Origin of the sequence: Candidatus Dechloromonas phosphoritropha, assembly GCA_016722705.1 — a bacterium.
GTDB classification, from domain to species: Bacteria; Pseudomonadota; Gammaproteobacteria; order Burkholderiales; family Rhodocyclaceae; genus Azonexus; species Azonexus phosphoritrophus.
This window is the reverse complement of sequence record JADKGN010000004.1, coordinates 401,549-516,891: the sequence shown is the minus strand read 5'-3', so window position 1 is coordinate 516,891 and position 115,343 is coordinate 401,549. Positions and strand designations below refer to the sequence as shown.

General features: G+C 59.6%; 94 protein-coding genes and 7 pseudogenes (2 of these 101 running past the window's edge). 49 read left to right on the top strand and 52 right to left on the bottom strand.

Annotated elements, in window-relative coordinates:
• Nucleotides 1-465, top strand: the end of a protein-coding gene (locus IPP03_08060; GenBank protein ID MBL0352599.1) for a glycosyltransferase. The gene continues 1,149 nt to the left of window position 1, outside the view; the window shows 465 of its 1,614 coding nt (coding positions 1,150-1,614); the start codon falls outside the window, past its left edge; its stop codon occupies nt 463-465.
• A 57-nt stretch (nt 466-522) separates the two neighbouring features.
• On the opposite strand, the gene IPP03_08055 is transcribed toward IPP03_08060, so the two are convergent.
• Together IPP03_08055 and IPP03_08050 are read right to left on the bottom strand one after the other, a co-directional pair.
• Entirely contained in the window at nt 523-1,551 is a 1,029-nt protein-coding gene (locus IPP03_08055; GenBank protein MBL0352598.1) for a hypothetical protein, read from the bottom strand.
• The gene (locus IPP03_08050; protein ID MBL0352597.1) at nt 1,548-2,693 is read right to left on the bottom strand and encodes a glycosyltransferase; all 1,146 of its coding nucleotides are present in this window, start codon (nt 2,691-2,693) and stop codon (nt 1,548-1,550) included. Before IPP03_08050 ends, IPP03_08055 begins: the two co-directional genes overlap by 4 nt.
• Nucleotides 2,694-2,854: 161 nt before the next feature.
• Here IPP03_08050 and asnB (IPP03_08045) point away from each other — a divergent pair, with 161 nt between their 5' ends.
• The 7 genes from asnB (IPP03_08045) (at nt 2,855) to IPP03_08015 (ending at nt 12,228) form a co-directional block, all read left to right on the top strand.
• The gene (asnB, locus tag IPP03_08045; protein ID MBL0352596.1) at nt 2,855-4,741 is read left to right on the top strand and encodes an asparagine synthase (glutamine-hydrolyzing); all 1,887 of its coding nucleotides are present in this window, start codon (nt 2,855-2,857) and stop codon (nt 4,739-4,741) included.
• A complete protein-coding gene (locus IPP03_08040; protein MBL0352595.1) occupies nt 4,741-6,312 on the top strand; it encodes a glycosyltransferase family 4 protein in 1,572 nt (523 codons plus the stop codon). Before asnB (IPP03_08045) ends, IPP03_08040 begins: the two co-directional genes overlap by 1 nt.
• A 45-nt stretch (nt 6,313-6,357) precedes the next feature.
• Nucleotides 6,358-8,247, top strand: a complete 1,890-nt coding sequence (asnB, locus tag IPP03_08035) for an asparagine synthase (glutamine-hydrolyzing) (protein ID MBL0352594.1) — start codon at nt 6,358-6,360, stop codon at nt 8,245-8,247.
• 74 nt (nt 8,248-8,321) lie between these two features.
• Nucleotides 8,322-9,392 carry a glycosyltransferase gene (locus IPP03_08030; protein MBL0352593.1) on the top strand — a complete coding sequence of 357 codons (1,071 nt, stop codon included), beginning with the start codon at nt 8,322-8,324 and terminating at the stop codon, nt 9,390-9,392.
• A complete protein-coding gene (locus IPP03_08025; protein MBL0352592.1) occupies nt 9,370-10,680 on the top strand; it encodes a hypothetical protein in 1,311 nt (436 codons plus the stop codon). The genes IPP03_08030 and IPP03_08025 overlap by 23 nt, the downstream gene beginning before the upstream one ends.
• Before the next feature lie 222 nt (nt 10,681-10,902).
• Nucleotides 10,903-11,982, top strand: coding sequence for an alkene reductase (locus IPP03_08020; GenBank protein MBL0352591.1), 1,080 nt, complete (start codon nt 10,903-10,905; stop codon nt 11,980-11,982).
• Nucleotides 11,983-12,228 carry a DUF3820 family protein gene (locus IPP03_08015; GenBank protein ID MBL0352590.1) on the top strand — a complete coding sequence of 82 codons (246 nt, stop codon included), beginning with the start codon at nt 11,983-11,985 and terminating at the stop codon, nt 12,226-12,228. It begins immediately after the preceding gene.
• 64 nt (nt 12,229-12,292) lie between these two features.
• Here the strand turns inward: IPP03_08015 and IPP03_08010 are convergent, their stop codons facing one another.
• The 7 genes from IPP03_08010 to IPP03_07980 form a co-directional block, all read right to left on the bottom strand.
• Nucleotides 12,293-12,880, bottom strand: a complete 588-nt coding sequence (locus IPP03_08010; GenBank protein MBL0352589.1) for a hypothetical protein — start codon at nt 12,878-12,880, stop codon at nt 12,293-12,295.
• Between the two features lie 114 nt (nt 12,881-12,994).
• Nucleotides 12,995-13,729, bottom strand: a complete 735-nt coding sequence (locus IPP03_08005) for an ATP-binding protein (protein MBL0352588.1) — start codon at nt 13,727-13,729, stop codon at nt 12,995-12,997.
• 17 nt (nt 13,730-13,746) lie between these two features.
• A complete protein-coding gene (locus IPP03_08000) occupies nt 13,747-14,175 on the bottom strand; it encodes a transposase (GenBank protein ID MBL0352587.1) in 429 nt (142 codons plus the stop codon).
• Between the two features lie 51 nt (nt 14,176-14,226).
• Nucleotides 14,227-14,610 (bottom strand): hypothetical protein, encoded by a 384-nt coding sequence (locus tag IPP03_07995; protein ID MBL0352586.1) that lies wholly within the window; start codon nt 14,608-14,610, stop codon nt 14,227-14,229.
• A gap of 21 nt (nt 14,611-14,631) precedes the next feature.
• Nucleotides 14,632-15,846, bottom strand: a complete 1,215-nt coding sequence (locus IPP03_07990) for an IS4 family transposase (protein ID MBL0352585.1) — start codon at nt 15,844-15,846, stop codon at nt 14,632-14,634.
• 135 nt (nt 15,847-15,981) lie between these two features.
• Nucleotides 15,982-16,689 (bottom strand): IS21 family transposase, encoded by a 708-nt coding sequence (locus IPP03_07985; protein MBL0352584.1) that lies wholly within the window; start codon nt 16,687-16,689, stop codon nt 15,982-15,984.
• A 316-nt stretch (nt 16,690-17,005) separates the two neighbouring features.
• Nucleotides 17,006-17,551: a hypothetical protein gene (locus tag IPP03_07980; protein ID MBL0352583.1), complete on the bottom strand. Its 546-nt coding sequence runs from the start codon at nt 17,549-17,551 to the stop codon at nt 17,006-17,008.
• A gap of 135 nt (nt 17,552-17,686) precedes the next feature.
• On the opposite strand from IPP03_07980, the gene tadA reads away from it, so the two are divergent.
• Nucleotides 17,687-19,471, top strand: a complete 1,785-nt coding sequence (gene tadA, locus IPP03_07975) for a Flp pilus assembly complex ATPase component TadA (protein ID MBL0352582.1) — start codon at nt 17,687-17,689, stop codon at nt 19,469-19,471.
• Between the two features lie 7 nt (nt 19,472-19,478).
• Here the strand turns inward: tadA and IPP03_07970 are convergent, their stop codons facing one another.
• The 5 genes from IPP03_07970 to nth are packed head-to-tail and all read right to left on the bottom strand — an operon-like array spanning nt 19,479 to nt 23,577.
• Nucleotides 19,479-20,651, bottom strand: coding sequence for a VWA domain-containing protein (locus IPP03_07970; protein ID MBL0352581.1), 1,173 nt, complete (start codon nt 20,649-20,651; stop codon nt 19,479-19,481).
• Complete coding sequence (locus IPP03_07965) at nt 20,652-21,491, bottom strand: MoxR family ATPase (GenBank protein MBL0352580.1); 840 nt, start codon at nt 21,489-21,491, stop codon at nt 20,652-20,654.
• 10 nt (nt 21,492-21,501) lie between these two features.
• Nucleotides 21,502-21,933 carry a DUF1841 family protein gene (locus IPP03_07960; protein ID MBL0352579.1) on the bottom strand — a complete coding sequence of 144 codons (432 nt, stop codon included), beginning with the start codon at nt 21,931-21,933 and terminating at the stop codon, nt 21,502-21,504.
• Nucleotides 21,926-22,948: an FIST C-terminal domain-containing protein gene (locus IPP03_07955; GenBank protein ID MBL0352578.1), complete on the bottom strand. Its 1,023-nt coding sequence runs from the start codon at nt 22,946-22,948 to the stop codon at nt 21,926-21,928. Before IPP03_07955 ends, IPP03_07960 begins: the two co-directional genes overlap by 8 nt.
• Nucleotides 22,945-23,577, bottom strand: coding sequence for an endonuclease III (gene nth / locus IPP03_07950; protein MBL0352577.1), 633 nt, complete (start codon nt 23,575-23,577; stop codon nt 22,945-22,947). The genes IPP03_07955 and nth overlap by 4 nt, the downstream gene beginning before the upstream one ends.
• Before the next feature lie 443 nt (nt 23,578-24,020).
• Between nth and IPP03_07945 the strand changes: the two genes are divergently transcribed.
• The 4 genes from IPP03_07945 (at nt 24,021) to IPP03_07930 (ending at nt 26,457) form a co-directional block, all read left to right on the top strand.
• Nucleotides 24,021-25,115: a PEP-CTERM sorting domain-containing protein gene (locus tag IPP03_07945; protein ID MBL0352576.1), complete on the top strand. Its 1,095-nt coding sequence runs from the start codon at nt 24,021-24,023 to the stop codon at nt 25,113-25,115.
• Nucleotides 25,116-25,534: 419 nt separating this feature from the next.
• Nucleotides 25,535-25,822 (top strand): transposase, encoded by a 288-nt coding sequence (locus IPP03_07940; protein MBL0352575.1) that lies wholly within the window; start codon nt 25,535-25,537, stop codon nt 25,820-25,822.
• A 78-nt stretch (nt 25,823-25,900) separates the two neighbouring features.
• A complete protein-coding gene (locus IPP03_07935) occupies nt 25,901-26,209 on the top strand; it encodes an IS66 family insertion sequence element accessory protein TnpB (protein MBL0352574.1) in 309 nt (102 codons plus the stop codon).
• Entirely contained in the window at nt 26,209-26,457 is a 249-nt protein-coding gene (locus IPP03_07930; protein ID MBL0352573.1) for an IS66 family insertion sequence element accessory protein TnpB, read from the top strand. Before IPP03_07935 ends, IPP03_07930 begins: the two co-directional genes overlap by 1 nt.
• Here IPP03_07930 and IPP03_07925 read toward each other — a convergent pair.
• Nucleotides 26,384-27,961 carry an IS66 family transposase gene (locus tag IPP03_07925; GenBank protein MBL0352572.1) on the bottom strand — a complete coding sequence of 526 codons (1,578 nt, stop codon included), beginning with the start codon at nt 27,959-27,961 and terminating at the stop codon, nt 26,384-26,386. The two genes, IPP03_07930 and IPP03_07925, sit on opposite strands and share 74 nt — an antisense overlap.
• A 9-nt stretch (nt 27,962-27,970) precedes the next feature.
• Nucleotides 27,971-28,348: an IS66 family insertion sequence element accessory protein TnpB gene (gene tnpB, locus IPP03_07920; GenBank protein MBL0352571.1), complete on the bottom strand. Its 378-nt coding sequence runs from the start codon at nt 28,346-28,348 to the stop codon at nt 27,971-27,973.
• A gap of 147 nt (nt 28,349-28,495) precedes the next feature.
• Between tnpB (IPP03_07920) and tnpB (IPP03_07915) the strand changes: the two genes are divergently transcribed.
• From tnpB (IPP03_07915) to IPP03_07900, 4 genes are read left to right on the top strand one after another with little or no spacing between them, the layout of a single operon-like run.
• Complete coding sequence (tnpB, locus tag IPP03_07915; GenBank protein ID MBL0352570.1) at nt 28,496-28,987, top strand: IS66 family insertion sequence element accessory protein TnpB; 492 nt, start codon at nt 28,496-28,498, stop codon at nt 28,985-28,987.
• A gap of 9 nt (nt 28,988-28,996) precedes the next feature.
• The gene (locus tag IPP03_07910; GenBank protein ID MBL0352569.1) at nt 28,997-30,574 is read left to right on the top strand and encodes an IS66 family transposase; all 1,578 of its coding nucleotides are present in this window, start codon (nt 28,997-28,999) and stop codon (nt 30,572-30,574) included.
• A 35-nt stretch (nt 30,575-30,609) separates the two neighbouring features.
• On the top strand, nt 30,610-30,822 hold the full coding sequence (locus IPP03_07905) for a transposase (GenBank protein ID MBL0352568.1): 213 nt from the start codon (nt 30,610-30,612) through the stop codon (nt 30,820-30,822).
• Complete coding sequence (locus IPP03_07900; GenBank protein MBL0352567.1) at nt 30,819-31,877, top strand: IS3 family transposase; 1,059 nt, start codon at nt 30,819-30,821, stop codon at nt 31,875-31,877. Before IPP03_07905 ends, IPP03_07900 begins: the two co-directional genes overlap by 4 nt.
• Here the strand turns inward: IPP03_07900 and IPP03_07895 are convergent.
• Nucleotides 31,874-32,187, bottom strand: a pseudogene (locus IPP03_07895) (acyl-CoA dehydrogenase family protein). The gene IPP03_07900 and the pseudogene IPP03_07895 sit on opposite strands and share 4 nt — an antisense overlap.
• A 31-nt stretch (nt 32,188-32,218) precedes the next feature.
• Nucleotides 32,219-33,073 (bottom strand): MaoC family dehydratase N-terminal domain-containing protein, encoded by an 855-nt coding sequence (locus IPP03_07890; GenBank protein ID MBL0352566.1) that lies wholly within the window; start codon nt 33,071-33,073, stop codon nt 32,219-32,221.
• Between the two features lie 143 nt (nt 33,074-33,216).
• On the opposite strand from IPP03_07890, the gene IPP03_07885 reads away from it, so the two are divergent.
• The 7 genes and pseudogenes from IPP03_07885 to IPP03_07855 all read left to right on the top strand — a co-directional run bounded on the left by IPP03_07885 (nt 33,217) and on the right by IPP03_07855 (nt 40,467).
• Nucleotides 33,217-33,576, top strand: coding sequence for a LysR family transcriptional regulator (locus tag IPP03_07885; GenBank protein MBL0352565.1), 360 nt, complete (start codon nt 33,217-33,219; stop codon nt 33,574-33,576).
• A 47-nt stretch (nt 33,577-33,623) separates the two neighbouring features.
• Complete coding sequence (locus IPP03_07880; GenBank protein ID MBL0352564.1) at nt 33,624-35,156, top strand: MarR family transcriptional regulator; 1,533 nt, start codon at nt 33,624-33,626, stop codon at nt 35,154-35,156.
• Between the two features lie 130 nt (nt 35,157-35,286).
• The gene (locus IPP03_07875) at nt 35,287-36,504 is read left to right on the top strand and encodes an IS256 family transposase (GenBank protein MBL0352563.1); all 1,218 of its coding nucleotides are present in this window, start codon (nt 35,287-35,289) and stop codon (nt 36,502-36,504) included.
• A 61-nt stretch (nt 36,505-36,565) separates the two neighbouring features.
• Nucleotides 36,566-36,736, top strand: a pseudogene (locus IPP03_07870) (LysR family transcriptional regulator).
• Nucleotides 36,737-36,791: 55 nt separating this feature from the next.
• Nucleotides 36,792-38,324 carry a MarR family transcriptional regulator gene (locus IPP03_07865; GenBank protein MBL0352562.1) on the top strand — a complete coding sequence of 511 codons (1,533 nt, stop codon included), beginning with the start codon at nt 36,792-36,794 and terminating at the stop codon, nt 38,322-38,324.
• Between the two features lie 117 nt (nt 38,325-38,441).
• Nucleotides 38,442-39,836 carry an IS1380 family transposase gene (locus tag IPP03_07860; protein MBL0352561.1) on the top strand — a complete coding sequence of 465 codons (1,395 nt, stop codon included), beginning with the start codon at nt 38,442-38,444 and terminating at the stop codon, nt 39,834-39,836.
• Nucleotides 39,837-40,086: 250 nt separating this feature from the next.
• Entirely contained in the window at nt 40,087-40,467 is a 381-nt protein-coding gene (locus IPP03_07855; protein ID MBL0352560.1) for a hypothetical protein, read from the top strand.
• A gap of 236 nt (nt 40,468-40,703) precedes the next feature.
• Here the strand turns inward: IPP03_07855 and modC are convergent, their stop codons facing one another.
• The 6 genes from modC to IPP03_07825 form a co-directional block, all read right to left on the bottom strand.
• Nucleotides 40,704-41,810, bottom strand: coding sequence for a molybdenum ABC transporter ATP-binding protein (modC, locus tag IPP03_07850; GenBank protein ID MBL0352559.1), 1,107 nt, complete (start codon nt 41,808-41,810; stop codon nt 40,704-40,706).
• Entirely contained in the window at nt 41,807-42,481 is a 675-nt protein-coding gene (gene modB / locus IPP03_07845) for a molybdate ABC transporter permease subunit (protein ID MBL0352558.1), read from the bottom strand. Before modB ends, modC begins: the two co-directional genes overlap by 4 nt.
• Before the next feature lie 23 nt (nt 42,482-42,504).
• The gene (gene modA / locus IPP03_07840) at nt 42,505-43,260 is read right to left on the bottom strand and encodes a molybdate ABC transporter substrate-binding protein (GenBank protein MBL0352557.1); all 756 of its coding nucleotides are present in this window, start codon (nt 43,258-43,260) and stop codon (nt 42,505-42,507) included.
• Nucleotides 43,261-43,324: 64 nt separating this feature from the next.
• Complete coding sequence (locus IPP03_07835) at nt 43,325-44,134, bottom strand: TOBE domain-containing protein (GenBank protein MBL0352556.1); 810 nt, start codon at nt 44,132-44,134, stop codon at nt 43,325-43,327.
• 651 nt (nt 44,135-44,785) lie between these two features.
• A complete protein-coding gene (locus IPP03_07830) occupies nt 44,786-46,459 on the bottom strand; it encodes an anion permease (GenBank protein ID MBL0352555.1) in 1,674 nt (557 codons plus the stop codon).
• A 328-nt stretch (nt 46,460-46,787) separates the two neighbouring features.
• Nucleotides 46,788-47,948 carry an L-lactate dehydrogenase gene (locus IPP03_07825; protein MBL0352554.1) on the bottom strand — a complete coding sequence of 387 codons (1,161 nt, stop codon included), beginning with the start codon at nt 47,946-47,948 and terminating at the stop codon, nt 46,788-46,790.
• Between the two features lie 103 nt (nt 47,949-48,051).
• Here IPP03_07825 and IPP03_07820 point away from each other — a divergent pair.
• Nucleotides 48,052-49,229 (top strand): IS3 family transposase gene (locus tag IPP03_07820; GenBank protein ID MBL0352553.1). Its coding sequence is split into 2 segments (ribosomal slippage): nt 48,052-48,304 and nt 48,304-49,229, totalling 1,179 coding nucleotides; the frame shifts between segments, so codons are not numbered across the junction.
• On the opposite strand, the gene IPP03_07815 is transcribed toward IPP03_07820, so the two are convergent.
• Both IPP03_07815 and IPP03_07810 read right to left on the bottom strand, forming a co-directional pair.
• Nucleotides 49,195-50,979 carry a hypothetical protein gene (locus tag IPP03_07815; GenBank protein MBL0352552.1) on the bottom strand — a complete coding sequence of 595 codons (1,785 nt, stop codon included), beginning with the start codon at nt 50,977-50,979 and terminating at the stop codon, nt 49,195-49,197. The two genes, IPP03_07820 and IPP03_07815, sit on opposite strands and share 35 nt — an antisense overlap.
• Entirely contained in the window at nt 50,892-51,170 is a 279-nt protein-coding gene (locus IPP03_07810; GenBank protein ID MBL0352551.1) for a hypothetical protein, read from the bottom strand. Before IPP03_07810 ends, IPP03_07815 begins: the two co-directional genes overlap by 88 nt.
• 94 nt (nt 51,171-51,264) lie before the next feature.
• Between IPP03_07810 and IPP03_07805 the strand changes: the two genes are divergently transcribed.
• The 10 genes and pseudogenes from IPP03_07805 (at nt 51,265) to IPP03_07760 (ending at nt 68,968) form a co-directional block, all read left to right on the top strand.
• Entirely contained in the window at nt 51,265-52,236 is a 972-nt protein-coding gene (locus tag IPP03_07805) for an IS110 family transposase (protein MBL0352550.1), read from the top strand.
• 447 nt (nt 52,237-52,683) lie between these two features.
• A complete protein-coding gene (locus IPP03_07800) occupies nt 52,684-53,811 on the top strand; it encodes an ISAs1 family transposase (protein ID MBL0352549.1) in 1,128 nt (375 codons plus the stop codon).
• Nucleotides 53,812-54,066: 255 nt separating this feature from the next.
• Nucleotides 54,067-62,682, top strand: coding sequence for a cyclic beta 1-2 glucan synthetase (locus tag IPP03_07795; protein ID MBL0352548.1), 8,616 nt, complete (start codon nt 54,067-54,069; stop codon nt 62,680-62,682).
• Nucleotides 62,683-62,752: 70 nt separating this feature from the next.
• Nucleotides 62,753-64,038 (top strand): annotated as a pseudogene (locus tag IPP03_07790) (hypothetical protein).
• Between the two features lie 158 nt (nt 64,039-64,196).
• The gene (locus tag IPP03_07785; GenBank protein MBL0352547.1) at nt 64,197-65,234 is read left to right on the top strand and encodes a prolyl oligopeptidase family serine peptidase; all 1,038 of its coding nucleotides are present in this window, start codon (nt 64,197-64,199) and stop codon (nt 65,232-65,234) included.
• A gap of 208 nt (nt 65,235-65,442) precedes the next feature.
• On the top strand, nt 65,443-65,811 hold the full coding sequence (locus IPP03_07780; GenBank protein ID MBL0352546.1) for a hypothetical protein: 369 nt from the start codon (nt 65,443-65,445) through the stop codon (nt 65,809-65,811).
• A complete protein-coding gene (locus tag IPP03_07775) occupies nt 65,808-66,419 on the top strand; it encodes a hypothetical protein (protein ID MBL0352545.1) in 612 nt (203 codons plus the stop codon). The genes IPP03_07780 and IPP03_07775 overlap by 4 nt, the downstream gene beginning before the upstream one ends.
• An 89-nt stretch (nt 66,420-66,508) precedes the next feature.
• A complete protein-coding gene (locus IPP03_07770) occupies nt 66,509-67,948 on the top strand; it encodes an aldehyde dehydrogenase family protein (protein MBL0352544.1) in 1,440 nt (479 codons plus the stop codon).
• Between the two features lie 103 nt (nt 67,949-68,051).
• Entirely contained in the window at nt 68,052-68,435 is a 384-nt protein-coding gene (locus IPP03_07765; protein ID MBL0352543.1) for a dihydroneopterin aldolase, read from the top strand.
• Nucleotides 68,432-68,968, top strand: coding sequence for a dihydrofolate reductase (locus IPP03_07760; protein MBL0352542.1), 537 nt, complete (start codon nt 68,432-68,434; stop codon nt 68,966-68,968). Before IPP03_07765 ends, IPP03_07760 begins: the two co-directional genes overlap by 4 nt.
• Before the next feature lie 57 nt (nt 68,969-69,025).
• Here IPP03_07760 and IPP03_07755 read toward each other — a convergent pair whose 3' ends face one another.
• The 6 genes from IPP03_07755 to IPP03_07730 all read right to left on the bottom strand — a co-directional run bounded on the left by IPP03_07755 (nt 69,026) and on the right by IPP03_07730 (nt 80,876).
• Entirely contained in the window at nt 69,026-70,252 is a 1,227-nt protein-coding gene (locus IPP03_07755; GenBank protein MBL0352541.1) for a DUF1015 domain-containing protein, read from the bottom strand.
• Nucleotides 70,253-70,338: 86 nt separating this feature from the next.
• Nucleotides 70,339-71,541, bottom strand: a complete 1,203-nt coding sequence (locus IPP03_07750; protein MBL0352540.1) for an IS4 family transposase — start codon at nt 71,539-71,541, stop codon at nt 70,339-70,341.
• Nucleotides 71,542-71,857: 316 nt separating this feature from the next.
• Nucleotides 71,858-75,028 (bottom strand): metallophosphoesterase, encoded by a 3,171-nt coding sequence (locus IPP03_07745; GenBank protein MBL0352539.1) that lies wholly within the window; start codon nt 75,026-75,028, stop codon nt 71,858-71,860.
• A gap of 150 nt (nt 75,029-75,178) precedes the next feature.
• Nucleotides 75,179-78,070 (bottom strand): adenosylcobalamin-dependent ribonucleoside-diphosphate reductase, encoded by a 2,892-nt coding sequence (locus IPP03_07740; protein MBL0352538.1) that lies wholly within the window; start codon nt 78,068-78,070, stop codon nt 75,179-75,181.
• Nucleotides 78,071-78,275: 205 nt separating this feature from the next.
• Nucleotides 78,276-79,457, bottom strand: coding sequence for an acetate/propionate family kinase (locus IPP03_07735; protein MBL0352537.1), 1,182 nt, complete (start codon nt 79,455-79,457; stop codon nt 78,276-78,278).
• Nucleotides 79,458-80,876 carry a bifunctional enoyl-CoA hydratase/phosphate acetyltransferase gene (locus tag IPP03_07730; GenBank protein ID MBL0352536.1) on the bottom strand — a complete coding sequence of 473 codons (1,419 nt, stop codon included), beginning with the start codon at nt 80,874-80,876 and terminating at the stop codon, nt 79,458-79,460.
• Between the two features lie 191 nt (nt 80,877-81,067).
• On the opposite strand from IPP03_07730, the gene IPP03_07725 reads away from it, so the two are divergent.
• From IPP03_07725 to IPP03_07715, 3 genes are read left to right on the top strand one after another with little or no spacing between them, the layout of a single operon-like run.
• Entirely contained in the window at nt 81,068-82,969 is a 1,902-nt protein-coding gene (locus tag IPP03_07725) for an NAD(P)H-dependent oxidoreductase subunit E (protein ID MBL0352535.1), read from the top strand.
• A complete protein-coding gene (locus tag IPP03_07720; GenBank protein MBL0352534.1) occupies nt 82,966-83,673 on the top strand; it encodes a (2Fe-2S)-binding protein in 708 nt (235 codons plus the stop codon). Before IPP03_07725 ends, IPP03_07720 begins: the two co-directional genes overlap by 4 nt.
• A gap of 1 nt (nt 83,674) precedes the next feature.
• Nucleotides 83,675-84,226 carry an NADP oxidoreductase gene (locus IPP03_07715; GenBank protein ID MBL0352533.1) on the top strand — a complete coding sequence of 184 codons (552 nt, stop codon included), beginning with the start codon at nt 83,675-83,677 and terminating at the stop codon, nt 84,224-84,226.
• Nucleotides 84,227-84,673: 447 nt separating this feature from the next.
• Here the strand turns inward: IPP03_07715 and IPP03_07710 are convergent, their stop codons facing one another.
• Both IPP03_07710 and IPP03_07705 read right to left on the bottom strand, forming a co-directional pair.
• Entirely contained in the window at nt 84,674-85,042 is a 369-nt protein-coding gene (locus tag IPP03_07710) for a hypothetical protein (GenBank protein MBL0352532.1), read from the bottom strand.
• Between the two features lie 120 nt (nt 85,043-85,162).
• Nucleotides 85,163-86,185 (bottom strand): restriction endonuclease, encoded by a 1,023-nt coding sequence (locus tag IPP03_07705; protein ID MBL0352531.1) that lies wholly within the window; start codon nt 86,183-86,185, stop codon nt 85,163-85,165.
• A 715-nt stretch (nt 86,186-86,900) separates the two neighbouring features.
• On the opposite strand from IPP03_07705, the gene ltrA reads away from it, so the two are divergent.
• Nucleotides 86,901-88,151, top strand: a complete 1,251-nt coding sequence (ltrA, locus tag IPP03_07700) for a group II intron reverse transcriptase/maturase (protein MBL0352530.1) — start codon at nt 86,901-86,903, stop codon at nt 88,149-88,151.
• Between the two features lie 140 nt (nt 88,152-88,291).
• Here ltrA and IPP03_07695 read toward each other — a convergent pair whose 3' ends face one another.
• The 6 genes and pseudogenes from IPP03_07695 to IPP03_07670 form a co-directional block, all read right to left on the bottom strand.
• Complete coding sequence (locus IPP03_07695) at nt 88,292-89,995, bottom strand: protein kinase (GenBank protein MBL0352529.1); 1,704 nt, start codon at nt 89,993-89,995, stop codon at nt 88,292-88,294.
• 15 nt (nt 89,996-90,010) lie between these two features.
• The gene (locus IPP03_07690) at nt 90,011-91,336 is read right to left on the bottom strand and encodes an IS4 family transposase (protein MBL0352528.1); all 1,326 of its coding nucleotides are present in this window, start codon (nt 91,334-91,336) and stop codon (nt 90,011-90,013) included.
• Between the two features lie 187 nt (nt 91,337-91,523).
• Nucleotides 91,524-92,849 (bottom strand): IS4 family transposase, encoded by a 1,326-nt coding sequence (locus tag IPP03_07685; protein ID MBL0352527.1) that lies wholly within the window; start codon nt 92,847-92,849, stop codon nt 91,524-91,526.
• A 68-nt stretch (nt 92,850-92,917) separates the two neighbouring features.
• A pseudogene (locus tag IPP03_07680) lies at nt 92,918-93,574 on the bottom strand (nucleotidyltransferase).
• 382 nt (nt 93,575-93,956) lie between these two features.
• Nucleotides 93,957-94,346, bottom strand: coding sequence for a type II toxin-antitoxin system HicB family antitoxin (locus IPP03_07675; GenBank protein MBL0352526.1), 390 nt, complete (start codon nt 94,344-94,346; stop codon nt 93,957-93,959).
• A gap of 13 nt (nt 94,347-94,359) precedes the next feature.
• The gene (locus tag IPP03_07670; GenBank protein MBL0352525.1) at nt 94,360-94,593 is read right to left on the bottom strand and encodes a type II toxin-antitoxin system HicA family toxin; all 234 of its coding nucleotides are present in this window, start codon (nt 94,591-94,593) and stop codon (nt 94,360-94,362) included.
• 22 nt (nt 94,594-94,615) lie between these two features.
• On the opposite strand from IPP03_07670, the pseudogene IPP03_07665 reads away from it, so the two are divergent.
• From IPP03_07665 to IPP03_07630, 8 genes and pseudogenes are all read left to right on the top strand, one after another.
• Nucleotides 94,616-95,004 (top strand): annotated as a pseudogene (locus IPP03_07665) (transposase).
• 620 nt (nt 95,005-95,624) lie between these two features.
• Nucleotides 95,625-95,702, top strand: a pseudogene (locus tag IPP03_07660) (NADP oxidoreductase).
• 8 nt (nt 95,703-95,710) lie between these two features.
• Nucleotides 95,711-97,174: a Ni/Fe hydrogenase subunit alpha gene (locus tag IPP03_07655; protein ID MBL0352524.1), complete on the top strand. Its 1,464-nt coding sequence runs from the start codon at nt 95,711-95,713 to the stop codon at nt 97,172-97,174.
• Entirely contained in the window at nt 97,171-97,680 is a 510-nt protein-coding gene (locus tag IPP03_07650) for a hydrogenase maturation protease (protein ID MBL0352523.1), read from the top strand. Before IPP03_07655 ends, IPP03_07650 begins: the two co-directional genes overlap by 4 nt.
• 185 nt (nt 97,681-97,865) lie before the next feature.
• The gene (gene purM, locus IPP03_07645) at nt 97,866-98,906 is read left to right on the top strand and encodes a phosphoribosylformylglycinamidine cyclo-ligase (GenBank protein MBL0352522.1); all 1,041 of its coding nucleotides are present in this window, start codon (nt 97,866-97,868) and stop codon (nt 98,904-98,906) included.
• Complete coding sequence (locus tag IPP03_07640) at nt 98,878-99,531, top strand: septal ring lytic transglycosylase RlpA family protein (GenBank protein ID MBL0352521.1); 654 nt, start codon at nt 98,878-98,880, stop codon at nt 99,529-99,531. The genes purM and IPP03_07640 overlap by 29 nt, the downstream gene beginning before the upstream one ends.
• 85 nt (nt 99,532-99,616) lie before the next feature.
• Entirely contained in the window at nt 99,617-100,804 is a 1,188-nt protein-coding gene (locus tag IPP03_07635; GenBank protein ID MBL0352520.1) for an efflux RND transporter periplasmic adaptor subunit, read from the top strand.
• Nucleotides 100,801-103,872, top strand: a complete 3,072-nt coding sequence (locus tag IPP03_07630; protein ID MBL0352519.1) for an efflux RND transporter permease subunit — start codon at nt 100,801-100,803, stop codon at nt 103,870-103,872. Before IPP03_07635 ends, IPP03_07630 begins: the two co-directional genes overlap by 4 nt.
• Here the strand turns inward: IPP03_07630 and miaA are convergent.
• A complete protein-coding gene (gene miaA / locus IPP03_07625) occupies nt 103,869-104,813 on the bottom strand; it encodes a tRNA (adenosine(37)-N6)-dimethylallyltransferase MiaA (GenBank protein ID MBL0352518.1) in 945 nt (314 codons plus the stop codon). The genes IPP03_07630 and miaA overlap by 4 nt on opposite strands.
• An 85-nt stretch (nt 104,814-104,898) precedes the next feature.
• Here miaA and IPP03_07620 point away from each other — a divergent pair, with 85 nt between their 5' ends.
• The gene (locus tag IPP03_07620; protein MBL0352517.1) at nt 104,899-105,138 is read left to right on the top strand and encodes a hypothetical protein; all 240 of its coding nucleotides are present in this window, start codon (nt 104,899-104,901) and stop codon (nt 105,136-105,138) included.
• A 33-nt stretch (nt 105,139-105,171) separates the two neighbouring features.
• Here the strand turns inward: IPP03_07620 and IPP03_07615 are convergent, their stop codons facing one another.
• From IPP03_07615 to IPP03_07580, 8 genes and pseudogenes are all read right to left on the bottom strand, one after another.
• On the bottom strand, nt 105,172-105,588 hold the full coding sequence (locus tag IPP03_07615) for a hypothetical protein (protein MBL0352516.1): 417 nt from the start codon (nt 105,586-105,588) through the stop codon (nt 105,172-105,174).
• Between the two features lie 73 nt (nt 105,589-105,661).
• On the bottom strand, nt 105,662-106,558 hold the full coding sequence (locus IPP03_07610) for a YihY/virulence factor BrkB family protein (protein ID MBL0352515.1): 897 nt from the start codon (nt 106,556-106,558) through the stop codon (nt 105,662-105,664).
• A 99-nt stretch (nt 106,559-106,657) separates the two neighbouring features.
• A complete protein-coding gene (locus tag IPP03_07605) occupies nt 106,658-108,217 on the bottom strand; it encodes a DHA2 family efflux MFS transporter permease subunit (protein ID MBL0352514.1) in 1,560 nt (519 codons plus the stop codon).
• 66 nt (nt 108,218-108,283) lie between these two features.
• Nucleotides 108,284-109,519: an efflux RND transporter periplasmic adaptor subunit gene (locus IPP03_07600; protein MBL0352513.1), complete on the bottom strand. Its 1,236-nt coding sequence runs from the start codon at nt 109,517-109,519 to the stop codon at nt 108,284-108,286.
• A 31-nt stretch (nt 109,520-109,550) separates the two neighbouring features.
• Complete coding sequence (locus IPP03_07595) at nt 109,551-111,008, bottom strand: efflux transporter outer membrane subunit (protein ID MBL0352512.1); 1,458 nt, start codon at nt 111,006-111,008, stop codon at nt 109,551-109,553.
• Complete coding sequence (locus IPP03_07590) at nt 111,005-111,487, bottom strand: MarR family transcriptional regulator (GenBank protein ID MBL0352511.1); 483 nt, start codon at nt 111,485-111,487, stop codon at nt 111,005-111,007. Before IPP03_07590 ends, IPP03_07595 begins: the two co-directional genes overlap by 4 nt.
• A 94-nt stretch (nt 111,488-111,581) precedes the next feature.
• A pseudogene (gene mutL / locus IPP03_07585) lies at nt 111,582-111,812 on the bottom strand (DNA mismatch repair protein MutL).
• 494 nt (nt 111,813-112,306) lie between these two features.
• Nucleotides 112,307-112,720: a response regulator gene (locus tag IPP03_07580; GenBank protein MBL0352510.1), complete on the bottom strand. Its 414-nt coding sequence runs from the start codon at nt 112,718-112,720 to the stop codon at nt 112,307-112,309.
• A 196-nt stretch (nt 112,721-112,916) separates the two neighbouring features.
• Between IPP03_07580 and IPP03_07575 the strand changes: the two genes are divergently transcribed.
• Nucleotides 112,917-113,552 (top strand): response regulator transcription factor, encoded by a 636-nt coding sequence (locus tag IPP03_07575; protein ID MBL0352509.1) that lies wholly within the window; start codon nt 112,917-112,919, stop codon nt 113,550-113,552.
• A gap of 18 nt (nt 113,553-113,570) precedes the next feature.
• Here IPP03_07575 and IPP03_07570 read toward each other — a convergent pair whose 3' ends face one another.
• From IPP03_07570 to IPP03_07560, 3 genes are all read right to left on the bottom strand, one after another.
• The gene (locus IPP03_07570) at nt 113,571-114,968 is read right to left on the bottom strand and encodes a CHASE3 domain-containing protein (GenBank protein MBL0352508.1); all 1,398 of its coding nucleotides are present in this window, start codon (nt 114,966-114,968) and stop codon (nt 113,571-113,573) included.
• Between the two features lie 108 nt (nt 114,969-115,076).
• Nucleotides 115,077-115,244 (bottom strand): DUF1328 domain-containing protein, encoded by a 168-nt coding sequence (locus IPP03_07565; protein ID MBL0352507.1) that lies wholly within the window; start codon nt 115,242-115,244, stop codon nt 115,077-115,079.
• A 39-nt stretch (nt 115,245-115,283) separates the two neighbouring features.
• Nucleotides 115,284-115,343 carry the end of a CsbD family protein gene (locus IPP03_07560; GenBank protein ID MBL0352506.1) on the bottom strand. 141 nt of this gene lie beyond the right edge of the window, so only the last 60 of its 201 coding nucleotides appear in the window; the start codon falls outside the window, past its right edge — the gene reads right to left on this strand; its stop codon occupies nt 115,284-115,286.

Genomic DNA, 115,343 nt, shown 5'->3' with positions numbered 1-115,343 from the left:
GAGTCTGGCGCAGGCAGCGCTATCGATTTCGCTGATCGTTTCCAACTGATTGAGGAGATTGACCGGCTGGCACTGGATCCAGCACTTCGAATGGGCTATGCGAAAAAATCTACCACCTATTTCCTAGAGCAGTTTCATTGGGAAATGGTTAGCAGAATCTTCTATGCTCGATTAACGGATTTAATCAAGAAGGTAAATATATCCTCATCTGGCGGACTTGCTTATGACGGAAACCTGAACGTGTTTCCGGAGATAGTTGTCGAAGAACCCCCGGTCATTGAAGAGCCCCCGGTCGTTGAAGAACCTCCGGTCGTTGAAGAACCTCCGGTCGTTGAAGATCCACCAGCACCCGTAAGGTCTCGATTGTCCGAAATTTCATTTCGAATTTCCCGTCGGCTGTGGGTTCTTGTTCCTGTTGGGCTCCGGGTAAGAATTAGAGCAGAATTGCGGCTCTGGATTGAATAGCCATGGCCGCCTCAATCTGTGTGTGCCCACCCTAAATGTCGAACTTGGAAGGACGGCTCAGGGCGATCGCATACAGGTGTATTTTTTTAAAAAATCAACTGACTGTAGCTGCATCTGATATCCAAATTTATGCCCCTCGGCATGAAATACCCCTTCAATTGGAGGATGGATGTAGGCCTGATTGACCGAAGAGACCAGCGAAGAAGCTGACTCTGGTTTGGTCCATGTGCCATCATTTAAACCTTGGAAAACCAATATGGGTCTGGGAGCAATTAGTTTAAGCAAATCATCAAAATCCCAAGGAGTGTTTCTTGGAGGCGGACTTGAGAGATATGGCTTTAGCAGCGGCATATACACAAACCAGGAGTCGCGAGCCCATCTACTAGCATTTTCGTCTAAGGATATGCTTTCAAATCCAGCGCTTGAAACTACGGTATCTATTTTTTGATCAAAAGCACCTAGGAACAAAGCATTGTGGCCCCCGAGGGAGTGTCCAACTGCTGCCACGCAATTCGATGGGTATTTATTTTCGACGTAGCGAGAAACAGCTAAATCATCCTGAAGCATTCTTCCCATCGCAGACCATTTTGGAAATTCGCGATAGAAAGGAGCAGTATCCCATCCGGTAGCAGGACTATAGTTTTCGCCAGCTACAAACACGTCAGGAGAAATGACTATAAATCCATTCTCGAAGAAAGTCCGCCCATAAGATAAGTTGGGGTCGCCATCAAACCCCATCACCTCGTCTTTTCCGTAATTTGTCGTTTGATGTAATGCAATAACAATAACGGATGTTTTTGCCACGGTTTTTGGTATGGCTTCATAAATATAAACGCTTTTTCCGCATGAGTTTAAAACAACTCTATCGATTGACCCTCGCTCATCCTTGCTAATTTTCGTTCTTCCTGTTTCTTTGCCAGAATTAATATAGCACGCAAAAGGGCGCTCACCCAAATACCTTGCGATCACTGCTCTTTTCGTGTCTTGCGAAAAGAAATAGAAAATACATAAAAAATATATCGCGAAGGTGATGTATAAAGATAATCTAATAACGATTTTTGGATTTAGAGCCATAGCTGGATTCAACTCTGTTGCTGAAGGGCTGCAAAGGCGGTCTTGAGCAAATCAGCATTCCGCTCAGCGCAATGAACGATTGCGGCCTGTGACGATTGAATTTTCATTATGTCAAGCGTGCAGGGATCAAGACTGTTCAACACTTTAGCCAACGCTTGTGGTTCAAACGATTCGGCAACCACACCGCAACCAAATTGAGAGACGATGCGGGCCATTTCCGGTGACGGTCCAATGGCAACCGCAAGCCGCGCTTGCAGGAACTCAAAAAATTTGTTTGGTAGCGCGTGAAGATAATTGAAATTTGTAGGTTCCAGCAAGAACAGACCAACGTCATACTGCGTAGAAAAGGAGACGATCTGATTCATCTCTACGGGGGGAAGAAAGTGAATGCTGCGGGTACCGGCTGCCTGTCGCATCAATTCCGCAATGTATCTGGTGTCGCCTGGAATAAGAATGAAGTCGACCGTGAAGCGCTCATCAAGCAAATTGGCTAATTCGATCATGTTTTCGATGCGGCGTGAGCGAGCTGCAACGCCGTGGTGTATAACCCGAATCCGAGACGGATCAGTTTTTCGTACAGGAAGACTGTGGAATTTTGGTGCGTTCGTTATCACTGTCGGGAGGACACCGTACTGTCGAGCGTATTCTTCTGCAATGCCAGCACAAACTGTTGTGACCATGGCGGCTTGCGGCAAATATTGTCTGCAAAGGTAATCGTTATATTTCTGAAAAAGGAAACGCCAGAGCCAACGATCTTCCAGTTCCCTTGGGGAGTATTCGTGGAGGTCGACAAGAACCGGTGCTCCTCGCGCAAGGCGCAGTGCCAAGGGGAGCATTTGAATGTCGTTGGCAACCACAAAGGCGTATCTCGCTTTGCCAAGGTCAGCCAGCGCCCGAATGACGTGGCTTTGGGACCAGTAAAACTCGTCAAAGCCTCCTGTCTTGAGGTAGTACAAGGCGTGTACACGCCCTACTGGAGTGCGGCGTTGGATCGGGATGGTGTAGGAGGTGGCTTCATCGATCACCGGATTTCCTGTGCCCGCGGCCAGAACAGGGTGCTGGCCCCCAAGAACCTCGATCTGCCTGAAGACGCGCGGGTCGCGCCGGATATCTGACAACGACAGCACTAGCGCAGTTGATGGGTTGCTTGACATTGCTTGGGCCGGGATGAATTTGGTATTGCGGGTGATGGGTTGTTAGAATAACCGGTTAAGCGGGATCTGCGGGGGCAACTGTTCCTGTTGAGCGCCCGGATATGGTTTCAAGCCATAATGATCCGCTGTTTTGTTACTCTTCTATCTCTTTTTGGAAACGTATGTGCGGTCTAGTTGCTCTGCTTAGTAGTGTGCCAATCGATTCTGGGTTGGTAATCCGAATGCGTGATCGCCTGATCCATCGCGGTCCTGATCATGGTGGTCTGTGGGTGCGTGATGACAATAAACTCGCGTTTGGGCACCGTCGTTTGGCCATTATTGACATGTCTGCGGAAGCAAACCAGCCGATGCAGAGTGGAGATGGCAGGTTTGTAATTACATATAATGGAGAGATCTACAACTACCTTGAATTGCGAGCCACGCTCGCCCGACTGGGTCATACATTTCGTACGGGTAGCGATACGGAAGTGCTGTTAGCCAGTTATATGCAATGGGGTGTTGAGTGTCTAAGCCGATTGAATGGCATGTTTGCATTCGTCTTGTGGGATGCGGTTGAGCACCGTTTGTTCGTGGCGAGGGATCGTTTCGGCGAAAAGCCTCTATTCTGGGCGCGCTCAAAGGATGGATGCGTTGCATTTGCATCAGAGATGAAGGCTCTGCTCTGCCACCCTGGTATTTCCGATGCAACCAATGACGACGTGTTGGGAAAATATGTCGCAGGCACTTACTATGAGGATGGGCCGGAAACGTTTTTCCGGGACATTCAGCGTTTGCCCCCTGCTCATGCGATGGTCTTTGATAATGGCGGCAGTCAGTTGCGGTTTTGGCGCTACTGGACACCCAACTACGACGCCATTGACACCTCAATTGGTGACAGTGAGGCGGTGGAGCGTTTCCGTGAGTTGCTCGAACGCAGTGTTCGTATGCGAATGCGTGCAGACGTGGCGCTCGGCTCCAGTCTTTCCGGCGGGTTGGATTCGTCTACGTTGGTTGGTTTCCTTGCAAAGCTGCGCGAGACCGAAACGTCTTTCACACAGAATACCTTTTCAGCCAGGTTCGATGATGACTTGACGATTTCCGAAGGGCCGCAGATCGATGCGGTGGTCAAGCAGGCGGGCGCCTATCCTTTTTCGGTTTCACCTAGCCCGCAACGACTCATGGAGGAGTCACTGAGATTGCATTGGCACCAGGAAGAACCATTTCTTTCGGCTTCAATTTATCTTCAGTGGTGTGTCGCACGATTGGCGCAAGAAACCAACACAATCGTGCTGATTGATGGACAAGGTGCTGACGAAGTTCTCGCGGGATATCAGCATTATTTCAAGAGCTTCCAGCTTGACCTCCTGGATAAGCGTAAATACTGGAGTGCAATTCGAGAAACAACATTATTCAACGGGCGTTTGCGGCGCGCCAGTCGTGGTTTCAAGGATAGTATCAGGCGTTTCAATGCGCGAATTGCTTTTTCACTTCCGGAAATTCTTGGTATGGCAGGAATAAAACGTCCTGCTATTTACAAGGGGCCGTACGACGTTGGGGTTCCTGAAGCTCGGGCCGGGTCACGTCTAAGACGGCAACTGGCGGAAGCGTTACAGTACAACTGCCTACCTCAACTGTTGCGTTATGCAGATCGAAACTCAATGGCTTTTTCACGGGAAGCGCGCTTACCTTTCCTGGACTACGATTTGGTCGATTACTGTATATCTTTACCGGATAGTTTTTGGATAAAGGACGGTTGGCAGAAGTTCATCATGCGAAAGGCGGTCGACGGCCTAATACCCTTAGAAATACAGTGGCGTGCCGACAAGGTAGGGTATGCGGCACCGCTGGATTTATGGCTGCGAGGCGAGTTGAAACAATGGTGTTTTGATCGCTTGTTTAGCGGACCGATCAGGGAAGTGTCCGGCTATCAAGAAATCGTTCTTCGAGATCTTTGGGACGCCCATCAGAGCGGTAGCGTTAATAACTCTTGGGCTTTGTGGCGCTGGATCAGTCTTAATGAATGGTTTTCGTTGCGTGCTTCCGGCGCGTGGCACGATGGAATTCATTAATGCGCATTGCAATGACGCTGCAGCACGAGTGGAAAATCGACTCTCGGGTAATCCGCGAAGCTGAGGCTTTGGTTCGTGCGGGTAATCAAGTTCTTGTCGTCTGCCGTGGCCAGGCGGCACAACAGTTGACCGAAACGCTAAATGGAGTTTTGTACCAATCCTTGCCGCGAAGTACTGCAGTAACTTTCCGTCAACTGGTCGCATTGTTTTTGGTGCATCTACGAATCCATTCCCTTTGGCTGGTTGATCGATTCAAAATCGGCTGGCGCTGTGGCCTTAGGGAATCGTGGCGATCGGTGAAGCCGCTAGTGATATTTCTCCCAATTGCAGGGTTAGCCATACTGGCAAGATTACTTCAGATGCTCTTCGTGGCACCTATTCGTTACATCCTGCGGGTAATGTTTCGAGTGGCCTTTCGGCTAGCTCGACCCATCTTCAGAATGGCACTTACTCCGCGGGGAAGATCCATCATTTGGAATGTGTATCAAAGTTTGCGGAGGTTAGGCGGAGGGATCCAGTCAAGATTTCGCATCTGGGCCAGCCTATTGACGTCTCGCATTCGAGAAATCGCTCGTATTTATGTTGAGCCGTTGGTTCACCTCAATGATTACGCTGTCAGTTGCGCGGGGTCAATCATTGAGTGGCGCCCCGATGTCGTGCATATACATGATATGGTGTGCATGAGTGGGGGCTATGTCGTCGCGCGAAGACTTGGGGTGCCTTTTGTTTATGATGCCCATGAGCTGGAAACGCATACAAATTACCATCTTGGGCGCCTGACATGGTTATTTATTGATCGCTATCAAAATGCGTTAATTCGTCGCGCAGCAAGAGTAATCACCGTCTGTGAAAGTATTGCAGACTGGCTGTCACGAAAATATGGAATTGATCGGCCTACGGTTATTTTGAATACCCCGGCTTTCGATATGTCTGAAAGTGCTGGCACATACAGTGAAACACTACGCACCCATCTGGGACTGACCGATAACGAAAAACTGGCCGTATATGTCGGAGCGGTTACCATTGATCGGGGTTTGGAGAATTGTGTTGAGGCCCTGCAGTACGCGCCTGGCATCCATTTAGCGCTAGTTGGGTCACGTTACTCGGTGACTGAAGAACTTCTCGTCCGCCTTGCCAATCAGTTTGGCGTATCCGAACGACTTCACCTAGTTGATCCTGTGCCAGGCAATTTGGTCGTTCCATTCGTCCGGTCAGCGACTTTAAGCCTGATTCCGATCCAGAACGTGTGCCTAAGCTATTACTATTGCATGCCGAACAAGTTATTGGAGAGTGTTGTAGGGGGCTTGCCGATAGCGATTGCCAAGCTGAAAGAACTGAAATCCTTCCTTGAAAAATTTCCGGTCGGTATTGAGATGGACGAAAGTTCGCCAAAGAGCATTGCACATGCGATGCAAAAACTTTCGGAAGAAACTGATAAGTATCGCCCAACGGACGATCAAATCTCAGCAATCATTGCGTACTATGGCTGGGAGAGCCAAAGAGCCAAGCTTGTTCGCTTGTACGACGGCCTGGAATCGGGTGCGCTGAGCGAAAGAGCGCAAGACGCCTAGTATTCCTCGCTATCGTCTATCTAGATCTAGGGTACGACTGATCCAATGTGTGGCATTTTTGGCGGTATTTGGCGCAGCGTTCCGAGCACTCTCGAATCGGTATTGAGTGATGCTGGCCAAGCATTGCGCTTCAGGGGTCCGGACGACAACGGGCAGGAAATCTTCAATCTTGGTGCGGCAACGATAGCACTCGGCCATACGCGGCTGTCGATCATCGATCTGACGGCCGGTGGCCATCAGCCGATGCATTCAGACGATCGATCTGTTTCCATCGTGTTCAACGGCGAGATCTACAACTACCGCGAATTGCGAGGCGAACTCAAGCTGCTGGGGCATCGTTTCACGTCCGATTCCGATACCGAGGTACTGCTGGCGGCCTGGCGCCAGTGGGGGCAAGACTGCCTGTCGCGTCTGGTGGGCATGTTCGCGTTCGTCGTCTTCGATCGCGGGCAGGGATCGATTACCTGTGTGCGCGACGCATTCGGCATAAAGCCATTTTTCTACACGCTGGAGCAGGGCAATTTCCTGTTTGCCTCGGAAATTCCGGCCATCAAGGAACTGAAACAGGAGAAGGCCGAACTTGACTGGCAGCGAGCCTATGACTATCTCGTGCATGGCGATTACGATAGTGGCCCCCGTACATTTCTGGATGGGGTGCTCCATCTCGAACCTGGACACGTCCTTGAAGTGGACATTGTCAGCGGACGGCCGTCGGAACCGGTGCGCTGGTGGCAACCACGACTCGCCGAGCGGCAGGATCTCGGTTTCGCTGAAGCGGCCGAGCAACTGCGCGAGCGCTTTCTGGACAGCATTCGTCTGCATCTGCGCAGTGACGTTCCCCTGGGCGCTGCCCTTTCGGGGGGCATCGACTCTTCGGCCGTGGTGTGTGCGATGCGCCATGTGGCCCCAGATTCGCCAATCAACACGTTCAGCTACATCGCTCGTGGCAGCGTGGTCTCCGAAGAGCGCTGGGTCGACCGCATCAACCGGCATGTGGGTGCTGTGCCGCACAAGGTCGTGGTCAGCGCCAGCGAACTCGCCGCCGATCTGGACGACATGATTCAGGCTCAGGGTGAGCCCTTCGGCAGTACCAGCATCTATGCGCAGTACCGAGTGTTCCGGCTGGCGAAGGAGCAGGGTGTTACTGTCACCCTGGATGGTCAGGGGGCCGATGAGATGCTCGCCGGCTACAACGGCTATCCGGGACAGCGCATCCGCAGCCTGCTTGAGCAAGGAAGCTTCTCGGAGGCCTGGCATTTCCTCGATGAGTGGGCGAAGTGGCCTGGTCGCAGCCGCCTGGCGGGTGCCAAGCGGGCCGTCGCCGAACTCACTCAGGGAACCCTCCTCAATGATTTCCTGCGGAGGCTCAATGGAATGCAAACCTTGCCTGCCTGGATGAATGCAGCCCCACTTGAAGAAAGGGGGATTGTCCGCCGTCATCCGCAAGTTCGCTCGACCCAGGACGAGTCGCGCCGGCGACTGGTTGCCGAACTGGCGCTTTCACTGACACGACGCGGTCTCCCGGCACTGCTCCGGCACGGGGATCGAAATTCGATGCGTTTTTCCGTGGAGAGCCGGGTCCCTTTCCTGACCCGCGAACTGGCCGACTTTCTCCTGTCGCTACCCGAGGCCTACCTAATTTCCCCTGAAGGCGAAACCAAACACATTTTTCGGACAGCGATGCGGGGTATCGTTCCGGACGATGTTCTGGATCGACGCGACAAGATCGGCTTCGAAACGCCAGAGAAGGAGTGGCTGCTGGGAATGGCCGAAACGGTTCGAGGCTGGTTGCGGATAGACCTGAATCTGCCTTTTTTCAACCAAACCGAAGTCCTGAAGGAGTTTGATCTGATCGCGACGGGCAGGAAGCAGTTTTCCTGGCAAGTTTGGCGCTGGATCAACTTTTCGCGCTGGTATAGCCGTTTTGTAGCGTGATTTGTGAAATAACCAGGAACATGAAAAGCATATTGATCCTTTCCTTCTCAGTAATCCATAGTGATCCGAGAGTAATGCGACAGATCAGGCTGCTAGAGAAGGATTACCATTTGACCGTTTCCGGATTCGGGCCAAAACCTGATGCCGATATCCGATTTGTTGAGCTTGAAAGCCCACAATTCAAGTTGCAGCAAAAACTGATCTGGGCATTCAAGCTCTTGTTCAAGCTCTCTGAGAGTTACTACTGGAGTCTTCCCCAAGTTCAGCATGGCCTCAAGGCGCTGGCAGGGCTGCGTTTCGACCTGTTGATCGCCAACGACATTGCTGCACTTCCCCTTGGGCTGAAATTGGCTGCCAGCAAACCGGTTCTCATCGATGCCCATGAATACTCACCGCGGGAATTCGAGGACAAGTGGCGTTGGCGGGTGCTGTTTGCGCCATATTACAACGCGTTGTGTGCACGCTATCTGCCACAAGCGGCGGGCATGACCACCGTTTGTAAGGGGATTGCGGACGAATACGAAAAGCAATACGGTGTAACTGCGAGCGTGGTTTTCAATGCACCGCTGGAGCAGGGTCTTGAGCCGTCTCCAGGTCTACCGGGCAGGATTCGCCTGATTCATCACGGCTCGGCCATCCGTTCTCGACATCTCGGCAAGATGATTGAGATGATGCGTTATCTGGACGAACGATTCACGCTGGACTTCATGTTGGTCGAAACCGACACCGCCTACCTGGCGGAGTTACGCGACATGGCAAGAAGTGATGAACGCATCTGCTTTGTCGAACCCGTTGCTCTGGAACGAATCTGCCAGCGAATCAATGGATACGACGTCGGCCTGTTTCTTTTGCCGCCGGTTAACTTCAACTATCGCCATGCCTTGCCCAACAAGTTCTTTGAGTTCATTCAGGCGCGAATTGCGGTTGCCATTGGGCCTTCTCCCGAGATGGCACGTATCGTGGAGGAGTATTCGCTGGGGGTGATCGCCGATTCTTTCGACCCCGAGGCCCTGGCTGCCGTGCTCGAACAACTGACGGATGTGTCCATCCGTGGTTACAAGCTGGCCGCCGATCGTGCTGCCCGGGAATTGAATTATGAGGCTGCCGGGCGGGTGCTGCTGCATGAGATTGAACGGCTTGTCTGACTCGTCAGTGCCACGAAAAGTGCTGATCATCTGTCAGTATTTTGTTCCCTATGCGGCTTCGGTGGGTGGCGTTGCTCGCGTTATCCATCTGGCACACTACTTGAAGGATCAGGGCTGCGAGGTGAATGTTCTGACCTCCGATGGAGCGGATTTCGGAGACCTTGGTCTGGGAGAGCTTCTGACCGGGCTGGGTGTCACCTATCTGAGGGATCCATTGAAGCGATCGGTCCAGAACAGCCTGATGCGAATCGGACATCACCCTGCTGGTTCGGCCAGCGTCTGGTTGTCCCGGTTGCGGGTCGTCAAGCGTGTTGTAAGTTCCGTCGTGATCCCGGACCTTGGTCTTTTCATGGTGCCGAAATACTTTCGCGCGGCTGCCGCACTGATTGAATCAACAGGCATAGACACCTTGATTGTTTCCACTCCGCCCCATAGCATGCAACTGGTAGGCGGGCTGCTGAAGAGGAAATTTGGCGATCAGATTGATCTGGTCGCTGATTATCGGGATAGCTGGAACGGGAGCACGATATTCTCGCCCAGGGGTGCATTGACTTCGATGATTTCCCGCAAGCTTGAACGATTCAGTCTCAAGAGGGCCGACCTCGTTACTTTTGCTTCGCAACCAATGTTCGCGAAGCTGAATCACCTGTTTCCGGATCTGCCCCTCGAAGGCAAGGGGCTGCTAATGATGAACGGATATGCCGGCGAGCCTTGTCCGGTTCGCGTGACGAGCCAGTCCGCAGACTTGCGTATCGGCTATTTCGGCATGGCGGACGACGATGAGCAGGGGTACCGGAATGTTGAGCCGCTGTTGCGTGCAATAGCGGGGGCGATAAAGGCTGGAATCGCCATCCGCCTGTGCTTTTACGGCTCGCTGCGCCTGTCTAGAATTGATATCAAGGACTTCCATTTTGTTGAAGTAAATGCCTCAGTGGCGCATGACGATGTGTTCAACGTCATGCAGGGAATGCACTATCTTCTGATCTTGCATACGGATCCGGCCAGTAGCGATGAAGTGATCACCGGAAAGTTTTTTGACTATATCAAGGCCAGGCGCCCCATCTTGTGTTTCTCGCCGGAGAATACCGAAGCGGCTCGTTTGGTGAAACGATGGCAGGTTGGTGAATGGCTGGATTCCCAGGCGCCTGAACGTGCCTCGCAAGCGCTTTCCACCCTCCGGCCTCGTGATTATCCTGCGTTGCTCGATGATGAACTGGTCTCTTCATTCGGTCGCAACGGGCAGTACAAGAAGTTGTATCAGAGGCTTCGCGGGGGTCCATGTCCATAAGTTCCAATGCGCGGGCCGGCTGTTTTTGCTTGCCTGCGATTATGACCCGTAGACACGGAGCCTGTCTCTCGTTGGGACGCATGAGAACGTTTTACCGTATGCTCGAGCGGTAACGGCAGGGCTGTTGCGGTCGACTCCGGAAAATGTGAAAAAACGTCATCCTGCGTGCTTGTTTAGATCGATGAAAGCCTGTTTATCTCTTGTATCGAGAAGGAGTTTTGAATGACCGACCTGTTTTCCCCATTGCGCCTCGGCGCCATCGAATTACCCAACCGCATCGTGATGTCTTCGCTGACGCGCAACCGGGCCGGGGCGGGCAATGTGCCGAGCGATCTGGCAGTCGAGTATTACCGGCAGCGGGCGACGGCCGGGCTGATCCTGACCGAAGCGTCGCCGATTTGCCCCGAGGCGCATGGTTATCCGCGGACGCCGGGTATTCATAGCCTCGAGCAGATTGCCGGCTGGCGGAAGGTGACCGATGCGGTGCATGCGGCGGGTGGGCGGATCGCCATCCAGCTCTGGCATGTCGGACGGATTTCGCATCCCGATCTGCAACCGGGCGGTGGCGCACCGGTAGCGCCTTCGGCGCTGAAGCCGGCGGGCAAGGTCATGACGCTCAAGGGGATGCAGGATTACGTGACGCCGCGCGCGCTGGAAACGGCGGAGCTTCCCGGCCTGATTGCGACCTATGTGCAGGCAGTGAAGAACGCGATCGAGGCCGGTTTCGACGGCGTCGAAGTTCATGCCGGTAACGGTTATCTGCTCGACCAGTTCCTGCGTTCGTCGACCAACCAGCGCCGCGATGACTACGGCGGCAGCAAGGAAAACCGGGCGCGCCTGCTGCTCGAAATTCTGACTGCCGTCTGCGCGGCGATCGGCAATGATCGCGTCGGTGTCCGTCTGTCGCCGGTCACGCCGTTCAACGACATCAGTGACGACAACCCGCAGGAAACCTTCGACTACGTGGTGGACGCACTCAACCCTTTCGATCTCGCCTTCCTAGACATCCTGCAGGGTACCGGCGGCATGCCACCGGACAAGTGGCTGCCTTTCGACTACGCTCGCCTGCGCACCCATTACCACGGTAAGTTACTCCTCAACAACGGCTATGACCTGGCGAGCGGGCAGGCGGCGGTGCAGAGCGGGGCGGCGGATGCGATTGCCTACGGTCGTCCGCTACTGGCCAATCCCGATCTGGTCGAGCGCTTCCGGCGCGGCGCGCCGCTCAACCAGCCTGACTACACGAAGCTCTACGTCGGCGAAGAAAAGGGGTATACGGATTACCCGTTTCTCAGCGAGTAAATGGTGGCAGGCGTGCCGGGCGCGGCGGAACTGGAATTGCTGGTCACCCACGTCATGCCCTTCGGCAAGCACAAGGGAAAGCTGATTGCCGACCTGCCCGGCAATTACCTGAACTGGTTCGCCCGCGAAGGTTTTCCGCCCGGGCAGATCGGCTGCCTGCTGGCGCTGATGCACGAACTCGACCACAACGGCTTGTCGGCGCTGCTCGATCCGTTGCGCGGACGTCGGTTGCCAGCCCGAAAATAAAACAGCCGGTTGCGGTCAACCGGCCGCGAGCGGGAGACAGGCGCCGTGGATCCGCCCTCGATTATTACTGCCCGCTGAAATGCGTGCGCAGGCAGTTCAGGTGGTCTTCGCCGGTTTTTTTCGAGCAGGCGACATACGCACTCTGATTCAATTCGCACTGCCGGCGATCATTCGCCGGCGAGGTACTGCAATCGACTGCCGGAATCATCCTCTGGGTGCACTGGCGGAAGTCCCAGCCGAACAGGCCCGCGCATTGCCGCGACGCCCTCTTGCGTGCTTCGCACTGCTGCCGGTTGCCCGCGTTGGTGCAATCGAAATTCCGTAACTGCTGGTTCACGCAGATGTTGAAAGCCGAGCCGGATTGGTCCTGACAAATCGTTCGTGCAAGTTCACGGTCTCCTGCGGATTGTGCCAGTGCCGGAAGGCAGAAGATGAATGTCATCAGCGCGCCAGCGATAAGCATTAAGGAAGATTTCATGCGTTTCTCCTTGCGGGTTGGTCTTGGCTTGCGTATTCCGACGAATCTGGACAGCGATTCCGAGCCAAACTGGATACGCATTCCGGAGCAAACTGGACAGTCGGAGCGTAGCGACGCGGGGTTTTTGGTTTTTACTCTGTTGATGTCATGGGGGTCAAGTTTTTGTCGCGCCATGGAGAGTTATCCACGGTCGGCCGGCAGACTGCGCTCCTTCCATAGCAGGCTGGCTGGCGGCCGGCGGTGGGTAACTCGGTAAGCGTGTGCGGGGGCACATGGGGTGGCCTCGGGTCATTCCGGTTTGCTCCTTTTGCGCAGCGATTCGCCATCAGGGTTGAGGCTATGTGCCTGATGCACCAAACGGTCGAGAATCGCATCCGCCAGCGTCGGGTCACCGATGGCCTCATGCCAATGCTTCACGGGCAACTGGCTGGTAATGATGGTTGATCGCGTGCCGTGCCGGTCATCGAAGATTTCGAGCAGGTCACGCCGACTTTCATCGGTCAGTGGTGCTAGCCCCCAGTCATCAATCAGCAGGACGTCGGTTTTGGCCAACTGCGCCAGCGTCTTGGCATAACTGCCATCCCCACGACCGATAGCCAGTGCCGGCAACAGGCGTGGCAAGCGCACATAGAAGGCAGAACGCCCCTGACGGCATGCCTGATTGGCCAGGGCGCAGGCAAGGAAGGTCTTGCCGACGCCGGTTGGCCCGCAAATCAACACATTCTGGTGGTCGCCGACCCAGCGCCCGGTCATCAGACGGGCAAACAAGGCCCGGTCAAGACCGCGCGGATGGCGGAAATCGACATCCTCCGGTGTCGCCGCCTGTTTCAATTTGGCCCGTTTCAGGCGAGCGGCGTTCTGCCGGGATTCGCGCTCGGCCAGTTCACTGTCAATCAGAAGGCCAAGGCGTTCCTCGAAGGCGAGTTGGCTGATGTCGGCTTGTTGTGCTTGGCTGGCTAAAGCCTTGGCCATGCCGGTCAGGCGGAGCTGGTGCAGTTGGTCCACGGTCGGGTGATGGAGCATAGATGTTTCCTTTCAGGTCAGTGGTAGTAATGCGGACCACGCACGTTGGCGTGATCCAGGGGGAGAGCGGTCTGGGCCGTTGCCGTCAGGCGCTTGATGTCCAGGCCATGCTTCAAGATGGATTTCAGGCTGCCGTAGGACAGCGCGTTGATGTCGACGGCCCGCTCGCACGCCGCCTCCAGACGGTCCTCGCTGTAAGCCTTCGATAGACGCAGAATGCCCAGGCAACTGCGGTACCCCTGTTGCGGATGGCGGCGTTGATGCAGGACATGTTCGATGACGGCTTTGGTGTGCGGCCCAATACGGCCAGCCCAGTCCAGCAGCCGAGGGGCATTCCAGCCCTGAACGGATTGATGGGCCGGCGTCATGTGGGCGTCGACGGTGGTATGTCGCCCCTTGAGCGAACTGCGCACATGGCTGGCGATGCGACCTCCCCGGTGGAACACTTCAACTGTCGTTGCAGTGAAGCGGGCATCGACCTTCTGCCGTGCGAAGCGCTAAGGCACCGAGTAGTAATGGCCGGCGATTTCAACGTGGTAGTCGATACCGACCGTCACCACCTTCCATTCGGCGAATTCGTAACGCGATTCCGGCAACGGGCGTAAGGCCGGGCGGTCCATCTCGGCAAAGGCACTTTCCCGTGACCCCGGCAGTTTCTTGAAGGGGCGGCGATTCAGGGCCTGCATCAGTTCGGCAATGTGCCGATTGAGCTCACTGAGGCTGAAGAATCGCTGATTCCGCAGGCGAGCAAGCACCCAGCGCTCGACGAGCAGAACACCCGCTTCCACCTTGGCCTTGTCTTTCGGGCGATACGGCCGGGCCGGCACGACGGCGGTGGCGTAATGGACGGCCAGGTCGCGATAGCTGGGATTGAGCTCCAATCCTCTCAACTTAGCCCATAGTCATACGGCGGGTTTGTAAGCAAAGGACAGGTGAGGCTTTCGCTGGTTTGGCCGAGGTCGAGCACGATCAGGGATAAATTTCTGAAGGTTTTTGACGATTTCCGAGAAGATTTCCTTGGTAACTCGGGTGGTGATTTGCTGCACACCCGCCAAGACTCGGGGCAAGATACGACGTACGGTATTGAAGGCCATCGTCCGATTCACTCGCCATGGCGAATCGCTGGGCAGCCGCTCTTCCGCAGCCAGGTAGGTGGCCAGGGCATTGAGATTGTCACACACCATCTTGGCCCCAACATCCTGGCAGGCGGCCAGCCAAGTCAGGCCGGACGTGTGCTCCAGATTGAGCCGGTGTTTGATGCGCTTGAACGCCTCCTCGATACGCCAACGGCTGTGATAAAGGGCTGAGAAGCTTGTGGCCGGATACCGCGCGGTATCAAGCAAGGAGGTCATCAAGACCCGTACCTTGCCAGTCGGCGTCACCTGACGAATCAGGCGAACCATAGAAGGCAGACGCGGACACTCGTAATCAATGGCATCCTGACGATGCGGTGGCGGCAATGTCACCTGCGCCTCATCTTCTCCGGATCGCATGAACTGGGTGATGGCAGAAAAGGAAGCGGACGAATCACAGCGTATGCAAAAGGGGATACCTCGATGCAACAGCGCCGCGACCAACCAGGCACCCGGATACCCGCGATCAAGCACCAGCATGTCCTGAGCACCGAGTCGGTCAAGCCGCTCAAACAACATCTGACGTTCGCCGACCAGCGAACTGTGCAAAATCAGCGAGTCGAACAATTCGATCCCTGGCCGAAACAAACCGAAGATGGCCGCTTCTCGAATATGGCGGCGCCCTTCCAGGTCAAGCAAGGTCAGACGTACCTTCGATGCATCCGCCGCCAAGACCCGCAAGCCTTGCCAGTCCGGCTGCTGCGGAACGACCTCATCGACCAGGCGCAGCAATTCTGTATTGAGCGGCTCAAAGAGATTGGCGACCAGATGGCTGCGCGCCTTTGAGAAGGCACTGGCCGTGATCGCCCGACAAAGGCGGGTTCTTCCGGCAAGCAGGGCAAAGCAGGAATCAAGCTCCGCCTGAACTGCGCCGCGAATGCCGGTGAGCAGGAAAGCGATCAGATTCGTGAATGGCAATTCACGGTTTCGGGTGAAAAACCGAGGCTCGCGGCGGGCGGCGGCAAGGAAATTGGCGCCATGAATGTAGTCCGTTAGCCGTGAAACGATATTGGCATATTTAGGCCGTCATATAACGCCTATTTATATCAATTGGTTACATGCTCGATTATATCTTGGCGCGGCCAGATGGCAAAGTTGCCAAAATTAGATGACAGACCGCTAAGTCAAGAGGATTGGATTGAGCTCGGGGTCGTAATGGCAGGCTTTGTTGACGCCACTCTTCAGATTGTCGGGCACCAGCATGGCCGGCACACCGCCGAAGAATTCCAGTGCTCGGACATGACTGCCAATCCAGTCCGGCAGTGCCTGGCTCCATGTGGCGTCATAATAGGTGTCCCACGGGGATTTCCTTCGGTCATAATTCGAGGCGCCGAGGACGGCAACGAAGATGGCCGCCTGGCGGATTTCGCCGGTCAGCGGGTCGGTGACTGGAACGGTCGGGCCGGCGTAATCGACAAACAACTTCTCGCCGGGTGTGTGGGTCTGGCGCAGACTGAGCGACAAACGCCCAGCCCAAACTCGGTAGTGGTCGCAGAAGCTGCTGTATTGATAGCCGTCCGGGTGCTCGCTCTTGTACTCCTGCCAGAGCAGGTCGAGCGTCACGCCTTTCCTGCGCAGTTCCCGCTGCACGCCGGCCCAGTCGGGTTCCGGTCGACGGGTTGCCGAGGGCGCCGACGGCGGGTAGAGCAGCGCCTCGATGCCGGATTCAGATACTCCAGCCGGCAGCGGATAGCTCAATCCGGCCAGTTTCGCCCGACGGAGAATCTCCCCCACCGTGGTCGGTGAGGAATCGACTGCCCGGGCAATCTCGCGGTGACTGCGACCGTCCGCAACGGATAGCCGTAATACTTCAAAAATCTTGCGCATGGATAACCTGCTATTCGCCATGTGGTCCTCGGCAAATGCGCTGAGGGTGCCACGGTTATCCCGCGTGCTACGTTATGACTTTGGGCTGTCCAGATTCCGTCGGAATCGGTGTCCAGTTTGCCTCGGAATCAGTGTCCAGGTTCCGTCAGAATGACTGTCCAGTTTGGGTCGGAATTCGCACTTGGCTCAATCCAGCGGAACCTGCTGCCAGTGCGAAGGGTCATTATAAATGCGCGGCCGCAAATGAAAAGGCCGGTTGCGGTCAACCGGCCTGGAGGGGCAAAAACGGTGGCGGTGGGTTAACCGCCCGTGATGATTACTTGCCGCTGAACTGGGCGCGCAGGCAAGCCATGTAGTCGGGGGCCGGCTTTTCCTTGCACGCTTCACGGGCCTTGTGGACCTGCTCGCAACGCTGCGGATCAGCCGCCGTGCTGCAGTCGACCGGCGGCATCTTCTGCTGGACGCACTGGCGGAAGGCCGGACCGACGTGCCCCTTGCACTCCTGATACACCTTCTTGCGCGCTTCGCACCGGGCCGGGTTGCCAGATTTGGCACAATCGAAGTTCTGCAGTTGCTCGTTCATGCATGTCTTGTGCTCCTGGCCAAACTTGTCACCGCAGGCGGCGCGCGCCTGGTCACGGGCCTGCTGATGCGCCCTGCAGGCTTCCGGGTTTGGTGACTGCGTGCAATCGCGTGGCCCACGCCGCCCCATCCCCCGACCCATGCCCTGACCGGTGCCCGGACCCATTCCAGGACCCATGCCCTGACCGGCACCCATCCCCGGCCCGGTCTGGGCCATCGCCGGCATACAGAAGAGGGATGCCATCAGTGCACTTCCGACAATCATCAAACGGGTTTTCATGAGTTTCTCCTTGGTGGTTGATTTGAAACGATTCTAGTCCCACGTACCGCTCATGGCGCAGGCAATTGTAAATGAGTGCAAGCGGCAGCGCGGGCAGTTACAAAGCGTTACGGTTGGCATGCTATATTTGCCCGCATGAATCAAATCGACGCCGGCGAGCACCGTCTCACCCTTCCCGCAGTGCTCGAGTGGATGGTCGCCGATGGTTTGGTCGAGCGCGCGGTGGCCGAGGCCCTGAAGACGGAGCGTCGCTTGCACGGCAACAAGGTGCATCCGCTGGTCGTCATCGCCGACCAGAAATGGCGAACCGGCGGCATGCCGGTGCGCCTGCTGACACTGGAGGCGCTCACCGAATGGCTGGCCGGAAAGGTTGGCCTCGATTATCTGCACATCGACCCGCTCAAGATCGATTTCACCGGTGTCGCCGAGGTCATGTCCAGCGCTTACGCCGGCCGCTTCGGCATCCTGCCGGTACAGGTGACGACGCGCGAGATTGTGATCGCCACCGCTGAGCCCTTCATCCGCGAATGGGTCGCCGAACTCAGGCCCATCCTGCGCAAGGACATCCGCCGCGTGCTGGCCAACCCCGACGACATTTCGCGCTACCTCGTCGAGTTCTTCAACCTCGCGCGCTCGGTCAAGAAGGCGGCGGCCAGGGGCGAGGTGACGTCCGGGCTCTCGAGTTTCGAGCAACTGGTCGAACTCGGCAAGGGCAACCGCCAGTTCGATGCCAACGACCAGCACATCGTCCATATCGTCGACTGGCTGTGGCAGTACGCCTTTGACCAGCGCGCCTCCGACATCCACATCGAGCCGCGGCGCGACCTCGGCATCGTGCGTTTCCGCATCGACGGCGTGCTGCATCAGGTGTACCAGATTCCGATGGCGGTCATGAATGCGATGACCAGCCGCATCAAGCTGCTTGGGCGCATGGATGTGATCGAGAAGCGTCGCCCGCAGGATGGCCGGGTCAAGACGCGGACTCCGGCCGGCCAGGAAGTCGAACTACGCCTGTCTACGTTGCCGACCGCTTTCGGCGAAAAGCTGGTGATGCGCATCTTCGACCCCGAAGTGCTGGTGCGCGACCTGCGTTCGCTCGGCTTTTCCAGCGATGACGAGACGCGCTGGAAGCTGATGACGGGAACGCCCAACGGTATCATCCTGGTCACCGGACCGACCGGGTCGGGCAAGACGACGACGCTGTACACAACGCTCAAGCAGCTGGCGACGCCCGAGGTCAATGTGTGCACCATCGAGGATCCGATCGAGATGGTCGAATCGTCGTTCAACCAGATGCAGGTCCAGCGCAGCATTGACCTCGGCTTTGCCGATGGCGTGCGGGCGTTGATGCGGCAGGACCCGGACATCATCATGATCGGCGAGATCCGCGATCTCGAAACGGCGGAAATGGCCATTCAGGCGGCGTTGACCGGGCACCTTGTGCTGTCGACGCTGCACACCAACGATGCGCCGTCGGCGATCACCCGCATGCTCGACCTCGGCATGCCCGCCTACCTGATCAATTCGACCATGCTCGGCGTCATGGCGCAGCGCCTGGTGCGAACGCTGTGCCCGCACTGCAAGAAGGCGATGCCGATCAGCGAGGACCAGAAGGCGACCTGGCGGGCGCTGGTGTTGCCATGGAAATCGAACGAGCCGCTGCAACTGCATCAGCCGGTCGGCTGCCTCGAATGCCGGATGACTGGCTACAGCGGGCGCGTCGGCATCTACGAAATCCTGCTCAATTCGCCGGAAATGCGCAAGGTCATCCGGAACAACACCGAAGTGGCGCAGTTGCGCGATCTCGCCAGCCGCGAGGGCATGCGCCCGCTGCGCATTTCCGGCGCGTTGAAGGTGGCGCAGGGACTGACTTCACTCGACGAGGTCGTCAAGGTCGCGCCGCCGGGAGACGAGCAGTAGGAGTGCGCTAGCGGGACAGGGCGCGCATGGCGCGCTCGAGCCCTTCCGGGCTCAGCGGGAACATCCGGTTGCCGAAAAGCTGCCGGATCATATGGAGCGATGGTGTATAGGTCCAGTGCTCCTCAGGCAGCGGATTCAGCCAGACAGCCCGTGACCACGTGTTAAACATGCGCTCCAGCCAGGTGGTGCCGGCTTCCTCGTTCCAGTGTTCGACGCTGCCGCCGGGCCGGGCAATCTCGTAGGGACTCATCGTCGCGTCGCCGACGAAGATCAGCTTGTAGTCGGCGCCGTAGGTGTGGATCACGTCCCAGGTCGGCATGCGCTCGTCGTGCCGCCGCCGGTTGTCCTTCCAGACGCCCTCATAGATGCAGTTGTGGAAATAGAAATGTTCGAGGTGTTTGAACTCGCTGCGCGCGGCTGAAAAAAGTTCCTCGCAGGCCGTGATGTGGTCGTCCATCGAGCCGCCGATGTCGAGAAAGAGCAGGACCTTGACCGCGTTGTGTCGTTCCGGGCGCAGTTGCAGGTCGAGCCAGCCGGCGTTGCGGGCGGTGCCGGCGATCGTCCCGTCGAGGTCGAGTTCGGTCGCCGCGCCCTGGCGGGCGAAACGGCGCAGGCGGCGCAGCGCGACCTTGATGTTGCGCACGCCGAGATCGACCGTGTCATCGAGGTTGCGGAATTCGCGTTGTTCCCAGACCTTGATCGCCGTCCGGTTGCCGGCCGATTCGCCGCCGATGCGGATGCCTTCCGGATGGTAGCCACCATGGCCGTAGGGTGAGGTGCCGGCGGTGCCGATCCATTTGTTGCCGCCAGCGTGACGCTCCTTCTGTTCAGCGAGTCGCTTCTTGAATTCCTCGAACAGTTTTTCGTAGCCGAGCTTCTGCAGCTTGAGTCGGTCCTCTTCGGAAAGGTGACGTTTGGCCGCCAGTTCCAGCCATTCCTCGGGAATCATCGCTGCCATCCCGGGCAGCGCCTCGACGCCCTTGAAGTACTCGCCGAAGGCACGGTCGAAGCGGTCGTAGAGGGCTTCGTCCTTGATCAGGATGGCGCGCGCCAGCAGGTAGAAATCGTCGACGCTGGCACCGACCAACCGCGCCTGCAGCGCCTCGAGCAGGGCCAGCAACTCCTTGGTCGACACCGGGAGCTGGCGGGCCTTGAGGTGCAGGAAGAAGTCGACCAGCACTTACTTGCGGCGCGCCATGAACGCCAGGCGTTCGAAGAGATGGACGTCCTGCTCGTTCTTGAGCAGGGCGCCGTGCATGGGCGGAATCGCGTCCTTCGCGTCCTTGGCGCGCAGCGCTTCGGGTGGGATGTCCTCGGCCAGCAGGAGCTTCAGCCAGTCGAGCAGTTCGCTGGTCGACGGCTTCTTTTTGAGGCCGGGCACCTCGCGCAGGTCGAAGAAGACTTCCAGCGCCTCGCGCAGCAAGTCGCGCTTGAGGGCCGGGAAATGGACGTCGACGATACGCGTCATCGTCAGCTTGTCGGGAAACTTGATGTAGTGAAAGAAGCAGCGGCGCAGGAAGGCATCCGGCAACTCCTTCTCGTTGTTCGAGGTGATGATGATCAGCGGCCGGTGGCGTGCCTTGATCGTGCGATGGAGTTCGTAGCAGAAGAATTCCATGCGGTCGAGTTCGCGCAGCAGGTCGTTGGGAAACTCGATGTCGGCCTTGTCGATCTCGTCGATCAGGACGACCGGACGCTGATCGCAATCGAAGGCCTGCCAGAGGACGCCGGGCACGATGTAGTGGGCGATGTCCTCGACGCGCGGGTCGCCGAGCTGGGAGTCGCGCAGGCGCGAAACGGCATCATATTCGTAGAGTCCCTGCTGCGCCTTGGTCGTCGACTTGATGTGCCACTGGAACAGCGGCATGTTCAGCGCCCGCGCCACTTCCTCGGCGAGCAGAGTCTTGCCGGTACCTGGCTCGCCCTTGATCAGCAGCGGGCGTTGCAGCACGTTGGCGGCATTGACGGCGAGGGTCAGGTCGCGGGTGGTGACGTAGGAGTCGGTACCTTCGAATTTCACTGTGGCATCCTCAAGTTTGGCTGGCGCTGCGGTTGATCTGGTCAAGGTAGGCTGCCGTGTCCATGGGTCCGCCACTGCGCTGGGCGCGCCAGATGGTTTCACCCAGGCATTCGAGCAGGACGTGTTCGGCGGCGTGGGCTTCCATTTTCGCGCGCAGGCGGTTGAACGCTGCGCGGATTCCCGGCGGCTGGTCGATGCTGACCTGCTCGTGGATGGCAAGATGCAGCGAGAGATGGAGGAAGGGATTCATCTGCCCGCCTTCGGGCGTCCATTCCTTTTCCAGCGCTCCGGCGCTGTCGGCGAGCAGGGCGTGATATTCGGGATGACGCGCGGCGATGTCGGCGGCGGTGATTTCGGCGCCGACCAGCGGCAGCCGTTCCTGGTGTTTCTTCCAGGCAGCGCAGAAAAACTGGCGAACCTGATCGCGGGAGGGACTAAACATGGGCGCTTTCGCAAAGCAGGGTGACGACGGTGTTCTGGAACAGGCGGTTGCCATTGCCAACGGGGGCGATTTGGCCGCTGCCGTAGGCGCCGAGCAGCGGGACACCGGGGAACATCCCGCGGAAGGCGAGCAGGTCGCGGTCGTCGTCGCCGTAGAACAGCGGGCCACGGCCGAGGCAGGAAAACATCAGCGCGAAATTCGGCGGTTTTTCCGGGTTGACCGTGGCAAGCAGCGATTGCCGCATGTCCTGTTCGGCGCTCAACGGCTGGCGGATGGCCCAGCGCACTGGTTCGTCGATCGCCAGCGCTTCGGCCAGGGTCAGCGAGCCGTCGGCGTTGGCCGCGAGGATGGGGACGGCGGGAGTTCCCGGTTGGCGCGCCACTACGATCTGGTGCAGCGGCGGTTCCGCACGCAACTCGGCTGGCAGGTTGCGCTGGAGGCTGTCGAAGGCGGCGAGTCCGCCGACCTCGCACAGATCGTAGCCGGCGACTGCGTTCACCGTTAGCGGCAGACTCAGCAGGCGCAGGCCCGGCGAACAGGCAATCCGGGCATGGATTCCGGCCAGCGGCAACTCGGCCCCGGCCTCGCCGGCCAGCCGTCCGTGCGACCAGGTAACGGCATCGGTATCGAGCAATCCGGCACGTTCGGGCGGCGCCTGCCAGTCGTAGGGTAGGGCATGATGGCCGGTGAACGAGAGCAGCGGCTCGTGGCGCGTGTCGGCAGCGCCCGGCGCCGCATCGGCAATGACCAGCGCCGCGGCCCCCGGCTGGTCGAGCAGCCAGCCCTCTTCGGTCAGCAGCCCGTAGGCGGTGCACCCGCTGACCTGCAGCGTGCCGGCGGCACGGGCGGCGGCGACGATCGCCGGTTGCGCGTGGCGCATGTAGTCGCGGGTGAGAAAGAGCAGGACGCTGTCGGCGCGCTCGAGGCCGGCCGCCCGTAGCGCGTCGCGGACGGCGGCTGCGGCCAGATCCGCCGTCGGTTGCGGACCGCTGACCAGGCTGCTGGCGACCTTCATGCAGTCTTGCCTTTATAGTGGCAGAGATCGGCGACGACGCAGTGCCCGCATTCGGGCTTGCGCGCCTTGCACACGTAACGCCCGTGCAGGATCAGCCAGTGGTGCGCATCCTTGGCGAATTGCGCCGGTGTGACCTTGAGCAGCTTTTGCTCGACGTCGAGCGGAGTCTTGCCGGGGGCGAGTCCGGTCCGGTTACCGACGCGGAAGATGTGCGTATCGACGGCGATCGTCGGCTGGCCGAAGGCCGTGTTGAGAACGACGTTGGCCGTCTTGCGCCCGACGCCGGGCAGTGCTTCGAGCGCGGCGCGCTCCTCGGGGACTGCGCCGCCATGGCGCTCGACCAGCAGGCGGCAGGTGGCGATGACGTTCCTCGCCTTGGTGCGGAACAGGCCGATGGTCTTGATGTATTCGACGAGGCCCGCCTCGCCGAGCGCCAGCATGGTCTCCGCGGTCGGCGCTACCGGGAAAAGCCGCGCCGTCGCCTTGTTGACCCCGACATCGGTCGCCTGCGCCGAGAGGATCACGGCGACCAGCAACTGGAACGGCGTCGCGTATTCGAGTTCGGTGGTTGGCGCCGGATTGGCTGCCGCCAGGCGGGAATAGAAGTCGGCGATCTGGGTCTTGTTCACGGGGCAGGCGGTGTGGGTAACGTCCGGGGCGGCCGGATCGGCATCGTTTCACGGTGCCCGATTCTACCTGACGTGGAAACTTCGCGTCTGGACAGAGCCAAGAAGGAGCAGGGACGAGGTGACTGTCGGAAAATCTTACAACGGGTGGCTGCGCCGCTGTTGCCCCAGAACAGACAATCGCTAAAAATCAATACCTTACTGTTTTTGGTATGATAGGTGACTGTCGGAAAATCTTACAACGGGTGGCTACACCGCTGGTGTGCAGAACATGCAATTACTAAAAATCAATAGCTTACCGCTTATGGTATGATTATTGCATATTATTTTACAGAAATTAAGGCAAGGTGATTGCAAGAGAGTTGCCGGATCGGCCGGGCGCCTCAAGCGGTTGGGCCAGTCAGGCAGATGTCATTCGATACGATGTTTTCGGAAGGGGGTACCCGGTGAAAAAGCTTGTTGCCAGCATGGCGCTGATTGTTTCCGTTGGCTTGCCGGTCTCGGCGAGTGCCTCGTTGCAGGAACTGACCAACCTGTATGTTTTTGGTGACAGTCTTTCGGATGGCGGGAATAGTGGGCTAGCCAGCACCTATGCCACTGCTGAAGTGCCGGGTGGTCCGTATGTGATTCCACCTTACCCTTACTACAACGGTCAGTATTCCAACGGCCCGGTCGCTGTCGAATACCTGTGGCAGGCGTATAACCCGGGCAGTACCAGCTTCACCCCATCGCTTGTCGGAGGCACCAACTACGCAATCGGCGGCGCCACGACCGGGGTGGCGAACTACAATTCAGTCAATCCAGGTGTGCCGGTTCCCCTTCAGCCTATCTATACCGACTTGGGCAACAACTGGCAATTGAATACGTTTGCCGCGCAGAGCCCGGTCTTCGATCCGGCTTCGTCGCTGTTCGTCGTCTGGCTCTTCCCGAACGACGTGTTCAATTACGCGGCAACAGACGGCTACTTGCCCGGTACGGTCGGCGTGCCCGGTAAGGTCGACGGTGTGGCCGGTGCTCCCGGGACCATCGAACAACTCATCGGGAATGGCGTCGGCAACATCCTTTCAACCGTTAATTATCTGGCCTCGATTGGCGCGCAACATTTTCTGGTGCCCAACATGCCCGATCTCGGGCATACGCCGGCGTTCCTCGGTACGCCAAATCAGGCCGACATGACGGCACTGAGTAGTGCCTTCGATCTCTACCTTGCACAGGGATTGACCACCCTCGACGCGGCGCTGACGTCGGCCGAGATCGTCCAGTTCGACACCTTCGGGGAATTCAACCGGATTCTCGCCGACCCCGGCGCCTACGGCTTCGAGGTTACCGACAAGGCGTGTGTCGATAATCTTGCGAGCGGCCTGTGTAACCCGGGAAACTGGGACAAGTGGGTGTTCTGGGACTCGGTGCACCCGACCACCAGTGCACACGCAGTTCTTGGGCGGGAATTTGCCGCCGCTGTTCCTGAACCCGGTACGATCTTCCTGCTGGCCATCGGCCTGTTCGGAATTGCCGTGTCGCGCAAGTGCATGGTGCTTTAGCTCGACTTAAGTCCAGTTCACAGCCTCGCTCGGCGGGGCTTTTGCTTTCAGGGATGCTCGCCGACTGGCGTGGCATCACCCGGAAGCATCGCCGGCGTGCACGGATCGAAACTGCGAATTCCGGCCGAAGCTGGACACGGATTGGATCGGATGCAAACAAGCTTTTTCGAACCGGAATACGCGCTGAAGCAGCAGCAGACGCGGTGTGACCAATTACTGGCCGAGATTGAAGCCATCACGCCGTGGCCAGTCCTGGAACAAACAGTTGTACAGCTTCCCCCTTCACCGTCACCTGGCGGGTTTCGACTTCGAGTCACCACAAATCTCGCCTTCGGGGAATCCCACTGTGTCAGGATAGTTGTCCCTTTGGTCTGATTTAGACTTCAGACCAGAACAGCAGGGGCGAGGAAGAGGATGACGTGAGATATCCGAAGGAACTGAAGCAGAAAGTATTGTCGCGAATGATGGCGCCGGGGAATGAGACGGTGTCGGTGTTGGCGCGGGCGTTCAACGTAACAGAAGCGACACTGTATGCGTGGCGGCGGGTTGCCCTGGAAGCCGGGGTTGCGGTGCCGGGTGACGGGCGCAACGCCGAGCAGTGGGCCGGGCCTGCAAAGTTTGCGGTGGTGCTGGAAACGGCACCGCTAGCGGAAGCGGAGTTGGGCGAATACTGCCGTGCGCGGGGTTTGTTTGTGGGTAACCGGTAACTCTGCGGCGTTCTTTCCAGCGCCGATCGTGCTGTCGACAATGTCCTCCTCGAATCACGAAACGCGGAGGAGGCCAGGATGGCCAAGGCAGGGGAAGGGTCGCGGGTGCGGCGTAGCGCGAGCGAATGGGAGGCGTTGCTGTCGCGATTTCCGGGCAGCGGTTTGAACGTTGCGACCTTCTGCAAACGCGAAGGGATCAGCGATACCAGCTTCCATCGCTGGCGCACACGTCTGGGCATCGCCCTCGACAGTCAGGACAAGGCCAGCGGCCAGCCGGCCACCTTCGTCGACGTCGGCCCTCTGAGCACAACCACGGCGACGCCCGCTCGTTTCCACCTCACCCTCGACCTCGGCGGCGGCCTGATCCTGCAGCTGGAGCGCCGCTGATGTTTTTCCCTGAAGGCCAAATCCGCGTCCAAGTCTATGGCCAGCCGGTCGACCTGCGCAAATCCTTCGACGGTCTGTACGCGATCACCCGTCATGTCCTCGGTCAGGACCCGCTGAGCGGCCAGCTCTTCGTCTTCTTCAATGTAACCGGCAACTACGCGGCGTCGAGCGCCCCTACTTCGGCAACGCGTACAAAGGCGAGCGCAGCGGGTTCTGAGCGAACAGTTCTTTCCAGACCCGTGGCGTGAGTTCATGGACGCGGTCGGCGGGGTGCTCGGCGACGCGCTGCAGGACATCGACGAGATAATCGTAGGGGTCGATCTGATGCAGCCGACAGGTAACGATCAGGCTCTGGATGATCCCGACCTGCCTGGCGCCGAACTCCGTCCAGCAGAACAGCCAGGAGCGGCGCCCCATGGGAATCACCCGCAGGGCGCGTTCGAGGTGATTGGTGTCGATCGGCACGTCCGGGTCGGCGAGGAAGACCTCCAGTCCCCATCGTCGATCGCGCGCGTAGGCCAGCACCCTGGTCAGCGGATTGCGCGGTAACAGCCCCTGCGCCGCGAAGCGTTCGCCAACCCAGGCGAAGAAACGCTCGACGATCGGTTTGGCATGCTCCAGACGATAGTCGCGCTTCCTTGCACCGGTGAGCTTTTGCTCGCGGATGCGCTCTTCGACCTGATACAGGTCCCCAATGAGCGCGAGTGCCTGCGCTGCCGCTTCTGGTTCCGCGTCTTGCGCGTCAAAGAACTTACGACGCGTGTGCGCCCAGCATTGGGCGTGCGTGATCCCGATCTGCGCCGCGTAATGACTGTAGGCCTGATAGCCGTCCGACAACAGCACCGCGCCTTCGGCGGCGGTCAGTCCGAGGGCCGCCTCGACGTGCTTGAACTCGCGACTGGCGAAGAAGGGGAAACAGATTTCGTCGCCTTCGCCATACACCGGCCAGAAGTACGCCGCTTTCAGCTTGCCGGGTGCGCCCTGTCCGGCCTTGATCGGCGTCTCGTCCATCGCCTTGACGCGCGAGCTGCGGATCGAGGCAAACTGCGCCTCGTAGATCGGTTCGAGCAGAGTGATGCCCTGTTGCCCGATCTGCGTCAGCCACGGCCGGCTGACGGTGATTCCCGCATCGGCCAGGCGTTGATGCTGGCGATACAGTGGCAGGTGGTAGGCAAATTTGTCAATCAGCAGTCCGGCGACGAAGCTGACGTCGGCCCGGCTGCCCTCAATGACACCGGCCGGCGCGTTGGCGCAGACCAGTGTCTGGTTACTCTTGAGCTTGATTACCGGCCGGCGATACTTGATCACCACGTAGCTACCCGGCCGTTGCGCCAGGCGATAGCTGTCCTTGTGGCTGATGACCTCGTAGTCCTCGGGAGAGAGGCCTTCGACTTCCGGCGCGGTGAGCTCGACGACTTCGACTGGGACGCGGTTCTCGTCGAAGAAGGGCACGCTTTCGTCACTGGGACGCTTGCTGGTCGGCTGACGGGTATGCGCGGCGACGGGGCGACCTGGTGACTCAGAACCTGGTGGGGGCGTCGGGAACTCGCCGAGACTCAGTTGGCCGCTCGGCGTGACGTCGATGCGTCGTTCGCTTTTCTGGCCGAAGATCTGGCGCTTGAACCAGTCGATTTGTTGCTTCAGTGCGGTGATTTCAGCAGACAGCGTCTGGCACAGATCCAGCACCTCTTGCGGGCACAATGCCGCGGCTTGTTCGAGGTTGTAAACCGTCTGGTAACGTGCTGAATCCATGCGTGTATTTTAACACAAGCCGCTGTTTTGAAGCGTTTTTATGGGCGCTCCAGAGGCGTGATAACGCTTCTTCCGGCGTCCCGGCTCGATCCCTTCGAGGAGCAGTTTCAGACCGGTCCAGTCGATTTCGCACGTGCGCACTTTATCCCAGTTGGCGACGAAACGGCCTTCTTCGAGACGCTTGGCCCACAGGCAGAAGCCGCTGCGATCCCAGTAGAGCACCTTCACCTGAGTGCCACGGCGATTGAAGAAGACGAAGAGCTGGCCGCTCAGCGGGTCCTGACCGAGGACATGACGGGTGATCGCGTACAGACCGTCGAAGGATTTGCGCAGGTCGACCGGCTGGCCATAGACTTGGACGCGGATTTGGCCTTCAGGGAAAAACATCAGCGGCGCTCCAGCTGCAGGATCAGGCCGCCGCCGAGGTCGAGGGTGAGGTGGAAACGAGCGGGCGTCGCCGTGGTTGTGCTCAGAGGGCCGACGTCGACGAAGGTGGCCGGCTGGCCGCTGGCCTTGTCCTGACTGTCGAGGGCGATGCCCAGACGTGTGCGCCAGCGATGGAAGCTGGTATCGCTGATCTCTTCGCGTTTGCAGAAGGTCGCAACGTTCAAACCGCTGCCCGGAAATCGCGACAGCAACGCCTCCCATTCGCTCGCGCTACGCCGCACCCGCGACCCTTCCCCTGCCTTGGCCATCCTGGCCTCCTCCGCGTTTCGTGATTCGAGGAGGACATTGTCGACAGCACGATCGGCGCTGGAAAGAACGCCGCAGAGTTACCGGTTACTCTTCAATCGCCGTGGCACTCAGGTGAAGGTGCTCTACTGGGATCGCAGCGGCTTCTGCCTGTGGGCCAAGCGTCTCGAAGAAGGCCGTTTCGTCGCCAACTGGGATAAAGTGCGCACGTGCGAAATCGACTGGACCGGTCTGAAACTGCTCCTCGAAGGGATCGAGCCGGGACGCCGGAAGAAGCGTTATCACGCCTCTGGAGCGCCCATAAAAACGCTTCAAAACAGCGGCTTGTGTTAAAATACACGCATGGATTCAGCACGTTACCAGACGGTTTACAACCTCGAACAAGCCGCGGCATTGTGCCCGCAAGAGGTGCTGGATCTGTGCCAGACGCTGTCTGCTGAAATCACCGCACTGAAGCAACAAATCGACTGGTTCAAGCGCCAGATCTTCGGCCAGAAAAGCGAACGACGCATCGACGTCACGCCGAGCGGCCAACTGAGTCTCGGCGAGTTCCCGACGCCCCCACCAGGTTCTGAGTCACCAGGTCGCCCCGTCGCCGCGCATACCCGTCAGCCGACCAGCAAGCGTCCCAGTGACGAAAGCGTGCCCTTCTTCGACGAGAACCGCGTCCCAGTCGAAGTCGTCGAGCTCACCGCGCCGGAAGTCGAAGGCCTCTCTCCCGAGGACTACGAGGTCATCAGCCACAAGGACAGCTATCGCCTGGCGCAACGGCCGGGTAGCTACGTGGTGATCAAGTATCGCCGGCCGGTAATCAAGCTCAAGAGTAACCAGACACTGGTCTGCGCCAACGCGCCGGCCGGTGTCATTGAGGGCAGCCGGGCCGACGTCAGCTTCGTCGCCGGACTGCTGATTGACAAATTTGCCTACCACCTGCCACTGTATCGCCAGCATCAACGCCTGGCCGATGCGGGAATCACCGTCAGCCGGCCGTGGCTGACGCAGATCGGGCAACAGGGCATCACTCTGCTCGAACCGATCTACGAGGCGCAGTTTGCCTCGATCCGCAGCTCGCGCGTCAAGGCGATGGACGAGACGCCGATCAAGGCCGGACAGGGCGCACCCGGCAAGCTGAAAGCGGCGTACTTCTGGCCGGTGTATGGCGAAGGCGACGAAATCTGTTTCCCCTTCTTCGCCAGTCGCGAGTTCAAGCACGTCGAGGCGGCCCTCGGACTGACCGCCGCCGAAGGCGCGGTGCTGTTGTCGGACGGCTATCAGGCCTACAGTCATTACGCGGCGCAGATCGGGATCACGCACGCCCAATGCTGGGCGCACACGCGTCGTAAGTTCTTTGACGCGCAAGACGCGGAACCAGAAGCGGCAGCGCAGGCACTCGCGCTCATTGGGGACCTGTATCAGGTCGAAGAGCGCATCCGCGAGCAAAAGCTCACCGGTGCAAGGAAGCGCGACTATCGTCTGGAGCATGCCAAACCGATCGTCGAGCGTTTCTTCGCCTGGGTTGGCGAACGCTTCGCGGCGCAGGGGCTGTTACCGCGCAATCCGCTGACCAGGGTGCTGGCCTACGCGCGCGATCGACGATGGGGACTGGAGGTCTTCCTCGCCGACCCGGACGTGCCGATCGACACCAATCACCTCGAACGCGCCCTGCGGGTGATTCCCATGGGGCGCCGCTCCTGGCTGTTCTGCTGGACGGAGTTCGGCGCCAGGCAGGTCGGGATCATCCAGAGCCTGATCGTTACCTGTCGGCTGCATCAGATCGACCCCTACGATTATCTCGTCGATGTCCTGCAGCGCGTCGCCGAGCACCCCGCCGACCGCGTCCATGAACTCACGCCACGGGTCTGGAAAGAACTGTTCGCTCAGAACCCGCTGCGCTCGCCTTTGTACGCGTTGCCGAAGTAGGGGCGCTCGACGCCGCGTAGTTGCCGGTTACGTTTGTGGCGCAGGTACGGGAGTGGCGGGAGGTGTGCGAGTCTGCCTTTATGCCGCCTGCAGGCGGCATAAAGGCAGACTCGGCGAAGGCAGACCGGCTGCGCATTCGTGAGTTGGAGCGTGATCTGGGTCGCAAGGACCGGGCCTTGGCGGAAACGGCGGCGCTATTGATTCTGAGAAAAAAAGCCGCGGCGATCTGGGGGGAAGAGGACGAATGATCGGCACCCAAGATCGCCGCGACGCGGTAACGCTGATCGACGAAGCGGTAGCGAGTGGCGCTCGGCTGTTTCGGGCCTGTGCCGAACTGAATCTGAGCTCCCGCACCTACCGGCGCTGGACAGAAGTCCAGGGTGAGGTGAAGGCTGACCAGCGCCCTGACGCCGCCCGTCCGACGCCGGCCAATGCGCTGAGCAAGGACGAGCGGCAGCACTTGGTGGCGGTGTCCTGCCAGCCCGAGTTTGCCAGCCTGCCGCCCTCGCAGATCGTGCCCATGCTGGCAGATCAAGGCCTCTACCTGGCCAGCGAATCCACCTTCTACCGGGTCCTCAAGGCCCATGACCTCCAACATCACCGAGGTCGCGCCGCCGCGCCAAGTCATAGCGAACCCAAGCGTCATCAGGCCAGTGCCGCGAACCAGGTATGGGTGTGGGATATCACCTGGTTGCCGGGGCCGCTTGCGGGCACCTACTTCTACCTCTACCTGATGCTCGACCTGTTCTCGCGCAAGGTAGTGGGTTGGGAAGTGTATGAGGAAGAGACCGCCGAACGGGCGTCTGGGGTCATCCGTAAAGCCAGTCTGGCTGAAGGCCGGGGGATGACACCGCTGGTGCTGCACGCTGACAACGGCAGTCCCATGAAGGGTGCCACAATGCTGACAACCTTGCAGAAGCTCGGCATCGCACCGTCCTTCAGCCGTCCCGGCGTATCCGATGATAATGCCCAGGCGGAAGCCTTCTTCCGCACCCTCAAGTACCGACCCGGCTATCCAGGCAAGGGATTCAAGACCCTTGATGAAGTGCGCCACTGGGTGATGAAATTCGTGCGCTGGTACAACACCACGCACCGGCACTCGGCACTCAAATTCGTCACCCCGGCCCAACGACACCAGGGCACCGATATTGCCGTCCTGCAAGCGCGCGAAGCGCTCTACGCTGAGGCCAAAGCCGCCAAGCCGGAGCGCTGGCGCGGCCCTATCCGAAACTGGGATCGCCCCGCAATCGTGTACCTCAACCCAATACGACAACAGGATAACAAACTAAAAAAGGCCGCTTAAGTAACGTGACAACTATCTTGACAAACAACGGAATTACCACCGCAGCGATTAACTTCTTCCAGGATGACCGAAGCTTCAGTCAGGCCAAGGCCTGAGCCGCCGTATTCCTCGGGAATCATGGCAGCCAGCCAGCCAGCCAGCCAGCAGAGGTTAGCGCGTTAACAAACTCTTCAGGAAAACCGCGTTCGTCATCAACCTTGCGCCTGTATTCATCCGGGTAGTGGCTACAAAGATCGCGCACAGCTTCGCGGATTTCAGAATAGGAATCGCTGAGTTTCAGGCTCAGGAACGGGGATTCGATGGTGTCCATTATTAGGTCCTCAATTCAGAATGTTGGTTATTCAGATCTCGAAGGCGACGTCCGCCCTCATGGCCAAGCGGCCAACGCAGTCAATCCAAAGCCGGGCTTGCCCGGGAGCGGTAAGCTTTCCACATACATCAAATGTTTGGTTATCAAACAGCGGGCCAACCGCACGGAATACAAAGTTCTTCACCCGAGCATCGGGGTACGCCGCTCTAAATCCTTCGAGCAGGAAAGTCGCTGCCAGAGGGCCGTGGAAGACTAGTCCTGGGTAGCCCTCAACCTGTGTTGTGTACGGATGATCGTAATGGATACGATGCCCATTAAATGTCAGGGCTGAGTATCGGAATAGAAGCACCGGATCGGGCACGATGTGGTTCCGAAAATCAGGCGTTTCAGTAATCGACTCACCGGCCAAAGGAGCGCCTTTAGGCGATGGATTGCGATAAACGATATCGTGTTCTTCCTCCATGACCAGGCCATTTTCACCGTTGATGAGATGGCGGACAGTGACAAATACGAGATCCCCGTTACGTCCGGATTTCCGCTCGCATTTGATGATTTTGGAGTGGCGGGTAATCTCTTCGTCGATCCGGATATCCTGAACGAACTTCAGGCGGCTGCCAGCCCACATCCGATTTGGCAACTCAATGGCTGGAAGAAAACCACCACGAGCCGGATGACCATCCGTACCAAGTTGAGATTGCCGGGCTGGTGGGTTGAAAAACATCCAATGCCACAAAGGCGGAAGTACGCCAGCTTGTACGATCGGTTCAGCATCAAGATCCAGCGTTGCGGCAAGGGCAGTTACCATCCCCTTGGCAACATGGTCATTCGCCTGCTGTTGACGTCCAAGCCATGCCGAAATGTTTGTTGCTGAATTGCTCACTGTCATCCTCCGTTTTGAAGTTGTGGAATTGATTATCACCATGGTGAATTAGTTGGACAATTCATAAATTCGGAAGGTAGGCTTAACCAAATCCGAATCGCCACTTCCCAAAGCGCGTTTCAGTCAACAGGCATTGAAGAGGAGACTTCATGCATTTCGACCTGACAAGCTTGAAGCTTTTTGTCCAAGTTACCGAAAGCAAAAGTATTACGAAGGGCGCAGAAAGAATGCATTTATCATTGCCTGCGGTCAGTAACCGGATCAAGGAACTAGAGAGTCAGGCGGGAGTCCGCTTGCTCTATCGCGCACCGAAGGGCGTTGCTGTAACGCCTGCTGGCCAAGTCCTTCTTCAACACGCCCTTACGCTGCTATCCCAAGTCGAGAATCTCAAAGACGACATGCAACGCTTTTGTGAGGGAGTTAAAGGCCACATTCGTGTTTTTGCTAATACGACTGCTGTCACTGAATTCATGCCAGAAGTTCTGGCCAGCTTTCGATTGAGTCCCTAAGCCGGACGAGCCGGAACCAAACAGGTATTACGATAGAAGCCTGACGAATGACCGAGGAGGCGATCATGTTGGCGATGGCTCTGGCGGAACGATACGCGACGAACATGCATGGCGTGCTTTCGTGCTTTGACCGGATCATTATCACCGGCACGCTGCCTGGTGCGTGCTACGCGGCAGGAATGACGAGTTATTTGTACACGCACGGAATTCGGGTATTCGACTACCCGCGATTTGCCGAGCCGCTGCGAGATCGCATTCGTGAGCGTGCGCAGGAGGTGTGTCTGGCGGCGGGTATTGAAATCGAGCACGTCAGCAAAAGCCATATTCGCAAGGAAGAGTTGGTCGCGCGAGTGCTCGCCGGTCGCGGCGACGCACCGGGTTTGGTGCATGTGCTCTCGGCCATGGAAGCCTGTCCGAGCTACAAACCGTGGCATGACAAAGGCAGTGGCAAGACTTACCTGCGCCCCGATCAAGGCAAGTGCCTGCACTACTACTTCTATTTCATCGACGAGGAACTGGGGTTGTGCTACCTGCGTGTGCCGACGTGGGCACCGTTCGGGTTGCAGTTCTACTGTAATGGTCACAGCGCTCTGGCAAGAACTCTGACGCGAGAAAGGATCGACTTCCTCCAGCAGGACAACGCCTTCCTGCGTGTCGCCGACATCGCGCAGGCGCAGGCGCTGGCGGATGCGTTCAGTCCCGACGTACTTCACCCGCGACTGGATCGCTATGCGCAGTGGTTGTGCCCAGTGCTTGACGTCTTTGGATCCTCGTATCACTGGAGCTTGCGCCAAGTCGAATACTCCACCGACCTGATGTTTCGCAGTGAGCAGATATTGGTTCCACTGTATGACGCCATTTCGCGCCAAGCGGTCTTGGCCGCCAACGCAGAACGCGTCTCCAGCTTTCTGGGCAAGAAGGTCACGCCACAACTGGCCCAGGAGATCGGTTCCCGGTTGTCCACCCGTATCGAGGGGCGCTGCATCAAGCACACCATGGGCGCCGCTGGCGTCAAGGTGTATGACAAATTCTCCCGCGTACTGCGGGTCGAAACGACCGTCAATGACGTGAGTTTCTTCAAACACCACCGCAAGGTGGAACACAAGGACAGGCACGCCACCCGAGAATTGGCGCCCCTGAAGAAGACAATCTATAGCCTGATCGACCTGCGCGACATCCTGCTCGGCTGCAACCAACGTTACCTGGCGTTCCTCTCCAGCCTCGATGACCCCAGTGCCGGCGAGCGTGACTTGGAGCGATTGAGCATGCCACGGTTGGGGGCGGCTCCCGGTGTCAAAGGGGTGAACTTCTTTGATCCTGCCGAGAAAGCCTTGCTGCAAACCATGCAACGCGGCGAGTTCAACATTCACGGTTGGCGTCGTGCCGATCTTCTCAGCTATCTGAAGCTCACTCCGTCCGCCATGTCGCGCCAACTTGCCCGACTGCGTACGCTCGGCTTGATCAAGAAAGTCACTCATACCTATCGCTACTACCTCACTCGATTGGGACGTTCAGTCGTCGCTGCGGCCTGCTCATTGACCCGCTTCAACATAGTGCCAACCATGGCTTGCGCATCCTGAATTCTTCTCATGATTTGTGATGATTGAACTGGTTAGTGACTAAACTGCTGTAAATCGGGTGGCAGGTAGCCACCGCTTCGATTCGGTAAACTGACGTTGCGAGACGATCGATAACCGAAGGAGAGAAGCGATGACTGGGTATGAGGTTAGCGTAGGAACGGACTTGCTGCCAGGGCTTTTAAACGGGCAGGACGGGCTGGCGAAACTGGTGGAAGCGGTGCTCAATCAAGTACTGGAGGCGCAGGTGACGGAAACGCTGGGGGCGACGCGGCACGAGCGCACGGACGAACGGGCCGGCTATCGCAACGGCTACCGGCCACGCACCCTTTACACGCGGGTTGGGCCGGTGACGCTGCTGGTGCCGCAGACGCGGGACGGCAGCTTTTCGACGGACATCTTCAAGCGCTACCAGCGGAGCGAGCAGGCCTTCGTTCTGGCGCTCATGGAAATGGTCGTGCACGGTGTCTCGACGCGCAAGGTCTCGGCGATCACCGAAGAGCTGTGCGGCGCCAGCTTCTCCAAATCGATGGTGAGCGCACTGTGCGCCGGACTGGAACCGCGGGTCAGCGCGTTCAACGAACGGCGGCTGGACGGCGAGTATCCCTTCGTGCTGGTCGATGCCCTGTTGATCAAGAGTCGGCAAGAAGATCGTGTGGTTTCGCGTGCCGTGCTGACCGTCTCAGGCATCCGCTCCGATGGCTTCCGGGAGATTCTGGGCGTGCGGATCGGCGACACCGAGAGCTTCGCCACCTGGGACGAGACCTTCCGCTGGCTCAGAGGGCGCGGCCTCAAGGGCACGCAGTTCATCATCTCGGACGACCACGGCGGCCTGCGTGAAGCGGCAGCGCGGCACTTTCAGGGGGCCAGCTGGCAACGCTGTCAGGTGCATCTGATGCGCAACATTCTGGGCCAATGCAACACCCGCCACCGCGCCGAGGTGGCAGCTGCCGTCAAGCTCGTGCTGCAGGCGCCCGATTTGGTCGAGGCCAAGCGCCGCCTGGCGGAATTCACCGAGCGCTTCGCCAAGAGCGCCCCCAAAGCGGTGGCCTGCCTCGAAGCAGGATTCGAGGATGCCATGGCGGTAATGGTCTTGCCCGAGAAGTATCGCAAGCGGCTACGCACAACGAACATGCAGGAGCGGCTCAACGAGGAAATTCGCCGGCGGGAGCGCGTGATCCGCATCTTCCCCAACGACGAGTCAGCCTTGCGCCTGATCGGCGCTCTGCTGGCCGAACAGAACGAGGCTTGGCAGGAACGGAAGTACCTCGACATGGATGAATTCAAGGAGTGGGCGGCTTCCCGCGCCGCAGCTAGCGAGGGCAACAACGTTGTTGCCCTCGCTAGCTGAAAACCATTCGTCATTCATCGGATCGAAGAGTATTTACAGCAGATTTTGGACTTGACTCAGCTTTCTCGCCGATCACCCAAACATTGACGTTGATCTTCAGGAACGCCTCACAACGGAAATCATCCGCGGAGTACTTGATGGGACAACTGATTTAGGGATCATGTCTGGCCCAGTCGATACCGACGGGCTCGAGAAACATTACTTCAGCACTGACCGCCTTGTTCTTGCAGTTACACCTAAGCCGGACGAGCCGGAACCAAACAGGTATTACGATAGAAGCCTGACGAATGACCGAGGAGGCGATCATGTTGGCGATGGCTCTGGCGGAACGATACGCGACGAACATGCATGGCGTGCTTTCGTGCTTTGACCGGATCATTATCACCGGCACGCTGCCTGGTGCGTGCTACGCGGCAGGAATGACGAGTTATTTGTACACGCACGGAATTCGGGTATTCGACTACCCGCGATTTGCCGAGCCGCTGCGAGATCGCATTCGTGAGCGTGCGCAGGAGGTGTGTCTGGCGGCGGGTATTGAAATCGAGCACGTCAGCAAAAGCCATATTCGCAAGGAAGAGTTGGTCGCGCGAGTGCTCGCCGGTCGCGGCGACGCACCGGGTTTGGTGCATGTGCTCTCGGCCATGGAAGCCTGTCCGAGCTACAAACCGTGGCATGACAAAGGCAGTGGCAAGACTTACCTGCGCCCCGATCAAGGCAAGTGCCTGCACTACTACTTCTATTTCATCGACGAGGAACTGGGGTTGTGCTACCTGCGTGTGCCGACGTGGGCACCGTTCGGGTTGCAGTTCTACTGTAATGGTCACAGCGCTCTGGCAAGAACTCTGACGCGAGAAAGGATCGACTTCCTCCAGCAGGACAACGCCTTCCTGCGTGTCGCCGACATCGCGCAGGCGCAGGCGCTGGCGGATGCGTTCAGTCCCGACGTACTTCACCCGCGACTGGATCGCTATGCGCAGTGGTTGTGCCCAGTGCTTGACGTCTTTGGATCCTCGTATCACTGGAGCTTGCGCCAAGTCGAATACTCCACCGACCTGATGTTTCGCAGTGAGCAGATATTGGTTCCACTGTATGACGCCATTTCGCGCCAAGCGGTCTTGGCCGCCAACGCAGAACGCGTCTCCAGCTTTCTGGGCAAGAAGGTCACGCCACAACTGGCCCAGGAGATCGGTTCCCGGTTGTCCACCCGTATCGAGGGGCGCTGCATCAAGCACACCATGGGCGCCGCTGGCGTCAAGGTGTATGACAAATTCTCCCGCGTACTGCGGGTCGAAACGACCGTCAATGACGTGAGTTTCTTCAAACACCACCGCAAGGTGGAACACAAGGACAGGCACGCCACCCGAGAATTGGCGCCCCTGAAGAAGACAATCTATAGCCTGATCGACCTGCGCGACATCCTGCTCGGCTGCAACCAACGTTACCTGGCGTTCCTCTCCAGCCTCGATGACCCCAGTGCCGGCGAGCGTGACTTGGAGCGATTGAGCATGCCACGGTTGGGGGCGGCTCCCGGTGTCAAAGGGGTGAACTTCTTTGATCCTGCCGAGAAAGCCTTGCTGCAAACCATGCAACGCGGCGAGTTCAACATTCACGGTTGGCGTCGTGCCGATCTTCTCAGCTATCTGAAGCTCACTCCGTCCGCCATGTCGCGCCAACTTGCCCGACTGCGTACGCTCGGCTTGATCAAGAAAGTCACTCATACCTATCGCTACTACCTCACTCGATTGGGACGTTCAGTCGTCGCTGCGGCCTGCTCATTGACCCGCTTCAACATAGTGCCAACCATGGCTTGCGCATCCTGAATTCTTCTCATGATTTGTCCCGAATTTTTCATAAAAGCAGGCGAATCTCGTTTAACCCATTGATATAATTGGGGTTACGCCAATAACGCTTCGTAAGAAGCCTAAACGAGACCGCCCATGGACAATTCTATCCCAACCCAGCTTCGCTTTCCCGCCAGCGCCGGATTTACGATCCGGGCAGAGTTTGACGGCGGGGCGATGTCCTCCGACTTTGGCGCACTCCTGTTGCGTGGCATCGACCTGCAAATCGGCCTGATTCCCCGCCTGGTCAGCGCGATTCACGACAAACGCCACGCCTCGTACATTGACCATCCCCTGGCCGACCTGCTCCGCCAGCGGATATTCCAGACCGCCAGCGGTTACGCCGACGGTAATGACGCCAACACGCTGCGGCGCGATCCGCTGTTCAAACTGGCGGTCGGTCGTGCCCCGCTGGACGAGGGAAATGACCTGGCCTCCGGCCCCACGCTCTCCCGGCTCGAAAACAGCGTATCGCGCAAAGACATTTACCGCCTGGCCAAAAGCTTCGTCGACGCCTTCATCGCCAGCTACGCCCAAGCGCCTGCCGTGATCGTGCTCGATATGGATCACTCGGAGGATGCCACTCACGGGCAGCAGGAACTGGCGTTCTATAACCCCCACTACGGGAATCACTGCTACCTGCCGCTGTTTCTCTTCGAAGGACTTTCCGGGAAGTTCATTACTGCCGTCCTGCGTCCGGGCAAACGCCCGACTGGCAAGGAGAACGCGGCCATCATCAAGCGCGTGCTGCGCTTGCTCCGCCAGGCTTGGCCCGAGACCCACATCATTCTGCGCGGGGATGGCCACTTCTCGAATCCCGAACTGATGGCCTTGTGCGCGTCCGATCCGCATCTGGACTTCCTCTTCGGCCTGGCCGGCAACCAGGTGCTCTCGCCCAAGGCCGAGCCGCTGCTGGAGAAAGCCCGTGCGCTGCACCAGACACACAGCGCCAACGCCCAGCGCCTGGGGAATCCAGCCCCGGCGGCGACACGACTGTACGACGATATCGAGTATCAGGCGGGCTCGTGGCCCAAGGCTTACCGCGTGGTGGTCAAGGCCGAGGTGATGGCCTTGGGTGACAACCCGCGGTACCTGGTGAGCTCACTGTCCGACCCGACGCCTGAGGTGCTTTACAAAGAGCTGTACTGTGCTCGAGGGCAGGACGAGAACTTCATCAAGGCGGTGAAGAACGACTTGGCCAGTGACCGGACCTCCGATCATGCCTTCCTCGCCAATCACCTGCGGCTGATCTATTCGTGTGCGGCGTATGGGTTGATTCACGGCTTGCGCGAGAACACGCTGGTGCATACGGAACTGGCCAAGGCGCAACCGCTGTCGATTATCCTGAAACTCTTTAAGTTGGCGGTGCGCGTGGTGCAGTACAAGGATCGGATCAAGCTGTCCTTGCCCACCTCGTGTCCGATGAAGGGGGTGCTGGCGCGGGTGACCGAGTTGCTTTACCTCGTCCCGCGCCCGCCGGCACCGGCCTGATCGACTCGGCGACGCCGTCTCATGCTGCCGGCTCGAATCCGCTTGAGCGGAGGTGAAGTCTCGCCTGCACCCTGTCCAGGGATCGATGGCGGCAGGGTGTGACGCCCAAACGTAGGACTATGTGGCCCATCATGGCGGGTTGCCAGAAAAATTCGCAGCAAGCTGACTCGCATCACGGCTGGAATGGCACGACATTGACATCGCGCGGCGGGTTTATGAAACATCCGGGTTGTGATGATTGAACTGGTTAGTGACTAATCATCCGCTCGCGGAGTTACCCAAAGTTGCTTTCTCCGAAATGATTCATTACGACTTTGTCGGACTTCATGACGGAAGCACCTTGCAAACATTTCTGAACAAACTGCTTCGCGATGCAAATCGCAGGTTGCGACTTCGAATTCAAGTCAGCAGCTTCGAAGCCATGTGCCGTATGGTCGAAGCAGGAGTGGGGATAGGAGTAGTTCCGGAATCAGCGGCCATTCGCCACCGCAAAACGATGTTGATAGTTCTTAAAGAGATCGATGAAGCATGGGCACTAAGAGAGCGCTACATCCTGACGCGGCAAGGCGCTTCAATATCGAACTACGCACAAGAATTGATCGATGCACTGAAGAAACATGGCGGTGCCTGAGCTTCCCGCGAAATTTCGTCTGCCAAGGGTGAAGTAAGGCTGACGTTACTTTTGGCAGGCAGGGACGGACGTCCTCAGGCAGGACGGTGCCGCCTTCGTTACGGATCGTCGTCAAGTCGTAGAAGACAATCGATAGTTCCTGATAAATCAGGGGGCGCAAGAGGCCCGCCAGAGAATCGTCCAGGGTATCGGTGCACGCTGACACCGTATCAATGGTGCGCAGGAGTTGCTGATGGCTACCCGAGCAGGGCCACCGACTTGATCTGGGCGCGCAGCGCGAGGCCAGGACGGATGGCGAGGTTGCGGACCGAACGCTTGGTGATGCGGGCCAGCAGCGGTGCGCCGGCGACGTCGAGACGCACCAGAACCTGGCCCAGCGTGGAGGTGGCGGCGAGGTCGACGACGATGGCATTGACGCAGTTCAGGATGCTGACCTGGGTTTGCGGCACCAGCGCCAGGCTGACGTCGCGGGCCAAGATGCGGCAGCGCAGCGCGGTGCCGACTGGCTCGCTGCGCTGTGCGACGTAGAAATGGCCGCCGGGAAATTCGAGGCGCGTCAATTCGTCGGCCTCGTGTTCGGCAACGATCGCTTCGAGGACGATGCCGGCGTCGTCGGCGAAGCTGCCCGGCAAGTCGATGCGGCTCAACACACTATTGAGCGGCCCGCTGACGATAACCTTGCCCTGATCAAGCAGCACCAGATGATCGGCGAGGCGGGCGACCTCGTCGGGCGAATGGCTGACGTAGATGACCGGGATCGCCAGTTCGCGGTGCAGGCGTTCGAGATAGGGCAGGATTTCCTGCTTGCGCTTCGAATCCAGCGCTGCCAGCGGTTCGTCGAGCAGCAGGATCTGCGGTGCGGCGAGCAGGGCGCGGGCGATCGCCACGCGCTGGCGTTCGCCGCCGGAAAGCTGGGCCGGCATGCGCTCCAGCAGATGGCCGATGCCGAGCAGTTCGCTCACTTCGGAAAGGGTAAAGGCGGATGTTGCACCCCAGGAGTGCTTCCTTCGGGGCGCGGTCGACGTCCGTTTTTGCCCGAATTCCATGTTACGGCGCACCGAAAGATGCGTAAACAAGCTGGCTTCCTGAAAGACCATGCCAAGGGCGCGTCGGTGTGTTGGCACGAAGATCTTGTTGGCTTCATCCTGCCAGACCGAATCGCCGAGGCTGAACAGACCGCCCACAGTCCGTTCGAGTCCGGCCATGGCGCGCAGGCAGGTCGTCTTGCCCGAGCCGGAAGGGCCAAACAGTGCGGTGACGCCGCGTCCCGGCAGGGTCAGGTCGAGGTCGAGACTGAAATCCTTGCGGTCTACCCGAAATTTGGCGCGAATTTCATCGGTCATAGCGCCTGGCGCCGTGCCGAATTGAAGGTGTAGAGGGCGATAAGAACAACGAAGCTGAACACCAGCATGCCGCCGGAAAGCCAGTGTGCCTGCGTGTATTCGAGCGCCTCGACGTGGTCGTAAATCTGCACCGAAACGACCCGTGTCTCGTTCGGAATGTTGCCGCCGATCATCAGCACGACACCGAATTCGCCGACGGTATGGGCGAACCCGAGTATCGCGCCGCTGATGAAGCCGGGACGGGCAAGCGGCACGGCGACCGACCAGAAAGCATCCCACGGACTGGCGTGCAGCGTGGCGGCGACTTCAAGCGGGCGTTCGCCGATTGCATTGAAGGCGTTCTGAATCGGCTGGACTACGAAGGGCATCGAATAGAGTACCGAGGCGATGACGAGGCCGGGGAAGGTGAACGGCAGCAGTCCGATGCCGAGCGCCTCGGTCAGTTTGCCGACCGGCCCGTGCGGCCCCATCGTGATCAGCAGATAGAAGCCGAGGACGGTCGGCGGCAGCACCAGCGGCAAGGCGACCAGTGCCCCGACCACACCCTTGAGCCGCGAGCGCGTGCGCGCCAGCCACCAGGCGATCGGTGTGCCAATCGCCAGCAGCAGCAGGGTGACGACGCTGGCCAGCTTGAGCGTCAGCCAGACGGCAGCGAGGTCGGGGGAACCCATCAGAGTTTCGGTATTTTACGAAATCAGGGCAATGCGTAGCCGAAGGACTTGATCACGGTCTGCGCCGTTTCACCCTTCAAATAATTCAGCAGGGCAATTGCTGCCGACCTGTCCTTGCCCTTGGCGAGAAGCACGGCATCCTGGCGGATCGGGTTGTACAAGCTGCCCGGGATAATCCATGCCGAGCCGTCAATGTTTCCATCCTTCAGGACTTGGGACATTGCCACAAAGCCCAGCTCGGCGTTGCCGGTAACCACGAATTGGTGGGTCTGGGCGATGTTCTCGCCCTGGACGAACTTTGGCTGCAACGCATCGTAAACGCCGAGGGCCTTCATGGTGTCGACTGCGGCAGCACCGTAGGGAGCAAGCTTAGGGTTCGCCAATGCGACGTGCTTGAATCCCCCCTTTTTTAGAACCTCACCGGTGCCGTCGACAAAACCCGGTTTCGCTGACCACAGCACAAGCTTGCCGATAGCGTAGGTGAATTGGCTGCCACTGATTGCAGCGCCTTCTTTCACAAGCTTTGTCGGCGTTTCATCGTCAGCCGACAGCAGCACCTCGAACGGTGCGCCATTCTTGATTTGCGCGTAGAACTTCCCTGTTGCGCCAGTCGAGGTCAGAACCTTGTGGCCCGTCTCTTTCTCAAACTCTGCTGCAATCTTCTGCATTGGCGCCGCAAAGTTGGCGGCAACCGCGACCGACACCTCATCGGCTTGCGCTGAAGAAGCGGCGCCAAGTATGGGTAACACCAAGGAAAGAAAAAGACGGGAGAGTTTCATTGCAGATGCCTTATGAAGAAAATTAACCGATGGTGACCGGTGAGATGTACGAAAAAGCGGGCATTCACGCAGGTACGCCGATAATCACGCTCGACGCCTTGAAAATCGCACTCGCTTCCTTGCCGACCTTCAGGCCGAGCCTGGAGGCGCTTTCATTTGTGATGATTGAAACGATTGCACCGCCACCTGGAATCTCGATTACGACCTCTGAATTAACGGCACCGGTCTGAAGGTGAGATACCTTTCCGGAGAGCCGATTCCGGGTTGAAAGCCTTGCCCCCTCGTCATCGGTTATAATGATTACCGACGAGGCCTTGATCAGCGTAAATACCTCGGCGTCAGTTTGCAGGCCCAGATTTTTGGTGCTCTCACAGGTAATAATGGCGACAATCTTCTGCCCGCCTACTATTTCCACGTCAATTTCATCGTTGACCGCACCGGTTTTGACGGCGGTCACTTTGCCTAAGAATTGATTGCGTGCGCTGGATTTCATGGTCATTCTCCTGATAAAAAGTAGGTCCTTCTTGAGTCCGTGAGCCTGCTTGCTTAGCTGATTGATGAATCGCTTGTGCTCTTCATCAATCAATCTGAAGTTGGTGATAAGTTGTTCACCGCGCGGCGTGAGGTGTGTCGAGCCGCCTCCCTTTCCACCCGTTACCCGTTCGACAAGTGGTTCGCCGGCAAGGTTGTTCATCTGGTCGACGGCATCCCACGCCGCCTTGTAGCTCATCTTTATGGACTTCGCTGCCTGGGTAATTGAGCCGCACTCGGCTATCTTTGTCAGCAGTTCCATCCGTCCCGGTCCGCCGACGCTTTTGTCGCCAACGGACATCCAGACCAATCCATTCAGTTCTATTTCGTGTTCGCGCGCCATCGAATCTCATCCATTCTGAAGTGTCGGGAAGCATGTCCCTGATGAACGTCACTGGGGCTTGCTCCCGGCATTTTGGTGTAGTGTGATTCAGACATCGCGGCATGGCCCATCTATGCGCGTTGTTCATTAGGCAGGCGTACAGCTTCGGGTAGCACCGTTTCGTAATATACGAGATGATATAACGGTGCGTAGAAAAACGGAATGCATGACTCTTGCGCGTTAAGGAGACGCTGATTTATTCCAGAATTGTCATTCCGGCGAAGGCCGGAATCCAGAAAAATTAACGACCTGGACCCCGGCCTTCGCCGGGGTGACGAATAAATCATCGTTTCCTAAATTAGGAAACCCCATTTCCGTTACGTGCAGCACCCCGTGACCGACTATGGTTTTCCCAGCTTAGCGGCTTGTTGCGCAACCGCTCTCAAAACAATGACTCGAAGCAGAGCAGCGGCCGCGAAGTGGGGCGCGACAAGGGCGGCATCATGTTCTTCGACTAGGCAGCACCCAAGCCGACGTCGGTGCCGACTGCTTTCCGCGAGAAGTTTCCAACATGATCCCGATTCGCTACGTCGAAACGGCCTCTTGTCCGCCAACCGGCGCCGGGCTGCCGGGTGATCACGGCTGGGGGCGGCCCGGCGGAGTCAGCCGGGACTAGAACCGCATTTGCAGGTGCAGCAGCAGGTAGGCGACGATGACAACCGTTACCAGCGATCCGGCGACCAGCGGGACGCCGAACTTGGCGAACGAGGCCGAGGTGTAGCCTCCGGGCACCATGACCATCAGGTTCGACTGGTGGCTGAACGGATTGATGAAGGTGAACGAGATGCAGGTTCCGATCAGCGCAAGGAGCGTCACCGGGTTGATGCCCATCTCGTTGGCTATGCCGATCGCCACCGGGGTAAGGATCGACGCGGCGGCCGCATTGGTTACGAGGTTGGTCACGATCGCCGTCGTCACCGCGAAGACGATGACGACGAGCAGCATGCTACCTCCCGCGAGGTGTCTGATTGCGTCGGAGAGCACCGTGGCGAGCCCGCTCTCGACGACGATTGCGCCGAGCGCTACCGACCCGACGAGAATGAACAGTACGTTCCAGTCGAGGGCACGCACTGCGGACTTCGGCGTGAGAATGCCGGTAATGACCATCAGAACAGCCCCGGTCAATGAAGCCAGCTCCACCGCAACCAGTCCGAACGACGCCGAGACGATGACAGCGGCCAGGATGGCGAGAGCGACTGCGGTCTTGCCCGGTTGTGGGCTCGGGCTGGCGGCGCGCTCGACCAGCGTCACATCCGGCTGCTCGACGAGCAGGGACTTTCTGGGCGTGGTAACGAATGCGGTTTTGCCCGGGCGCACCTCAGTGTCGCGCAGGCGGCTTGTAGTCCGCGCCGCGATGACGCGGATACCTCCGTCGGTCTCGAAATCACGCACGGTTCCGTTGGCGCTTGAGCCCATGGAAACCCGGTAAAGGCGCTGCTCGGCCAGGCCGAAGAGCGGACTGCCCCACAAGGCGGTCACGCCGCTCTCGGTCGCCGAGAAGACCAGGGTGTCGCCGGCCTCGATGGGAGAGGCCGGATCAACGTCGGCATCCCAACGACGGATCGTATTCAAGGCGTACTGCTGGGTCTGATCGATCCCGAAATCCGCGGCCACACGGCCAATCGCCAGTGCTTTCCCGGAGACCGGGATCTCGACCCGGAAGTCCTGGGTCGCCGTTACTGTCTCCCCCTGACCGCGCAGCATCAGCGGCGCGATCAGATACACGATTGCCGCGCCGACGACGGCGACCGGCAACGCCACCGGGGCGAACGACAGCATCGATATGTCGATTCCCATCGGCGCGGCGATGCCGGCGATGAGCAGGTTCGAGCTGGTGCCGATCAGAGTCACCGAGCCGGTTAGAGTCGTGATGTGGGCGATGGGCAGCAGCAACTCCCGAGCGTTGATGCCGCGGTTCTGCTCCAGTTCCTTGGCCGCCGGGACAAGCATGGCGACGATCGGCGTGGTGTTCATCAGGCCGGAACCGACACCGATGGGCAGCGCGAGGCGACGCAAGGCGTGCTGCGCGCTGGTGACGGTCGACAGCAGCGCCCAGGTGACTCGGCTGACCGCGCCGGTATGGACGATTCCCTTGGCGATGACGAGCATCGCCGCGACGGTGATGATCCCGCCGTTGCCCAATCCGGCGAAAAGCGCCGGCACCGGGGCCAACCCGGTGATGCCCGCGACGCAGATCGCCGTAGCCAGCGCGAGGACAGCAGGAACCCGTCCCGACGCCATGGCGATGAGGGTTGCGAGCACGACCAAAGCAGCGAAATAGATCACGTGATGACTCCTTTCTGCGGGACTCCAGGCAGTCCCTCGATGGCTACAGTTTTTCCCAAACTTGATTTCTCTTCAACTTCGGGCAACCTGACGTTATTGTTCGTTCACGGATCTTCATGACCCGTACTTGCCCTTCAAGCCACGCCGTGGATCTCAGCAGAGGCATCCTTCCGGGACGCTCCAACAAGCCCGCGACTGAGAATCATACAGAATTTGGTGGCGATTTAGGCCATCACCCGGCTGGCGTCGCTGGCGATGATGTCACTGCGGATCCTGGTGGCTCTCCCCGTGAGCTGCCTTCATGAGCTTGTTGCGCGACGCGACGAAATCAGATCGAGTCGATCAGAACCGGGCATATCTGCCCGATCGTCGTAACGCCCGATAGCGCCATGGCGACCTCGAGTTCCTTCTTGAAGGTGGTGAGCAGGGCGGCGATGGCTGCCTCGCCCCCGGCGGCCAGCGCCCACGCCCAGGGGCGGCCGATCATCACGCCTGTGGCGCCGAGGGCGATGGCCTTGAAGACGTCGAGCCCGCTGCGCACGCCACCGTCGACATAAACCTCCATGCGCTCGCCGACTGCGGCGACGACACCCGGCAGCTTGGAAATCGAGGAATTCATGCTGTCGAGCTGGCGCGCCCCGTGGTTCGAGACGACCAGGCCGTCGGCGCCCACCTCGGCCGCCGCCAGCGCATCGTCCGGCTCCTGCATGCCCTTGAGAATGAGCTTGCCTTTCCAGATGCCGCGCAGCCACTCGATGTCCTTCCATGTCACCGAGGCGTCGAACTGGGCGTCGATCCAGGTGCGGTAGGCCTTGAGATCGGTCGGGTCGGGAACCAGGTCGGCGAGGTTGCCGAAGCTGTGCGGCTTGCCACGTATTCCGACATCGTAGATCCAGCCCGGCCGGGTGCCGAGCTGCCAGGCCTTGCCGAGCTTGCCGCGGAGCGAGTTGTCGAGCATGCCGTTGCGGGTGTCGCGGTGGCGCATGCCGGCCACCGGCAGGTCGACGGTGAAGACCAGCGTCGTGCAGCCGACGCCCATTGCCCGTTCGAGCAGGTTCCGGACCGTGCCCCGGTCACGGATCATGTAAAGCTGGAACCAGAAGGGCTTGCTCGCCGCGGACCGCACTTCGTCGAGCGGACAGATGCCCACGGTCGACAGCGTAAACGGCACGTTTTTCGCGTTGGCCGCGCGTACCGTCTGCACCTCGCCGCGCCGGGCGTAGAGGCCGGCCATGCCGACCGGCGCCAGGATAACCGGCATGGCCGCTGGCTCGCCGGCGAGCACTGTCGAGGTGTCGATGTTCGAGACGTCTTTCAATACCCGCTGCCTGATGCGGATCTTCCGGAAGTCACCGACATTATTGGCCAGTGTGATCTCGTCGTTGGCGCCGCCATCGATGTAATCGAACAGGAAGCGGGGCAGGCGCTTTTCGGCGAGACGGCGGTAGTCAAGCGTGGCCGCCGGCAGAATGTTCAGGGTGCGGCCCATCATGGCTCTCTCAGAGGATCTTGCCAGGATTGAGAATGAGCTTCCCCCGGAAATTAGTCTGCCAAGGGTGACCTAAAATTGAGTCACTTTTGGAAGGCCTGAAATGAAGATACCGAAGCAGGCCTACACGACCGAGTTCAAGGAACTGGCGGTCAAGCGGGTGAAGGATGGTCAGAGCATCAGTCGCGTGATCAAGGAACTTGGTCTGGGCGACCAGACGTTGCGTAACTGGGTAAAATCGTCAGCAGAAGGCAGACTCAGAGGCGTAGGAAACCGAGAGGTGACGCCCGAGGAAATGGAGATCTCCCGGCTGCGAGCGGAGAACCTGCGGCTCAAACGGGAGAACGAAATCCTAAAAAAAGCGACGGCGTACTTCGCAAGGGATGTCCTGTGAAGTACGCCTGGATTGCCGAACAAGGCTTGCGCTACCCGCTCGTTGATCTGTGTGAGGTGCTCGATGTCAGCGTCAGCGGTTATCGCGCCTGGAGGCGCGGCGGTCGGCCGGATCGCAAGCGACTGACCGATCTCCAGATGCTGGCACTCATTCGTGCCATTCATGCTGAGATCAGGGGTGCCTACGGCAGTCCGCGCATGGTCCGAGAACTGCGGAGCCGGGGCTTCCCAGCCAGCAAGGGGCGGGTTGAACGGCTGATGCGTGAAAACAGCATTCATGCCCGCCACAAGCGGCGCTACAAGGTCACCACAGACTCGAAGCACGGCTTGCCAGTTGCTGACAATTTGCTCGACAGAAACTTCACACCAGCGGCCCCGAATCAGCTCTGGACGTCTGATATTACCTACCTGTGGACCGACGCAGGCTGGCTGTATCTGGCCATCGTGCTCGACCTGTTCAACCGCGAAGTCGTGGGCTGGTCGCTGAAGCCGCGCATGACGGCAGATATCGTGACGGATGCGCTGACCATGGCCTGGTTCCGCAAGCGTCCTGCAGCGGGATTGATGCACCACTCGGACCGAGGTAGCCAGTACGCCAGCCATGCGTTTCAGGACAAGCTCAGGGCTTACGGCATGATCTGCTCGATGAGTCGCAAAGGAAACTGCTGGGATAACGCGCCGACGGAAAGCTGGTTCAACAGCTTCAAAAACGAGTGGGTGCATGGCATTCGCTACGCCAGTCACGCCGACATGAAGGCCACCAGCTTCGAGTACATTGAGGTGTTTTACAACCGGAAACGACAGCACTCGACGCTCGGTTACCAATCACCAATTCAGTTCCTTGAAAACTGGCTCAGTGAGCAACATCAGCAAAAACTGGTAGCATGAAATCCACCCTTTGGCAGACGAAATACAGAGGGAAGCTCAGTTCTGTCGGTGTCTCCATTTCGCCCGGAGGGCGGTTCTTGATGGGCACGAAGCCCTGGTTGGGTGACGCCACGGTGCAGACTTCGGGTGGGGCGATGCGCACATAGTAGCCTTCCACGCCCGTCTGGTGCGCGAGCGGCGTCCCGCTGACGTAGGTCCAGCGCTCGACGTAGTCGTTCCAGACATCGGCCGTATCGCGCAAATAGGCGGCGACATCCGGCTCGCTGCACGCGTCGGCCATCTCGGCCGCGACCAGCAATGCCGCGATGACAACCGCCAGCGTGAACGGCGAATAGCCGGCATCCTCCTCCCAACGATCCTGCTGCGTGACGGGTCCATTGCGTACCAGGAAGCTCGCCGCGCGGCGAGCCATCGGCCACAAGCCATGCAAATCCTGCTCGGAGAGCGCACCTTCCCGGTGCGCCAGATCGACCAGAAGGATCGGAAACGCTGCTTCGTCCATCTGGATGCCGTTCCAGTACGGCGTGCCGTCGAGCCACATGTTCTGCGGCCAGTGCCCGTCGGCTTCCTGGGTGGTCTGCAGGTAGCGCAGCACGCTGCGCACGTTGTCATGCGCGCCGGCGGCGAGCAGCGCACCGGCCGATTCCACCAGGTCGCGTGGCCAGGCCAGATGGTAGCCACCCAGGTCGTCATCGCTCTTGGTGAAGCCCCACGGGAACGAAAGACTGGCGATCAGCCCGCCGGGGATGCGCTTCGACTCGTGCGTGCGCAGCACCATCATGCTGGTGCGGTAGGCGTCGTATGCGCTTGCCGGATCTTCATCGGCGATGTGCAGGCAGTCTCGCTGCCATTCTTGCCATTCGCACACGTAGGCGGTCTGCGCCGCCTCGAAGCCTTGGTTGAAGCTTGCCAGCGCGCGATGGCCGGCCTCGGCCGGGTTGTTGCCGAAGCCTACCGTCAGCACGAAGCTACCGGAGCAGGCTTGCAGATCGACTTCGCCGATGAGCGCGACGTTGCCGTTCTCGGCGCGGGCATACTCCCAACGCATGCGCCGGTGGCGCACGAGATCCTGCCAGCCGTCGCTACGCCCGACGAAACCCACGGAGCGCCTGTGCCACGGCGCGGAGCACGCGATCGCCAAGGCGAAGTTCGCGCGCTGCGCGAACAACATCGGCACGCCTTTGTAGTCGTCGAGCCAAGCGCTGTTGCCCCATCCACGGTTGCCCATGTGCGGTGCAGCAAGAACGTAGAGGCGATAGTCGTCGAGCTCGCCGGCGAGCGGGACGAAGCGTGTGCGCTGCAGCAGCGCATCGCGCGCCGGATCGGCGAGAATTTCCTTTTCGATGCGGTAGCGCCCGGCGTCACAGGCGTTGATCAGCCGGTAAAGCGGCACGCCTTCGAAAGGGTAGCTGACCTGTGAATGCGCGTGGCGCTTCTCCTCGGAGAAAAAATCGCGGCCGTCGGTGACGATCAGCCCGATGTCGCGGGTGCAGGGCGAGTCGAGGCGCGGATAGTAGATCTCGTTCAGGATGCCGTGGCTGAGCGTGAACCAGACGCGGCTCGCTGCGCTGAGCGACGTACCGACCCCCGTTTTGGCGCTCGAAGTCCAACGCGGCTCGCTACCAGGCCAGCCGGGGGCATATGCGGCTTTTACGGAATCGCTCACTGCCTGCTCACAGTGCTCAGTCCAACCGGAACAGCATCGGCGGAGTCTTTGCACGCGCAATCTCGATCGACCTGCCGCTCGCATCCAGCCGTACAGGAAGACGGCACGATGCGCTCGGCCCAGGCGGCGAAGGTTTCCACGAACTTCCTGATGAATTCACACATGTTGTCATTGTTCAACTTTTCGCTCGCCCGGTCCAGTGAGCCCAGGGCAATCGCATGAATGCCAATGTTGTGAACACATTGAAATAGTCGTTTACGATCAACGGGTTGCAAAGGGGACTAAAGGGATGGTCGCCCCTCCCAGAAACGGCATCAACATGCCAAAGTGGCGATAGCAATATTCCACTGAGGGAGAGGAGCGACCGAGATGAAGATTACGACAGTTGGCATTGATCTGGCGAAACAGGTTTTTCAGGTTCATGGCGTTGATGAACGGGGCAAGGTGGTACTCAAGAAGCAATTGAAGCGCGATCAGGTATTGCCGTTTTTTGCCAATTTCCAGTCCTGCCTGATCGGCATGGAAGCCTGTGGTGGCGCTCATTTTTGGGTGAACAAACTGCAGGCGATGGGCCATACGGTGAAACTGATGGCTCCGCAGTTTGTGAAGCCGTATGTAAAAAACAATAAGAATGATGTAGCCGACGCCGAGGCAATTTGTGAGGCGGCGGGTCGGCCAAACATACGTTTTGTGCCAATCAAGACCGGCGAGCAGCAGGCCGTTCTGGCACTGCATCGCGCCCGCCAAGGCTTCGTCAAGGCGAGAACAGCTCAGGCCAACCAGATTCGTGGTCTGGCCGAATACGGCATCATCATCCCACAAGGCATTGGGTACATCGGTAAGCGCCTACCTGAGGTTCTGGAGGATGGTGAGAATGGGTTGCCAGGCATGTTTCGCCAACTACTTGCACGCCTTGGTGACCACCTCAAAGAGTTGGACCGGCAGGTTCATGAGTTGGAAATACAAATCCAAGCGTGGCACCGGGAGAGCGTGGCGAGTAGAAAGTTAGCGCAGATTCCCGGCATTGGTCCGATCACGGCAAGCGCCCTGGTGGCATCGATCGGCAATGCGCGGAACTTTGAGAATGGCCGACAACTGGCGGCTTGGTTGGGGCTGGTGCCACGACAGAATTCCAGCGGCGGCAAGCAAACACTGTTGGGCATCAGCAAACGTGGCGACACGTATCTGCGGACCCTGCTGATCCACGGAGCTCGAGCCGTAATCCGTGTTGCCGAGCGCAAAGCAGCCTATACCGGAAGTTGGCTCGCAGAGGTTATGGGGCGACGTCACAAAAACGTGGCTGCGGTGGCACAGGTCAACAAGAACGCTCGAATTGTTTGAGCACTCTTGGCCCACGAGCGAGACTACGAACCCTGCTATGGATCGGCGGCATGAATACGGGTTATCCACCGTGCCGCTGCCCTACGGTCTAAAAGGACCTTCGGCTATCGGCCCCGTGGATAACCCTGCAAGGTAGCAATACAACGGCAGCAAACTTCAAGGAGAACCACCGATTGCACAGGCAATCATGACGTGATGGCGAGACAGGTCAGACCGGGATCGGTGAATGCTGCCAGGAACTTCGTACTTCGGGTACTGGAGGCTGTTGAGCGACCGATCTGCATATTCCATCAGGGACAGAGGCTGTGGCCTCGATCAAAGTCCGGATCTATGGCTGCAATCTCCACCTGTTGAACGTCACGGACTGAAGGCTTGGCAAACGAGGGGCGACCATCTATGTTCACAGCCCCTTGATTTGTGTAGTTTCCTGGCTTTTTGGGGTAGCCCATGGAAACAGGAAACAAGTTGCGACTGGCCGATGTCTTTGTGTCGATCCGCGACCCGAGGCAGCGACGGAAGTTTGAGCATGATCTGGTGGCGCTTCTGGTGGTGGCGGTCAACGCGGTACGGGTTGGAGCCGATACCTTTGTGGAGATCGAACGGTGGGCGAACGAGAAGCTGGACTGGTTGCGTCAGTATCTGAAGCTGGAGAAGGGCGTTCCGTCGCATGACACGTTCGGACGCCTGTTCGGTTTGATCGATCCGGATGAATTCGAAGTGGCATTTCGCCGCTGGGTGGGCGCCATCCTTCCGGCCCTTGGGGCGGACAGGGTGGTCGCCATCGACGGCAAGACCAGTCGCCGCTCGGGTAAGGTCGATGGCACGCCGTTGCATCTGGTCAGTGCCTTCGCCGTCGATGCGGGACTGGTGCTTGGGCAACGTGCCACACCAGAGAAGTCGAATGAGAAGACGGCGATTCCGGAACTGCTGGCGACGCTGGCGCTCAAGGGCTGCATCGTGACCATCGATGCGATGGGCACTCAGGCCAATATCGCCCAGGCTATTCGTGCGCGGGGTGCCGATTACATTCTTGCCGTGAAAGAGAACCAGCCGACACTGGCCGATTCGATGCGTGACTTCTTCAGCCAATTCATGGCGGCACCGGAGCATACTCCACACACGCTCACCGAATCGCTTGAAAAGGATCACGGTCGGCTGGAAACCCGGCGCTGTTTTGCGTTCCATCATCTGGACTGCCTGGCCAGGCCGGCGCAATGGCTCGACCTGAAATCCTTTGCCGTCATCGAATCGGAACGTTACATCAAGGGCAAGACGTCCTTCGAGCGCCGCTTCTACATCAGCAGCCCGCCCGCCCATGCCGAACGACTGGCCCGCTCGGTGCGCGCTCATTGGACCGTCGAGAATCGCTTGCACTGGTGCATGGATGTCGCCTTCGCCGACGACCGGATGCGCGCTCGTACCGGACATGCGGCTCACAACCTCGCCCTTCTCAAGCACATTACGCTCAATCTCTTTCGCCTTGACCCCATCAAGCAAAAGGGCAGCATCAAGGCGCGGCATCTTATCGCTGCGACTTCCGGCTACTATCGCTCCAAACTTCTGGGTCTTGTATAGGATTCATGCGATTGCCCTGCATCGGTGTGTCAGCGCACATACGCCAAACAGGATTCGGTGTAGGCTAACGATAGTGCTGTTAAGGATCGCCGGGATTAGGCAGCAGACATGGAGATCTGAACATTGACGACTGGCTTCAAGACCTTGCAGACTGCCCTGCATCACCTGACCCGGCGACGCCAGGTTAATGTCCTGGAACAAGAACTCGCTTACGCCGAACCGCCCTTGCGCGCCGAATTGTTCAGCGCCGACCAGATGGAGCGGCACGGCACGACGCTGGCCGAACTGCACAAGATACAAGCGACACATGGCCCTGACAAGTTGCTGGCCCGTCTGGAAAAGAACGAAGATGCACTACTCGCCGGGTATGAAGTGTTGCGCGAAGCGGCCCGGGAAAAGCGTAGGATCGCGCCAGCCGGCGAATGGCTGCTGGATAATTTTTTCCTGATCGAAGAACAGATCCGCACGGCCCGTCGCCATTTCCCCAAGGGCTACAGTCGCGAGTTGCCCATCTTGTCCAACGGCAATTCGGCCGGCCTGCCGCGCGTGTACGACATCGCGCTCGCCGCTATCGCCCACGGTGATGGCCGTGTCGATGCTGAAAGCCTTTACCGTTTCGTCGCCGCTTACCAGAAGCTGGCCGATCTCAAGCTCGGCGAGTTGTGGGCCATCCCGATCATGCTGCGCCTGGCGCTGATCGAAAACCTGCGCCGGGTCAGTACCCGCGTTGCAGCCGGTATGATCGACCGCAACGCGGCCAACATTTGGGCCGACCAGATGATCGACGCCGCCGAGAATGACCCGAAAAACCTTATCCTGGTCATTGCCGACATGGCACGGGCCAATCCGCCGCTGGTCAATTCCTTCGTCGCCGAACTGGCGCGCCGCCTGCAAGGGCACAGTTCGGCACTGGCCTTGCCACTCACCTGGATCGAGCAGCGCCTGTCCGAATCCGGCCAGACCATCGAGCAGCTGGTCCAGTCGGAAACCCAGAGCCAGGCGGCCAACCAGGTGTCGATCAGCAACAGCATTGGCAGCCTGCGCCTGCTCGGCGCCATGGATTGGCGTGAATTCGTTGAAACGACGAGTACCGTCGACCAGAAGTTGCGCGAAGATCCTAACGACATATACAGCCACATGGATTTCGCAACCCGCGACCGCTACCGGCACGTCATCGAAAAGCTGGCCCAGCAGAGCCCCCTGTCCGAATGCGAAGTTGCCCGCAAGGCCATCCAGTTGACGCACGAGGCGGTTGGCGGCGAGCAGCCACGCGCCTCGCATGTCGGCTACTACCTGATCGACGCCGGGCTGGCGCAACTGACCCAGGCAGCCGAAGTCCGGCCATCCTTGGGTGATCTCGTCCACCGGCTGGGTGCCGGCGCACCGCTAACGCTCTATCTCGGCGCGATTGCCCTGCTTATGGCAGTTTTTGTTAGCGGCCTGATCACCCTCGCTCACAGCGACGGCCTCACTCACTGGCTGCTGGCACTGCTCGTCGCCCCGGCCCTGCTCGGCGCCAGCCAACTGGCAGTGACGCTGGTGAACTGGCTGGCGACCTTGTTCGTCATGCCGCACCCCCTGCCGCGCATGGATTTTGCCAAGGGCATTGCGCCGCAGGCACGCACGCTGGTGGTCGTCCCGACTATGCTGACCAGCCCGCAAGGCATCGATGATCTGGTCGAGGCGTTGGAAGTCCGCTTCCTCGCCAACCGTGACACCTGCCTGCATTTCGGTCTGCTTACCGATTTTCGTGATGCCGGCACGGCCGAGCAACCAGAAGACGATGACTTGCTGCAGCGCGCCGCGGCACGCATCGATGCGCTCAATCTCAAGTATGCTGGCAGTACACACAACCTGTTTTTCCTGTTTCACCGGCCGCGGCGCTGGAATCCACAGGAAGCTGTCTGGATGGGCTACGAGCGCAAGCGAGGCAAGCTCGGCGACCTCAATGCGCTGATTCGGTTGGGCAGCCAGGAGGCCTTCGCGCTGATCGTCGGCAAAACCACCATTTTGCGCAATGTCCGCTACGTCATCACGCTCGATACCGACACCCAGTTGCCGCGCGATTCGGCGCGCGCCTTTGTGGCGACCATCGCCCACCCACTGAACCAGCCGCACTACGACGCGGCCCGGCAAATGGTCACCGCCGGCTACGGCATCCTGCAGCCGCGCATGGCGGTCACCCTGCCGAGCACCAATCGCTCGCGCTATGCCCGGCTGTGCGGCAGCGAGCCCGGCATTGACCCTTACACCCAGGCCGTTTCTGACGTTTACCAGGATGTCTTCGGCGAAGGCTCATTCATCGGCAAGGGCATCTACGACGTCGAGGCCTTCGAGGAATCACTGAAGGATCGCTTTCCGGAAAACCGCATTCTCAGCCATGACCTGCTCGAAGGCTGCTATGCCCGGGCCGGCCTGCTCAGCGACGTGCAACTCTACGAAGACTACCCGGCCCGTTACAGTGCCGATGTCGCCCGCCGTTACCGCTGGATACGTGGCGACTGGCAGGTCGCCAGCTGGCTGCTGCCACGGGTGCCCGGGACCGGCGGCCAGCGCCAGAAAAATCTGCTGTCCAGGCTGTCGCAATGGAAGCTGCTCGACAACCTGCGGCGCAGCCTGGTCCCGGCCAATTTCATTTTTCTGCTTTTTTTCGGGTTGACCGTAGCGCCCTCATTCCTGGGTTGGACAGCGGCGATCATCGGCATTTTGCTGCTGCCTATCGTCGCCATCTTCAGCCTCGATCTGTTTCGCCGCGCCAAGGAAATTCCGCTCGGGCAGCACCTGCTCAACGTTTTCAATTCGCTTGGCCGGCAACTGGCGCTGGCCGCCTTCAATCTCGCCTGCCTGCCCTACGAGGCCTACTACAGCCTCGACGCCATCCTGCGCACCACCTGGCGCCTGTTGTTCAGCCACCAGCGCCTGCTCGAATGGAACCCGTCCGGCGAACTGCAACGCGAGGTCGACAGCAGGCGCGCCCGCCATCCCGATCCCGGCGGCATCGCCGACCTGATCCATACCTACGGCACCCTCTGGCCAGCCCCGCTGCTTGCCGCGCTCACCGCACTCATTCTCGCCGCCGAGCGGCCTGCCGCACTGCTCGTTGCTTCGCCTATCCTGCTCCTCTGGCTCAGCGCGCCGCTCATTGCGTGGTGGATCAGCCGGCCGCTGACGCAACGTCGGGTTGCCCTGGCGCCTGGCCAGACCCAATTCCTTCAGTTGCTCGCGCGCAAGACCTGGGGCTTTTTCGAGACCTTCGTCAACGCCCGCGACAACTGGCTGCCGCCGGACAATTATCAGGAACACCCGGTCGCCACCATCGCCCACCGCACCTCGCCAACCAACATGGGGCTAGCCCTGCTGGCCAATTTGTCGGCCTGCGACTTTGGCTATATTTCTGCCGGCAAGCTGATCGAGCGGACGACCCAGACGCTGCAAACCATGCTCAAACTGGAGCGCTACCGAGGGCATTTCTACAACTGGTACGACACGCTCACGCTGCTCCCTTTGCACCCGCTCTACGTTTCTTCGGTGGACAGCGGCAATCTCTCGGGGCACTTGCTGACCCTGCGCCCCGGCTTGCTTGGCTTGAGCGATCAAAAAATCATCGGCTCAAGAACATTTTCCGGTATCGGCGACACCATGGCCGCCCTGCGCGAAGCGGCGTCCGAGCACAGTTCGACAGAAATCTCCCGCCTGCAGCGCAACGTCGAATCGGCCCAGGATGCCCGCCCCGCCACTGTGCTCGCCGCCTGGTCCTGGCTGGAACAGCTGACGACTTCAGCACAGGCGCTGGTCGACACCGTAGGTGACAACGCTTTGGCCAATTCGGAAGACTTGGCCACATCCTTGCACAGCTGGGCGCAAGCCATGCTCCGGCAATGTCGCGATGCTCGCAACGAACTTGATTTCCTCGTTCCCTGGGCCCATCTCCCGGCCGATACCGAGGGTTTGAATGATTTGCCGGGAGCGACCTCGATCCCGACCTTGCGCGAATTGGCCAACCCGCTCACGCCGACTATCCACCCCGAACTAGCATCCCTTCTCGAACTGGCCAGCGAGCGGGCCAGCCAGCGCGTCGTCGCTATCGACCGGTTGGCGCAACAAGTTGGCGAGCTTGCCAACGTCGATTACGACTTCCTCTATGACCACAGCCGCCATCTGTTTACCGTCGGCCACAACGTCGAGCAACGGCGTTGTGACACCGGCAACTATGACCTGCTGGCCTCCGAAGCTCGCCTCGCCAGCTTCGTGGCCATTGCCCAAGGCGCGGTACCCCAGGAAAGCTGGTTCGCCCTCGGGCGCCTGCTGACGACGGCTGGTGGCGAACCGATCCTGCTCTCATGGAGCGGTTCGATGTTCGAGTACCTGATGCCGCTGCTGGTCATGCCAACCTACGAAAACACGTTGTTGCACCAGACCTGCCAGGCGGCAGTCAAACGCCAGATCGCCTATGGCAAGCAGCGCGGTGTGCCGTGGGGCATGTCCGAATCCGGCTATAACGCCGTCGATGCCCGCCTCAATTACCAATACCGCGCCTTTGGCGTACCCGGCCTCGGCATCAAGCGGGGTCTGACCGAAGATCTGGTCATCGCCCCTTACGCTTCCGCGCTGGCCCTGATGGTGCAGCCCAACGCGGCCTGCGAAAACCTTCAAAGACTGACTACTGAAGGCTTCCAGGGTGATTTTGGCATGTACGAGGCAATCGACTACACGCCGGCTCGCCTGCCACGCGGCCAGAGCAACGCCGTGATCCGCTCCTACATGGCCCACCACCAGGGCATGACCCTGCTTTCGTTGGCCTATTTGCTGCACGACCGACCGATGCAAAAACGCTTCGAGTCCGATCCGCTGTTCCAGGCCACCACCTTGCTGTTGCAGGAGCGCGTGCCCAATGTCGCCGCCTTCCATGTTCACACCGCTGAGCTATCGCTGATTCGCACCACCGCAACCGGCCCCGAAATGCCGATACGCGTGCTGCGCAGCGCCGACACACCGAGCCCGGAAATCCAACTGCTGTCAAATGGTCGCTATCACGTCATGGTTAGCAATGCTGGCGGCGGCTACAGCCGCTGGAAGGACATTGCCGTGACCCGCTGGCGCGAGGATGGCACCTGCGACAACCGGGGTAGCTTCTGCTATCTGCGCGATGTAGCCAGCGGCGAGTTCTGGTCGATGGCCCATCAACCCACGCTCAAGATCGCCGATACCTATGAAGCAATCTTCTCCGAGGCGCGCGCCGAGTTCCGCCGCCTGGACCTCGGCTATGATACACACACCGAAATCGTCGTTTCACCGGAAGACGATATCGAACTGCGCCGGATCAGCCTGACCAACCGTGCGCGCACCCGGCGCAGCATTGAAATCACCAGCTATGCCGAAGTGGTACTCGCCCCGGCGGCTGCCGACGCGCTACATCCGGCTTTCAGCAATCTGTTCGTGCAGACCGAGATCATCCCGGATCGCCTGGCGATACTCTGCAACCGCCGGCCACGTGCCGTCGGCGACCCGGTGCCGTGGATGTTCCATTTGATGGTAGTACACGGCACGCCGGCTGAGGCAGTTTCCTATGAAACGGATCGCCAGCAGTTCATCGGCCGTACCCTGGGGCTGGAGTCGCCCCAGGCAATGCTGGATGCCGGCATGCTCTCGGGCAGCCAGGGATCGGTCCTCGACCCGATTGTCGCCATCCGTAAACGAATCACGCTGGCGCCGGACGAAACGGTAACTATCGACATGGTCACCGGCATCGCTGACAACCGAGAAATGGCCCTCGGCCTGCTCGACAAATACCGCGACCGCAATCTCGCCGATCGCGTCTTTGAACTGGCCTGGACGCACAACTGGGTGAACCTGCAGCAGATCAACGCCAGCGAAGCCGATGCGCAACTGTTCAATCGCCTGGCCGGCTCAGTGATTTACGCCAATCCGCTACTTCGCGCTGAGGCCAGTATCCTGGCCAGCAACCGGCGGAGCCAGTCTGGCCTCTGGGGCTATGCCATCTCCGGCGACCTGCCCATTGTCCTGCTGCAGATCAGCGACGTGGTCAATCTCGACCTCGTCCGCCAGCTTGTCCAGGCCCATGCCTACTGGCGCCTCAAGGGTCTGACGGTCGATCTGGTGATCTGGAACGAGGACCATGCCGGTTACCGCCAAATATTGCAGGAACAGATACTCGGCCTGATCGCAGCGGGCATCGAAGGCAATCTGACCGACCGTCCGGGCGGTATTTTCGTCCGGGTCGCCGAGCAGATATCGAGCGAAGACCGTATCCTGTTTCAGACCGTGGCTCGTGTCATCATCAGCGACAGTCGAGGTTTGCTCATTGACCAGATTAACCGGCGCAGCGCGAAAGACATCCGCGATGCCCTGCTCCCCAAACTCTTGCCGCGCCGCACGTGGCGACCGGAAGCTCACCCGGGATCGGTCCTGCCGCGCACCGACCTGCAGTTTTACAACGGCCATGGCGGATTCACCGGCGATGGTCGCGAATACATCATTACTACTGCCCCTGATCTGACAACACCGATGCCCTGGGTGAACGTCATTGCCAATTCCCATTTCGGCACGGTGATTTCGGAAAGCGGTAGCGCCTACACCTGGAGCGAAAATGCCCACGAGTTCCGCTTTACACCATGGAGCGACGACCCGGTCAGCGATGTTTCGGGTGAGGCCTTCTATCTGCGCGATGAGGAAAGCGGCCATTTCTGGTCGCCGACACCACTGCCTTGCGGCGGCAAGACAGTTTATGTCAGTCGTCATGGTTTCGGCTACAGCGTTTTTGAACATCAAGAGGACGGCATCCAGTCGACCCTTAGCATCCACGTCGATACCGAAGCAGCAATCAAATTCTCGACTTTAAAAATACGCAATATTTCCGGTCGACCGCGACAATTGTCCGTTACCGGCTACGTCGAATGGGTGCTCGGCGATTTGCGGGCCAAATCAGCCATGCACGTTGTCACCGAAATCGATCCGACGAGCGGATCGATCTTTGCCCACAACCCTTACAGCCTTGAATTCGTCGATCGCATCGCCTTCTTCGACGCCGACGAAGTAGGCCGTAATAACAAGGTCAGCGTCACCGGCGATCGCCGTGAATTCATCGGCCGCAACGGCACGCTGCGCAAGCCGGCCGCCATGGGCCGAGCCAAACTGTCCAATCAACTGGGGGCTGGCCTCGATCCCTGCGCTGCCATACAAATACCTTTTGCTCTGAGGCTCGACGAAGAACGTGAGATTGTTTTCAGGCTCGGTGCCCGCGGCCGCCGCGGCTCCGATGCCGGCGGCGCCTTCCAGAGCCGGCGCGGCGCCGTCGCCGCCAGGAAATCGATCGAAGGCGTTTATGCCTACTGGCAGCAAACACTCGGTGTCATCCAGGTAGACACGCCCGACCCGGCGCTTAACGTGCTGGCCAACGGCTGGTTGCTCTACCAGACGCTGGCTTGCCGTTTCTGGGCACGCAGCGGCTTTTATCAATCCGGCGGCGCCTTCGGTTTCCGCGATCAACTGCAGGACAGCATGGCCCTGCTTCATGCCGAACCTGCACTGGTCCGCGCCCATTTGCTGTGCAGTGCCGCCCGGCAGTTTGCCGAAGGCGATGTCCAGCACTGGTGGCATCCACCAGCCGGGCGCGGCGTGCGCACGCATTGCTCTGACGATTTTCTCTGGCTGCCGCTGGCTGTCTGCCGCTATGTTGAGCACAGCGGCGACACCGGGGTGCTCGACGAGTCGGCGTATTTCATCGAAGGACGAGCGCTTAGTCCAGAAATTGATTCGTACTACGACCTGCCTGTGCGCTCGGCCAGCAGCGCCACGCTTTACCAGCACTGTCAACAAGCCATCCTGCACGGTTTGCGCTTCGGCGCGCACGGTCTGCCGCTAATCGGTTCGGGCGACTGGAACGACGGGATGAATCTGGTCGGTATGCAGGGCAAGGGTGAAAGCGTCTGGCTGGGATTCTTCCTGTATGACGTGCTACCGCGCTTTGCCGAGCTGGCGAGAGGCCACAACGACCGCTCCTTTGCCGATCGCTGTCACAGCGAAGCCGATCAGCTGCGCCGCAACCTCGAACAACACAGCTGGGACGGCGAATGGTATCGCCGCGCCTGGTTCGACGACGGCACACCGCTCGGCTCAGCCGAAAATGCCGAATGCCGGATCGATTCCATCGCGCAAAGCTGGGCGACGCTCTCCGGCGCTGGCGACAATGTTCGAGTCCGCACGGCGATGGCTGCGCTCGATAGCCATCTGGTCGATCGCCAGCACGGACTGATCAAGCTGCTTGTCCCGCCTTTCGACAAATCGGACCTCAATCCGGGCTACATCAAGGGCTACGTTCCGGGCATCCGTGAAAACGGCGGGCAATACACGCACGGCGCTATCTGGGCGGCGATGGCCTATGCCAAACTGGGTGATCGGCAACGCGCCTGGGAACTGTTCGGCATGATCAACCCGGTCAATCACGGCAACTCTACCGCATCCATCAGCACCTACAAGGTCGAACCATACGTCATGGCGGCCGACGTCTACGCCGTGGCACCCCATACCGGGCGCGGCGGTTGGACCTGGTACACCGGCTCGGCCGGCTGGATGTACCGGCTAACCATCGAATCCCTGCTCGGCCTGCAGGTCGTCGCCGGAAAAATGCGCTTCCAGCCCTGTCTACCGCAACATTGGTCCGGATTTACATTGCGCTATCGCTACCGGGAAACCTTCTACATGATCACTGTAAGCCAGACCCATGACGCGGAACCGCCAATGACCGTCAGGGTCGACGGCATTGCCCAGCAGCCGCCCGAAATCAATCTGGTGGATGATCGCCAGGAACATATTGTCGAAGTTCACCTACCCGGAAATCCATCATCAACGTAACCAGAAAACTACGCCCACTGGGCCAGAGCCTCTGGTTCGACAAACATCAGGCGCCCGAAGGAGACCGGACATGAACACAAGCGCGGAAAGCCGCAATGCTCCGCCGCTTAGCGAGATCCTGCTCGGCAGAATGCACGCTTACTGGCTGGCCGCCAATTACCTGTCGGTTGGCCAGATCCACCTCTGCGATATAATCCGCTGCTCAAAAAGCCGCTCGAACTGGCCCACATCAAGCCGCGCCTGCTCGGCCACTGAGGAACGACACTTGGGCTCAACTTCATCTACGTGCACCTCAACCGACTGATCAAGAAATACGACCTCGACGTCATCTACATCACCGGCCCCAGTCACGGCGGCCCGGGTCTGGTCGCCAATATGTATCTGGAAGGCACGTACAGCGAGATCTACTCCAACATCTCGCAGGACGAGCACGGCATAAAGCGTCTGTTCAAGCAGTTCTCCTTCCCCGGCGGCATTCCCAGCCACGTCTCGCCTGATACGCCAGGATCGATCCACGTGGGGGGCGAATTGGGCTATGCGCTATCGCATGCCTATGGCACCGCCTTCGACAATCCGGCCCTGATCGTCGCTTGCGTCGTCGGCGACGGCGAAGCCGAGACTGGCTCGATGGCCACCAGCTGGCATTCCAACAAGTTCCTGAACCCGGTGCATGACGGCGCCGTGCTGCCCATCCTGCACCTCAACGGCTACAAGATCGCCGGCCCGACCGTGCTCGCCCGCATCCCGACACCAACACACTCCTCTCGATCACCGACCATTGTCTGCGCAGCCGCAACTACAACAACGTCATCATCGCCGGCAAGCAGCCAGCTCCGCAGTGGCTGGACATGGACGCCGCGATCAAGCATTGCACGGTGGGCATCGGCATCTGGGCATGGGCAAGCAACGACCAGGGTGAGGAACCTGACATCGTGATGACCTGCGCCGGCGATGTACCGACCCTGGAAATGCTGGCCGCCGTCCACTTGCTGCACCAGCATTTCCCGGAATTGAAAATCCGCGCCATCAATGTCGTCGACCTGATGACGCTGCCGGCGCGCTGCGAACACCCGCCTGGCCTACTCGCGGACCGATCACGAAAACCTGCATGTCCGTGGCTACGAGGAAGAAGGTACCACCTCAACTCCCTTCGACATGGTGGTGATGAACGACATCGACCGCTTTCATCTGATCGCCGACGTCATCGACCGCGTGCCCCATCTTGGCTCGCGTGCCGCCTATGCCAAGCAGGCCATCCGCGACAACTTGATCGAGCACCGGGAATACATCGCCAAACATGGCGAGGATCTGCCCGAAGTCCTGAACTGGTCATGGGCTGGACGAGAAGCGGGATAAGCGTGGCAGGATACTGGCAACGAAATCCGCCGGCGAAGCCTGCATTGATGCAAGCGCAGCGCGGTGACTGACTGGGCGGGCCACATCAGGCCAGCAGCCGATGTCGATACGCAATTGGCACTGGGGTTTAACGCCGGGCTAAGCCCGAAAGAGGATCAATGGCAAGACGCACAACCAAAATGCTCTGGACTCGTTCATTCGACCGGACACTGAAGGCGATGACGCGAACGGCAGTGCGCGCCGGGGCAAAAGCAATCAAAGACTCGCTACGCGCCACTCCCACAAGGACCAAACGCACCGTTGCTAAAAAGAAAGTGGCCCCCTCGGCCAACTGGACGACGGGTATCGCCATCGGTATCACCATCACGCGGCGCTACCGACTCTACAAGCCGCCAGGCGTGCGGAGTAACCAGCACCTTCCACTATTGGTCATGCTGCACGGCTGCGGTCAGGATGCCGAATCACTCGCTGTCAGTAGTCGGATGAACCAGATCGCCGCCCGCGAGCGCTTTCTTGTTCTTTATCCGGAGCAGGACCGTCTTGCGAATTTGCATGGCTGCTGGAACTGGTACGACACGCGGACAGGCCGGGCCCAAGCGGAAGAGAACTCGATCAATGCGGCCATCGAGAAGATTTGCCTGACGCAGCCGGTTGACCGCAGCAAGATCGCCCTCGTCGGCATTTCTGCCGGTGCCGGCATGGCGGTGCTGCTGGCGACGCACCATCCGGAGCGTTTTCGCGCCGTCGCCATGCACTCGGGTATCGCTCCTGGCGTCGCCCACTCCTCGGCTAGCGCCGTCAAGGCAATGTTCGGGCAAAGCGCCACCCCTTCGCCGCTGCCGCCGATTGCCGTCAACGTCCGACTGCCGGCGCTACTGGTGATTCACGGCACCGCCGACCCTATCGTCGCGCTAAGCAATGGTAGAGAAGCGGCATTGCGCTGGTCTGAGCGAGTCGGGGCAAAAGCCAGCACGCCGCGCACGGTACAACGCGGCGCACGTTATGCCGCAACCATCACTGATTATCGTAGCCGCAGCCGCGGCCGCCTCGTCGCGACGCTATGCGAAGTCAGTCGCCTCGGTCACGCTTGGAGTGGCGGTGCGGCAGGGTATTCGTACAGCGACCCCAAAGGCCCGGATGCGTCGCGGATGATCTGGACATTTGTTGCCAAGCAGTTCGGGCGAGCGGCGGACTAGAATCTGTTCAGCTGCAGTCGATTATTTCTTCTCGCTCTTTGCAGCATCTGGTGCGCCGCACGGCGCTGGCTGGGCGCATTCATTGCCGCCTTGACCGCCAAGCAGGTGCTGCACGGCGACAACGGCTCGACCTTGAAGGCCATAACGGCGCTGGTGATGCTCAATTGGTTGGGGGCCAAACCCTCGTACTTGCGCCCCCGGGTTAGCGATGACAACGCTTATGCCGAGTCGTTGTTTCGCACCGCCAAGTACCGGCCCGAGTTCCTTACCCAGGGGTTTTACCGATCTCGACGAGGCGCGCGCCCGGGCGGCCGGCTTCGTGCGCTGGTACAACGTCGATCATCGTCACAGCGGTATCCGTTATGTCAGCCCTGCCCAGCGCCATGGTGGCGAGGATCAGAAAATCCTGGCCGCCCGACATGCCCTCTACACCGAGGCCCGCCAACTCAACCCCGCACGCTGGTCTGGCAAGACGCGAAACTGGTCGCCTATCGGGGCTGTCACCCTCAACCCCGAACGCGATTCCATCATCAACACGCATTCGGCAAACCACAATATTCAGCCGCTGGCTGCATGACCGAGGCGACAACTACCTTGACGCGTGCCGGAATCGACAAGACCACCGACAGGCCGATCTTCGATGCGGAAGCGGCCGATTACTGGACCAAGGGCGAGGCCAAGCTGGTTTTCCCGGGGTCGCAGGGCGCGCATAACTGGCATCCGGTGAGCTTCAACCGGCAGACCGGGCTGGTGTTCATTCCGCAGCACACCACCGCCGGCAACCTGGTCTTCCAGGGCACGACGCACGGCGAACTGGTCGCCTATGCCGCCGACAGCAGCAGAAAGCTCTGGCAGCGCGAAGTCAGCAGCGGCGTGGTCGCCGGGCAGATGACCTATGAAGTCAAGGGCGAGCAGTACGTAGCCTTCAACGTCGGCTGGAGCGGCGCCTTCCCGATCACGTTCGGCGCCATCGCCCAGCGCTCGCCGGCTATGCCTGACTCACGCCTGTTCGTCTTCAAACTCCGCCGTACCGCGGCAATGCACGAGGTCAAGCATCGCGTTTTCGTTCCACCGGCACCGCCGCCGCAAACTGCCGACGTCGAGACCGCCCAGGCTGGCATGCCGCCTTCTGGCGACCGCCTGGAGACGGATGACATTGAAAAGATCCGTGCCTTTCTGATCTAGCGGGCGCATGATCTCAAGGACGAACTGACGGCCGCCAGCGTGAAATAGCCATCAGCCATTACAAGACCTCAACTTTCGACGAGAGTGCCATGAATCAATCCACACCCAGCGAACTGCTGATTCCCGCCGAGTTCCGGGAATGCTATGAACTCCAGTTGGCAGCTTACAAGAAGAACCGCAACCCGACCCATGCCGAGCGGGTGGCAGACCTGCGTACCCTGCATCGCCTGCTGGTCGAAAACCAGGATGCGCTGGTCGATGCGGTCAACAAGGACTACGGTTGCCGCTGTGCCTTCGAAACGAAGTTTGCCGAGACCTTCATGGCACAGGAAGCGACGCTCGATGCCATAAAGCATCTGAAAAAGTGGATGAAGCCTCAGAAACGTCATCTCGATCCGACCCAGTTTCCCCTGGCCAAGGCGTGGACCTTCCCGCAACCGGTCGGAGTGGTGGGTATCGTCGTGCCGTGGAACTTCCCGATAGCAATGGCTTTCCAGCCGCTGATCGGCATCTTCGCCGCCGGCAACCGGGCGATGATCAAGATGTCGGGCAACTCCAACCATCTGGCCCACCTGCTCAAGCAGATTTCGCTGAAATATTTCCCCATCGACAAGCTGGCATTCTTCGAGGATGGCCATCATCGCGGCGCCCAGTTTACCTCCTTGCCCTTTGACCACATCTTTTTCACCGGGTCGCCGACGACCGGCAAGTCAGTGATGGTCAATGCCGCGAGGAACCTGACGCCGGTGACGCTCGAACTGGGCGGCAAGTCGCCGTGTGTGGTGGCGCCGGATTATCCGATGCGTACCGCCGCCGAGCGCATCCTCTGGGCCAAGATGCTCAATGCCGGACAGATCTGCACCAACGTCGATTACCTGTTCCTGCCCGAGAACAAGGTCGAGGAATTCATCAGCGAAGCGAAAGCGATCGTCAACAAGCGCTTTTCCGACATCAACAACGGTGACTACACCGCGGTCATCGACCAGGCATCCTACGATCGCCTGCAGGCCACCGCCGCCGATGCCGTTGCCAAGGGCGCCAGGCTGGTCGATCTCTACAGCGGACCGGCAGCCGATGCCGCGCGCCGGATCATGCCGCCGCGCATCGTGATCAACGTCAATGAAGACATGGACATCATGCAGCGCGAGATCTTCGGCCCGCTGCTGCCGATAATGACCTACAGAACGAAGGAAGAGGTGGTCGAGTACGTCGGCGAGCGTCCGCGGCCGCTGGCGTTCTACGTCTACAGCAACGACTTCAACCTGCAGCAGTACTACCTGAACAACACTATTTCGGGCGGTGTTGGCCTCAACGAATCGGTCATCCAGGCCGGCATTCACAGCCTGCCGTTCGGCGGTACCGGCAACAGCGGCATGGGTCATTACCACGGCTACGAGGGATTCACGACCTTCTCCAAGCTGCGTCCGGTGTTCAAGCAAAGCCCGTGGCGCGTGCTCAACCTGTTCGCTCCCCCTTACAACGGCCTGCCGACCAAACTGCTGAACTTCATGATCAAGATGAAGAGCTGAGCAGTTCCCCGTTTATACTTGCCCTTCGTCGCCGGCCTTCTGGGCCGGCGTTGCTTTGGCGAGCGTGCCGCCAGGTTTCGCGAGTATTCAGGAGTGAAGCGCTGTGTTAACCAACCACTGGTGCGCATCGGTCGATGCCACCATCGACTTGCGGACTGGTTGCAATCCGCTGGAGAAGCATGGCCCGCAGGCGGTGAACGTGCATGCGGACGCCTGGGCACCGGTCGCTGTCGTAGCCGATCCGCATGACATCAGACAGGTGATCGACTATGAGGTGATCTTCCTGGCGATCCGCAAGCTCGAAGGCAATCCGCATTCCATCTGCCTGGAAACGAGCATTCTCGAAGTCATGGATGCCATTTTTTCGATGGCGATCGTGACCACGGCCTTTGTCTCAATGCACAAGCCGCATGTTTACAACGGGCAGGGCACGCCGGCGATCTCGCTGTCGCTAACCCGCGAGCAGTGGGAGACGCGGCGGGCATGATCGCTGCGATCGGTGCCGTGGCGAGCAACAGCGTGGTCGGGCTGGACGGCTGGCTGCCGTGGGACATCCCGGAGGAACTTGCCTATTTCGAGAGAACCGTCGCCAGGGCGGCGCTGGTCATCGGTCGCCTGACCTACGAGTCGATGGATGTCGTGCCGCCCGACTCGTTCGTCGTCAGCAACCGGCCCGGCCTGGCGCTGCGTCCGGGTTGCCTCCAGGTGGATTCGGTCGAAAAAGGACTGTTGACCGCAACAGCCACCGGAAAGGATGTTTTCGTGATCGGTGGCGCGTCGATCTACGTCGCCGCCTGGCCCTACTGCCAACGCTTCTACCTGACACGTATCGGGATGCCGTTCGCCGGCGACACGCTCTTTCCGGCAAGCATTCCGCTTGAGCGGTGGACGGTGATCAGCGACGTGCGGAAGACTTATCGCGAGCGGAAATCAGGCAGCGCGGTCGAGTGCCGCTTCCTGCAATACGAGCAGCCTCACCCGCGCCGGCTGCCTGGGGCCGCTCCGCCACCAGCGGGTTGAGCAGCGGGTCGAATTCCGGCGTGCGCCGCGCAGCCTTCGGCCAGACGACCAGGTCCATCAGTCGATGATGTGCGAAACCAGGCCGTCGGCGAGTTTCGGCTCGAACCAGGTCGATTTCGGCGGCATGACCTGGCCCGAATCAGCGACCGCCATCAGGTCGCCCATCTGCGTCGCGTGCACGGCGAAGGCGACCGCCATCTCGCCGCCATCGACGCGGCGTTCGAGTTCCGCCGGGCCGCGAATGCCGCCAACGAAATCGATGCGCTTGTCGCGGCGCAGGTCGCCGATAGCGAGCACGGGTTCCAGCAGATGCTCCGAAAGCAGGCTGACATCGAGCCGGCGCACCGGGTCGTCCAGGGGGATGAGGGTCGGATCGATCTCCAGCCGGTACCAGCGTCCGCCGAGGTACATACCGACGACGCCGGGTTTCTCCGGCCGCACGCGTTCAGCCACCGGGGTGATGGCAAAGCGTTCGCCGATGCGGGCAAGAAAGTCCGCGACTGACAGGCCGTTCAGATCGCGCACAACCCGGTTGTAATCGAGGATACGCATCTGTTGCGCCGGAAAGATGACCGCCAGGAAGTACTCGGCGCCAGTGGCGGTGGCTTGCCCGCGGTGGCTGGCGGCGACGCGCGAAGCCGCCGCCGAGCGGTGGTGGCCGTCGGCGATGTAGAGGCTGGGCATGGCATCGAAAGTGGCGGTCAGGGCGGCGATCGCGGATGCATCGTCGATCAGCCAGACGGTGTGACGCACGCTGTCGGCCGTGACGTCGGCGACGGGAACGAAGCGGGTCGCCCGCGCGATGAGGTCATCCGCCGCCTGTGATTCAGGATAGGCCAGCAGCACCGGGCCGGTCTGTGCAGATAGTGCCTCGATCTGGCGCACGCGGTCGTCTTCCTTGTCGGGGCGGGTGAACTCATGCTTGCGGATGCGGTTGCTGTCGTAGTCGGCGACCGAAGCGGCGGCGACGAGCCCGGTCTGGACATGCTCGCCCATGGTCAACCGGTAGGCGTAATAGCAGGGCGTCGGATCGCGGATCAGGATGCCGTCGGCGATCAGGCGGCAAAAATTCTCGGCCGATTTGGCGTAGACCGCGGGGGAATAGGGGTCGGTATCGACCGGCAGATCGATCTCGGCCTTGGAGATGTGCAGGAAGTTCAGCGGGTTGCCGGCGGCGCGCGCACGGGCCTCGGCGCTCGACAGCACGTCGTAGGGCGGGGCGGCGACATCGGCGGCACGGTCGGGAACTGGGCGCAGTCCGCGAAAGGGCTGGATAAGTGGCATATCTATACTCTTGAAGGATTGCTGATGGAGGGCTGGGTTTGGAGATTTCGTGGGCAGCAATCGTGCTCCGTCCCTGAGGTTTCCCCTCATATAAATGCCATATGAGAAGCCTGTTGAGCTTGGTGCCGGAGAATCGGAACAGCGTCTTTCGGGCGAATTTGGTTAAGCCAGGAGGGCCCGGCATCGATGACTCGACGAGCCAATGTGATGGCTGAAATCTCTTTGTGCTTTAGACCGGGCACACTCTGGAAGAACCTCTGTATCCCGCTCTGCTGGGCGCACTCGCCGATCAGGCGCATCAGCCAGTGGGTCAAGTGAGCAATCAACAGCAGAATCTCAAGTCGCTTGCCCGAGCGTGATCGCGAAGCGCTAAAGCCAAGACCAAGCCGCTCGTTCTTGAGATCACGAAAGGATTCCTCAATGGTCATTCGTCGGGAGTACTGGTCAATAATCGTCTCGGGACTCGCTTTTGGAAATGCTGGAGAACAGGCCAGCAGCCATGGCTCTCTGGCACCACGAGCCGCCTTGATCGAGCTATGGGAGCGCGAATGTTTGCCCGTCCGCGTGTGATGGTGGCGCCTTTTGGCTTCGCGTTTAACCAGCACCAACCGACAGTCTGTCGGATGGCTACGAACGTATCGGGCATTGTCGAAGGCTTGGGCGCACGGCGTGGCATCCGGGAAAACCTCGGTGCAGCGCTTCCATGGACCTTCGGTAATACTGACCCTGTCTTTGCCACGGATGCGTCCGATCCACGGCCAATGATGTTCCGTGACCAAGTCGAACCAGGTCGAGTGAAAACCGGCATCGGTGATGAGGGTCGGAGTGCACCCGTCGGGCAGCAGCTTCGCCAAACAATCCAGAAACCGACGATGCACCGCCTGATTACCATACAGTCGTTGCGCGTGAATTTCCTCGTACAGCGTCACACTGCGGCCCTTGACGGCGATGCTGGCACGCAGCAGATGCCAGCGTTGATCGGTCGTGGCGTCCGACCAATCGATCACCACCAGCACATTATCGAGATCGGTCAGCCAACGTGACGCCACCTCACGATAAATCTCGGTCCTTGTGATGTGCAACGAGGTATTTCCCAGCAGACGGTCAATGCGCTTGACTCGATGACGCATCGACGTCGCCGACTGCACAGACCGCGCAAGCTGACTCAAGCTCAAGCGACCACCTCGCAGCGCACTGCCTACCGCCGCCTCAACCGCACAGGCCAATTTGACATGCAGGCTCGACAGACACCCCGCCAGCATTCCGACTATCATCTTCTTCGCACTCATGATCCGCCAACCCTTGACGATTTACCCAAAGCAACGAGTCTACTCCTCATTCTCCGCGTGAATATTTATCTTCAACCTGTTGAATAAGTCGTAAACCATGAGGGGAAACCTCAGGGTCCGTCCCCGATTACTCCTGAACGAAATGTGCCGATTCCTACGGTCGACTGCGGAAAATGGGCAAAATTTGCTTTTGGATTTAAGGCGGGGGATTGTGACCGATCGAATCAGACACCTGCCTTTAGTTCAAGCGGTGTGTCATCACTGCCCGAGCAAAAGGCAAAGACATCGAAATCACCCACTCCTTTTCTCCAATGGGCTATTTGTCTCTGTTCTTCGCGTAGCGCTGATTTACCGTCTGCAACATCGACTGGTTGTTCATCATGAAGGAGTTCTGCAGCCTCGATAGCAGGCTCTTGGTGTTTCTTGGTGACTTATTCTTTCCCGGTAGCTTCTTCGTAGACTGGGAGTTGAGCTCGATTTCCCGTTGCCCTCGAACATCAATGCCCACCGTTGCTGACAGTCTGTTCCGATCAGCAAGTTGCAGCGAGAACATATAGAGGTGCCTGGCCACGAGCCCCTGTAGTAGTTTGTAACCGAAATAGTTTTTCTCTAACTTCTCGGATAAGGCCTTGATCTGTTCAATCGGAGGATTGTTGGGGTAGCTGAGCTTAGATGCGACTGCCACCAACTCATACGACATTCCCCCGTTTCCCTGAGCCACTTGGTCGATTGTGTCCACTAGCTTGGGTGAGCCGATGATTTCACCTTGACGGCTTATAAACGAATCCGCAACAGCCCCAAGCACCGAGAAAATGAAGCGCTTCGCTATACGGTCAGCTTTCTCCTTAGGTACATTTGGGTTGTTTTTGTGCAGGCGATTTGAGACCTCCAGCAGCAGGCCTTCCGGCTCCGAATTGACCAGCGTATTAAAGAAATTGACCCCCCTAAGCGGGGCATCAAACAGTCGTTTCATCAGGTCGAGCTTCACATTTCTAACAATTGACCCATAGCGCCCCTTCAGAACCTGCCCGAGTATCTCGCTGGTCTTAAACAGAAGGTTCAGTTGGGCTATCTGATCAAGCTCGCTGATTGACGACACTTCGCTGCCGGGAGACCTTTCAGGAAGCTGTGCGGCCGCATCATCAGATTTTCTGACTTCCCTGTTGTTTTCGACTACGTCTGAGGTGTCCACAACAATTTTCGCCCGATCACTCACCCAAGTGTTCAAGATCTCAGCATCCCTCTCAAGCTCCAGGACCGGCACATCACTCAGAATCTCTGCTAGCAATCCCGCAATTTCTTGGATTACCCAATTTGCTTGATTGTGATGCGTGAGGAACAGCACAATGTTCGCGTTGTCCTTAAGATACAGATGCTGGCACAAATGCTTTATGGTGTCTTTCAGTTCAGGCTGGTCGTCACAGTGGATGGACAAATACTTCGCGACAAAGAAGTAATCCAAGTACGCATACGCGAACGAATATTGGTCGTTGCGCTTAAGCAGGATTTTCGACGCTTCAAGCAGTTCAATGCGCTTAAGCGGATCCGTCCTGTGAACATGCTCGGAAAACCATGTGTTGAAGTTGAACAACTCCTCTAGGCTGAAATGTTTTACCTTCTTCTGGAACATCGCCCAAGCGAGGTAGGTAAGATAGCTTTCTATCTCATCAAGTTCGTCTGCCCTGACTTTCGCTACCATCAGCGAATGCCGGAACATATATTCGTAGTATTGGGCCATTCCAGCGTTGGCTAGTGCTCCCTTTTCGTTTACCTCTATTGTCTGCAGTAGAACAAGGGTGTTAAATGCCGTCATCGGCACCAACCCTTTGCCCAAAACGCTGTTGATGATTTGTTCGGAGTCGAAAACCTTCTCCTGCAACTCTGCCTGACTGAACTCCTGGCCAACCTCGTACCAGCGCCGGATAAGATCGTGCCGCAGCTTGAAGCCGAAGCCCAGCATCCGAAAATCCTTATAGTCCGTCATTGCTCCGGCGGCCTCTGCAGAAGCAACAATCGTCACCTCGTACGTCTCGCCGGCAGTAAGGATGATTCGGCCAAACTGGCTCTCGATGTTTTTCAGTGCGCGAGCAAGCACATCGCCTCTAGCGCCAATCCCGTCGACTTTATCAACCAAAGCAACCTTTTCGACGAAAGGTGCTTGCGCATACTTGGCCTTCGCATCTGCTCCGTAAAACGCTTCGACGCGTTGATCGACGACCCTCAAGAACTGCTCACTATTCCCCGTAGCCTCTGCGGCGTTCAGCATTACCGGTGCAAGCCCCAACCGGTGGAATTCTGTGAGAAGGTGCTTAAGAAGAGTCGTCTTCCCAAACTGCTCATCTCCGTAGACGATAACCTTTCTGTACTTATCAACAGCTTGTAATAGGAGTTCTGAGCAGAGCGTCTCCGGTTTCTCCTTGTCTGTGCTGGCCTCAATGAGGTCCGGGTATACAAACACGTCTGAAAGCTGGACGTGTTCCTTTCTGGGGTGGTTGAACGAGGCATCAAGCGAGCCCAGTCGTTCCTTTGCATCATCTGTGAGATGGAAGCCATTCTTAGATTTGCGCTTTGGGATCTGCACGTGGCTGTCCCAATAGGCACTACCATTTGTTGGCAGGTAATGAGTGTCTTTCCACTCAAAGCTTTCCTGCGCTACCGTTTCGGCATCCATATCCAGTAGTGCCACCGAAAACGCAGACTTTTCTTTCGAATACAATGCCGGTGCCTCCAGCATAATCACCGAGTGGTTTTTGAAGTCCGTAACGACATTTGCGTTCGTGCTATGTTCGTGGCCCGACATGACTATCTGATAATGGGTTCTAACCATCTGGCGCAAAGGGTGGTACGTGGTTTGCGCGTACCAGTTCAGCGGATGGTGGAGCAACAGGATATTGAACGTAGCAGTGTCTTCCTGAATTTCCGTGTATTTGTCAATTGGAAAAACCAATTCACCCTTGGATTCCGGCACAGTGGACATCCAACTCGCGCTTAGCGAACTGAACCGTATCGTTTTCTCTCCGACCTCAAATCTATAATCTCGCCACAAAGGGTCAGTCGAGGTTACGCCGTCGTGCGCCACTTCTTCTGCGAAAGCGTAATAATGGACCAACGGCTCCGTGCACGCCTCGACAAAATCAGAATCGCTGCTCTTCTTGTTATCTACCCTGATCTGTTCGATGATGGCTTTGCGGGTGCTCTTCGCATTCTTGAACATCCCATCGTGGTTTCCAGGCGTTACCACTACGTTAATCGGCCGCTTCAAGTCATGCCCAAGAGATATCTTAAGGTTATGTAGAAAATTCTTGGCTATGACGAATTCAGCCTCGTTGCCCGATTGTGTGATATCGCCCGTGTAGGCAATAAATATGCATTCAGCCTGAGCCGTGATAGGCCTGACAGTGGCGGCAATCTGCTCATATTTTTCTGCAACAGAATGGTCGGTTGCCTCGATGTGGCTATCACTTAGGTGGATGATGATGGCTTTCATGGCTTCAGGTCGTCCATTCAGATAAATGCTTCGAAGAAATAGTGAAATACTCTGCAGAGGTTTTGAGACTGAGATTGGTGGCGATCAGCAAGCCTTACACTTTAGGGTGCGTAACCCATACAAAGGTGTTTTGCCTGAAACGAACTGCTATCAGCCGCAGGTCCCCACCGCGCCGCAGGCGGTGCAGAAGTCACAGCCGTCCTTGCGGATCATGGTGTGGTTGCCGCATTCGCTGCACAGCTTGCCCTGCGTTGGGTGCACGGTATTGCTGGCGTCTTCCGGCGCCTTCAGGATGCCCATCTGCTGGAGCGGGAAGCCGTTGTCGTCGAGGATGCGGAGCATCGCGTAGCGATGGATGATGAGCTGGGCGATGTAGGCGACGGTCGACGGGTAGGTCTGCTGTTTGCGTGAGCCGGGGACGAAGGCCATGAAGTCGCCGAGCGGTTCCGGGTAGTCGAGGAGCTTGCGCAGCTTCATGCCGATCCAGGCCGGATCGAGGACGCGCATGTCGAGTGACAGCAGCTTGCACAGACCGTCGAGGGCGCGCGGATAGTTGCCGGACAGCCACATCGAATAGGGGCGGGTGACGCCGTCGGGCAGGGTGATTTCCTTGAGCCCGAGGACGAAATCCTCGCCGGTGGAGGGATTGCTGACGTCGACCGTCCACGACAGCGTGCCGTCGGTGCCGGTTTTCGGTTCCTTGGCGCTGAACAGGGCATCCTTCACCGGAGTCGGGCCTTCGTGCTTGAAGGCACCGAGCTGTTCGCACCGCCAGCGGATGATCTGGGCCAGCGCCGAGACGACCGACGGCACGCGCTTGCGCTCGCCGTGCGGCGGCATCGGCATCTCGAAGGATTCGCCGGGGGTCTTGGCCAGCGCGTCGAGCTTCATTTCCAGCCAGCCGTGGTCGTTGGCGCGCATGTCCATCGACAGGGTCTTGGCCAGCGCGCCGAGGCCGCGTGGCTCGGCGGGGCCATTGGCCCACACCTCGAAGGGCCAGGCGCGGCCTTCGGGCTCGACGTGGCCGACGAACAGCGCGAACTTGCCGATCGGCGAATCGAGCATGTAGGTCCAGCACAGGTTGCCTTCCGGCAGGTTGGGGCGGTTCGGCCAGCGCAGGCTGGAAAGCACCGGAGCGGGCAGGTCCTTGATCGACATCCGGCGGTTGGCGTCGTAAACGAAATCCTGCGGCGATTTGGCGTCGACCGCAGCGGCCTCGGCGACGCTCGGCTCGACCGACAGCACCGAGCCAAGAACGCTGTTCGGGCGGTAGGTGGCCAGCCCCTTGAGGCCGGATTTCCAGGCGCTCATGTAGAGATCCTGGAAGTCTTCGTAGGGGTACTCCGCCGGCACGTTAACCGTCTTCGAGATCGAGGTGTCGATGTACGGCGCGACGGCGGCGACCATATCCTTGTGGGCGGCAGCCGAGATTTCCAGCGCAGTGACGAAATAATCGGGCAATTTGGTGACGTCGCCGCCCTGGTGGCGGTAGAGGCGCCAGGCATAATCCTCGACTGAATACTCCTTGAGGGTGCCGTCAGGCATGCGCTTCTTGCGGCTGTAGGTCCACGAGAAGGGCGGCTCGATGCCGTTCGAAGCATTGTCGGCGAAGGCCAGCGAAATGGTACCGGTCGGCGCGATCGACAGCAGGTGTGAGTTGCGCAGGCCGTGCTTGCGGATCTCGGCCTTGATCTCGCTGGGCAGGCGCGAGGCGAAGTTGCCGCCGGAGAGATAGAGTTCGGCATTGAACAGCGGGAAGGCGCCGCGTTCCCTGGCCAGTTCGACCGAATAGAGATAGGCGCTGTCGCGCATGAATTCGGTGATGCGGGTGGCCATGGCGCGGGCCACGGGCTTGTCGTAACGCAGGCGCAGCATGGCCAGGGCATCGCCGAGGCCAGTGTAGCCAAGGCCGACGCGGCGCTTGTTGGCGGCTTCCTGAGCCTGGCGCTCGAGCGGCCAATGGGTGGCGTCGAGGACGTTGTCGAGCATGCGGGTCGACACGCGAACGACTTCGGCGAAACCGTTGAAATCGAAGCTGGCCTTGTCGGAGAAGACATCCTTGACGAACAGCGTCAGGTTGATCGACCCCAGGCAGCAGCAGCCATAAGGCGGCAGCGGCTGCTCGGCGCAGGGATTGGTGGCCTCGATCACTTCGCAGTAGTTGAGGTTGTTGTCCTTGTTCATCCGGTCGAGGAAGAGGATGCCGGGCTCGGCATGATCGTAGGTGGATTTCATGACCTGGTCCCACAGGTCGCGGGCGCGCAGCTTGCGGTAGATCCACATGCCGTCGTCGCGCTGGTAGGCGCCCGACTGCTTCATGTCGGTATTGGGTTCGGCGCGATGAAGCAACTCGACATTGCCATCGCTGTCGACCGCTTCCATGAAGGCATCGGTAACGCCGATCGAAATGTTGAAATTGGTCAGGTCGCCATGATCCTTGGCGTGGATGAAGTCCTCGATGTCCGGATGGTCGCAGCGCAGCACGCCCATCTGGGCGCCACGCCGGGCGCCGGCCGATTCGACGGTCTCGCAGGAGCGGTCGAAGACACGCATGTACGACACCGGGCCGGAAGCGCGCGACTGGGTACCCTTGACGTGGGCCCCCTGCGGGCGGATGCTCGAAAAGTCATAGCCGACACCGCCGCCGCGGCGCATGGTTTCGGCGGCCTGGGCGAGTGCCGCGTAGATGCCGGGCTTGCCGTCGACGGTTTCGACGATCGAATCGCCCACTGGCTGCACGAAGCAGTTGATCAGCGTGGCATGCAGATCGGTGCCGGCGGCGGAGTTGATGCGGCCGGCCGGGATGAAACCGCTTTCCTGGGCCCACAGGAAGCGCGCTTCCCATTGGGCGCGATCCTTTTCCGGTTCGACCTGGGCAAGCGCGTAGGCGACCCGGCGGCGCACGTCGTGGACGTTAGTTTCCTTGCCCTTCGCATATTTTTCGATCAGCACCTCGCCGGAAATCTCCTGCTCGGGGAGTGGGGCGAACTGCGGAGGGGCGGGGATGTCGGTCAGCGAGAGTTGTTCGGAAACTGGGCTCATGGGATGCTCCTCGGCATGGTGTTGATTGTCGGGTTGTGACGTCTTCGAATGTTGCAAAGCTACTATATATAGTGGTTCAAGGCAATATGTTGACTATATATAGTGTTTTTCGCATATTCCATCACGCCGTGCCGATGCCCCGGAAGGCCCGAAAAATAAAGCCCCGGGGGCTTGCGGCACCGGGGCTTCGTACGAAAAATTCTGTTCAGAGATCGAGGAGGACCTGTGCGTGATGAGCGATCATCCACTCTTCGTTGGTCGGGATAACCAATATTTCGATCAGGCTGCCCGCAGTGGAAATGCGTGGATGATCTGCGGCGTTGGCCGCTTCGTCCAGTTTGCCGCCGAGCCAGCCGAGCCGGGTGCAGACGCGGCGGCGCACCTCGGCGGCGTGCTCGCCGATGCCGCCGGTGAACACGAGGGCGTCAAGCCCGTCGATTGCCGCGGCCAGCGACCCGACTTCGCGCACGAGACGGTAGCAGTAGAGATCGATGGCTTCCTCGGCCTCCGGCTCGCCGCAGGCCAGCAGCATGCGCATGTCCTGGCTGATGCCGGAAACGCCAAGCAGTCCGGATTCCTTGTAAAGCAGATGTGACAGCTCGGCCGAGCCCAGGCCCTTGTTGTCCATCAGATAGAGCAGCACGCCGGGGTCGATGGCGCCGCTGCGGGTACCCATCATCAGGCCGTCGATGGCGGTGAAGCCCATCGTCGAGACGACGCTCCGGCGCTCGACCATGCCGCACAGCGATGACCCGTTGCCGAGATGCGCGACGATGACGCGACCATCGGCGCGCGCCGTATGGTCCGGCAGTACGCGGGCGATGAACTCATAGGACAGCCCGTGGAAGCCGTAGCGCTTGATGCCCTCGGCCGCCAGGGCGCGCGGGATGGCAAAGGCCTGGGCAACCGGCGGGTTGGTGCGATGGAAGGCGGTGTCGAAGCAGGCGACCTGGCGGACGTCGGGTGCCACAATGGCGATGGCCCTGATGCCGTTGAGGTTGTGCGGCTGATGCAGTGGAGCCAGCGGGATGAATTGCTCGAGTTGTTGCAGGCTGTTGCGGTCGACCACCATCGGGGCCGAGAAAAGCTCGCCGCCATGCACGACGCGGTGACCGACGGCGGCGAGCGTCCAGCCGGCGTGGTTCGCGCGTAGCCAGTGCAGCAGGAAATTCAGGCTCGCCTGGTGCTGCGCTTCCTGCTCGCCTTGGAGGTCGAGGGGGATTTCGTGCCTGCCCGCCGGGTTCCTGGCGATCAGCTTGGCCTCGGCGCCAATGCCGTCGATCTGGCCGGAGACAACCGGCTGGCTTTTCAAGCCGCCGTCGAGCTCGAACAGCGCGAACTTGATCGACGACGAGCCGGCATTGATGGTCAGGATGCCGCGTGCCATCTATCCGGCTGCCCGGTTGCGGTAGGCATGGGCGACGAGCGCGGCGATCACGCACGAGGCGGTTCGTGTCTCGGCGCTGTCGGCGCGGCTGGTCAGGACGATCGGTACCCGCGTGCCGAGCACGATGCCGGCGGTCAGTGCGTTGGCCAAGTATTCAAGCTGCTTGGCGACCATGTTGCCGGATTCAAGATCCGGAACGATGAGAATTTCCGCGTATCCGGCGACTGCCGACTTGATGCCCTTGGTTTTGGCCGCGATGATCGAAACCGCATTGTCGAAGGCCAGCGGGCCATCAAGGATGCCACCGGTTATCTGGCCACGGTCGGCCATCTTGCATAGCGCCGCCGCATCAAGGGTTGACTGGATTTTCGGGTTGACCGTCTCGACAGCCGAAAGGATGGCCACCTTAGGCTCGGGAATGCCGATGATGTGCGCCAGTTCGATGGCATTCTGGATGATGTCGACCTTGTCTTCGAGCGTTGGCGCGATGTTGATCGCGGCGTCGGTGATCAGCAACGGACGATGGTAGGACGGCACGTTCATCACGAAAACGTGGCTGATGCGGCGCGCGGTACGCAGGCCGTTGGCGCGCGAGACGACTTCGGCCATCAGTTCGTCGGTGTGCAGGCTGCCCTTCATCAGGGCCTCGGCATCGCCAGTGCGGACCAGCGAAACGGCAATCGCCGCCGCGTCATGGCTGTGCCGGGCATTGACGATCCGTACCCCGTTGAGGTCGATGCCGAATTCTTCGGCCACCGAACGGATCTTGGCTTCCGGACCGACCAGGATCGGTTCGATGATGCCTTCGTGGAAGGCGATAATCGGGCCTCTCAGCGATTCCCGGTCGCACGGGTGGGCTACCGCCATCGGAATCGGCTCCAGACCGCGGACCAGCGACAGCATCTGCAGAAAGCGTTCGTGCTTGTCGTCTACGCTGACCAGTGGGTGATGGACCTCCTCCATGCGCGAGATCTTTTCCGTCGGCGCCAGAACCTCGGCCGTTCCGCGCACAACCTGCAGGTTTTCCTGGTTGGTGCACACGCAGTCGAGGATGACATGCTTGTTGTGATCGAATTTCTGTTTGGCGGTCATCGTGATGGTGATGGTGTCGCCGATCGTTACCGGTCGCGCAAAATGCAGGGTCTCGGTGATCAGGATGGTGCCGGGGCCGGGAAACTGGGTGCCGAGCACCGTGGCGATCAGCGAGGCGCTCCACATGCCGTGGGCCATGACCTCGCGGAACATGCCGCTCTGGGAGTACTGTTGGACCGCGGAGCGACTGTTCATAGTCCCGGACAGGACGGCAAACAGCTTGATATCCTCGGGCATCAGCGTGCGCGAGAGGCTGGCGCAATCGCCGATCTGGATCTCGTCGTAAGTCTTGTTGACGATATGTCTTTTCTCGCTGCCTTCAGCCATTGCCGTGCTCCTCGGGATTCATTGCAAATTTTAACCAGTATAGTATGCTGCATTGCAGCAAACAACATCGCTTGCTTGCGACGGTCGGGGCGGGTCGGCGTGTCAGTCACGGTGCCGGGTTCGCGCGGGACGCCGGGGTTGCATCGGGGCTGCGCTCGATGCGGTAGTAAAACTTTTTCGCGGAGGTTGTCGTGCCACTCGACGAATTGCATGCGGGTGCGGTCGCCGGGATTGTGGACCGCGTTGTTACACGCTATCGGCACGATCCCACCTGCATCGTGCAGATCCTGCGCGAGGTGCAGGAAGCCTGCGACTGGATTCCGCCGGAGGCGATCGACCGCATGCAGACCACCCTCGGTGTCCCGCGCACCAAGATCGAGGGCGTTGCCGGCTTCTACTCCTTTTTCCATACGCAGCCGCGCGGCAAATACCGTGTCCTGTTCTCGGACAACATCACCGACCGCATGCTGGGCAGCAAGGCGTTGATGGACCGCCTCTGCAACAATCTGTGGATCGAGCGCGGCAAGGTCTCGGAAGACGGTCTGGTCAGCGTCGGTCAGACGGCCTGCACCGGCATGTGCGATCAGGGGCCGGCGCTGCTGGTCAACAACTACGCCGTGGCGGGGTTGACCGCGGCGCGGATCGATGAAATCGCCGAACTGATCCGCAACAAGGTGCCGCTCGCCGAATGGCCACCCGCGTATTTCAGGATCGAGGACAACATCCGGCGCGCCGACATCCTGCTCGACAGCGACCTGAAGCCGGGCGACGCCTTGCTGGCGGCAGTCGCGCGGGCGCCAGGCGAAGGGTTGCTGGCATCCAACATGCGTTCGTGGCGCGAGGGGCTGCCCGCCGGGTTGAGTGGCCCGATCGCGATGCTCGACGAGATCAGACGGGCCAACCTGCGCGGGCGCGGCGGGGCCGGCTTCACGACCGCACTGAAATGGGATGCTTGCCGCAACGCGCAGTTGAAGGCGGGGCAACAGCGCGTCGTCGTCTGCAATGCGGACGAGGGCGAACCGGGGACCTTCAAGGATCGCGTGCTGCTCGCCAGGTACCCGGATCTCGTCTTCGAGGGCATGACCGTGGCCGCCTACGCGGTCGGCGCCAGGCGCGGATTCGTCTATCTGCGCGGCGAATACCGCTACCTGCTCGACCACCTCAATGCCGTACTGGCGCACCGACGCCGCGAGAAGCTTCTCGGCAAGGACATACTCGGCATCCCGAAGGTTGATTTCGACATCGAGATTCATGTCGGCGCCGGCGCCTATATCTGCGGCGAGGAGTCGGCGCTGATCGAGTCGCTCGAAGGCAAGCGCGGCACCCCGCGCAACCGGCCGCCGTTCCCGGTGACCAACGGCTATCTCGATCAGCCGACGATCGTCAACAACGTCGAAACCTTTGCTGCGGCCGCGTTGATCGCGCTGAACGGCGGCGACTGGTACGCCGGCATCGGTACCAGACACTCGGCCGGGACCAAGATACTGTCGGTTTCCGGCGACTGCGCGCGGCCGGGCATCTACGAATACCCGTTCGGCATCAGCGTGCGCCAGGTGCTGGAAGATTGCGGCGCCCGCGATACGCAGGCCGTGCAGGTCAGCGGGCCGTCCGGCATCTGCGTGGCGCCGTCCGAATTCGACCGGATCATCGGCTTCGAGGACATCCCGACCGCCGGGGCGTTCACCGTTTTCGACAACAGCCGCGACATGTTCGAGGTCGCGCGCAATTACGTGCATTTCTTCCAGCACGAGAGTTGCGGCTTCTGCACGCCGTGTCGGGTCGGCACCTCGCTGCTCAGGAACCTGATGGACAAGTTGCACAACGGTCACGGTTCGCCCTACGACTTCGCCGAAATCGAGAAGCTCAACCAGTTGCTGCAGTCGATGAGCCACTGCGGCCTGGGCCATACCGCGTGCAATCCGGTGCTCGATACCATCGCCAAATTCAGGCCGGCCTACGACCGGCGCATGGAGCACAATGATTTCTCGCCGGCCTTCGATCTCGACCGCGCACTTGCCGCGGCACGGCAGATGACCGGGCGCGACGATGCGGCGGCACACATCATCAGCGGGAGTTTTGGGGAGGACGCATGAGCCAGACATTCACGATCGACGGCAGGATCGTCCCCTTCGCCGAGGGCCAGACGATCCTTCAGGCGGCGACCGCTGCCGGGGTCTTCATCCCGCACCTTTGCTACCACCCCGATTTCAAGCCGCATGGTTCGTGCAAGCTGTGCACGGTCAAGGTCAATGGCCGGCATACGGCATCGTGCACGATGCGGGCAATGGCCGGCATGGTGGTCGACAGCGATACCGAGGAAATCAATGGCGAACGCCGGGCCCTGACCCAGATGCTGTTCGTCGAGGGTAATCATTTCTGCCCCTCGTGCGAGGTGAGCGGCAACTGCCAGTTGCAGGCCACGGCTTACCACCTGGGCATGATGAGCCCACACTACGACCACTTTTTCCCGAATCGCGCGGTCGACGCCTCACATCCCGAAATTCTGCTCGATTTCAACCGCTGCATCCTCTGCTCGCTGTGTGTGCGCGCCAGCCGCGATGTCGATGGCAAGAACGTCTTCGCCCTTTCCGGGCGCGGGATCGCGACGCACCTGATCGTCAACGCCAAATCCGGCCAGTTGGGCGATACCAATTTCTCGCCGGCCGACAAGGCAGCGCAGGTATGTCCGGTCGGCGTCATCCTGAGAAAGCGCAAGGGCTTTGCCGTGCCGATTGGTGAGCGCACCTACGACAAGAAGCCGATTGGCGAGATTGTCGAAACCAGTGGGAGTCGCTGACATGAATGGCCCGAGGAAGAAATTCAAGGTCGCCACGACTTCGCTGGCGGGTTGTTTCGGCTGCCACATGTCGTTCCTCGACATCGACGAGCGGTTGTTCACGCTGCTCGATTACGTCGAGTTCGACCGTTCGCCGCTGACCGACATCAAGGAGGTCAGCGCGGACTGCGACATCGGCATCATCGAGGGTGGCTTGTGCAATGCCGAGAATGTCCACGTGCTGCGCGATTTTCGCCGGAACTGCAAGGTGCTGATCGCCATCGGCGCCTGCGCGATCAACGGCGGCCTGCCGGCGCAGCGCAATCACCTGTCGCTGGCGACGATACTCGAGGAAATCTATCACACCAGCCCCGGGCTGGCCAGCGGCATGATTCCGAACGACCCCGAGCTGCCGCTGCCGCTCAACAAGGTGCATCCCATACACGAAGTGGTGCAGGTCGATTACTTCATCCCCGGCTGCCCACCTTCCGCCGATGCGATATGGAAGGTGCTGACCGATCTGCTGGCCGGCAGGGAGCCGGAGTTGGGCCACGGCCTGATGCACTATGACTGAGCGAAAAGACGATTTTTAACGCGGATTGCACGGATTGACGGAGATGGACAAGCCACCGTCGCCTGATCCTGATCTTCGACGAGGCGCTATCAAACCTGGATCAGCAGACGGCGGAACATTTTGCTGGAACCATCAACAAGCTGAAAGGCAAAGTCACCCTGCTGTTCATTTCGATGTGTTTGGTTGATGAAGATGGATTGGTGCGGTCAACGGGAAAATTACTAGGAAAATCAGGCGATTTTGAGGGGGCGGGAATGCAGGAAACAACGAGGGGAAAAAGGAAATGACTCTGATCCCTTTAACGTCCGGGGCGTGCTGTCAGATAGCTGATGACCGAGGTTTCAACGTAGATTTTTCGCTTCATGATTTTCGCCTTGGTTCAGAAAACCGTGGTCTGTTCCCTGTTGTCCAAGAGACCGCTGTATGAGCGAAGATTGAATATGCACGCTACTTCTTGCCCTTGATTTTCAAAATAACTTCTGAATCACTAAGCGGCGCGCCGACCCAGACAAACACTTTTGACGCTCCCGCGCCAAATGCCAGTTCATGAAACAACCGCTCTTCGACTTGCGTTAGCCCCCCATCGATTTTCTCAAGTGGGTGAATTACAACCGAGGTGAGAAGAGCGAACCCAGATCCACGAGCCTCAGATAGTGCAGCCTTCAAACACTCCTGCGCGGCGGTAAAGTTGCCGACCAGCATTCTTTGGTGAGAAAAAGCAGGGGTTGCTTTCCGTTGAATAGAACGTGAGTTATCAACGTTCCGCACTTGGAACTGATTTTCCCGGACCTGCACATAAAGTGATTTTGTGAACATTTCTTTTGGGTAAGAGAAGGTCTAACGTTTGAGTTCAGAGGCGCCCCGCCGATAGGCGGAGCGTCCCCTGCAACGAGTGGTTAGGCGTCGCTGCGCGGGATTGGGGAATAGGCTTCATGTTCATGATCCCAGGAAGATGCCTGTGCCCGGTGTCTTTAGCTGAGACAACCAATCCTTCAATGTCGCTCGGTCCGCAACCTCAATGGGGTATGAGCGCGCGCGGCGAACGGTGTCTGCTCCCGGCGCAAGAGCCGATGACGTGACAACAAGCCCGGACGTCGCATTCTCATCAACCACATCTGCCCACAGCGCCTTCACAACAGTCTTACCTACCTTCTCCTTCTGGCGTTTGCACTGAATAAGAATGAGTGGTGGCTCGGTTGGTGTCGCCCCAAGATTCCAGGCACGGATATCTACGCCCCCGTCATTTCTACCCGGCCCCACATCGACGGTGTACCCAGATCGGACGAAGAACTCTGCGGCCAAACCTTCAAATTTTCGCCAGTTGATGTTGTCAATCCTATCGAAATTGGCAGAGAGATAATCAATGAAGCGCTGATCAAAGAATGTGCCGTGAGTTGCGTCGAGGGATTCGCTTGAAAACAGTCCTTTGAGGTCGACGGTGTCTTTCCAAGCGACTTGCCGGTCGGGATGCCATTGCCACGGACTGGCGCGCTCGCTCAGTTCAATCAGACCGATTAGTTCCACCGCTATTGGTATCGCATCACTGGGAAGGTTTGACGAGACTTTCTCGAAGAAATGCTCCTTGTCGAAACCGTCGTTCAATGAGTGTTTTCCACCATTGAAGTGAACGTCTCCCAACAGAGCCAGTACCTGCAACAAATAGGAGCTTTTCTCTGCGTCTGCGTGGTATTTGATGTGAAGAAGTGTGGGGCCATGACCCACAAACTCTCTGTCTAGACGGCCGAGTCTAAAGAGCACGCGTTGGAATGCGTCTTCAACTTCAGCCGCCCTAAGTCTGACCAGATCATCAGATACCGAAGCAATTGCCGACGCAATGGGGTCGTTTCCCCCAATGTGGGTGACGAGTTCGTCGCGTGTTAGAGCCAACCCCGATTTGAGGCCGACTTGCTCGCCAAAAAAGGCGGCAAATTCGTTTGTTGGTGTCCAGATCGAGCCCATTGTGACGCCTAACGTGGAGGTCACCGGCGCTGCGCGGCTTTATCGCGCAGCGTCCGGTGGACCGCAGGGTGTGCGCCCAGCATGGGCGCGATGTAATGGGGTGGAAGTCCCCTGTGGGAGCACCGACATGGATTCATCACGAGTCAATGATAACCACTAGCCGAAGGCAAGGGCAAGCTCGCGAGGGCTTGTCTGGAGGAAGCCGGAGTGCAAACGTGCGAGGCGACGGACAGAAACTGCATAGAAGGCCGAGAGGGTCGAGGCGAGTCGGCACAGGACGACGAAGCCCACCGGTACGACCCTTACGGTAAATGCGGCGCTTGTGCGCGGAAACATCGCGTTCTTACCTGGGGAGATCTGCCGCGCGAGCGGTGACGTAGGCTGAACGAAAGGTGGCCGGGTTGAGCCAGTCCCAATCAACCAGCGCCGATGTGGGCTGTCACGCATCAAGGGCGATCGAACGGGCAGCAACGTTCAGTAACCGTAACAGCGCAGCGGTCAGCAATGGCTGATGTGAAGCGGCAGAAGTCAGCAGAGATCATAGTAGTCGTGCAAGTTGTGGCGCGGCGAAGGATCGAACAACGAACCACAAGGAGCAGACGGAGCGATCTTGGCGTAGCCGAAGTATCCCCAGGCGGGGAAGGCGAGCCGGCGAACAACCCGAACCGAGCCTTGAAACAAGACGAGACGAAAAGCAGTGGAAACAACCGAGTTAATGGCAGCAGTACTCTCCAGCGGCAACCTGCGCACCGCGTGGGGGCGCGTGAAAGCCAACAAGGGGGCGCCGGGTATCGACGGCATCACCATCGAGGGCTTTCCCGCCTACCTGCGGGCGCACTGGGGAGACATCCGAAGCCAACTCGAAACCGGGCACTATCGCCCCAGTGCCGTCCGTCGGGTCGAAATACCCAAGGAGGACGGCAGCAAGCGGCTGCTGGGGATTCCGATCCTCATGGATCGGGTCATCCAGCAGGCTATCGCCCAAGTGCTCACGCCGATCTTCGATCCCCGCTTCTCGGAATCGAGCTTCGGCTTTCGACCGGGCCGCAATGCACACCAAGCGATCAGACAGGTACAACGGCATGTGAAGGACGGCTACGCCATGGCCGTGGATATTGACCTCGCCAAATTCTTCGACACGGTCAATCACGACGTGTTGATGAATATCCTCGGGCGAACGATCCGCGACAAGGCGTTGTTGAATCTGATCGGACGTTACCTGCGCGCCGGGGTGCTGGTCGGTGAGCACGTCGAGCCCAGCGACATCGGCACGCCCCAGGGTGGGCCGCTGTCGCCGCTCTTGGCCAACATTCTGCTCAACGAACTGGATCATGAACTCGAACGGCGTGGGCATCGTTTTGCGCGATACGCCGACGACATGGTGGTGCTGGTCAAAAGTCCGCGAGCAGGAAACCGAGTCATGCAAAGTTTGACGCAATATCTGGAAGGTCGTCTGAAGCTCAAAATCAACCCGGTCAAAAGCAAGGTGGCGAAGATAAGTGAATGCGGCTTTCTGGGCTTCACGATAGTTCGGGGCAAAATCCGCTGGCTGGAGAAAAAGCTGGCGGCGTTCAAGTACCGCGTGAAGGAACTCACCGGCAGGAGCTGGGGAGTATCAATGGAGTTCCGGCTGCGCAAGCTGGGACAGTACGTGCGGGGGTGGATGGGGTACTTTGGCATCAGCGAGTACTACCGACCGATCCCGGGACTGGACGAGTGGATCAGACGGCGCATCCGAATGGGCTATTGGAAACAATGGCGCTGGCCGCGCACGAAGATCAAGCACTTGCTGGCGTTGGGCGTGAGCCTGAAAACAGCGATCCAGCATGGCGTCAGCAGCAAGAGCTACTGGCACATGGCACGTACTCCGGCGATGCAACAAGCGTTGAGCAATGACTGGCTCAAGACCAAAGGGTTGCTGAGCATCAAGACGTTATGGTGCAAGGCGCAGGGTTATTCGTCTTAGTCGAGCGCGTCAACTCGTTGAACCGCCCACTGCGGACCCGCATGGTGGGTGGTGTGGGGAGGGCCGGTTAGAAGCCGGTCCTTACCCGATTGGGCGTCTCGATTTGACCCAGCGAATTTCCTGCGATTCTATGTCCACGCTCAGTGTCGTATCGTTTTCATGATCTGAATTAATTTCTCGTCCACGAATTGCAAGTTATCCGCGTTGTGTTGTCCTTTACCCAGTTCCAGCATGCGTTTGGCATTCTGAAGAGCCTCAACTGCTGCACTGTAGTTGTCGCGGTACTCGTGAATTTCGGCGAGTACTACGAAGAGCGCGTCATTGCTCGGGTTATGGTCGATGTAGGGCTGGAGGAATTCCAAAGCCTGCGCGTATCCGCTGACGAGATTGAGGACGCGGGCCTTCAGTCCAACAGCCAGAAGTGGTTCGTGTCCCCGGTGGAGAAGTTTATTGCAACAGTCGAGGCATTCACGGGCCTTCTTTTTCTGAAAATATAGCTTTGCTAACTGGATGACCGCGAAGTTATCTTCAGGGGCAAGCTGCTGCACCTGCTTGAAGCAATTGATGGCTTGATCAAGGTCTCCCTGCTCCAGAGAGATCAGGCCAAGGTTGTGCCATGCGTCAACATCCGAAGGTCGCGCGGCAGACCAACCTTCTAAGAGTGCCTTAGCGGCTGCAATATGTCGGCCTTCCATGAATTCCCTGAGTAGTCCCTGGGCCTTCGCCAAGACCAATGGCTTATCCGGTCGTAGCTTGATCGCATTCGCAGTAAGCGTAGCGGACTCGGAGTACTCCTTTTGCAGCACCAATGGCCCAATGAGATTCATCATTGCTGCGGTGTTGTATGGGTCAAAATGTAGGGCGTGTGCGAATGCCTTCTTTACTTCCGGCACTGGCGCGTTTGTTCTGCCGAGGAGAATGCCAAGATTGTTCCATGCGTGAGTGTTATACGGGTTGACCCCCAACGATTGCTTGGTTGCAGCCAAGCCTTGGGGATACTCGCCACGCTCGAAATGGATTCGTCCTTTTTCCGTCCATCCACACTCGTTTTCTGCATACTTTGAAACGTACTCGTCTATGGCTTTCAGTGCGCGATCCTTGTCCCCGAGTGCGACGTAGCTCTGAGCCTGGGAGTATAGTTCTTCATCTTCTTTTGCGACGTGCGCGACGCATGGTAGCTTGATATGAAGTCTGTTGGCTACGACACGAAGATCAGCGAGAAAGGCATCATATGTTGCATACCTACGCTCCAGCCTTTTTTCCAGGCATCGAGCAACTACCGACATTAGAGGTGAGTCGACGGGTAACGGCGCTTGGGCGGAGTGCGCCTGAAAGAACTCGGATCCAATATCCTGAGAGTCCGGCTTGATTCGGTACGGATAGCCATTTCCAGTCACCATCTGATAAAGGATGATGCCGAAGCTGTAGATGTCGGCTCGATGGTCAACGGTTTTCGCGTCAAGGAACTGCTCTGGTGCCATGTAGGGAAGGGTGCCCATGGCAGAACCAGTCCTTGTTTTCGAGACTGTCTCGACAGCTTCTGTCTTTCCGAATAGCCGCCACCCTCGTTTTTTTGTCGTGGCATCCGATTCAATGGATTTCGCCAACCCAAAGTCAGTGACTTTAAGCGTTGCGGTTTGATCAATCATCAGGTTGTCCGGCTTGATGTCCCGGTGCGCGAGGACACCTTTTGATCGTGCGTAGTCCATGCCATAACAAAACTGTGCGGCCCAAAGCAAGATGATTTCGGGGCGTAGCTGGCCTTCATTTAGAAAGTGGGCTAAGTTGTTGCGGCCATCTTCGTCTGGCTCCACGTACTCGGCAGCGACGAACAGTTGACCCATCCCATTACACACAACTCATAGCGCATGAGCTTCCCGGGCGAACCTGATCCCCGCCGCGAAATCGACGACGCGTTGAAGGCCGAGCCAAATGGTCTTCACACCCGGCTCGCCATCGCCCTTGCGGGCCAGAAATCCGCCAAGCATCGCCACCAAGCGCACCACTTCATTGAGCCTGGGCGGCGTCTTGGGCACCTTCTTCCGATTCAGGATGTAAGCCGCTTGCCATTCGTCCTGCTCGAACAGCAAGGCCGCATCCAGGTCTGGGCAGGTACGGCCCAGGCGCATGAGTCGGGCAATCCGCCAAGCCACCACCATGAACAGCGCCAGCGCCCGTTCCAGCCGCGCCACGGTGCTCAACTGCAACGCCTCTACGCGGCAGCCGTTCTTGAGGACATGGAAGAACAGTTCGATCTCCCAGCGCGCCCGGTACCAGTCGATCAGTTCGGTCGCCGCTTCGAAAGAGTTAATCGGCCGATTGGTCAGCAGCCGCCATTCCACCGGCTTCACGCCCTCGGGGGCACTTTCTTCTCGCGCCACCAGACAACTCACCTCGATCCGGCTCCCCTTGCCGTCGGAGACCGTCACCCGCTTTGCCCAGACTCGTTGCCGAACGTCCCGCGCCTTCTGTCCTTGCCGCGAAGGCATCGTGAAGCGGATGCCGCCGAGCGCTTCGCTGGCCAGGACCTCAGTCCACAGCTTGCCGCCCTCGGGAAGCGCCCGATTGTGCTGGGAACGAATCAGCCAGTCGGCGGGATGCCCCAGCTCGCGGGCTTGCACCATCAGGGCCACGATGTCCGCCTCCCGATCCGCCACATACACCAGCCGGGTGTCCGGCAGCCTGCTCGCCAACTCCGCGATGCGGGTGTAGCCCTCCGTCCAGCGGGTGCTTTCCAGCAGGCCACCTCGTTGGCCGCTCGCGTCCTTGGGTTCGCGTGCCCACATCCAGGCGTCCAGAACACCCAAGGGTTCACGCTGCGGACTGACCGCGTAGGTGGGATGCACGTACATCCCGCGTTGGGCTTCATACGAGAGCGGCCCCAGACCGGCAATGCGCTGACCATTGAAGTCGAGTTCCGTGGTGTCTTGGAGGCACAGCACCACCGGGTGCGCCTGCATGCGCGTTTCGGCGCTTCGCCAGTGCGAGGCGAGGATGGCTTCCCATTCGATGTCGTCCTGCGCAAAAAAGCGATATGCCGCCTGGGTTTCCGCCCAGCCGCCGCAGGCTTGCGGGATGCTGGCCAGCGGGTTGGCGGCCATGCGCTCCGCCAGCAGCACCGTGCGCTTGTCCAGACGCCGGTCGCCCAGGTCGATCGCCTTGAACTCCTCCGCTGCCCAACTCATCACGCCCGTCCCACGTTCCTTGAAAAGTCAGCATGTTACGGGCTGGTGTTGAAGTTGTGTGTAATGGCATGCCCTGAAGGTTATCCCAGATATAAAAAAGCATGGCACGAAGGCATTCAGTCCATGTTGGGTGTGCAAATGCATCGTCTGGACAGTTGTAGGCTAAACACATCCCATTACACACAACTCATAGCGCATGAGCTTCCCGGGCGAACCTGATCCCCGCCGCGAAATCGACGACGCGTTGAAGGCCGAGCCAAATGGTCTTCACACCCGGCTCGCCATCGCCCTTGCGGGCCAGAAATCCGCCAAGCATCGCCACCAAGCGCACCACTTCATTGAGCCTGGGCGGCGTCTTGGGCACCTTCTTCCGATTCAGGATGTAAGCCGCTTGCCATTCGTCCTGCTCGAACAGCAAGGCCGCATCCAGGTCTGGGCAGGTACGGCCCAGGCGCATGAGTCGGGCAATCCGCCAAGCCACCACCATGAACAGCGCCAGCGCCCGTTCCAGCCGCGCCACGGTGCTCAACTGCAACGCCTCTACGCGGCAGCCGTTCTTGAGGACATGGAAGAACAGTTCGATCTCCCAGCGCGCCCGGTACCAGTCGATCAGTTCGGTCGCCGCTTCGAAAGAGTTAATCGGCCGATTGGTCAGCAGCCGCCATTCCACCGGCTTCACGCCCTCGGGGGCACTTTCTTCTCGCGCCACCAGACAACTCACCTCGATCCGGCTCCCCTTGCCGTCGGAGACCGTCACCCGCTTTGCCCAGACTCGTTGCCGAACGTCCCGCGCCTTCTGTCCTTGCCGCGAAGGCATCGTGAAGCGGATGCCGCCGAGCGCTTCGCTGGCCAGGACCTCAGTCCACAGCTTGCCGCCCTCGGGAAGCGCCCGATTGTGCTGGGAACGAATCAGCCAGTCGGCGGGATGCCCCAGCTCGCGGGCTTGCACCATCAGGGCCACGATGTCCGCCTCCCGATCCGCCACATACACCAGCCGGGTGTCCGGCAGCCTGCTCGCCAACTCCGCGATGCGGGTGTAGCCCTCCGTCCAGCGGGTGCTTTCCAGCAGGCCACCTCGTTGGCCGCTCGCGTCCTTGGGTTCGCGTGCCCACATCCAGGCGTCCAGAACACCCAAGGGTTCACGCTGCGGACTGACCGCGTAGGTGGGATGCACGTACATCCCGCGTTGGGCTTCATACGAGAGCGGCCCCAGACCGGCAATGCGCTGACCATTGAAATCCAGTTCCGTGGTGTCTTGGAGGCACAGCACCACCGGGTGCGCCTGCATGCGCGTTTCGGCGCTTCGCCAGTGCGAGGCGAGGATGGCTTCCCATTCGATGTCGTCCTGCGCAAAAAAGCGATATGCCGCCTGGGTTTCCGCCCAGCCGCCGCAGGCTTGCGGGATGCTGGCCAGCGGGTTGGCGGCCATGCGCTCCGCCAGCAGCACCGTGCGCTTGTCCAGACGCCGGTCGCCCAGGTCGATCGCCTTGAACTCCTCCGCTGCCCAACTCATCACGCCCGTCCCACGTTCCTTGAAAAGTCAGCATGTTACGGGCTGGTGTTGAAGTTGTGTGTAATGGCATGGGCTAAACACTCCATAAAAAAGGACGGTAGCTCACGAAATGTCCCATCTTCTGCCATTGCATTTTCAATACGCTTTAACAAACGCGCTCCTTTTTTATAGGCATAACCAGTTCTCGTATTCTTGGCTTTCCCATTTTCTAATTGTTGTGCTGGATAATTAACAATACTGCTGCCGTCAGTCTTGAATATTTTTGTTCCATCTCTTGATTCGTACTTCATGTAGTATCGATAGCTGAAGCATGGAACAACATCGGCATCTACACGCGCCGAATTAGAATTTATCTGTATTGCAGTAGAACCCGAAGAGTCTACCTGCCCAGGAAATTTTGCATTCATAGCTGCAAGAAGCTCGGCTCTAAGCTTTGCCGGAGTCCAAATTCCCTCGTATGGCTCGCTAGGTGGGTGGTTGCCTTTTTCAGATTCTTCCCAATATTGAATATCCGTGCATTCAACAGCTATATCTACGTCACTATCTGAACGGACATTAGTATTGTTAGCGTAAGATCCTTTTGCATAAACCTTCAACGAGCAGTTGTTGAATGCCACATGTGAATCTATGGCTTGGCGAATCATCCGCTCCGTTCGATCCTGCTTATCCTGTTCAGTGTCACTCGAAGGTTTTGTCCATGCGGCCAATTTATCTTCCAAGCTCATTGGTTATCCTCTGAAAACGCTAACGTTAAGTATACGCCTTGGCAGGCGTATACTTAACCAGCCAAAGGTGTATAACGCGAATACGTTGTTTGCAATGCATTGAATTTTTGTGATTTATAAAAATAATCATGCCAGACGCCACCCCTCAAACCCCGCCGCCGCCAAAACCAACCAAAAGGGGCCAGAGATATTTAGTTTTCTGAGCCATTGAATATGCCCCGTCTTCCCCGAGTTCTTCTTGCTGATTACGCGCTGCACATTGTTCAGCGCGGCATCTATCACGAGCCATGTTTTTCACCGATGAGGAGCGCTATAGGGGTCAGAGCAATTTTACTCCGCCCCACTCAATGCTCCCGGTCATGGCTTGCCAGTTACCCCGATTCTATGCCGCCAATACCTTTCTGGCGATGAATCCTGATCGGGTTTCGCCAGCCGCCTTGGCGGAAGCATCAATCCGACGCAGCACCCTGGATGGCAGCGTGATATTCACCCGCTCCGACCTGTCGGACAGCGCCGCCAGATCGACAGACACCACGGCCCAAATCCAGCCGACGAATTCCGGATTGGCTTGATGATCGGCAATGCTTCTCGGTGACGGCACGCTGCCGCCGTCATCGATCACGGTTTCCAGCCAAAGCTCGATTGCTTCCCTGGCCTTGTCCACCGCTTCGTCCAGGGTGTCGCCGGCGGAAAAGCAGCCTGGCAGATCGGGCACGACAACGCCGAACGCGTGTTTTTCGTCACCCTGTTCAATCGCAATGGGGTATCTCATGGCTTCGCTCCTTTCACTTCAGATCGGCTTGTTTCAGCAGCTTGTTGGCCAAGCCAGAGCCCAAATCCTTTTTCGCATGCGGCACGCTGATGTGACCGCCTCGTTCCGGGTGCGTGTCGATGTGGTGCGAACCTTTCACTCCCCGCAACACCCACCCGGACCGCAGCAACTGCTTGATGATGTCGGCGCTGTTCGCGTGTGTATTATACACACCAGCCAAAGTACAACCAAAAGCGGCCAGAGACATTTGGTTTTCTGAGCCATTGAATATGCCCGGTCGCCCCCGAGTTCTTCTTGCTGACTACCCGCTGCACATTGTTCAGCGCGGCATCAATCGCGAACCATGTTTTTCACTGATGAAGATGACTACTGCTATCTCCATTGGCTGGGAGCGGTGGCTGGCGATTGTGGTTGCACAATTCATGCCTATGGACTGATGACCAACCACGTCCATTTGCTGCTGACGCCATTGGCCAGCCGAGCGCACTCACGAATGATGCAATCCGTCGGCCGTCGCTATGTGCAGCAGTACATCAACCGCTTCTACAGGCGAACTGGCAGCCTGGGGGAAGGGCGGTACAAATCGAGCGTGGTGCAAGACGAAAGCTATCTGCTCGCCTGCCAACGCTACAGCGAACTCAACCCGGTGCGGGTGGGAATGGTCGTTGATCCGGGGCAATGCCGCTGGTCAAGCTATCGCGCCAACGGACTGGGGGCAGAGGATGCCCGGCTGACGTTGCATTCCTTGTCCCGGAGTTTGGGCGTGGATGCGGGAGAACGACAGGTCGCTTACCGGATGCTTTTTCGTCCGGAATCGGACGCGGAAGCCGCCGACGATATTCGCCAGGCTCTGCAACTGAGCATGCCAGCAGGGAACGAGCGCTTTGCGCAAACGATCTCTGCCCGACAGGGTATCCGGTACAACACCGACCAACGCGAGCGGCCGAATAAGCCGGTGGGTAAAGTTCGCACTCCACCTGTAGCAAACCAGCAGAATATTAGATTTTAGGGAGAGCGGGGATGAAAAATAAAGGTTATGAGAAAATGGAAATATCCCTAAGGAAACGCAGATCTATTCGTCACCCCGGCGAAGGCCGGGGTCCAGGTCGTTGATTTTTCTGGATTCCGGCCTTCGCCGGAATGACAATTCCGGGATAAATCAGCGCTTCCTTAATGCCGGGGAAGATGAAAAATGACGATGAAAATCGATTGCTGCGGTCGACCCGGAAAATCGGCGAAAATCGAAATGTCTCTGACCCCTTTGGTTGGTGCGCCGCTGCGATCTGGATGGTGCTGACCGATCTGCTGGCCGGCAGGGCGCCGGAGTTGGACCACGGCTTGATTCATTACAATTGAGGTAGACAATGACCTATCAACTGGAAACCGCTGCCCACCCCGAAAGATTGCGCCGTGTCGCGATTGATCCCGTCTCGCGCGTCGAGGGCCACGGCAAGGTCACCATTCTGCTCGACGAGCAGAACAGGGTGCATCAGGTGCGCCTGCACATCGTCGAGTTCCGCGGCTTCGAGAAATTCATCCAGGGCCGGCCGTATTGGGAAGTCCCGGTCATGGTCCAGCGCCTCTGTGGCATTTGCCCGGTGTCGCATCACCTCGCGGCATCGAAGGCGCTCGACATCATTGTCGGCGCCAGAAAACTGAGGCCGGCCGCCGAGAAGCTGCGCCGCCTGATGCACTACGGCCAGATTCTGCAGTCACATGCGCTGCATTTCTTTCACCTCTGTTCGCCTGACCTGCTGTTTGGCTTCGACAGCGACGTGACCCGGCGCAATATCGTCGGCGTCGTCGCCGCGCATCCCGAAATCGCCAGGCGCGGCGTGCTGCTCAGGAAGTTCGGCCAGGAAGTGATCCGCGTCACCGCCGGCAAGCGCGTGCATGGCACCGGGGCGGTGCCGGGCGGCATGAACAAATCGCTGACCGTCGCCGAGCGCGACGAACTGCTCAAGGAGATCTATCACATCGTCGCCTGGTCACGCGACGCGGTGCACCTGATCCAGAAGGTGCATACGCAGGACCCGGGTCTGTACAACAGTTTCGGCATCTTTCGCTCGAACTTCATGTCGATCGTCGGCCACAACGGCGATCTCGATTTCTATCATGGCACCCTGCGCGCGCGCGACGACAATGGCAAGCTGATCTTCGACAGCGTCGATTACGAGCAGTACGACAAGTACATCGAGGAGGAAGTCCGGCCGTGGACCTACATGAAGTTCCCGTTCTTCAAGTCGCTCGGCAAGGAGGTAGGCTGGTACAAGGTCGGCCCGCTCGCCCGCGTGCAGAACTGCGACCAGATCTCTACGCCGTTCGCCGAGCGCGAGCGACAGGAATTCGTCGACTACGCTGGTGGATCGCCGATGCATGCGCCACTCGCCTACCACTGGACGCGGATGATCGAGATGCTGCACGCCGCGGAGGTGATCAAGGAACTGTTGCACGACGATGACCTGCTGAGCGACGATCTGATGGTCGAGGGCGAGCACCAGATGGCGGGCGTCGGCGTCATCGAAGCGCCGCGCGGCACGCTGTTTCATCATTATCAGGTGGACGAAAATGACCTGATCACGATGGCCAACCTGATCGTCTCCACCACCAACAACAATCAGGCGATGAACGAGGCTGTACGCCATGTCGCCCGCCGCTACCTGCATGGGCGCGAAATCACTGAAGGCCTGCTCAACCACATCGAGGTCGCGATCCGCGCCTTCGACCCCTGCCTGTCTTGCGCCACGCATGCGCTGGGCAAAATGCCGCTGGCTGTCGAACTGGTCGATGCGGAAGGGCAGGTCGTTCATTCGCTGAGCCGTTCATGAGCGCGCCGGTCGTCGTCTTCGCCGTCGGCAACCCGAGTCGCGGCGACGACGCGATCGGACCGGAACTCTGCGGTCGACTGGCGGAATGGCTCGAAAATGCAGGCCTGGCCGAGCAGTTCGAACTGGTCGAGGATTTCCAGTTGCAGATCGAACATGCCCTCGACCTGCGGGGACGCGAGCTGGCGCTGTTCATCGACGCTGGCGAGAACACGCCGGCGCCTTTCGTTTTCGCCCGAATTTTTCCGTCGACCGCAGTCGCCCATACGACGCACGAGCTGGCGCCGGAAGCCGTGCTGCGGGTCTATCGGCAAACCGAAGGCGGGGAATCGCCGCCAGCCTTCGTGTTGTGCGTACGCGGCGAGAAATTCGAGCTTGGCGAACCGCTCAGCGCCATGGCGTCACAACATTGCGTTGCGGCCATGGAACTGCTGACGCAGCTCTGCCGCCAGCCTTCTCGCGCCGCTTGGGATCGGCAGGTCACCGGGGTGAAGCTGCGCCCGCCCTGATCGCTCAATGGCGGAAGTGGCAAGCGCTGGCAACCGCCGCGACCAACTTTATGGCGCCGCTTTCATGCCGGATTTCCGTGGAGCTTGATCGAGCGCGGCAATGCCGCCGGTTTTGCCGGACGCCATCGTCCTGCTTGCGGTAAGATTCGCCATATTCCCACCGTCGACCGCAACAGCCCGCTGCCATGACCCTGATTACTCCCCTTTCCTACCGCGATGCCGGCGTCGATATCGCTGCCGGCGATGCCCTCGTCGACCGCATCAAGCCGCTGGCCAGAAAAACCATGCGCGAGGGCGTGCTCGGCGGCATCGGTGGTTTCGGGGCGCTGTTCGAGGTGCCCAAGCGTTACCAGGAGCCGGTGCTGGTCTCCGGTACCGACGGCGTCGGCACCAAGCTGCGCCTGGCTTTCGAACTGGATCGTCACGATACGGTGGGGCAGGATCTGGTGGCCATGAGCGTCAATGATATTCTGGTGCAGGGCGCCGAGTCGCTTTTCTTCCTCGACTACTTTGCCTGCGGCAAGCTGCACGTCGATACCGCCGCCGCCGTCGTCGGCGGCATCGCCAGGGGTTGCGAACTGGCCGGTTGCGCGCTGATCGGCGGCGAGACCGCCGAAATGCCGGGCATGTATCCGGATGGCGAATACGATCTGGCGGGCTTTGCCGTCGGCGTTGTCGAAAAGTCCATGATCATCGACGGTTCGACCATCCAGCCCGGTGATGTCGTGCTCGGCCTGGCCTCCTCCGGCGCCCACTCCAACGGCTATTCGCTGGTGCGCAAGATCATCGAGCGTTCGCGGCCGGACCTGCATGCCTCTTTCGACGGCGAACGCACGCTCGCCGACGTCGTGATGATGCCGACCCGAATCTACGTCAGGCAGGTTCTGCAACTGATGCACAAGGTCAAAGTCAAGGGGATGGCCCACATCACCGGCGGCGGCCTGCTCGAAAATGTTCCGCGCGTGCTGCCGGAGAGCACCGTCGCCGAACTGGAAAAGGCCGCCTGGCCGCGGCCGAAGCTGTTCGACTGGCTGCAGGCCGAAGGCAGGGTCGCGGAAAACGAGATGCACCGCGTCTTCAACTGCGGGATCGGCATGGTCATCGTCGTGGCGGCGGCTGATGCCGAGCCGGCGATGGTGGAACTGAAGGCCGCCGGCGAAGCTGTCTATCGCATCGGCCGGATCCGGGCGCGGCAGGGTGACGAAGCGCAGACCGTCGTGGTCTGAGCGTTTGCGCCGGGCCGTCGCGCTGGTGTGCGGCCTGGTCCTGGCGTATCTGCCCGGGCCGCTATGGGCGGCGGACAAGTCCGCCCAGAAAGCTTCGCCGGCGAAGAAGGTCGCCGTCAGGAAGGCGGTGGGCAAGAAAGGCGCAAAACCGCCTGCGCGCGCGCCGTCCTCCGAGATTGGCACGGCGGAGATCGTCGAATCGCAGCAGACCGGTCTGCGCGGTTCGGCCAGTTATTACGGGCAGGATTTCCACGGCCGACGCACGGCGACCGGCGAGACCTTCGACGCGCGAGGATTTACCGCCGCCACCAACCGCTTTCCGCTCGGCAGTTGGGTGGCCGTGCGCCGGCTCGACAACACCCGGTGCGCCATCGTCCAGGTCAATGACCGCATGCATGCCAGGCACTGGGTGCGCATCATCGACGTTTCCCGGGGTGTCGCCGAGTATCTCGACATGATCCGCGCCGGTGTCGTGCTGGTGCGCGTGGCGCCGCTGAAAGCCACTGACCGCAACGATCGTTCGTGCCAAGCTGCGTTCGTGTCCGATGAGCCGGAGTCCGGTCCGGGCTTGCTCCCGAAATCGCTGACCCCGGCGTCCCCGGCTCAGCTGGATGCGATGCATTAGCCGGAAAAATTCTCGGCTTGCCGTCTCTCGGATACAATGTCGGTCGTTACTGACTCCCTGGTCATTATTAAGGATGGCGCGCGAAATGAACAAGAACCGACGACTGGGAATCACTATCGTGGTACTGGCCGGCCTGCTCGGCCTCGGCTATTACGCCTATACGGCAAACCGGACGCCGACCGCGGTCCCCACGGGAACGGGGAGCGGCCCCGGGAGCAAAGCTCCAGCCGGTGGTCCACCGGGCGGTTTCGCGGTGGCGGTCGAAGTGGCCAAGGTTGGCGCTTCGGATTTTTCCGACGAGGCCAGCGCCGTTGGTAACCTGAAATCAAACGAGTCGGTGGTCCTGCGCCCGGAAACCCCCGGGCGCATCGCCGCGATCAATTTTCAGGACGGCAGCATTGTCGCCAAGGGCACGCTGCTGGTGGTCATCGATGCCACCATCCAGGAAGCGGAACTGGAGCAGGCGCGGGCCAACCTGGGTCTGGCCCAGAGTAATTTCAAGCGCAACAAAGATCTGCTGGAGAAGCGCTTCGTCAGCCAGCAGGCGCTGGACAACTCGGCGGCGACGCTGAAGGTGCAGGCGGCGGCGGTGCAACTGGCCGAGGCCAAGGTCGCCAAGACGCGTATCAAGGCGCCGTTCAATGGCATGGTCGGGCTGCGCAACGTCAGTGTCGGCGATTACGTCAAGGAAGGGCAGGATCTGATCAACATCGAGGACATCGGCACGTTGCGGGTGGACTTCAAGCTGCCGGAAACCTATCTCGGGCGCGTTACCAAGGGGCAGGTCGTCGAGGTGATAACCGACGCCCTGCCGGGCGAAACCTTCACGGCGGTGCTCGATGCGGTGGATCCGCTGGTCGATCAGGGCGGACGGGCGATTTCCAGTCGCGCGCGGCTCGACAACGCTTCCGGCAAGCTGCGGCCGGGCATGTTCGTCCGCGTCCGCCTGCTGTTCGGCGAGCGCAAGAATGTGTTGATGGTGCCCGAGCAGGCCATCGTGCCGGGCGCCCAACCGACCGTGTTCAAGGTGGTCGAAGGCAAGGCGGCCGCCACCAAGGTCAGGCTCGGTGTGCGCCGGGCGGCTCAGGTGGAAATTGTTGACGGCCTGGTGGCCGACGATATGGTGGTTACCGCCGGCCAGCTCAAGCTGCGTGATGGCGTTCCGGTGCGGGCGATCGGTCAAGGCGCCCCGGTTGCTCCGGCGGCTGCCGGCATGAGCGGCATGGAGAGTATGTCCGGGATGCCACCAGTCAGGGCGGCTGAAGCAAAATGAGAATTTCCGAGATCTGCATCAAGCGGCCGGTCTTCGCCACCGTGCTGTCGCTGGTGGTGATTCTGATCGGTATCGTTTCCTACACGCGGCTACCGGTGCGCGAATACCCGAAAATCGATGAGCCGGTGGTCACCGTCGATACGACGTATCGCGGCGCCTCGGCCGAGATCATCGAGTCGCAGGTCACCAAGCCGCTCGAGGATTCGCTGGCTGGCATCGAGGGGGTCGAGGTCATCACCTCGATCTCGCGTGCCGAGAACAGCCAGATTTCCGTGCGCTTCAAGCTCGAACGGGCGCCTGATTCGGCCGCCGCCGATGTCCGCGACCGGGTTTCGCGGGTGCGCAACAAACTGCCGGATTCGGTCGACGAACCGGTGATCGCCAAGGTCGAGGCCGATGCCAACCCGATTATCTGGCTCGCGTTCTCGTCCGACCAGCATTCGGCGCTCGAAGTCACCGATTTCGCCAGTCGCATCGTCAAACCGCGCTTGCAGACGCTGCCGGGGGCGGCCGATGTGCGTATTTTCGGGGACCGCAAGTTCGCCATGCGCATCTGGCTCGACCGTGCGCGGTTGGCCGCCTACCAATTGACGCCGGCCGATGTCGAGGATGCCTTGAGGCAGCAGAATGTCGAGGTGCCGGCTGGACGCATCGAGAGCCGCGAGCGCGAGTTCTCGGTGGTTGCCAATACCGACCTGACCAAGCCGGAACAGTTCGGCGCCATCATCGTCAAGACCGTGAATGGCTACCCGGTGCGCATTTCCGATCTCGGTCGCGTCGAGATTGCAGCCGCTTCGGAGCGCAGTTCGGTGCGTTTCAACGGCCGTTCGGCGGTGGCGCTCGGTGTAATCAAGCAGGCGACGGCCAATCCGCTGGAACTGTCAAAGGCCCTGCGTGCCGAATTGCCCAAGGTGACCAGCGAGTTGCCGCCCGGCATGCGCGTCGATATCGCCTACGATTCGTCGATCTTCATCGACCGCTCGATCGAGGCGGTGTTCCACACCATCGGCGAGGCGATCCTGCTGGTGCTGGCGATCATTTTCTTCTTCCTGCGCAATTTCCGGGCAACGCTGATTCCGTTGGTGACCATTCCGGTCTCGCTGGTCGGTGCCTTCGCCATCATGTTCATGCTTGGCTTCACGATCAACACGCTGACCCTGCTCGCCCTGGTGCTGGCCATCGGTCTCGTCGTCGACGATGCCATCGTCGTCCTGGAAAACATCTATCGCCACATCGAGGAAGGCATGCCGCGGATGCAGGCCGCCTTGCAGGGCTCGCAGGAAATCGGCTTCGCCGTCGTCGCGATGACGCTGACGCTGGCGGCGGTCTATGCCCCGGTAGCTTTCATGACCGGGCGTACCGGCAAGCTGTTCATCGAATTCGCGCTGACCTTGGCCGGCGCCGTACTGGTTTCCGGTTTCGTCGCGTTGACCCTGTCGCCGATGATGTGCTCGCTGCTGCTCAAGCACGAAGAAAAGCACGGCAAGGTCTTCATGGCCATCGAGGGCTTCCTGAACTGGTTGAATTTGGGCTACAAACGGGTGTTGACCGCAGCGCTCGGCCGGCGCTGGATTATCATGGCCGGCTTCGTCGCCGTTGCCGCTTCCAGCGTGGTGCTGTTCGGCATGCTGAAATCGGAACTGGCGCCGGTCGAGGATCGTGGCGTCATTCTCGGCGTTTTTCTCGGGCCGGACGGAGCGACCCTCGATTACACCGACAAGTATGCCCGCCAGATCGAAGGTATCTACAGCCAGACACCGGATATCGAGCGCTTCTTTGTCGTTTCCGGCAATCCGACGGTCGGCCAGGGCATTTCCTTCGTCGGCCTCACCGACTGGAAGGCGCGCAGCCGCCACTCAACGGATATCGCCAAGGAACTATTCCCGAAATTCATGGCTATTCCCGGCGTGCTGGCCTTTCCGGTAACGCCGCCGTCGCTTGGCCAGAGTCCGCGCGAACGGCCAATCAATTTCGTCGTCGTTACCTCGGCTTCCTATGAGGAACTGGAGCAGGTGACTGCCAAGATTCTCGCCGAGGTTGCCAGGAATCCCGGGCTGACCAACGTCGATACCGACCTCAAGCTGAACAAGCCGGAGCTGTCAATCGAGGTCAAACGCGACAAGGCCGCCGACATGGGCGTCCCGGTCGAGGCCATCGGTCGTACACTCGAAACGCTGCTCGGCGGGCGCCAGGTAACGCGCTTCAAGCGTGACGGCGAACAATACGATGTCATCGTTCAGGTCGCCGACAGCGATCGCCGCAATCCCGAAGACATCCGCGACATCTATGCCCGCGGCCGCGACGGCAGCATGATTTCACTCGACAATCTGGTCGGCGTCAGCGAGACCATCGCGCCGCGCGAACTGAACCACTTCGGCCAGCGTCGCGCGGTGACCGTCACCGCCAACCTGGCACCCGGCTATACGATGGGCGAAGCACTGACTTTCATGGACGGCGTTGCCGCGCAGATCCTGACGCCCGGCTACGCCGTCGACTACAACGGCCAGACCCGCGAGTTCCGCCAGTCGTCCTCGTCGCTGGGGCTCACCTTCAGCCTCGCGCTGGCCTTCATCTACCTGGTGCTGGCGGCGCAGTTCGAAAGCTTCCGCGACCCCTTCATCATCATGCTCACCGTGCCGCTGTCGATGGCCGGCGCTCTGCTGGCGCTATGGCTGACCGGCGGCACACTCAACGTCTATAGCCAGATCGGCCTGGTGACGCTGGTCGGCCTGATTACCAAGCACGGCATCCTGATCGTCGAGTTCGCCAACCAGTTGCAGGAAAAAGGCATGGAACTGAAGGCGGCGGTGATCGAATCGGCGACGCTGCGCCTGCGGCCGATCCTGATGACGACCGGCGCCATGGTGCTCGGCGCGTTGCCGCTGGCGCTGGCGAGCGGGGCCGGCGCCGAGTCGCGGCAGCAGATTGGCTGGGTTATCGTCGGCGGCCTGCTGCTCGGCACCTTCTTCACGCTGTTCGTGGTGCCGACGGTGTACACCTTGCTGGCGGCGCGTAAGGCACCGCTGGTAGACGATTCAGGCGCGCCGGCAGTGGTTCACGCGCACTAGTCGGCGAGAAACCGGGCAATCCGCGTGGCGATCTTGGCGTCGAGCGCGGGGTCCAAACAGTCGTAATTCTCGGCGACAAACGAGTTGGTCAGCCAGGTAATTTGGCGCTTGGCCAGTTGGCGCGTCGCGAAAATGCCGCGCTCGCGCAGTTCGCGCTGCGGGATGATGCCTTCCTGGGCCTCCCAGGCCTGGCGGTAGCCAACGCAGCGCATCGACGGCAGGTCGAGGCTCAATGCGTACTTCCGGCGCAGCATGCGCACTTCATCGTCGAGGCCGGCTCGCAGCATTTCGTCAAAGCGGGAGGCGATGCGCACATGCAGCACGGCGCGATCGGACGTTAGCAGGGCGAGCGACAGGAAATTGTAGGACGGATGCTGGCGCTCGCTCGCCGCCAGCAGTTCGGACATCGGCCGGCCACTCAACTGACAGATTTCCAGCGCGCGTTGCAGGCGCTGGCTGTCGGTTGAATGCAGCCTTGCTGCGGTCGACGGATCAAGGCGCGCCAATTTTTCATGCATCGTCGGCCAGCCGAGGGTGGCCGCCTCGGCATCAATGGTGGCGCGTAGCGCGGCGTCGGCTGGCGGCAGTTCGGCCAGACCGTACAGCAGGGCGCGGAAATACAGCATCGTGCCGCCAACCAGCAGCGGCACCTTGCCGGCGGCGCGGATGTCGTCCATCGCGGCCAGTGCATCGGCGCGGAAGCGGGCGGCGGAATAGCGCTCTTCGGGCGAAATCAGATCGATCAGCAGGTGCGGGTAGCGGGCCAAGGTCGCCCGCTCCGGCTTGGCCGTGCCGATGTCCATGTCGCGGTAAACCTGCGCCGAATCGACGCTGACCAGTTCGACCGGGAAACGGTCGGCCAGCGCCATGGCAAGGCCGGTCTTGCCGGAAGCGGTCGGGCCCATGAGCAGGATGGCGGGCGGCAGACGGGTTTGGCTCATGGCGCCGAATGCTATCACGCACCCTGCGGGCGGGCCCGGCTTATAATGCCGTCATCAAAAGGGCAGCAAACCAAAGGGGGAAACTATGTCGCTCGTTCCATGCCGCGCCTGCGGTCACACCGTCGATCTCTCGGCCGAAGCATGTCCCGGCTGCGGCGCCACCAATCCCGGGCGCAAGATGAGCCGCCAGCAGCACGATTTGATCGTCCTGCTGATTCAGATCGTCATTGGCACCGCGCTGGTCTTCTGGGCCGGCAACGCGGCCTGGAATGCGGTCGGGCCGATCATCAAGCAGCAGATGGCGAAGCCGACAAACGGCGGCTGACCGGGGCGCCGGCAACAGACATTACCAGAGCGTTTACCAGCGCAGAGTGAAGCGGAATTCCGCGCGACCGGGTTCGCTGTTCGTAATGCGAACGCGCGCGGTGTAGTTGTTTGCTTGCTCGGGCTGCTGGACGATCTCGATGGTGCCGGGGCCTTCGACGTTTTCCAGGAGCACCGTGACCGGGCGAGCCGGCAGGAATCCCTCCACGCGAGTGTCCTGGTGCTGCCGGCGCAGACTGCGGCCGGAGAGGACGTTGACGCGGACGCTGCGATGGCGGAGCGAGACCTCGATGGCGCGGTCGACATCGCCGCGCCAGTTGAGGTTGTTGCCAAGCAGGGTGGTGCCGGCCGGGACCGGAGCGGCTGCTTCCTCGGCGCCAGCCGGCAAGGTTGCGAAGGCGGCGCCGAGGCAGAGCAGGGCACCGGAGAGAATTGCGGCATATGGCTTCATGGCAAGATCGTGTATTCGTGGAAGAAGCCCCCGAGAATACGTGAGCAGCCCCGGCATGTCCATTTGACGCAAATTAGCGATGAAGCTGTATCGATGTTTCGCCGGCCGGCTGGGCGAGTCGCTCGTACTCGGCAATGACCTCGGCGCCGAGCAGCAGCAGGGTGGCGGCCAGTTCGAAACTGAGCAGGATGGCGATGGCGCTGGTCAGCGAGCCGTAGACGACGCTGGCGTTCGACAGGCTGCTGAAATACCAGACCAGACCGTGGCGGATCACCTCCCACAGGGCGGTGGCGGCGACGCCACCCACCAGCGCATGGCGGATTGGCACCCGGCCGACTGGCAGGAAATGATAGATCGCGGCGATCATCAGCGCCTCGGTGATCAGGCCCAGCAGGTGGAAGATCGTGCCCGAGACTCCTTGCAGATACCAGGTGTGGCCGGCGATGGCGACACTGTCCGGTACCCGGGCCTGAACGCCGACCGAAATCAGCGTCACGGCGAGCAGGCCGATGCCAAGCAGGCCGACGAAGGCAAAAGGCAGCAGCAGCGAAAAGAGCGATGAACGCTGATCAGCTCCGTTGCGATGCCCGAAGATGACCCCCATCGCCTGGTTCATTGCCGAGAATGTCACCGAGCTGAAAAAGATCAGGGAGCCGAGCATAACGGTGCCGATGGCGACCTGTTGTTCGAGAAAGCGCGACAATTCGTCGAGGACCGCAGCGGACTGGCTGGGCACCATCCAGTCCAGATAGCGCCCGAGGGTGTCCAGCAGTTGGTCCGGTGAAACCAGCCTGGAGAGGGCGATGACGCTGAGAATCAATAGCGGAACGAGGGAAATCAGTGCGTAGTAGGCAATGGCGCCGGCCAGCAGCAGTCCCCGGTGGGACTGAAAATTTTTCAGTACGCGCAGGACGAAGCCGAGTGGATTGGCGAGAACCTGGACGGCGGGGGAGAGATGGCGATGCAGCATTTGGATTGATGATTCGGTCCGTTCCGACAATTATTACACCACGACAGTGGATTGTGTTGCCAGCGCCAATTAGTCCTGTTCCTGGAACCTGCCGACGGATTAGTGCGCGCCGCCGGCGTCGACCGCAGCGCCGGCAGGTACCGGTCTGGCCAGCCAGACGACCAGAATCAATAACAGGAAAAGGGCTGCCGAGGCTGCGAAAATGTCATTCGCGCTGAGCATGAAGGCCTGTTGGTCGACAACGCGATTCAAATAGATCAGTGCCTGTTCGCGGCTCATGCCGAGTGCTGAGAGCTGCGTCAGTGCTTCCTGGGTCGCGCTGCTGAATGAAGAGATGTGCTCGCTCAGTTCCGCGTGGTGCATCGTGGCGCGGCTATCCCACAGCGTGGTGGTGATCGAGGTACCGAAGGCGCCAGCAGTGATGCGCGCGAAATTGGACAGGCCGGAGGCGGCGGGAATGCGGTCCGGACTCAGGCCGGACAGGGTCAGCGAAACCAGCGGGATGAAGAAGAAGGCCATCGAAATGCCCTGGATGATGGTCGGGATCATCAGTGTCGTGACATCGGCGCTAGTGTCGAACTGGGAGCGCATCCACAATACCAGGGCCATGACGATGAAGGCGAAGGTGGCGTAGCGGCGCGGATCGGCCTTGCCGATTGTCTTGCCGACGAAAGGGGTGATCAGAATGGCCATCAGGCCGACCGGTGCCAGGATGATGCCGGCCCAGGTGGCGGTGTAACCCATGTGCTGCTGCAGCCACAAGGGTAGCAGAACGACGTTGCCGAAAAAGACGCCGTAGCCGAGCGACAGGGCCAGGGTGCCAACCCAGAAATTGCGCAAGGTGAACAATTGCAGGTCGACTATCGGATGCGCCTCGGTGAGCTCCCAGATCAGGAAAAATATGAAGCCGACCAGCGCCACCAGCCCCAGCGCGATGATGAGCGGCGAGGCGAACCAGTCCAGCTCCTTGCCTTTGTCGAGCATGATCTGCAGGGCGCCGATCCAGATGACCAGCGCGGCGAGGCCGACAGTGTCGATCGGCAGCTTCTGGGTTGGCGTCTCGCGCGGCTTGTAGATGTTCCACGTTACCGCGGCGGCGACCAGGCCGACCGGCACGTTGATGTAGAAAATCCACGGCCAGCTCATGTTGTCGGTAATCCAGCCGCCGAGTAGCGGCCCCATGACCGGCGCCACCAGCGTGGTCATCGACCACATGGCAAGAGCAGTGCCCGACTTCTCCCTTGGATAGCTTTGCAGGAGCAAGGCCTGCGACAGTGGAATCATCGGTCCGGCCACCAGCCCTTGAATGACCCGGAACAGGATCAGCATCTCGAAATTTGGAGCCAGGCCGCAGAGCAGCGAGGCGAGAACGAACAGGGCAATGCTCAGCGTGAACAGGCGAACCATCCCGAATCGCTGCGTCAGCCAGCCGGTTAATGGAACCGCAATGGCGTTGGAGACGGCGAAGCTGGTGATGACCCAGGTGCCCTGGCTGGGGCTGACGCCGAAATCGCCGGAGATGGCGGGAATCGAAACGTTGGCGATCGACGAATCGAGGACGTTCATGAAGGTGGCCAGCGACAGCACCAGCGTGCCGAGTACCAGCTGCCCGCCGTGCAAAGGCGCCGGGGGCGTGTATTGCGGCGCCTTCTCAGCCATGGCCGGCGGCCCTGGGGGCGAGGTCGGAAATCATCGCGGTACGTGTCGTTGCCTGGTAGCCGGCGTTCAGCTGGCGCGCTTCAGCGATACCGGATGCCCGAGGTTGGCAGAAACGATGGCGTCGACCCTGGCGTCAGCGGCCTTGTCGAGATCGTCGAAGACATCGGTCGTGTTGGGCAGGCGGGCGTGAGCGGCCTCGGTGACGGCCTGGCCCGACTGGTCGTGGATATCGACCGTAACCTCCATCGAGAGGCCGACCCGCAAGGGATACGATTCGAATTCCTTGGGATCGAGGGCAATGCGAACAGGAATCCGCTGTACGACCTTGATCCAGTTTCCGGTTGCATTCTGGGCCGGCAGGAGCGAGAAGGCGGCGCCGGTGCCGGCGCCGAGGCCGGCGATGACGCCCTTGTATTCGGTGCGGTGGCCATAGACATCCGCGGTCAACCGCGCCGGCTGCCCGATTTTCAGGTTTTCCAGCTGGGATTCCTTGAAATTCGCATCGACCCACAAATTGTCGAGCGGCACGATGGCCATGAGCGGCACACCGGCGGCCACGCGCTGGCCGATCTGGACGCTGCGCCGCGCCACGGTGCCCGCCACCGGCGCGACGATGGTCAGGCGCTGGTAGTTGAGAAAGGCTTCGCGGTACTTGCCTGCCGCGGCAAGGACACGCGGATGGTTTTCGACGCTGGTGCCGTCGGTCAGCGTTTGGTTCCTGGCCAGTTGTTCGCGGGCTTCGGCCAGGCTGGCCTGGGCTGCGACCTGTTCGGAACGGGCGTTGGCGACGGCGGTTTGCAAATGCTGGACTTCCTCCTTCGAAACGGCGCCGCTGCCGACCAGTGGCGTACGGCGGGCGAGGTCGGCGCTCAGCCGGTTCAGTTCGGCCTGGCTGCGGGCCAGCGCCGCTGCGCGGGCATCGACGGTTGCCAGCAGGGCCTTGTTGTTAGCAAAGGTCGCACGCACTTCGCGCACCGTCTGCCCGAGTTGGGCCTCGGCCTGTTCGAGAGCGACCCGGGCATCCTTGGTGTCGAGGCGAACCAGAGTCTGGCCCAGTTTGACGCTGTCGGTGTCGTCGGCATCGATGGCGATGATGGTGCCGCCGACTTGCGGCGTGATCTGGACCACGTTGCCCTGGACGTAGGCGTTGTCGGTATCGACCTTGTAGCGGGCGACCAGCAGCCAGTAGATGCCATAGGCCAGCGCCGCGAGCAGGCAGGCCACGCCGAGCAGGAGCAGGCGCCGGCTGCGCTTTTTCTCGAGCGCCTCGGGAGCAATGGCGGGAGTGCTTTCAGGTTGCATGATGGGTGTCCGTAATTTCTGCCGGGCTGCTTCAGTTGGTGACGGGTTCGGATGCGGCGACCGGCACTACTGCAGGAGCCGGGTCTTCCGTGAAACCGCCGCCAAGCGCATGGATCAGTAGGATGCGGGTGTCGATCCGGCGTGCCTGAAGGTCGACCGAGATTTGCTGTTGGGCGATTAGTTTGGTTTCGACGTCGAGCACGTTGAGGCGGTCGCTGATATCCGCCTGAAAGCGCTGCAAGGCCAGGTCGTAGCTGCGCTGGGCGCTGGCCTCGGCAGATTTCTGGTGAGCCAGTTGGGTTTCCAGTGCCTGTAGTGTCGATAATTGGTCGGCGACGTCGCGCAGGGCATCGAGCAGGGTTGCGTTGTAGGTCGATACCGAACTATCGACGAAGCCGGCGGACAGGTGATAAAGGCTGCGCAGGCGGCCGGCATCGAAAATTGGCAGGCTGACGGCGATGCCAATGCCGGGTACCCGGCTGCCGGCATCGAGCCAGTGGTCGAATCCGATTGCGGAAAATCCGGTGAAGAAGCGCAGGTTGATATTCGGGTAAAACATTGCCTGAGTGTATTCAAGGCCATGCAATGCGGATTCAACGCGCCAGCGAGCGGCTGCGACATCGGCGCGGTGACCTAGAAGATTCGCTGGCAGCGCTGCCGGCAGCGCCAGTGGCGAGGTTTGCGGAAGCGTCGGCGTGACGGCGTCGACGGCATTTGGCGCCTGGCCGGTCAGTACAGCCAGGGCATGGCGGCTGACCGCGATCTGCGCATCGAGTGCGGCGATGTCGCGGGCACTTTCGGGAATCGTCCCCTGTGCCGATTCGAGTTCGACCCGGGTATCCAGGCCGGCCTTGAATCGGCGCTCGACAAGGCCTGCCAGGTCGCTGCGCTGCTGCTTTCGTTGTTCCGCGAGCGCGCGCTGGGCGATCTGCTGGGCCAGATTGTAGTAACGGCGGGCAACATTGGTTGCCAGCATCTGGCGCGCGGCCTGATGGTCCGCCTCGTTGGCGCGCAGTTCGCCGATTGCCGCTTCAAGACCGGCGCGGTTCTTGCCGAAAAAATCGATCTCCCACTGGCCGCCGAACTGGAGTTCATTGACGTTTTGCCGGGTGCCGGCATAGGGCGGCGGAATCAGTCCGCGCTCGCTGAAACGCTGGCGGTTGGACGATAGCGTGGCATTGACCTGGGGCCACAGCGCGCTTTCCGCCAGCCCGCTGACCGCCTTGGCGCGGTTGAGACGAGCCACGGACGCCTGCAGGTTTGGACTGTCGGCCAATGCCTGCCCGATCAGGTTGCTGAGTACCGGATCGTGAAAATCCTGCCACCAGTCCGTCTTCGGCCAGGTGACGGTCGGGATCGCCGCCGCCTGGCGTTCGAGAGCCGCGCCGTCAAGCTGCCTCGCTTCCGGCGCGATGCCCGAGTAACTGGCACAACCAGCCAGCAGGGCGATGCCGGTAAGTAATGCACCACGGCGAAACAATCGGATCATGACGCGACACCACTTTCTTCAAGGGCCAGCGCATTGCTCAGGGCGCGATTCAAGAACTTTTTAAACTGCTCAAATTCGTCTTCGGAGAAGCCGGCCAGTACCTGGTTGGCGTAATGGGCGAGAATTTTCGGCACCTCGGCGGCGACCTGTTTGCCGGCTTCGGTCAGTTCGAGATGAACGACCCGGCGGTCGTCAGCAGAGCGTATGCGGCGAATCAGTGCTTTCGCTTCCAGGCGGTCGAGCAGGCGGGTAACAGCGCCGGTGTTCTGGAAAGCCATTCGCGAAAGATCGGCGGCGGTAGTGCACAAACCCTGGCCGATCAGCAGCAGCGGCCGCCACTGAGCATCGGTCAGGCCGAGATCAATCATGCGGCGATCGATTTCGCGGGCGACGACTTGCGCCAGCTTGTTGACCAGGTAGCCGGTGCTGTTTTCGGCACGATAAGTCTCTGCTTGGTAGAGCGGTCGAGGGGTGTTCATCTATGTCTGCCGGGGTGGTAACTGCCTCGGCAGCAATTTAATTAGCCTGATTGATGGTGTCAAGTCATTTGTCAGCAATTGCCTGAGCGCTGATTTACTGGCCGCGCAGAAATGGCTTGTCGAGTTGATCGAGGCCTAGTTCGGTCCATGTCGGCCGGCCGTGATTGCACTGGCCGGCGCGTTCGGTTTCTTCCATCTGGCGCAGCAGCGCGTTCATTTCCGGCGCGCTGAGCAGGCGGCAGGCGCGTACAGCGCCGTGGCAGGCCATCGTCGCCAACTGGGTGATGCCGTGCTCGCGGAGTTCGGCGATCAGCGAGCGCGCCAGCGCGCATGATGCAGGCTCGCGGTCCGCCGCTGTGGGAGATACCGGGCGGCGAACCTGGCAAAATTGACCCACGGGCCCAGCCAGGACGGGACTATGCCGCGAAGCAAATCCCCTGGCGGGACGAGTTCGACCAGCGCATCGCGTGGCAGGACACAAGACGAACAGACTCGCTCGTCGGGGGCGACTCGTGCCCGTGGCCATCTGTGCGCGGCAAACGTCCGCCGCCCAGCTGGCCTCAGGCATCGACAACGGGCATGCCGGGGCGAGTTTTCAGGTTCCTTCAGCACTACTTTCAAGATTGGCCATGACTATGACTGAAACGCAAGACATACTGCGGAAGTGGCCTTTAATTTCCTATCCTTCCGGCGGGATGGTGGTGTCGTTGGGTATGCGCAATTATCGTTGATGTTGCAGTGCCGGGCAGGCTGTTACGGTCAACGCGGGAAAACAGCCAAAAATGTGATTCCCGGACTTCACGCCGGCCGCTGATACGCTCAGCGATTTGCAAGTAATTTTGCTTCAAGCTCGATGAGATCGAGCAACTCGTCCATCTGGAATGATTTATCGAAGAACGCGGTGGCGCCGAGTGCGCTGCAGCGCTTACGGATGACGGCGTTCGCGTAGTTGGAGAAAACCAGTTTTTTAATGCCATCAGACTTCATGATGGAGTTCGCCTGTCGCGCCAGTACGTTGAGTCCGTTTCCGGACTTGAGTTCAAGATCGATAATGGCAATGTCAGGCTGCTCAGCAGCGAGCATGTCGAGTGCAGTATTCTCGGTTTCGGCGAAACCGACGAGATCAACGCCGGGGATCTCGTCCAGCATTCCGGTCAGCAAGGTGCGCAATTCAGCCGAGTCCTCGATAATGAGAACTCGCAACTTGCTATCGCATTTTGCGGTTTCTTTCACGGTGTCACGTCTCCCGGATGTCGCCCATTGATTGCCTGAATGATGCGCAGAATAAAGCTGCCGACACAGAATAATAGTAGCCTAGGCGAAGTTCGAGCGAGCTTCTGTCCGACAAGGTTGATTGGCCTGTAGGATTTGTCTGGCCGGCGATCACAATGGTTGGCCGACACACGGCCTCAAGAAAAGGGTGCAGATCATGATTCGTCTGGCAATTGTCGATGATCACAGCATTGTCCGCGCGGGCTTTCGGGAGATGCTTGCCAACGAACTCGGCATTAGCGTTGAGTTCGAGGCGGCATCTGGCGAGGAGGCTCTGAAGTTGCTACGCGAAAAGCCGTGTGACGTGCTTCTGCTCGATCTTTCGCTACCCGGCCAAAGCGGGATCGATGTCTTGCGCACGGTACGTCAGCATTATGAGCAGATGAAGGTGCTGGTGCTTTCCGGTTTCCCGGAAGAACGCTACGCCTTGCCCATGATGCGCAACGGCGCCAACGGTTACCTTTGCAAGGACTGCGAGCGCGAGGAACTGCTCAAAGCCATTCGGACCGTCGCCCAGGGGCGGCGCTATATTTCAGGGAAAACAGCCGAATTGCTCGCCGGCAGCCTGGTTGGCGAAACGGAGGCGGCGCCGCATGAAAGCCTTTCCGAGCGTGAATTGCAGGTGTTCCTGCGTTTGGCAAAAGGCGAGACGGTATCGACTATCGCCGACGTACTCAACCTTAGCGTCAAGACCGTGTCGACCTACCGTTCGCGCCTGCTTGAAAAGCTTGAAGTCAGCAGCAATGCCGAATTGGCTACCTACGCCTACCACAACGGCCTGGTTGTCGATTGACAGCGCTATGGAAGGCGCTCACGCAGTTATTTCCGCTCTTTGCATCGGCATGCGCGCCTCGATGCGGGTTCCTGTGCCTGGTGCCGAGGTAACCGTGAATTTGCCACCGAACATTTGAACACGATGCTTCATGCCGGCCAGGCCATGCCGCTTGATTCCCGTCTTGCTGGGGTCAAAGCCGTTACCGTTATCGGCCACCCATAAAACGATTCTTTCATCGACGACGGCAAGGCCAAGCTGTATCTGAGTGGCCTGTGCGTACTTGCGGATATTGGTCAGCGATTCCTGAGCGATGCGGAAGAGCGCAAGTGATTGCGCCTCGACAAGTTGCGGATCTTCGGCCGGCAATTCGAGTGCGATCGGGATGTCGCCTCTTAAACTGTCAGCCAGGCCGCGCAATGCTTCGAGCAGACCAAGTCCATGCAGCAGCGGTGGCCGCAGGTCGTCAATGATGCTGCGTTTGAGGCGGATACTGGCACCGATATTGTCGATCAGGCGCTGGAAACGGTCACGAATCCCCTGGTCAGAATGCGCGCCAAGAGAGCGCAACAGCCAGTTGGCATCCATCTTGGCAACGACCAGCAGGGCGCCGAGTTCGTCATGCAGTTCGCGGGCCAGACGATCGCGTTCGGCCTCGCGCGCGTTAGTCAGGTAACTTGCAAGGTCGATCAGCTCGCCTGTGCGTAGCAATACCGTTGATTCAAGATGCGCATTTTCGCTTTCCAGCAGCGCACGCATCTCCGAACGCATGCGTATCTGCCGCTGTTGCACGGCAAACAGGGCGATTACCAGGGTAAATGCGCCAATTGCCAGGCCGTACATCACCCACTGGAATTTCTTAAGACGTGCTTCTGCCTCGGCCTCAAGTCTTGCATTCTCGCCCAGGCGATAGCCTTTGAGGATGGCGATTTCCTTGCGGATCTCATCCATCATGATTTTCCCGGCGCCGCTTTCGCCTGATTCAATTTTTTGCAGCACCCGTCCCGCATCAGCGGCAGCGGCCAGGTATTCGCTTTTCGCGAGCGCATAGTCGTGCATGGTCGCGAAATTGCCGTGCAAGGGATTGCTGGCTGGGTAATCGTCAGCAAGTTCCTTGAGCAGGACTGCGAGCCGTTGCGTCTTCTGCTTGAATGGCTCGAGGTAAGGATCGCTATGGGTGAGCAGGTAGCCACGCACGCTCGTTTCAGCATCGACCAGAAGTAAAAGCAATTCATCAAGCCGGTCGATACGGCTGCTATTCGCACGGACCGTTTGCATGCCTTCGGCGCTCACAACGGAAAGCTTGTGATTGAGGATCAGCACGGTCGAAATCAGGACGATGCCGATGATGACAAAAAGATGCGGCCAGATGCGGCTGTAAGGCCAGCGTTCGAGGTGCGATTTGGAAACGCGCATTGGGTCCAAGGTTTTGCTCATCGGTTATGTGTATGGCATTGACCTTGGGGGCAGCCTGAAGTTCAACGCGAAAAGGACTGCGTGTAGGCAGTCCCTTGTTGACTCAGTGCGCAGGCGGAATCGAGCTGCTCATCGCCTGCCACTAAGCAGGTTGACGACGAAGGTGCCAATTGCCAGGATGATAAATACAAAAAACAGCAATTTAGATATTTCCACGGCTCCGGCCGCGATCCCGCCAAATCCGAAGACAGCGGCTATGAGTGCGATGATAAAAAATACAGCGGCGTAGTGAAGCATGGCGTTCTCCTTTTCTGTTTTGGTCAAATCTTGCGTTGCTCAGCTGAGGGTGCTCTCCCACTCTTTGAGGCGCTTTTCCGCTTCGTCGCGGGTGTAGCC

What these genes read in the sequence shown, in the direction of transcription:
- IPP03_07885 (MBL0352565.1), top strand. Translation starts at nt 33,217, where the DNA reads ATGCATTTCGACCTGACAAGCTTGAAGCTTTTTGTCCAAGTTACCGAA.
- IPP03_07985 (MBL0352584.1), bottom strand. Translation starts at nt 16,689, where the DNA reads ATGCGCAAGATTTTTGAAGTATTACGGCTATCCGTTGCGGACGGTCGC.
- IPP03_07805 (MBL0352550.1), top strand. Translation starts at nt 51,265, where the DNA reads ATGAAGATTACGACAGTTGGCATTGATCTGGCGAAACAGGTTTTTCAG.
- IPP03_07930 (MBL0352573.1), top strand. Translation starts at nt 26,209, where the DNA reads ATGTTTTTCCCTGAAGGCCAAATCCGCGTCCAAGTCTATGGCCAGCCG.
- tnpB (MBL0352570.1), top strand. Translation starts at nt 28,496, where the DNA reads ATGCCCAGACGTGTGCGCCAGCGATGGAAGCTGGTATCGCTGATCTCT.
- IPP03_07825 (MBL0352554.1), bottom strand. Translation starts at nt 47,948, where the DNA reads ATGGGCCGCACCCTGAACATTCTGCCGGCGGCCACGCTTGACTACCGC.
- IPP03_07565 (MBL0352507.1), bottom strand. Translation starts at nt 115,244, where the DNA reads ATGCTTCACTACGCCGCTGTATTTTTTATCATCGCACTCATAGCCGCT.
- IPP03_08005 (MBL0352588.1), bottom strand. Translation starts at nt 13,729, where the DNA reads ATGCTCCATCACCCGACCGTGGACCAACTGCACCAGCTCCGCCTGACC.
- IPP03_07745 (MBL0352539.1), bottom strand. Translation starts at nt 75,028, where the DNA reads ATGAAAGCCATCATCATCCACCTAAGTGATAGCCACATCGAGGCAACC.
- IPP03_07595 (MBL0352512.1), bottom strand. Translation starts at nt 111,008, where the DNA reads ATGATCCGATTGTTTCGCCGTGGTGCATTACTTACCGGCATCGCCCTG.
- IPP03_07715 (MBL0352533.1), top strand. Translation starts at nt 83,675, where the DNA reads ATGAATGGCCCGAGGAAGAAATTCAAGGTCGCCACGACTTCGCTGGCG.
- IPP03_07710 (MBL0352532.1), bottom strand. Translation starts at nt 85,042, where the DNA reads ATGTTCACAAAATCACTTTATGTGCAGGTCCGGGAAAATCAGTTCCAA.
- IPP03_08015 (MBL0352590.1), top strand. Translation starts at nt 11,983, where the DNA reads ATGGTGGCAGGCGTGCCGGGCGCGGCGGAACTGGAATTGCTGGTCACC.
- asnB (MBL0352594.1), top strand. Translation starts at nt 6,358, where the DNA reads ATGTGTGGCATTTTTGGCGGTATTTGGCGCAGCGTTCCGAGCACTCTC.
- IPP03_08020 (MBL0352591.1), top strand. Translation starts at nt 10,903, where the DNA reads ATGACCGACCTGTTTTCCCCATTGCGCCTCGGCGCCATCGAATTACCC.
- IPP03_07575 (MBL0352509.1), top strand. Translation starts at nt 112,917, where the DNA reads ATGATTCGTCTGGCAATTGTCGATGATCACAGCATTGTCCGCGCGGGC.
- IPP03_07675 (MBL0352526.1), bottom strand. Translation starts at nt 94,346, where the DNA reads ATGAGATACCCCATTGCGATTGAACAGGGTGACGAAAAACACGCGTTC.
- IPP03_08040 (MBL0352595.1), top strand. Translation starts at nt 4,741, where the DNA reads ATGCGCATTGCAATGACGCTGCAGCACGAGTGGAAAATCGACTCTCGG.
- IPP03_07735 (MBL0352537.1), bottom strand. Translation starts at nt 79,457, where the DNA reads ATGGCACGCGGCATCCTGACCATCAATGCCGGCTCGTCGTCGATCAAG.
- asnB (MBL0352596.1), top strand. Translation starts at nt 2,855, where the DNA reads ATGTGCGGTCTAGTTGCTCTGCTTAGTAGTGTGCCAATCGATTCTGGG.
- IPP03_07650 (MBL0352523.1), top strand. Translation starts at nt 97,171, where the DNA reads ATGAGCGCGCCGGTCGTCGTCTTCGCCGTCGGCAACCCGAGTCGCGGC.
- ltrA (MBL0352530.1), top strand. Translation starts at nt 86,901, where the DNA reads ATGGCAGCAGTACTCTCCAGCGGCAACCTGCGCACCGCGTGGGGGCGC.
- IPP03_07720 (MBL0352534.1), top strand. Translation starts at nt 82,966, where the DNA reads ATGAGCCAGACATTCACGATCGACGGCAGGATCGTCCCCTTCGCCGAG.
- IPP03_07605 (MBL0352514.1), bottom strand. Translation starts at nt 108,217, where the DNA reads ATGGCTGAGAAGGCGCCGCAATACACGCCCCCGGCGCCTTTGCACGGC.
- IPP03_07570 (MBL0352508.1), bottom strand. Translation starts at nt 114,968, where the DNA reads ATGAGCAAAACCTTGGACCCAATGCGCGTTTCCAAATCGCACCTCGAA.
- IPP03_07695 (MBL0352529.1), bottom strand. Translation starts at nt 89,995, where the DNA reads ATGGGTCAACTGTTCGTCGCTGCCGAGTACGTGGAGCCAGACGAAGAT.
- modC (MBL0352559.1), bottom strand. Translation starts at nt 41,810, where the DNA reads ATGACCGATGAAATTCGCGCCAAATTTCGGGTAGACCGCAAGGATTTC.
- IPP03_07980 (MBL0352583.1), bottom strand. Translation starts at nt 17,551, where the DNA reads ATGAAAACCCGTTTGATGATTGTCGGAAGTGCACTGATGGCATCCCTC.
- IPP03_07900 (MBL0352567.1), top strand. Translation starts at nt 30,819, where the DNA reads ATGATCGGCACCCAAGATCGCCGCGACGCGGTAACGCTGATCGACGAA.
- IPP03_07795 (MBL0352548.1), top strand. Translation starts at nt 54,067, where the DNA reads ATGGAGCGGCACGGCACGACGCTGGCCGAACTGCACAAGATACAAGCG.
- IPP03_07880 (MBL0352564.1), top strand. Translation starts at nt 33,624, where the DNA reads ATGACCGAGGAGGCGATCATGTTGGCGATGGCTCTGGCGGAACGATAC.
- IPP03_07960 (MBL0352579.1), bottom strand. Translation starts at nt 21,933, where the DNA reads ATGTTTAGTCCCTCCCGCGATCAGGTTCGCCAGTTTTTCTGCGCTGCC.
- IPP03_07755 (MBL0352541.1), bottom strand. Translation starts at nt 70,252, where the DNA reads ATGCCACTTATCCAGCCCTTTCGCGGACTGCGCCCAGTTCCCGACCGT.
- IPP03_07815 (MBL0352552.1), bottom strand. Translation starts at nt 50,979, where the DNA reads ATGCGAGCGGCAGGTCGATCGAGATTGCGCGTGCAAAGACTCCGCCGA.
- IPP03_07800 (MBL0352549.1), top strand. Translation starts at nt 52,684, where the DNA reads ATGGAAACAGGAAACAAGTTGCGACTGGCCGATGTCTTTGTGTCGATC.
- IPP03_07610 (MBL0352515.1), bottom strand. Translation starts at nt 106,558, where the DNA reads ATGCTGCATCGCCATCTCTCCCCCGCCGTCCAGGTTCTCGCCAATCCA.
- IPP03_07785 (MBL0352547.1), top strand. Translation starts at nt 64,197, where the DNA reads ATGGCAAGACGCACAACCAAAATGCTCTGGACTCGTTCATTCGACCGG.
- IPP03_08010 (MBL0352589.1), bottom strand. Translation starts at nt 12,880, where the DNA reads ATGGCGCGACAAAAACTTGACCCCCATGACATCAACAGAGTAAAAACC.
- purM (MBL0352522.1), top strand. Translation starts at nt 97,866, where the DNA reads ATGACCCTGATTACTCCCCTTTCCTACCGCGATGCCGGCGTCGATATC.
- IPP03_07865 (MBL0352562.1), top strand. Translation starts at nt 36,792, where the DNA reads ATGACCGAGGAGGCGATCATGTTGGCGATGGCTCTGGCGGAACGATAC.
- IPP03_07615 (MBL0352516.1), bottom strand. Translation starts at nt 105,588, where the DNA reads ATGAAGCCATATGCCGCAATTCTCTCCGGTGCCCTGCTCTGCCTCGGC.
- modA (MBL0352557.1), bottom strand. Translation starts at nt 43,260, where the DNA reads ATGAAACTCTCCCGTCTTTTTCTTTCCTTGGTGTTACCCATACTTGGC.
- IPP03_08025 (MBL0352592.1), top strand. Translation starts at nt 9,370, where the DNA reads ATGAGATTGAACGGCTTGTCTGACTCGTCAGTGCCACGAAAAGTGCTG.
- IPP03_08030 (MBL0352593.1), top strand. Translation starts at nt 8,322, where the DNA reads ATGCGACAGATCAGGCTGCTAGAGAAGGATTACCATTTGACCGTTTCC.
- IPP03_07935 (MBL0352574.1), top strand. Translation starts at nt 25,901, where the DNA reads ATGGCCAAGGCAGGGGAAGGGTCGCGGGTGCGGCGTAGCGCGAGCGAA.
- IPP03_07925 (MBL0352572.1), bottom strand. Translation starts at nt 27,961, where the DNA reads ATGGATTCAGCACGTTACCAGACGGTTTACAACCTCGAACAAGCCGCG.
- IPP03_07690 (MBL0352528.1), bottom strand. Translation starts at nt 91,336, where the DNA reads ATGAGTTGGGCAGCGGAGGAGTTCAAGGCGATCGACCTGGGCGACCGG.
- IPP03_07890 (MBL0352566.1), bottom strand. Translation starts at nt 33,073, where the DNA reads ATGACAGTGAGCAATTCAGCAACAAACATTTCGGCATGGCTTGGACGT.
- IPP03_07590 (MBL0352511.1), bottom strand. Translation starts at nt 111,487, where the DNA reads ATGAACACCCCTCGACCGCTCTACCAAGCAGAGACTTATCGTGCCGAA.
- IPP03_07635 (MBL0352520.1), top strand. Translation starts at nt 99,617, where the DNA reads ATGAACAAGAACCGACGACTGGGAATCACTATCGTGGTACTGGCCGGC.
- IPP03_07835 (MBL0352556.1), bottom strand. Translation starts at nt 44,134, where the DNA reads ATGGCGCGCGAACACGAAATAGAACTGAATGGATTGGTCTGGATGTCC.
- IPP03_08050 (MBL0352597.1), bottom strand. Translation starts at nt 2,693, where the DNA reads ATGTCAAGCAACCCATCAACTGCGCTAGTGCTGTCGTTGTCAGATATC.
- IPP03_07955 (MBL0352578.1), bottom strand. Translation starts at nt 22,948, where the DNA reads ATGAAGGTCGCCAGCAGCCTGGTCAGCGGTCCGCAACCGACGGCGGAT.
- IPP03_07730 (MBL0352536.1), bottom strand. Translation starts at nt 80,876, where the DNA reads ATGGCTGAAGGCAGCGAGAAAAGACATATCGTCAACAAGACTTACGAC.
- IPP03_07775 (MBL0352545.1), top strand. Translation starts at nt 65,808, where the DNA reads ATGACCGAGGCGACAACTACCTTGACGCGTGCCGGAATCGACAAGACC.
- IPP03_07875 (MBL0352563.1), top strand. Translation starts at nt 35,287, where the DNA reads ATGACTGGGTATGAGGTTAGCGTAGGAACGGACTTGCTGCCAGGGCTT.
- IPP03_07860 (MBL0352561.1), top strand. Translation starts at nt 38,442, where the DNA reads ATGGACAATTCTATCCCAACCCAGCTTCGCTTTCCCGCCAGCGCCGGA.
- IPP03_07685 (MBL0352527.1), bottom strand. Translation starts at nt 92,849, where the DNA reads ATGAGTTGGGCAGCGGAGGAGTTCAAGGCGATCGACCTGGGCGACCGG.
- IPP03_07670 (MBL0352525.1), bottom strand. Translation starts at nt 94,593, where the DNA reads ATGTCTCTGGCCGCTTTTGGTTGTACTTTGGCTGGTGTGTATAATACA.
- modB (MBL0352558.1), bottom strand. Translation starts at nt 42,481, where the DNA reads ATGGGTTCCCCCGACCTCGCTGCCGTCTGGCTGACGCTCAAGCTGGCC.
- IPP03_07750 (MBL0352540.1), bottom strand. Translation starts at nt 71,541, where the DNA reads ATGAGTGCGAAGAAGATGATAGTCGGAATGCTGGCGGGGTGTCTGTCG.
- IPP03_07630 (MBL0352519.1), top strand. Translation starts at nt 100,801, where the DNA reads ATGAGAATTTCCGAGATCTGCATCAAGCGGCCGGTCTTCGCCACCGTG.
- miaA (MBL0352518.1), bottom strand. Translation starts at nt 104,813, where the DNA reads ATGAGCCAAACCCGTCTGCCGCCCGCCATCCTGCTCATGGGCCCGACC.
- IPP03_07620 (MBL0352517.1), top strand. Translation starts at nt 104,899, where the DNA reads ATGTCGCTCGTTCCATGCCGCGCCTGCGGTCACACCGTCGATCTCTCG.
- IPP03_07910 (MBL0352569.1), top strand. Translation starts at nt 28,997, where the DNA reads ATGGATTCAGCACGTTACCAGACGGTTTACAACCTCGAACAAGCCGCG.
- IPP03_07740 (MBL0352538.1), bottom strand. Translation starts at nt 78,070, where the DNA reads ATGAGCCCAGTTTCCGAACAACTCTCGCTGACCGACATCCCCGCCCCT.
- tadA (MBL0352582.1), top strand. Translation starts at nt 17,687, where the DNA reads ATGAATCAAATCGACGCCGGCGAGCACCGTCTCACCCTTCCCGCAGTG.
- tnpB (MBL0352571.1), bottom strand. Translation starts at nt 28,348, where the DNA reads ATGTTTTTCCCTGAAGGCCAAATCCGCGTCCAAGTCTATGGCCAGCCG.
- IPP03_07770 (MBL0352544.1), top strand. Translation starts at nt 66,509, where the DNA reads ATGAATCAATCCACACCCAGCGAACTGCTGATTCCCGCCGAGTTCCGG.
- IPP03_07760 (MBL0352542.1), top strand. Translation starts at nt 68,432, where the DNA reads ATGATCGCTGCGATCGGTGCCGTGGCGAGCAACAGCGTGGTCGGGCTG.
- IPP03_07600 (MBL0352513.1), bottom strand. Translation starts at nt 109,519, where the DNA reads ATGCAACCTGAAAGCACTCCCGCCATTGCTCCCGAGGCGCTCGAGAAA.
- IPP03_07780 (MBL0352546.1), top strand. Translation starts at nt 65,443, where the DNA reads ATGACAACGCTTATGCCGAGTCGTTGTTTCGCACCGCCAAGTACCGGC.
- IPP03_07655 (MBL0352524.1), top strand. Translation starts at nt 95,711, where the DNA reads ATGACCTATCAACTGGAAACCGCTGCCCACCCCGAAAGATTGCGCCGT.
- IPP03_07705 (MBL0352531.1), bottom strand. Translation starts at nt 86,185, where the DNA reads ATGGGCTCGATCTGGACACCAACAAACGAATTTGCCGCCTTTTTTGGC.